The organism is Shinella kummerowiae (assembly GCF_009827055.1).
Taxonomy (GTDB): Bacteria; Pseudomonadota; Alphaproteobacteria; order Rhizobiales; family Rhizobiaceae; genus Shinella; species Shinella kummerowiae.
Genome location: NZ_WUMK01000003.1, coordinates 172,150 through 286,195 on the forward strand (window position 1 = coordinate 172,150; position 114,046 = coordinate 286,195).

At 63.0% G+C, this 114,046-nt stretch carries 104 protein-coding genes, 1 pseudogene and 1 riboswitch (2 of these 106 running past the window's edge); of the genes and pseudogenes, 45 read left to right on the forward strand and 60 right to left on the reverse strand.

Features of this window, described 5'->3' with window-relative positions:
* Positions 1-24 carry the final stretch of a hydrolase gene (locus GR138_RS08640; protein ID WP_160858398.1) on the forward strand. The gene continues 669 nt to the left of window position 1, outside the view, so only the last 24 of its 693 coding nucleotides appear in the window; the start codon falls outside the window, past its left edge; the stop codon is at positions 22-24.
* Between the two features lie 48 nt (positions 25-72).
* Here GR138_RS08640 and GR138_RS08645 read toward each other — a convergent pair whose 3' ends face one another.
* Positions 73-1,809 carry an adenylate/guanylate cyclase domain-containing protein gene (locus GR138_RS08645; protein ID WP_160858400.1) on the reverse strand — a complete coding sequence of 579 codons (1,737 nt, stop codon included), beginning with the start codon at positions 1,807-1,809 and terminating at the stop codon, positions 73-75.
* 202 nt (positions 1,810-2,011) lie between these two features.
* Entirely contained in the window at positions 2,012-2,785 is a 774-nt protein-coding gene (locus GR138_RS08650) for an SDR family oxidoreductase (protein WP_160858402.1), read from the reverse strand.
* A 141-nt stretch (positions 2,786-2,926) separates the two neighbouring features.
* On the opposite strand from GR138_RS08650, the gene GR138_RS08655 reads away from it, so the two are divergent.
* Positions 2,927-3,847 carry a LysR family transcriptional regulator gene (locus GR138_RS08655; protein WP_160858404.1) on the forward strand — a complete coding sequence of 307 codons (921 nt, stop codon included), beginning with the start codon at positions 2,927-2,929 and terminating at the stop codon, positions 3,845-3,847.
* Positions 3,848-3,948: 101 nt separating this feature from the next.
* A complete protein-coding gene (locus tag GR138_RS08660) occupies positions 3,949-4,530 on the forward strand; it encodes a tyrosine phosphatase family protein (protein WP_160858406.1) in 582 nt (193 codons plus the stop codon).
* Here GR138_RS08660 and GR138_RS08665 read toward each other — a convergent pair.
* The gene (locus GR138_RS08665) at positions 4,527-7,670 is read right to left on the reverse strand and encodes a CHAT domain-containing protein (protein ID WP_160858408.1); all 3,144 of its coding nucleotides are present in this window, start codon (positions 7,668-7,670) and stop codon (positions 4,527-4,529) included. The two genes, GR138_RS08660 and GR138_RS08665, sit on opposite strands and share 4 nt — an antisense overlap.
* Positions 7,671-7,789: 119 nt before the next feature.
* A complete protein-coding gene (locus GR138_RS08670; protein ID WP_160858410.1) occupies positions 7,790-8,710 on the reverse strand; it encodes a LysR substrate-binding domain-containing protein in 921 nt (306 codons plus the stop codon).
* Between the two features lie 96 nt (positions 8,711-8,806).
* Between GR138_RS08670 and GR138_RS08675 the strand changes: the two genes are divergently transcribed.
* The 5 genes from GR138_RS08675 to GR138_RS08695 all read left to right on the forward strand — a co-directional run bounded on the left by GR138_RS08675 (position 8,807) and on the right by GR138_RS08695 (position 13,578).
* Positions 8,807-9,829 carry an agmatine deiminase family protein gene (locus GR138_RS08675; RefSeq protein WP_160858412.1) on the forward strand — a complete coding sequence of 341 codons (1,023 nt, stop codon included), beginning with the start codon at positions 8,807-8,809 and terminating at the stop codon, positions 9,827-9,829.
* A 104-nt stretch (positions 9,830-9,933) separates the two neighbouring features.
* On the forward strand, positions 9,934-10,932 hold the full coding sequence (locus GR138_RS08680) for an agmatine deiminase family protein (protein ID WP_160858414.1): 999 nt from the start codon (positions 9,934-9,936) through the stop codon (positions 10,930-10,932).
* 26 nt (positions 10,933-10,958) lie between these two features.
* On the forward strand, positions 10,959-12,044 hold the full coding sequence (locus GR138_RS08685; RefSeq protein WP_160858416.1) for an extracellular solute-binding protein: 1,086 nt from the start codon (positions 10,959-10,961) through the stop codon (positions 12,042-12,044).
* Between the two features lie 235 nt (positions 12,045-12,279).
* A complete protein-coding gene (yghU, locus tag GR138_RS08690) occupies positions 12,280-13,191 on the forward strand; it encodes a glutathione-dependent disulfide-bond oxidoreductase (RefSeq protein WP_160858418.1) in 912 nt (303 codons plus the stop codon).
* 9 nt (positions 13,192-13,200) lie between these two features.
* Positions 13,201-13,578, forward strand: a complete 378-nt coding sequence (locus GR138_RS08695) for a ferritin-like domain-containing protein (protein WP_160858420.1) — start codon at positions 13,201-13,203, stop codon at positions 13,576-13,578.
* A gap of 43 nt (positions 13,579-13,621) precedes the next feature.
* On the opposite strand, the gene GR138_RS08700 is transcribed toward GR138_RS08695, so the two are convergent.
* Positions 13,622-14,629 (reverse strand): iron ABC transporter substrate-binding protein, encoded by a 1,008-nt coding sequence (locus GR138_RS08700; RefSeq protein WP_160858422.1) that lies wholly within the window; start codon positions 14,627-14,629, stop codon positions 13,622-13,624.
* Between the two features lie 274 nt (positions 14,630-14,903).
* On the opposite strand from GR138_RS08700, the gene GR138_RS08705 reads away from it, so the two are divergent.
* Positions 14,904-16,427 carry an ABC transporter permease gene (locus GR138_RS08705; RefSeq protein ID WP_246200337.1) on the forward strand — a complete coding sequence of 508 codons (1,524 nt, stop codon included), beginning with the start codon at positions 14,904-14,906 and terminating at the stop codon, positions 16,425-16,427.
* A complete protein-coding gene (locus GR138_RS08710; protein WP_160858426.1) occupies positions 16,424-17,458 on the forward strand; it encodes an ABC transporter ATP-binding protein in 1,035 nt (344 codons plus the stop codon). The genes GR138_RS08705 and GR138_RS08710 overlap by 4 nt, the downstream gene beginning before the upstream one ends.
* Before the next feature lie 25 nt (positions 17,459-17,483).
* On the opposite strand, the gene GR138_RS08715 is transcribed toward GR138_RS08710, so the two are convergent.
* Together GR138_RS08715 and GR138_RS08720 are read right to left on the reverse strand one after the other, a co-directional pair.
* Positions 17,484-18,680: a GGDEF domain-containing protein gene (locus GR138_RS08715; protein ID WP_246200338.1), complete on the reverse strand. Its 1,197-nt coding sequence runs from the start codon at positions 18,678-18,680 to the stop codon at positions 17,484-17,486.
* Positions 18,681-18,809: 129 nt separating this feature from the next.
* Positions 18,810-19,448, reverse strand: coding sequence for a TetR/AcrR family transcriptional regulator (locus tag GR138_RS08720; RefSeq protein ID WP_160858428.1), 639 nt, complete (start codon positions 19,446-19,448; stop codon positions 18,810-18,812).
* A gap of 285 nt (positions 19,449-19,733) precedes the next feature.
* Here GR138_RS08720 and GR138_RS08725 point away from each other — a divergent pair, with 285 nt between their 5' ends.
* From GR138_RS08725 to GR138_RS08745, 5 genes are all read left to right on the forward strand, one after another.
* Entirely contained in the window at positions 19,734-20,297 is a 564-nt protein-coding gene (locus GR138_RS08725) for a TRAP transporter small permease (RefSeq protein WP_160858430.1), read from the forward strand.
* A 10-nt stretch (positions 20,298-20,307) separates the two neighbouring features.
* Positions 20,308-21,588: a TRAP transporter large permease gene (locus GR138_RS08730; protein ID WP_160858432.1), complete on the forward strand. Its 1,281-nt coding sequence runs from the start codon at positions 20,308-20,310 to the stop codon at positions 21,586-21,588.
* A gap of 53 nt (positions 21,589-21,641) precedes the next feature.
* Complete coding sequence (locus tag GR138_RS08735; RefSeq protein ID WP_160858434.1) at positions 21,642-22,658, forward strand: TRAP transporter substrate-binding protein; 1,017 nt, start codon at positions 21,642-21,644, stop codon at positions 22,656-22,658.
* Positions 22,659-22,719: 61 nt separating this feature from the next.
* Positions 22,720-23,580: a shikimate dehydrogenase gene (locus tag GR138_RS08740; protein ID WP_160858436.1), complete on the forward strand. Its 861-nt coding sequence runs from the start codon at positions 22,720-22,722 to the stop codon at positions 23,578-23,580.
* Positions 23,581-23,591: 11 nt separating this feature from the next.
* Positions 23,592-25,481: a bifunctional sugar phosphate isomerase/epimerase/4-hydroxyphenylpyruvate dioxygenase family protein gene (locus GR138_RS08745; RefSeq protein ID WP_160858438.1), complete on the forward strand. Its 1,890-nt coding sequence runs from the start codon at positions 23,592-23,594 to the stop codon at positions 25,479-25,481.
* A 48-nt stretch (positions 25,482-25,529) separates the two neighbouring features.
* Here GR138_RS08745 and GR138_RS08750 read toward each other — a convergent pair whose 3' ends face one another.
* From GR138_RS08750 to GR138_RS08760, 3 genes are read right to left on the reverse strand one after another with little or no spacing between them, the layout of a single operon-like run.
* Positions 25,530-26,237 carry a sulfite exporter TauE/SafE family protein gene (locus tag GR138_RS08750; protein WP_160858440.1) on the reverse strand — a complete coding sequence of 236 codons (708 nt, stop codon included), beginning with the start codon at positions 26,235-26,237 and terminating at the stop codon, positions 25,530-25,532.
* Complete coding sequence (locus tag GR138_RS08755; RefSeq protein WP_160858442.1) at positions 26,234-27,634, reverse strand: amidohydrolase family protein; 1,401 nt, start codon at positions 27,632-27,634, stop codon at positions 26,234-26,236. Before GR138_RS08755 ends, GR138_RS08750 begins: the two co-directional genes overlap by 4 nt.
* Positions 27,631-28,998 (reverse strand): uracil-xanthine permease family protein, encoded by a 1,368-nt coding sequence (locus GR138_RS08760; RefSeq protein ID WP_160858444.1) that lies wholly within the window; start codon positions 28,996-28,998, stop codon positions 27,631-27,633. Before GR138_RS08760 ends, GR138_RS08755 begins: the two co-directional genes overlap by 4 nt.
* Positions 28,999-29,134: 136 nt before the next feature.
* On the opposite strand from GR138_RS08760, the gene GR138_RS08765 reads away from it, so the two are divergent.
* The 8 genes from GR138_RS08765 (at position 29,135) to GR138_RS08800 (ending at position 36,722) form a co-directional block, all read left to right on the forward strand.
* On the forward strand, positions 29,135-30,139 hold the full coding sequence (locus GR138_RS08765; RefSeq protein ID WP_160858446.1) for a substrate-binding domain-containing protein: 1,005 nt from the start codon (positions 29,135-29,137) through the stop codon (positions 30,137-30,139).
* A gap of 117 nt (positions 30,140-30,256) precedes the next feature.
* Positions 30,257-31,153, forward strand: coding sequence for a LysR family transcriptional regulator (locus GR138_RS08770; RefSeq protein WP_160858448.1), 897 nt, complete (start codon positions 30,257-30,259; stop codon positions 31,151-31,153).
* A gap of 104 nt (positions 31,154-31,257) precedes the next feature.
* Positions 31,258-32,061, forward strand: coding sequence for a carbon-nitrogen hydrolase family protein (locus GR138_RS08775; protein WP_160858450.1), 804 nt, complete (start codon positions 31,258-31,260; stop codon positions 32,059-32,061).
* A gap of 12 nt (positions 32,062-32,073) precedes the next feature.
* Complete coding sequence (locus tag GR138_RS08780) at positions 32,074-32,736, forward strand: RraA family protein (RefSeq protein WP_160858452.1); 663 nt, start codon at positions 32,074-32,076, stop codon at positions 32,734-32,736.
* Positions 32,737-32,794: 58 nt separating this feature from the next.
* Positions 32,795-33,850, forward strand: a complete 1,056-nt coding sequence (locus tag GR138_RS08785) for an ABC transporter substrate-binding protein (protein ID WP_202402574.1) — start codon at positions 32,795-32,797, stop codon at positions 33,848-33,850.
* A 128-nt stretch (positions 33,851-33,978) separates the two neighbouring features.
* The gene (locus tag GR138_RS08790) at positions 33,979-35,046 is read left to right on the forward strand and encodes an ABC transporter ATP-binding protein (RefSeq protein ID WP_160859216.1); all 1,068 of its coding nucleotides are present in this window, start codon (positions 33,979-33,981) and stop codon (positions 35,044-35,046) included.
* Positions 35,043-35,915 (forward strand): ABC transporter permease, encoded by an 873-nt coding sequence (locus GR138_RS08795; RefSeq protein ID WP_160858454.1) that lies wholly within the window; start codon positions 35,043-35,045, stop codon positions 35,913-35,915. Before GR138_RS08790 ends, GR138_RS08795 begins: the two co-directional genes overlap by 4 nt.
* Positions 35,916-35,927: 12 nt before the next feature.
* On the forward strand, positions 35,928-36,722 hold the full coding sequence (locus tag GR138_RS08800; RefSeq protein ID WP_160858456.1) for an ABC transporter permease: 795 nt from the start codon (positions 35,928-35,930) through the stop codon (positions 36,720-36,722).
* A gap of 39 nt (positions 36,723-36,761) precedes the next feature.
* Here the strand turns inward: GR138_RS08800 and GR138_RS08805 are convergent, their stop codons facing one another.
* From GR138_RS08805 to GR138_RS08860, 12 genes are all read right to left on the reverse strand, one after another.
* Entirely contained in the window at positions 36,762-37,511 is a 750-nt protein-coding gene (locus GR138_RS08805; protein ID WP_160858458.1) for a FadR/GntR family transcriptional regulator, read from the reverse strand.
* A gap of 50 nt (positions 37,512-37,561) precedes the next feature.
* A complete protein-coding gene (gene yjfF / locus GR138_RS08810; RefSeq protein ID WP_160858460.1) occupies positions 37,562-38,530 on the reverse strand; it encodes a galactofuranose ABC transporter, permease protein YjfF in 969 nt (322 codons plus the stop codon).
* Positions 38,527-39,552: an ABC transporter permease gene (locus GR138_RS08815; protein ID WP_160858462.1), complete on the reverse strand. Its 1,026-nt coding sequence runs from the start codon at positions 39,550-39,552 to the stop codon at positions 38,527-38,529. Before GR138_RS08815 ends, yjfF begins: the two co-directional genes overlap by 4 nt.
* The gene (ytfR, locus tag GR138_RS08820) at positions 39,549-41,069 is read right to left on the reverse strand and encodes a galactofuranose ABC transporter, ATP-binding protein YtfR (protein ID WP_160858464.1); all 1,521 of its coding nucleotides are present in this window, start codon (positions 41,067-41,069) and stop codon (positions 39,549-39,551) included. Before ytfR ends, GR138_RS08815 begins: the two co-directional genes overlap by 4 nt.
* 110 nt (positions 41,070-41,179) lie before the next feature.
* Entirely contained in the window at positions 41,180-42,142 is a 963-nt protein-coding gene (gene ytfQ, locus GR138_RS08825; protein ID WP_160858466.1) for a galactofuranose ABC transporter, galactofuranose-binding protein YtfQ, read from the reverse strand.
* A gap of 181 nt (positions 42,143-42,323) precedes the next feature.
* Entirely contained in the window at positions 42,324-43,748 is a 1,425-nt protein-coding gene (locus tag GR138_RS08830; protein ID WP_160858468.1) for an MFS transporter, read from the reverse strand.
* Positions 43,749-43,802: 54 nt separating this feature from the next.
* Positions 43,803-44,828: an aliphatic sulfonate ABC transporter substrate-binding protein gene (locus GR138_RS08835; RefSeq protein WP_160858470.1), complete on the reverse strand. Its 1,026-nt coding sequence runs from the start codon at positions 44,826-44,828 to the stop codon at positions 43,803-43,805.
* Between the two features lie 47 nt (positions 44,829-44,875).
* Positions 44,876-45,739 (reverse strand): ABC transporter permease, encoded by an 864-nt coding sequence (locus GR138_RS08840; protein ID WP_160858472.1) that lies wholly within the window; start codon positions 45,737-45,739, stop codon positions 44,876-44,878.
* 11 nt (positions 45,740-45,750) lie between these two features.
* Positions 45,751-46,587 carry an ABC transporter ATP-binding protein gene (locus tag GR138_RS08845; RefSeq protein ID WP_160858474.1) on the reverse strand — a complete coding sequence of 279 codons (837 nt, stop codon included), beginning with the start codon at positions 46,585-46,587 and terminating at the stop codon, positions 45,751-45,753.
* 12 nt (positions 46,588-46,599) lie between these two features.
* Complete coding sequence (locus GR138_RS08850) at positions 46,600-46,929, reverse strand: 4Fe-4S dicluster domain-containing protein (RefSeq protein ID WP_160858476.1); 330 nt, start codon at positions 46,927-46,929, stop codon at positions 46,600-46,602.
* A gap of 3 nt (positions 46,930-46,932) precedes the next feature.
* Positions 46,933-48,561, reverse strand: coding sequence for an FAD-dependent oxidoreductase (locus tag GR138_RS08855; protein ID WP_160858477.1), 1,629 nt, complete (start codon positions 48,559-48,561; stop codon positions 46,933-46,935).
* Positions 48,562-48,626: 65 nt separating this feature from the next.
* Complete coding sequence (locus GR138_RS08860) at positions 48,627-49,214, reverse strand: thioredoxin family protein (protein ID WP_160858478.1); 588 nt, start codon at positions 49,212-49,214, stop codon at positions 48,627-48,629.
* A gap of 530 nt (positions 49,215-49,744) precedes the next feature.
* Here GR138_RS08860 and GR138_RS08865 point away from each other — a divergent pair.
* The gene (locus tag GR138_RS08865; RefSeq protein WP_338091056.1) at positions 49,745-50,761 is read left to right on the forward strand and encodes a LacI family DNA-binding transcriptional regulator; all 1,017 of its coding nucleotides are present in this window, start codon (positions 49,745-49,747) and stop codon (positions 50,759-50,761) included.
* Here the strand turns inward: GR138_RS08865 and GR138_RS08870 are convergent.
* The 7 genes from GR138_RS08870 to GR138_RS08900 form a co-directional block, all read right to left on the reverse strand.
* Positions 50,758-52,347: a metallophosphoesterase family protein gene (locus GR138_RS08870; RefSeq protein WP_160858480.1), complete on the reverse strand. Its 1,590-nt coding sequence runs from the start codon at positions 52,345-52,347 to the stop codon at positions 50,758-50,760. The genes GR138_RS08865 and GR138_RS08870 overlap by 4 nt on opposite strands.
* On the reverse strand, positions 52,344-52,985 hold the full coding sequence (locus tag GR138_RS08875) for a dual specificity protein phosphatase family protein (RefSeq protein WP_160858482.1): 642 nt from the start codon (positions 52,983-52,985) through the stop codon (positions 52,344-52,346). The genes GR138_RS08870 and GR138_RS08875 overlap by 4 nt, the downstream gene beginning before the upstream one ends.
* Positions 52,982-53,827 (reverse strand): inositol monophosphatase family protein, encoded by an 846-nt coding sequence (locus tag GR138_RS08880; RefSeq protein WP_160858484.1) that lies wholly within the window; start codon positions 53,825-53,827, stop codon positions 52,982-52,984. The genes GR138_RS08875 and GR138_RS08880 overlap by 4 nt, the downstream gene beginning before the upstream one ends.
* On the reverse strand, positions 53,824-54,681 hold the full coding sequence (locus GR138_RS08885; protein WP_160858486.1) for an inositol monophosphatase family protein: 858 nt from the start codon (positions 54,679-54,681) through the stop codon (positions 53,824-53,826). Before GR138_RS08885 ends, GR138_RS08880 begins: the two co-directional genes overlap by 4 nt.
* Positions 54,682-54,734: 53 nt before the next feature.
* The gene (locus tag GR138_RS08890; protein WP_160858488.1) at positions 54,735-55,841 is read right to left on the reverse strand and encodes an ABC transporter substrate-binding protein; all 1,107 of its coding nucleotides are present in this window, start codon (positions 55,839-55,841) and stop codon (positions 54,735-54,737) included.
* A gap of 79 nt (positions 55,842-55,920) precedes the next feature.
* Positions 55,921-57,042, reverse strand: coding sequence for an ABC transporter ATP-binding protein (locus tag GR138_RS08895; protein ID WP_160858490.1), 1,122 nt, complete (start codon positions 57,040-57,042; stop codon positions 55,921-55,923).
* The gene (locus GR138_RS08900) at positions 57,042-58,868 is read right to left on the reverse strand and encodes an ABC transporter permease (RefSeq protein WP_160858492.1); all 1,827 of its coding nucleotides are present in this window, start codon (positions 58,866-58,868) and stop codon (positions 57,042-57,044) included. Before GR138_RS08900 ends, GR138_RS08895 begins: the two co-directional genes overlap by 1 nt.
* 355 nt (positions 58,869-59,223) lie before the next feature.
* Between GR138_RS08900 and GR138_RS08905 the strand changes: the two genes are divergently transcribed.
* Positions 59,224-59,409, forward strand: a complete 186-nt coding sequence (locus tag GR138_RS08905) for a hypothetical protein (RefSeq protein ID WP_160858494.1) — start codon at positions 59,224-59,226, stop codon at positions 59,407-59,409.
* A 4-nt stretch (positions 59,410-59,413) separates the two neighbouring features.
* Positions 59,414-60,844: an alpha,alpha-trehalose-phosphate synthase (UDP-forming) gene (gene otsA / locus GR138_RS08910; RefSeq protein ID WP_160858496.1), complete on the forward strand. Its 1,431-nt coding sequence runs from the start codon at positions 59,414-59,416 to the stop codon at positions 60,842-60,844.
* A gap of 37 nt (positions 60,845-60,881) precedes the next feature.
* Here otsA and GR138_RS08915 read toward each other — a convergent pair whose 3' ends face one another.
* A complete protein-coding gene (locus tag GR138_RS08915) occupies positions 60,882-61,790 on the reverse strand; it encodes a LysR family transcriptional regulator (protein WP_160858498.1) in 909 nt (302 codons plus the stop codon).
* 122 nt (positions 61,791-61,912) lie between these two features.
* On the opposite strand from GR138_RS08915, the gene GR138_RS08920 reads away from it, so the two are divergent.
* From GR138_RS08920 to GR138_RS08930, 3 genes are all read left to right on the forward strand, one after another.
* A complete protein-coding gene (locus GR138_RS08920; protein ID WP_160858500.1) occupies positions 61,913-62,392 on the forward strand; it encodes a carboxymuconolactone decarboxylase family protein in 480 nt (159 codons plus the stop codon).
* Between the two features lie 61 nt (positions 62,393-62,453).
* The gene (locus GR138_RS08925) at positions 62,454-63,206 is read left to right on the forward strand and encodes an SDR family oxidoreductase (protein ID WP_160858502.1); all 753 of its coding nucleotides are present in this window, start codon (positions 62,454-62,456) and stop codon (positions 63,204-63,206) included.
* 43 nt (positions 63,207-63,249) lie between these two features.
* Positions 63,250-63,657, forward strand: coding sequence for a cupin domain-containing protein (locus GR138_RS08930; protein WP_160858504.1), 408 nt, complete (start codon positions 63,250-63,252; stop codon positions 63,655-63,657).
* Positions 63,658-63,736: 79 nt separating this feature from the next.
* Here the strand turns inward: GR138_RS08930 and GR138_RS08935 are convergent, their stop codons facing one another.
* Positions 63,737-64,225, reverse strand: coding sequence for an RrF2 family transcriptional regulator (locus tag GR138_RS08935; RefSeq protein WP_160858506.1), 489 nt, complete (start codon positions 64,223-64,225; stop codon positions 63,737-63,739).
* A 207-nt stretch (positions 64,226-64,432) separates the two neighbouring features.
* Positions 64,433-66,469, reverse strand: a complete 2,037-nt coding sequence (locus tag GR138_RS08940) for an NADH:flavin oxidoreductase (RefSeq protein WP_160858508.1) — start codon at positions 66,467-66,469, stop codon at positions 64,433-64,435.
* Between the two features lie 146 nt (positions 66,470-66,615).
* On the opposite strand from GR138_RS08940, the gene GR138_RS08945 reads away from it, so the two are divergent.
* Complete coding sequence (locus tag GR138_RS08945) at positions 66,616-67,251, forward strand: TetR/AcrR family transcriptional regulator (protein ID WP_160858510.1); 636 nt, start codon at positions 66,616-66,618, stop codon at positions 67,249-67,251.
* Between the two features lie 61 nt (positions 67,252-67,312).
* On the opposite strand, the gene GR138_RS08950 is transcribed toward GR138_RS08945, so the two are convergent.
* Entirely contained in the window at positions 67,313-68,059 is a 747-nt protein-coding gene (locus GR138_RS08950; RefSeq protein ID WP_160858512.1) for a sulfite exporter TauE/SafE family protein, read from the reverse strand.
* A gap of 97 nt (positions 68,060-68,156) precedes the next feature.
* On the opposite strand from GR138_RS08950, the gene GR138_RS08955 reads away from it, so the two are divergent.
* Positions 68,157-69,038: a LysR family transcriptional regulator gene (locus GR138_RS08955; RefSeq protein WP_160858514.1), complete on the forward strand. Its 882-nt coding sequence runs from the start codon at positions 68,157-68,159 to the stop codon at positions 69,036-69,038.
* Positions 69,039-69,077: 39 nt separating this feature from the next.
* On the opposite strand, the gene GR138_RS08960 is transcribed toward GR138_RS08955, so the two are convergent.
* The 4 genes from GR138_RS08960 to GR138_RS08975 form a co-directional block, all read right to left on the reverse strand.
* Positions 69,078-69,935 (reverse strand): ABC transporter permease, encoded by an 858-nt coding sequence (locus GR138_RS08960; protein ID WP_160858516.1) that lies wholly within the window; start codon positions 69,933-69,935, stop codon positions 69,078-69,080.
* On the reverse strand, positions 69,932-70,813 hold the full coding sequence (locus GR138_RS08965; RefSeq protein ID WP_160858518.1) for an ABC transporter permease: 882 nt from the start codon (positions 70,811-70,813) through the stop codon (positions 69,932-69,934). The genes GR138_RS08960 and GR138_RS08965 overlap by 4 nt, the downstream gene beginning before the upstream one ends.
* Positions 70,806-71,876 (reverse strand): ABC transporter ATP-binding protein, encoded by a 1,071-nt coding sequence (locus tag GR138_RS08970; RefSeq protein ID WP_160858520.1) that lies wholly within the window; start codon positions 71,874-71,876, stop codon positions 70,806-70,808. The genes GR138_RS08965 and GR138_RS08970 overlap by 8 nt, the downstream gene beginning before the upstream one ends.
* Before the next feature lie 66 nt (positions 71,877-71,942).
* Positions 71,943-73,070 (reverse strand): extracellular solute-binding protein, encoded by a 1,128-nt coding sequence (locus GR138_RS08975; protein WP_160858522.1) that lies wholly within the window; start codon positions 73,068-73,070, stop codon positions 71,943-71,945.
* Between the two features lie 240 nt (positions 73,071-73,310).
* On the opposite strand from GR138_RS08975, the gene GR138_RS08980 reads away from it, so the two are divergent.
* Positions 73,311-74,240 carry a sugar phosphate isomerase/epimerase family protein gene (locus GR138_RS08980; RefSeq protein WP_160858524.1) on the forward strand — a complete coding sequence of 310 codons (930 nt, stop codon included), beginning with the start codon at positions 73,311-73,313 and terminating at the stop codon, positions 74,238-74,240.
* A gap of 49 nt (positions 74,241-74,289) precedes the next feature.
* Here the strand turns inward: GR138_RS08980 and GR138_RS08985 are convergent, their stop codons facing one another.
* The 7 genes from GR138_RS08985 to GR138_RS09015 all read right to left on the reverse strand — a co-directional run bounded on the left by GR138_RS08985 (position 74,290) and on the right by GR138_RS09015 (position 82,024).
* Positions 74,290-75,735 carry an APC family permease gene (locus GR138_RS08985; RefSeq protein ID WP_160858526.1) on the reverse strand — a complete coding sequence of 482 codons (1,446 nt, stop codon included), beginning with the start codon at positions 75,733-75,735 and terminating at the stop codon, positions 74,290-74,292.
* 79 nt (positions 75,736-75,814) lie between these two features.
* Complete coding sequence (locus tag GR138_RS08990) at positions 75,815-76,321, reverse strand: flavin reductase family protein (protein WP_160858528.1); 507 nt, start codon at positions 76,319-76,321, stop codon at positions 75,815-75,817.
* Positions 76,322-76,325: 4 nt separating this feature from the next.
* Positions 76,326-77,669, reverse strand: a complete 1,344-nt coding sequence (locus tag GR138_RS08995; RefSeq protein WP_160858530.1) for a glutamine synthetase family protein — start codon at positions 77,667-77,669, stop codon at positions 76,326-76,328.
* Between the two features lie 2 nt (positions 77,670-77,671).
* On the reverse strand, positions 77,672-78,349 hold the full coding sequence (locus GR138_RS09000) for a TetR/AcrR family transcriptional regulator (protein WP_160858532.1): 678 nt from the start codon (positions 78,347-78,349) through the stop codon (positions 77,672-77,674).
* Positions 78,346-79,638, reverse strand: a complete 1,293-nt coding sequence (locus GR138_RS09005; protein ID WP_160858534.1) for an alpha/beta fold hydrolase — start codon at positions 79,636-79,638, stop codon at positions 78,346-78,348. Before GR138_RS09005 ends, GR138_RS09000 begins: the two co-directional genes overlap by 4 nt.
* A 3-nt stretch (positions 79,639-79,641) precedes the next feature.
* Entirely contained in the window at positions 79,642-80,952 is a 1,311-nt protein-coding gene (locus tag GR138_RS09010; RefSeq protein WP_160858536.1) for an acyl-CoA dehydrogenase family protein, read from the reverse strand.
* A gap of 22 nt (positions 80,953-80,974) precedes the next feature.
* Entirely contained in the window at positions 80,975-82,024 is a 1,050-nt protein-coding gene (locus GR138_RS09015; protein ID WP_160858538.1) for a 2,5-dihydroxypyridine 5,6-dioxygenase NicX family protein, read from the reverse strand.
* Positions 82,025-82,535: 511 nt separating this feature from the next.
* On the opposite strand from GR138_RS09015, the gene GR138_RS09020 reads away from it, so the two are divergent.
* From GR138_RS09020 to GR138_RS09045, 7 genes and pseudogenes are all read left to right on the forward strand, one after another.
* Positions 82,536-83,597 (forward strand): DUF2218 domain-containing protein, encoded by a 1,062-nt coding sequence (locus tag GR138_RS09020; RefSeq protein ID WP_160858540.1) that lies wholly within the window; start codon positions 82,536-82,538, stop codon positions 83,595-83,597.
* 382 nt (positions 83,598-83,979) lie between these two features.
* Positions 83,980-85,620, forward strand: a pseudogene (locus GR138_RS09025) (putative bifunctional diguanylate cyclase/phosphodiesterase); the annotation flags it as partial.
* A 74-nt stretch (positions 85,621-85,694) separates the two neighbouring features.
* Entirely contained in the window at positions 85,695-85,865 is a 171-nt protein-coding gene (locus GR138_RS30950) for an EAL domain-containing protein (protein ID WP_420853630.1), read from the forward strand.
* Positions 85,866-86,165: 300 nt separating this feature from the next.
* On the forward strand, positions 86,166-86,375 hold the full coding sequence (locus GR138_RS09030) for a cold-shock protein (protein ID WP_160858544.1): 210 nt from the start codon (positions 86,166-86,168) through the stop codon (positions 86,373-86,375).
* A 128-nt stretch (positions 86,376-86,503) separates the two neighbouring features.
* A complete protein-coding gene (locus tag GR138_RS09035; protein ID WP_160858546.1) occupies positions 86,504-86,791 on the forward strand; it encodes a cold-shock protein in 288 nt (95 codons plus the stop codon).
* 37 nt (positions 86,792-86,828) lie between these two features.
* Positions 86,829-87,065: a 30S ribosomal protein S21 gene (gene rpsU, locus GR138_RS09040; RefSeq protein WP_160858548.1), complete on the forward strand. Its 237-nt coding sequence runs from the start codon at positions 86,829-86,831 to the stop codon at positions 87,063-87,065.
* A gap of 41 nt (positions 87,066-87,106) precedes the next feature.
* Positions 87,107-87,313 (forward strand): hypothetical protein, encoded by a 207-nt coding sequence (locus GR138_RS09045; protein ID WP_160858550.1) that lies wholly within the window; start codon positions 87,107-87,109, stop codon positions 87,311-87,313.
* Between the two features lie 190 nt (positions 87,314-87,503).
* Here GR138_RS09045 and nrdF read toward each other — a convergent pair whose 3' ends face one another.
* From nrdF to GR138_RS09095, 10 genes are all read right to left on the reverse strand, one after another.
* On the reverse strand, positions 87,504-88,493 hold the full coding sequence (gene nrdF, locus GR138_RS09050) for a class 1b ribonucleoside-diphosphate reductase subunit beta (RefSeq protein WP_160858552.1): 990 nt from the start codon (positions 88,491-88,493) through the stop codon (positions 87,504-87,506).
* A gap of 14 nt (positions 88,494-88,507) precedes the next feature.
* The gene (gene nrdE, locus GR138_RS09055) at positions 88,508-90,655 is read right to left on the reverse strand and encodes a class 1b ribonucleoside-diphosphate reductase subunit alpha (RefSeq protein WP_202402597.1); all 2,148 of its coding nucleotides are present in this window, start codon (positions 90,653-90,655) and stop codon (positions 88,508-88,510) included.
* Complete coding sequence (nrdI, locus tag GR138_RS09060; protein WP_160858556.1) at positions 90,652-91,047, reverse strand: class Ib ribonucleoside-diphosphate reductase assembly flavoprotein NrdI; 396 nt, start codon at positions 91,045-91,047, stop codon at positions 90,652-90,654. The genes nrdE and nrdI overlap by 4 nt, the downstream gene beginning before the upstream one ends.
* Positions 91,048-91,057: 10 nt before the next feature.
* Positions 91,058-91,279, reverse strand: coding sequence for a glutaredoxin-like protein NrdH (nrdH, locus tag GR138_RS09065; RefSeq protein WP_160858558.1), 222 nt, complete (start codon positions 91,277-91,279; stop codon positions 91,058-91,060).
* Positions 91,280-91,532: 253 nt separating this feature from the next.
* Positions 91,533-91,749: riboswitch (cobalamin riboswitch) on the reverse strand.
* Positions 91,750-92,095: 346 nt separating this feature from the next.
* Positions 92,096-93,091 (reverse strand): TRAP transporter substrate-binding protein, encoded by a 996-nt coding sequence (locus GR138_RS09070; protein WP_160858560.1) that lies wholly within the window; start codon positions 93,089-93,091, stop codon positions 92,096-92,098.
* A gap of 29 nt (positions 93,092-93,120) precedes the next feature.
* Complete coding sequence (locus tag GR138_RS09075) at positions 93,121-94,383, reverse strand: TRAP transporter large permease (protein ID WP_160858562.1); 1,263 nt, start codon at positions 94,381-94,383, stop codon at positions 93,121-93,123.
* Complete coding sequence (locus GR138_RS09080) at positions 94,383-94,997, reverse strand: TRAP transporter small permease (protein WP_160858564.1); 615 nt, start codon at positions 94,995-94,997, stop codon at positions 94,383-94,385. Before GR138_RS09080 ends, GR138_RS09075 begins: the two co-directional genes overlap by 1 nt.
* Positions 94,998-95,307: 310 nt before the next feature.
* The gene (locus tag GR138_RS09085; protein WP_160858566.1) at positions 95,308-95,502 is read right to left on the reverse strand and encodes a hypothetical protein; all 195 of its coding nucleotides are present in this window, start codon (positions 95,500-95,502) and stop codon (positions 95,308-95,310) included.
* A 15-nt stretch (positions 95,503-95,517) separates the two neighbouring features.
* Positions 95,518-96,261: an SDR family oxidoreductase gene (locus GR138_RS09090; protein ID WP_160858568.1), complete on the reverse strand. Its 744-nt coding sequence runs from the start codon at positions 96,259-96,261 to the stop codon at positions 95,518-95,520.
* Positions 96,254-97,003, reverse strand: coding sequence for an SDR family oxidoreductase (locus GR138_RS09095; RefSeq protein ID WP_160858570.1), 750 nt, complete (start codon positions 97,001-97,003; stop codon positions 96,254-96,256). The genes GR138_RS09090 and GR138_RS09095 overlap by 8 nt, the downstream gene beginning before the upstream one ends.
* Positions 97,004-97,101: 98 nt before the next feature.
* Here GR138_RS09095 and ydiJ point away from each other — a divergent pair, with 98 nt between their 5' ends.
* The gene (gene ydiJ / locus GR138_RS09100; RefSeq protein ID WP_160858572.1) at positions 97,102-100,149 is read left to right on the forward strand and encodes a D-2-hydroxyglutarate dehydrogenase YdiJ; all 3,048 of its coding nucleotides are present in this window, start codon (positions 97,102-97,104) and stop codon (positions 100,147-100,149) included.
* Between the two features lie 42 nt (positions 100,150-100,191).
* Complete coding sequence (locus GR138_RS09105) at positions 100,192-100,923, forward strand: FadR/GntR family transcriptional regulator (protein ID WP_160858574.1); 732 nt, start codon at positions 100,192-100,194, stop codon at positions 100,921-100,923.
* A 24-nt stretch (positions 100,924-100,947) separates the two neighbouring features.
* On the opposite strand, the gene GR138_RS09110 is transcribed toward GR138_RS09105, so the two are convergent.
* From GR138_RS09110 to GR138_RS09135, 6 genes are read right to left on the reverse strand one after another with little or no spacing between them, the layout of a single operon-like run.
* On the reverse strand, positions 100,948-102,633 hold the full coding sequence (locus tag GR138_RS09110; protein ID WP_160858576.1) for a thiamine pyrophosphate-binding protein: 1,686 nt from the start codon (positions 102,631-102,633) through the stop codon (positions 100,948-100,950).
* Between the two features lie 17 nt (positions 102,634-102,650).
* Positions 102,651-103,844, reverse strand: a complete 1,194-nt coding sequence (locus GR138_RS09115; RefSeq protein ID WP_160858577.1) for an NAD(P)/FAD-dependent oxidoreductase — start codon at positions 103,842-103,844, stop codon at positions 102,651-102,653.
* Between the two features lie 8 nt (positions 103,845-103,852).
* On the reverse strand, positions 103,853-104,659 hold the full coding sequence (locus GR138_RS09120) for an NAD-dependent epimerase/dehydratase family protein (RefSeq protein WP_160858579.1): 807 nt from the start codon (positions 104,657-104,659) through the stop codon (positions 103,853-103,855).
* Positions 104,660-104,671: 12 nt separating this feature from the next.
* The gene (locus tag GR138_RS09125) at positions 104,672-105,883 is read right to left on the reverse strand and encodes a pyridoxal phosphate-dependent aminotransferase (RefSeq protein ID WP_160858581.1); all 1,212 of its coding nucleotides are present in this window, start codon (positions 105,881-105,883) and stop codon (positions 104,672-104,674) included.
* A complete protein-coding gene (locus tag GR138_RS09130; protein WP_160858583.1) occupies positions 105,880-107,538 on the reverse strand; it encodes a hydantoinase B/oxoprolinase family protein in 1,659 nt (552 codons plus the stop codon). Before GR138_RS09130 ends, GR138_RS09125 begins: the two co-directional genes overlap by 4 nt.
* Positions 107,539-107,549: 11 nt before the next feature.
* Complete coding sequence (locus tag GR138_RS09135; protein ID WP_160858585.1) at positions 107,550-109,634, reverse strand: hydantoinase/oxoprolinase family protein; 2,085 nt, start codon at positions 109,632-109,634, stop codon at positions 107,550-107,552.
* 324 nt (positions 109,635-109,958) lie between these two features.
* On the opposite strand from GR138_RS09135, the gene GR138_RS09140 reads away from it, so the two are divergent.
* The 4 genes from GR138_RS09140 to GR138_RS09155 all read left to right on the forward strand — a co-directional run.
* A complete protein-coding gene (locus tag GR138_RS09140) occupies positions 109,959-111,074 on the forward strand; it encodes a branched-chain amino acid ABC transporter substrate-binding protein (RefSeq protein ID WP_160858587.1) in 1,116 nt (371 codons plus the stop codon).
* 80 nt (positions 111,075-111,154) lie between these two features.
* Positions 111,155-112,072 (forward strand): ABC transporter permease subunit, encoded by a 918-nt coding sequence (locus GR138_RS09145; RefSeq protein ID WP_160858589.1) that lies wholly within the window; start codon positions 111,155-111,157, stop codon positions 112,070-112,072.
* Between the two features lie 11 nt (positions 112,073-112,083).
* Positions 112,084-113,385 carry a high-affinity branched-chain amino acid ABC transporter permease LivM gene (gene livM / locus GR138_RS09150; protein WP_160858591.1) on the forward strand — a complete coding sequence of 434 codons (1,302 nt, stop codon included), beginning with the start codon at positions 112,084-112,086 and terminating at the stop codon, positions 113,383-113,385.
* A protein-coding gene (locus GR138_RS09155) for an ABC transporter ATP-binding protein (RefSeq protein WP_160858593.1) crosses the window boundary here: on the forward strand, positions 113,385-114,046 show its 5' portion. The gene runs 157 nt beyond the window's last position; 662 of the gene's 819 nt are visible here — the first part of the coding sequence; its start codon is at positions 113,385-113,387; the stop codon falls past the right edge of the window. Before livM ends, GR138_RS09155 begins: the two co-directional genes overlap by 1 nt.

The following is a 114,046-nucleotide window of genomic DNA, read 5'->3' on the forward strand; positions in this document are numbered from 1 at the left end:
ATCGGCCCCAACCCGGCAAAGTGACCCCTCCCCTTTCCCGACAACATGCCGGCTCCGAAAGGGGCCGGTTTTTTATGAGAGGGGCTCGCTCTCGTCATCAAGACTGCGGGACAAATCGTGCATGTCGTCGAACGCTACGACATTCAAGGCCACGGAGCGCCCGCGCACGTCAATCCTGCGCTTGCCCTTTGCCGACAGATCGAGACCTGCCCGCAAGGCAGTCCGTTCAGAGGCGACCAGATAGGCGTCGAGCTCCTTCGCCACGCCCTCCAACCTGCTGGCAATGTTGACTGTATCGCCGATCGCCGTGATGCCGATTGCCGATCCGTAGCCGATGGCCCCCACGACCGCAGGGCCGACATGAATGCCGATTGCCAATCGGAGCGGCGCCCTCAATTCGTCGGCAAGCTCTTGATTGAGCTCACGGATACCTTCGCCGATCGCAACGGCTGCGGCAAACGCACCGCGACACGGATCAAGCGCACTGGGCGTGACGCCAAACAATGCCATGACCCCATCGCCGACGAACTTGTCCAGCGTGCCGCCTTCCGCCTCCACGGCGCGCCCAACCACGGCAAAATAGCGGTTGAGCAGAAAGACGACGTCAAAGGGTAACCGGGCCTCGACCAGTTTGGTAAAGCCGCGGATGTCGCAGAACAGGACCACGACCTCCTGCTCCCTGCCCGGCGCGACACTCAAGCGTGGCACCACCTCCGCGGCAGTGACAGCGGTCGACAACAGCGGAATGACGGTGAGATCGTTCATCGCGCGCAATTGGCAGGCCAACCTGACATTCTTGCCGGCGTTGATCCTGGCCAGCGTCTTCCGCTCGGTCTCCGTTGGCGGCGGCAGGCGATCCAACCCCTCGATGACGCGGACACGGCACGTCGAACAGCGCCCCTTGCCGCCACATGTGGAATTATGGGGGATGCCGTAGCGGCGGCTCGCTTCGAGGACGCTGAAGCCGCGTGGCACCCGGACTGTCTGTCCCGCACCATAGCGGATTTCTACCATGTTCCGGCGCAGGCGCAGATAGCGAAGGAAACGAAGAACAAAAAGGCCGCCGACCAATGTCGCGAATATCGAATAGGCGGCCGTGCGCACCGTATCGATCAGCGCTGTGCCATCGCCGTCGGCCGGCATTGCCGTCACGGAAGCATCCAGGCCGCCCTTCTCGGCAAGCCGTGCGATCGTCTGGCCCGCATCGATGAACCCCAGCAAGGCCAGAGAAGGAAGCAGCACGGCCGCGGCAAGAAAAACGGGCTGGTATCGCGCGAACCACGACCTCTGCCGCAGCCAGAAATACAGCCCGAGGCAGCCGTGCGACCAGGCGATGACAAGCACGAGGGCCTGCTTCACGCCGCCGACGGGAGAGACGACCCACAGATTGTAGATCACGCGGGCGTAGCTATCCCTGATGCCCGCGACTTCGTGGAGCACCCTGGTGCCCAGAACATGGTCGATCAGCAGGAACGGCAGCAGCAAACCGAAGGCGAGCTGGGCAAACTCACCCACCGGCATGCGCCACGCGCGGCGCGAATAGATGGCGCGCAGCGCCAGCGCAAAGTGAACAACGAAAGCGCCATAGAGGGCAAAGGTGCCCGGCATGCTTCGCCAGATCGTGAGAAAGACACCACGGCCGGCCTCCATGGCGCCGAGGGAAACCAGCCCAAGCGCGTGGTTCGCAAGATGGGTCGCAACGAACGAGAAGAGCACGAGCCCCGACGCCAACCGAACCTGTCGCGTCGAAAAGGAAGAACTGATGATGTTCGGCCTCCTGCAGTCGCGCCTCTCATCGCGCGGCCCCATCTTGCGGGATCGGAATCGCGGTACGCTACCGGATAAACATGATTTGACCGGGCAGCGTCAATCCATGGCGGCTTGTAGAGCGATCGACCCACGACGTCGTGAACCGGTCAGGGTCGATAGCCCCGACCGGTTCATGACACAGGTTAAGCCTATGCAACCTCGGCGGCTGCGGCCAAGGGACCGGCCACCTCACTTCTCCGGCTTATTTGGTGGTGTAGCCGCCATTGACCAGGATGGTCTGCCCGGTCATCCACCAACCGTCCGAAACGAGGAAGCGGATATAGGGCACGATGTCCTCGATGTCGGTCAGGCCGGTCTTGGAGAAGCCGGACAATGCGGCCGCCGTCTTGTGGTAGGCGACCGCGTCGGCCCCTTCGGCCGGATAGAAGAAGGGCGTATCCATAGGGCCGGGGCCAATCGCCGTCACCGAGATGCCGCGCTCGCCGAACTCCTTGGATGCCGCGCGCGTAAAATGTTCGACCGGCGCCTTGGTTCCGGCATAGCTGGAGTAGAACGGCGTATAGGCGCCAAGCAGCGATGTGACGAGCGTGCAGATCTTGCCGTTGTCGTTCAGCGTCTTGCCGGCCTCCTTGAGGAAGAAGAAGGCCGTCTTCGCGTTGACCGCGCTCATCGCGTCATATTCGGCCTCGGAAATCTCGACGATCGGTTTCTTCAGCACCCTGCCGAGGGTGTTGATGGCGATGTCAGGACGCCCAAGGGTGGCCACGACATCGGCGAAAAGTTTTTCGACGGCACCGGCCGTCGTCAGATCAGCCTGGAAAGCGACCGCTTCGGCACCCGCCGCTTTGACCGCTGCAACCGTCGCATCGGCATCCGCCTTCGTGGCGGCGCTGTTGTAGTGGATGGCGACGGCCTTGGCGCCGTGAGCGGCGAAGTCGCGGGCGATCAAGCCGCCGAGGTTTTTTGCGCCGCCGGCAATGATGACGGTCTTACCCTTGATGGTATGGTCAGTCATGGTGTGGGTCTCCTTGAGCAATACTTCGGCCGGGCATGGTGCCCGCCTGACGCCAGAGCAAACTTATCGGCTGCAATGTTGCAATAAAGCCGGACAGTCTGACATCATATGTCAGGATCAACGAACAATGGCGGGGACCGCTTGGACCGCATTGACCTCTTCCGCATCTTCACCCGCGTCGTCGAAAGCGCGAGCTTCACCCGGGCGGCGGATACGCTCGGCCTTCCCCGTTCGTCGGTCTCGGCGGCGATAGCAACCCTGGAAGGTCGGCTTGGCGCCCGCCTGCTGCATCGCACGACCCGGCGGGTGTCCCCCACCCAGGATGGTGTGGCCTTCTATCAGCGCTGCCTGCACCTGATCGCCGCCGTCGAGGAGGCGGAAGGCCTGTTCGGCGACAACAGCGCCGCCCCCGCCGGCCGGCTGCGCATCGACGTGCCGGGACGGATCGGCCGGCTCATCATCGCGCCCGCACTGCCGGATTTCCTCGACCGCTTCCCGGCGATCGACATCGATCTCGGCGTGACGGACCGGGCGGTCAATCTGGTGGAGGACAGCGTCGATTGTGTGCTGCGCGTCGGCCCGCTGACCGATTCCGGGCTGATTGCCCGTTCGATCGGGCATCTGCCGCTGATCAATGTCGCCAGCGCGGGCTACATCGCTCGGCACGGCGCGCCGCAAACACCGGACGATCTTGGCGCGCATTGGGCGGTCAACTACGCCTCGCCGTCCACCGGCCGGGTTGAGCCTTGGGAATGGCTGGAGGACGGCGTGCTGCGCACCCTACCGATGCGCGGACGCGTCACGGCCAACAGCGCCGAAGCCTATATTGCCTGCTGCCTCGCCGGTCTCGGCCTGATCCAGATCCCCGCCTATGACGTCCGCCAGCATCTCGATGCGGGCGACCTCGTCGAGGTCATGCCGCAGCACCGCGCCGAACCGCTGCCGATGACGCTGCTCTACCCGCACCGCCAGCATCTTTCCCGCCGCCTGCAGGTCTTCGCCGATTGGCTGGAACGCCTGCTCAAACAAGTCGTTCTGCCCCAACAGTCGGCTGTCGGATGATGGGTCGCATTCTTCTTCGCCAGCCGAAAACGCCTTCGTTTCCTCGTGGTCTGCCTCTATCGTCTCGAAAACCACCCATCGACTGAAGGACTGATTCGAAAATGGACGTCGTCTTCTCTCCAGAGCTCTCGGTTTGCGGGATCGAGGAACTGCCGGGCCAGCAGGCCCGCAACGTGACCCATGTGCTGTCGATTATCGACCCGGAATACCCGGAGCTGGACGTGTTCCAGACCTATGGCCAGCACCATCGGACCACGCTGCGCTTTCACGATATCATTGCCGCAGCACCGGATCGGACCATGCCGCATCCCGACCATGTGGAAGCGATCTTGAAGTTCGGCTCGGACTTCCACGGGCGGCAGGAGGCGAGCCATCTACTCGTGCATTGCCATATGGGCATTTCGCGCTCGACAGCCGCCACGCTGACCTTGATGGCGCAGGCCAATCCGGACGAACCGGGCGAGGCCTTATTCACCCGTCTTGCCGCCATTCGTCCGCAGGCCTGGCCGAACTCGCAGATGGTCGGCTTCGCCGACGAGCAACTTGGCCGCAAGGGTGATCTCACGGCGGCACTCGGCCGCCACTACGGCCGCCAGATCAGGAACCGTCCTCAGTTCACCGAATGGATGACGACCCTGGGCCGCAAGGCCGAACTCGATATGGCGATTTTCGAGAGCGCCTAGTTCTCGAACAGCACGAACGCGGCCCAGACCAGCGGATCCCTTGCCGTCGGGATCCGCCCCTCGATGGCATCGCGCCGTGTGCTGCGCAATGCGGCAGCATAGGTCTGGCCGGCCTTCAGGTGCTCGTAGAAACGCACCATGAAATCCGCTGTCCCGTCGTCGGCGACAGGCCAGAGCGTCAGGAGGGAGCGCTTTGCACCGGCAAGACCCGCGGCGGTCGGCAGGCCCCGCACGCCGCCGACGAAGGCCTCGTCGCCACGGCCCGTCTCACAGGCGGACAACACCAGCAGGTCGAGGCCGGAAAGATCCCAGCCCATCAATTCAAAGGCATAGAGCCGCCCGTCCTTCTCGTCGCGGCGCATGGCGCGACTGTCACCGGACTGTGCCAGGATGACCTCGCTCTGCCAGAGCGTATCGACATTGCTGGCCCCGCCGTTCTTCGGGCTGCCATAGGCCCCGTGCGTGGCGAGATGCGCAATGGCAGCACCTGTCATGCGCTCGTGCAGTGTCGTTTCGCCGACATCCGCACCCGTGAGGGTTTCGATTTTCATACCGGGACGGGACAGGACCTTGCCGATGGCTTCCACCTCGCGCAGCGTGCCCGGCAGGGGCATGGCACCGCTCTCCTCTCCCCTCGCATAGTCGATGCCACCCGCCAGCACGACCCGGCCCTCTGCGGGCAGCGCGCCATCGGCGACGGCCCGGTAGAGCGCCTCCGGTTCGGTCAGGAGCCGCAGGGTGAAGCGCTCTTCGAGCAATGTGCCGCCAGCATCCTCCAGCAGCGAAAAGGGCAAGGCGAACAATCTCCCATCCGGCACGATAAACAGCGTCTTCGCGTTTGAGATTTCCCGTTCGAGCGGCGCGACCAACCGGTCATGCAGGCGGGTGAAGGCGCGTTTGCTCGCGTCTATGCGCAATCCTCTGCTGTCATCTCCACTGAGGCCCCGCGTCTGAAGGGCCGCGACAATCTCCTCGTCGTTCGACAGCAGTTCCCGTGGATCGCCGAGCGCTTTCAAAACCGGTGCAACACCTTTTCGCCAGACGATGGCATAGAGCCTGGTATCCGCTATCGGATCGGCGCTTTCCCTGTCCGCCCGCCACTTGCGCGTCGTGAAGTACTGAACAAGCGCCTGGTCTTGTCCGAGCAGATCCGCCGGCGTCGGCAGCGGCTGGTTCAGCACCGTTTCGCGATCGAGGTGGTAGCGCGCGACGATCCGGTCGTTGAGCTGCTGCTCAAGCGTCTTGGTTTCCGCCAGATATTCATAGGCGAGGTCCTGCTCGACATCGGCCGCGAACGTCTCGCGGGCAATGCGCGACAGGCGCGAGATGCGGTCGAGCAGGCGGGCGGTCTCGCGATCCGACGGATCGATCTTGCGGGCGAGCTTCAGGACGTTGTCGGCATCGGCGGTCGCCAGCGACGGCCAGCGCCGCGTCGCATCGGCGAAGGCTGGAACAGCCGTAGGGTTGCGTTCGGCAAAGCGCGCATAGTCGTAGAGCATGCCATCGGCCATGGCGCGTATCGCTTCACCGACCTCCCGCCCGCCGGCGACCGATACCTGGAGATGGACCCAGCCGAGCATGTCGCGGTCGATGCCGGCAAATTCCTGCGCGGCGGTCGCTTTGTCCGTTGTGGCTTTGGCATTCGCAATGGCAATGCGCCCGGCAAAGGCGAGCGGATGGGCCATGCCCATCTCACCACCGGCAATGCTGTAGGCCTGCTGCAAGTGCTTGATTTGCTGTGCCGTATTGCCTTCCTTCGCAAAATGACTGGCAAGCAGATCGGCCGCCTTCATGCTCAATATGGCGGGGTAGTTGGAATCAGTGATGAGCGCATCCATGCGGCTGACGGCGGCCGCATCCATCGGAGCGGCACCCGACAGGAGGTCGGTATAGGCGAGCCAAGCCTCCATGCCGGCAATCGTCACCGGATCGCCGAGCGCCCTGGAAATATCGAGGCAAAGCGCGAAATAGCGGCGTGCTTCATCATAGTCGCCGAGATCGAGATAGTTCTGCGCGGTGTTGTTGGCGCTCACCAGCGTGTTGAAGTGGTTCTGCCCGTAATGGCGGGTCCGGTTCTCCAGCACCTTGAGATCATAGTCGAGTGCGCGCGATGGCGACCCGAGGCCGCGCAGCATGTCGGCCAGATTGTTGGCGATGCGCCAGGTAACGGTATCGTCGTCACCGAGCGACTTCTGGGCGATCTCGTAATTGCGCCATTCAAGATCGATCGCGGTGCCGTATTGCCCGACATCGGACAGGGCCGTCGCCAGCTTGTCCGTGGCATGGATCAGTTCTGGCGACTCGTGGCCGTAGAAGCGGGCATAGAGATTGGTCGCCATCGAATAGAGCGGCACGAAATGTTGCTGGGCATCCGGCACCGCGGAGCGGAACTCCGCATAGGCGAGGTAAAAATCGGCCAGCTCCTTCGCATCGGCCCGGATCGCCCGTGTCTGCTCGGCCTCGTGGAAGAACGCGGCTGCCTCGTCGTTGAGGACGCTGGCGTGAAGGCTGCGGGCGATCTGCGTGTAGTGCCGCAGTGTCACGCCGTGCAGTTCGGTCTTCTGCGAGGCGGCGAGCGCCACCCGGATCTTCTTCAGGCCATCCTCAAGCCGGCCGTTTTCGAGCAGGCTGTAGGCGGTGCGGACGCGGCCGTCGATGTCCTGCTCGCTGTTCCTGCCATGCGCCTTACGGATCCGCTCCTCATAGAGCTCGCCAAGTGCATCCTGCCGGTCCTTGTCGCCAAGTTTGCCCTTGGCATCCATCAGCAGTTCGAGCAGCAGGTTGGCCCGCGTCTCCTCGACCGGTTCCAGCGTTGCCAGCAGCTCCTGCATTCGGGGATAGTATTCCTTGTCGACGCCAGCAGCATCGCCCGCACGCATGGCGTAGTCGGCGGCCGAAACCGCATAGCTCGCGGCAAGCCAAGCCTCGCCTTGTGCCTTGAACCGCGCGCTTGCCTCCTCCGCTTTGCGGCGGGCGCCCTCCGTATCCCCCTGCTTTGCGAGTGCCTTCATCTCCGCCGAAATCACATCCGATTGCCGGATAGCCTCCTGCGTCGGCGCCTGGGCAAAACCGGGTGCGGTCAGGAAAACGAAAAGAATCGAGAAAGCAGCGAGGCGATGAAAGAGAGAAAACAAAGGCATGAAGACACTTCTTGAGACGTTGAAATAGCCAGCCGGCATGCCCGGACGGAAGCATGCCGCACTAGCTTCGACGGTCAACATAAGACGCTTATTCAAAAATCAAGGTCGGCGGTGCCGGCTTAACGACCGTCGTGACGAGGCACGGGTTGGTCAGTTTCCGTTTCCGCGGCCTGCTGACCCAACCAGGACCAGACGTCCCGCACGTCACCATCATCGAGTCGGTCGGCGCTGGAAAGCGCATACCAGGACCGGCCGGAATCGACAGCGGCGTCAAAGGGCCGGACCAGGGTACCGGCGGCAAGAGCATCTCCAGCCAGAAACAGGCTTGCAAGCACGACGCCCTGGCTGAGTTCCGCCGCGGCAAGGGCCATGTCGCTATCGCTGAAATTCGTGCCCTTCCACACTTTGCCCGCCTCGATGCCGGCATGGGCCAGCCAGTCGGCCCAACCGATCGGGCTTTCCTCATGGATCAAGGGCGCAAGCAGGAGATCGGACGGCTGTCGCAGTGTTGCTGCAAGAGCCGGTTCTGCAACGGGCGAAAGCCGGTCGCGGGCGATGAGAAGACTTTCGCAGCCGGGCGGTGGCTCAGGAGCGTGGATGAGGGCGATATCCACTTCCATCGTCTCGAAATCGACCGTCGCCCCGCCGGTGTCCAGCCAGGGATCACAGGCCGGGGCTGCGACCTTCAGCGCCGGCAGACGCGGCAGGAGCCAACGCCGGGCGAAATCCTGCGGCGCATAGATGACGACGCTGCCGGGCTTGCGATAGGGCTCAAGGCGCCGGTAGCCCTCCTCCATCATGTCGAGGCAGCGCCGCACCGTGCGGTGATAGTCGCGCCCGGCATCCGTCAGCCGCACCTCCCGGCCAACGCGCAGGAACAGCGGCTGCCCGATCTGGCCTTCGAGCAGCCGCATCTGGTGGCTGATGGCCGACTGGGTGAGGCCCACTTCCTCTGCAGCACGGCTGAAGCTTTCAAGGCGGGCAGCGGCCTCGAACCCCTTCAGGAACTGGGTCGGTGGGATGTGGCGGAACGTAACCATTCATGAATTCCATTCATTTCAAGCAGGAATGCTTCTCGTTTGTGCAGCACTTCCATTCGTCCAACAATGAGCTCAGCAAATGGACAGGAGTCAAGAATGGATACGAGAGTATCGCCGCAACCACAGGTGAAGCTGCGCCGGCCGGGTGAATTCGAACCGCATGCCAAGACGTGGATGGCCTGGCCGCACCGCAAGGACCTTTATGGCGACCGCCTGCCTGCCATGCAGCGAGCCTATGCCGATGTCGCGCATGCGATCGCTGGCTTCGAGCCGGTCAACATGGTGGCGCATCCCCAACACGCCGCAGATGCCCGCGCCTATCTTGGTGAAGGGATCGAGGTGGTCGAGATACCGATCGACGATTGCTGGATCCGTGATTCCGGCCCCACCTTCCTGAAACGAGCAGACGGCGGTCTTGCCGGCGTTTCGTGGCGGTTCAACGCCTGGGGCGGCAAACACACGCCTTTCGACGCCGACGATGCACTGGCCGGCCGTGTGCTGGCGCACGAAGGCGCGGAGATCGCTAAGTCGTTCATTCATTGCGAAGGCGGCTCGCTGGCCTGCGACGGCGATGGCACGCTCATCGCCACTGAGACGAGCCTGCTGCATCCCAACCGCAATCCGGGCCTCTCGAAAGCCTGGGTCGAACAGGAACTCCTGCGCATGCTCGGCCTTGAAAAGGTCGTCTGGCTGCCGGGCGATCCGCTGGATCTGGAAACGGACGGCCATGTCGACGGCATGTGCTGCTTCGTGCGCCCGGGCGTCGTGATGTTCGAATACAATCCCGATCCGACCGACCTGCACGGCCGCATCCTCGCCGACAACCTTGCCGCGCTGCGCAGCCAGACGGATGCGCGCGGCCGCAGCTTTGAGGTGATCCCCATCCCGGAAGCCTACGATGTCGAGGCGACCAGCGAGATCTTTGCCCGCTCCTACATCAACTTCGCGCTGACCAATGGCGGCGTGGTGATGCCGACCTTCGGGCGCGCTTCGAGCGAGGAAGCAAAGGCGGCTGTTGCCATCGCCTTCCCGGACCGCCGGATCGTCACCGTGGATGTCGGCGCCGTCGTGCCCGCCGGTGGCGCGATCCACTGCATTACGCAGGAACAGCCCCTGTGAGCGGGCAATACGCTACCCTGTCGCGCCGTCGCTTTGTTCTGGCAACCGCAGGCCTGGCATTGATGCCGGCTGCCCGCAGCCGTGCCGAAGAGGAGAATATCGGGATGATATCCGTTCCCGCCGAAGCCGAACCGCACGAGAGAACATGGATGGCCTGGCCATCAACGCCTCGCTTCTATGGTGGTCCCGGCGCCTATTTCGAAAGCGTTCAGGAAACGCTCGGCCGGCTTGCCGCGGCGATCGCGGAAAACGAGCCCGTTTCCATGGCTGCTCCGGCAGACCAGCACGATCTGGCTGCCCGTCTCTGCGGGCCAAAGGTCCAGCTAGTCGCTATCCCGACCGACGACATGTGGGCGCGCGACAGCGGCCCGGTCTTCGTCCGCAAGACAGACGGCGGCGTCGCCGCCGTCGATTTCGGATTCAACGGCTGGGGCAACAAGCAGGCGCATGCGCGCGACAGCAGGCTTGCCGGAGAGATCGCGGCGTTGGCGGGCGTCGACCTTCATGATGCCGAACTCTGCGGCGAAGGCGGCGGCATCGAATATGACGGCGACGGCACGCTTCTCCTCACCGAAAGCTGCTGGGTGAACGACAATCGCAATCCCGGCATGACGCGTGCCGATATCGAGCAGCGCCTGAAGGCTGTCCTCGGCGTCGAAACCGTCATCTGGGTGCCGGGCGTGCGCGGGCTCGATATCACGGACGGGCATATCGACGGTTCGCTACGCTTCGTGGCGCCGGGCCTCATTGTGGCCAGCAGCTATCCCGGCGACACGTCGGAATGGGCGCACGCCCATGACGAGGCGCTGGCCATCCTCGCGAAGGCGCGTGACGCCCGCTGCCGGAGTTTCGAGATCGTTTCCGTTCCCTCAGCGACCGAGGGTCGTTCGACGAGCGAGGACTTTTTGAGCAGCTACGCGAACTATTATGTCGGCAACGGCGCGCTCTACACGCCGCAATTCGGGGACAGGAAAGCGGATGCGCTGGCGAAGGATGTTCTCGGCCGGCTGCATCCCGGCCGCCGCATCGTCCAGATCGACGTCGACCGCATCTACGAAAACGGCGGCGGTATCCACTGTGTCACACAACAGCAACCCCGATAACCTGTCATCAGAAACGGAGAACGACGATGAAACGCTGGCTCGCGCTTGCGACGGCATGCCTTTTCGCCACCTCGGCACCGGCTGAGGAAAAGGTTCTCTACCTCTATTCCTGGGAGTCCTATTTCAGCGCCCAATCGATTGCCGAATTCGAGAAGGAGACGGGCATCAAGGTTTCCTACGACCTGTTCGATTCCAACGACATGGTCGAGACCAAGATGCTGACGGGCAAATCCGGCTATGACCTGGTGACCGTCAATCTCTCCCCTCACCTCTTGCGCCAGCTCCCGGTCGGCGTCTGGGCGCCGCTCGACCGCAGTCGCCTTGCCAACCTCGGCAATCTCGATCCGGCCGTGCTGGCGCGCGGCGAGAGCGTCGATGCCGGCAATGCCCACAATGTGCCCTGGATGTGGGGCACGACCGGCGTCGGCTACAATGTCGAGAAGGTCGCAGAAATCATGCCGGACGCGCCGGTCGATTCGCTGCGCATGGTCTTCGATCCGCAAATCGTCGAGAAATTCGCCTCCTGCGGCGTTGGCATGCTTGATGACGCGGAACAGGTGCTGGGCCTCGCGCTGATCTATCTGGGGCTCAACCCCGATACGACCGACAAGGCGGAGCTTGAAAAGGCGGTGGACGTCGTCACCAAGGTCCGCCCCTATGTGCGCAAGTTTCACAGCTCCAGCTATGTCAATGATCTCGCCGACGGCGGCCTGTGCCTTGCTATCGGCTTTTCCGGTGACATGCTGATCGCCAGCAGCCGCGCCAAGGAAGCCGGCAAGCCGTTCACCGTCACCTATCGCCTGTCGAAGGAGGGCAACCTCGTCTGGACCGACGTGCTCGCCATCCCGGCCGATGCATCCCACCCGGAAGCCGCCCACGCCTTCATCGACTTCTTCATGCGCCCGGAGATCGCGGCCGCCGCCGCGCAGGAGACCGGCTTCTCGACCGCGAACAAGGCAGCACTTGCCCTTCTCGACGAAAAGCTCAGGGCAAATCCCAACCTCTACCCCTCCGAGGAGGCACAGAAGCGCCTGCACCTTCCGAAAGCACTCAGTCAGAAAGCCCTGAAAATGTGGTCGCAGGCGTGGGACCGCGCAAAGGGGTTGCGGTAGCGCTCAGGCCATCGCTCTCGCTCCGCCTCACATTTGAGCCAATCGCGTAAAAAGCCGCCTTCTGTCTGACAATGTCGGGAGGCGGCTGTCGCAGTTTTTCAAAACCATCCCTATCTGAAGGATGCCCTGCGCATATGGGCACGATAGAACTGTGCAGAGATGCAGCGCATCGTCTTGTGCCGGGTGACGCTGTCCTCGCAAATTGGCTATGCTCCTTCAGAACGAGGATATTTGCATGACTGAGAAATCCCCCGCCGATAATTTTCCCGCCGGTTATGAACCGCCGAAGGTCTGGACATGGGAAAAGGGCAATGGCGGCGCCTTCGCCAATATCAACCGCCCCATTGCCGGGCCGACCCATGACAAGGCCTTGCCGGTCGGAAAACATCCTCTGCAGCTTTATTCGCTTGCCACACCGAACGGCGTGAAGGTGACGATCCTGCTGGAGGAGCTTCTGGCAGCAGGTCACACGGGCGCCGAATACGACGCCTGGCCAATCCGCATCGGGGACGGCGACCAGTTCGGCTCCGGCTTCGTCGATGTCAACCCGAACTCCAAGATCCCAGCACTGTTCGATCACGCGCCGAAGGGCGGCGGGGCACCGGTCCGCGTCTTCGAATCCGCCTCCATCCTGCTCTACCTCGCCGAAAAATTCGGTGCCTTCTTGCCGGACGACCTGCGCGCCCGGACCGAAACCTTCAACTGGCTGTTCTGGCAGATGGGCTCGGCACCGTTCCTCGGCGGCGGCTTCGGCCATTTCTATGCCTATGCGCCGATCCACATCCAATACGCCATCGACCGCTACGCGATGGAAGTGAAGCGCCAGCTCGACGTGCTCGACCGACATCTGGCCGAAAACCAGTTCATGGCGGGCACTGCCTATACCATCGCCGACATGGCGATCTGGCCCTGGTACGGTGGCCTTGCGCAGCACAAGCAATATGGCGACGCCGGCACCTTTCTCGATGTCGACAGCTACAAGAACGTCCAGCGCTGGACCGCCGAAATCGCCGTCCGCCCGGCGGTCAAGCGCGGCCGCATGGTCAATCGGCTGAACGGCGATCCGTCCGAGCAGCTGCATGAGCGGCACGATGCCTCCGACTTCGAGACGAAGACGCAAGACAAGATCGGCCAGGCCACCGCATAGGAGCATCCCATGGCAACCCTGCCCGACATGATCAAGCACCGCGGTTTTCCATCCGGCATGCCGGGCACGGGTGTGCAGTTCACCATCCGCCGCGCCAATCCACGCGGGGTGACGCCGGTCAAGGCGCTGCCCCGCCGCGGCCGCCCCGGCACTGCGGAACACCGCATCGACGCCGCCTTCCTGCATGCTCTCTGGCACCATTTCGGTGCGGAACCGTTCGAACGCGGCAATCTCGACGCCGCCCGCCTCAGCCTGCTTTTCGGGCGTGAAGTCGTGGCGGTGGAGAAGGATTTCGACCCGCTGTCCTATGAGGCGATGCTGGCCATCGACGAGCAGGTCGCCCGCAAGAGCTTCCCTGAATCGTTCGAGGACGTGTTCGAAGTGTAGGCAGATGCAGGCGGTGCGCGGCTGAGACGCGCACCGCCTGTGATCAAAGCAGGCCGGCGGCGGTCATCAGTTCCACGACCTTCTTGTTGTCGAGTGTGGAGGCCTCCACCTTCGGCGCATCGAGATCTTTGAGCGGAACGAGCTTGGGATTGGCGTCACCCGCGATCGCATATTCGAACGAATCGCCATCGCGCAGGATGGATTGGCCGGACGTGCCAGTAATCCACTTCAGGAACGCCTGCGCCTCCTTCTGGTGTTTGCTGGTCTTCAGGACGCCGCCACCGGAGATGCTGACGAAGGCGCCCGGATCCTGGTTCTTGAAGTAGTGCAGCGCCACGTTGTTGCTGTTTTCACCGGTCTTTGCCTGATCCCCGAACCAATAGTAGTGGTAGATCACCGCCCCTTCGATTTCCCCGGCATTGACCGCCTTCATCGCAACGCTGTTGCCCCTGTAGGGTGTCGCGTTTTCCTTCATCGCCGTCAGCCAGGAAGATGTTACCTCCTCGCCCTTGAGCTGCAGGAGCGCGCCAACGATCGCTTGAAAATCCGCACCGGCCGGCGATGCCCCCCAACGGCCCTTCCAGGCCGGATCGGCGAGATCGAGCATCGACTTCGGTAGCGTTTCTTCGGTGAGCTTCGTCTTGTCATAGGCAAACACCGTCGATCGCGCTGCGATCCCGGTCCACATGCCGTCTGCCGGGCGATACGCCGGCGGCACCTGATCGAGCGTTTCCTTGTCGACTGGCGCAAAGCGTCCCGCCGTGTCGAGCAGCGCCATGGCCGGCGAGTTTTCCGTCAGGAACACATCGGCCGGCGTCAGGTCACCCTCCTGGAGGATCAGGTTGGCGAACTCCATGTCGCTGCCCTTGCGGACCACCACCTTGATGCCCGTCTCCTTCGTGAAGGCATCGATCCAGGCCTTTCCGAGCCCTTCATGCTGGGCATTGTAGATGACGAGTTCGCCCGCGTCCTGCGCGCGAGCGCCGGACGTCAGCGACGCCGCTGCAAAGAGCGACAACGCCGCCACCGTCATTCGGATCGACATGTTCATGGTGTTCTCCTGCTCGAAATCCCGGGTGCCGGCGCAAAACTGGCCAACAAAACTCTACTTATAACGGGATTGCGGTCGATGCCAGAAGCGATGTGTCGCGCCGACCGCCACACGACAAACCATTGCCTTTTACTCAAGAAATCCTTACGGCAAGGCCGGATGGCCGCTGAATGTTGCAACGGCCTCCCCTTGTTCGCGTGACATGAAGGCATGGGCCGTGTTGCAGGATAGCACAGCAGAAGCATTCACCGAGGCATGGCCAGCGCGCAGGCGCATGGGCGCGTCCCGTCCGCATGTTCCGGTGATCGTGTTTGCCGCGTTGGTGGCCATGTTCAGTCTCGTGCCGCTCGGCTTCATCGGCTGGGTGACCTATGATGTCGGCTGGGAAACGGTAAAGACGCTGGTCTTTCGCCCGCGCGTCGGCGAACTCATCCTCGGCACCCTCTACCTCGAACTGCTGACCATTCCGCTGTCGATCGCGGTCGCTGTTGGCCTTGCCTGGCTGACGGAACGCACCGACATTCCCGGCGCGCGCCTCTGGGCGTGGCTGGCGATAACGCCGCTCGCCGTGCCGGCTTTCGTGCACAGCTACGCCTGGGTCAGCCTCGTTCCGGGCATACGGGGCCTCGCCGGTGGCGTGTTCGTCGCGGTTCTCGCCTATTTTCCGTTTCTTTATCTGCCGGTGGCCGCGGCTCTCCGCCGGCTGGATCCTGCGGTGGAGGACGCTGCCGCCTCGCTCGGCCTTGCGCCCGTCGCCGTGTTCTTCCGCGTGGTCCTGCCACAACTGCGCCTTGCCATCTGCGGCGGCTCGCTGCTGATCGGCCTGCATCTCCTGTCTGAATACGGGCTGTTCGCGATGATCCGTTTCGACACGCTGGCCACGGCCATCGTCGACCAGTTCCAGTCCTCCTACAACAGCCCGGCCGCCAGCATGATCGGCGGCGTCCTGGTTACCTGCTGCCTATTCCTGCTCGGCCTCGAAGTGCTGCTGCGCGGCAACGAGCGGTATGCACGCATCGGTGCCGGCGCGGCGCGGCCAGCCAATCTGCAACGACTGGGGCGCTTCGCTCTGCCCGTCCTGCTTCTGCCGGCAACGCTCGCGATGCTGACGCTCGGCGTACCGCTGCTGACGCTCGGCCGCTGGCTCTGGCTTGGCGGTGCCGCCATCTGGGACAATGAGGTCACCGGTGCGGTGGGGCAGACCATCGTGCTGGCCCTGGCCGGCGGCATCCTCGCGACCATGGCTGCGGCCCCCATGGCCTGGCTGTCCGTGCGCGCGCCCGGCCGGCTGCAACGGTTTCTCGAGGCCTGCCACTACTATGTCGGCTCGCTGCCGGGCGTCGTGGTGGCGCTTGCGCTTGTGTCCGTCACGGTGCGCTTCCTGCTGCCGTTGTACCAGACCTTCGCCCTGCTGCTCGCCGGCTATGTGCTGCTCTTCCTGCCGCGCGCCATGGTGGGCCTGCGTGCCAGCATCGCGCAGGCGCCGGTGGAGCTTGAGCGCGCGGCCGTGGCGCTCGGTCGCACGCCTGGCCAGGCCGTGCGTCAGATCACGCTCAGGCTCGCCGCGCCCGGTGCCGCCGCCAGCGTTGCCCTGGTCTCGCTCGGCATCACCAACGAACTGACCGCCACGCTGATGCTCGCTCCGACCGGTGTCGATACGCTCGCCACCCGTTTCTGGGCGCTCACCAGCGAGATCGACTATGTCGCGGCCGCACCCTACGCGGTGATGATGGTGGTGCTGTCGTTGCCGCTCACCCTCTTCCTTCATGCGCAATCGAAACGGACGGCCGGCCAATGACGCTGCTGCATCTTGAGACCATCAGCAAGCGGTACGGCCCGGTGGCGGCGCTGGATGGCGTCAGCCTTTCCGTCGAGCCCGACAGCCGGACTGCGGTGGTCGGCCCCTCCGGCTCGGGCAAGTCGACGCTCCTGCGCATCATCGCCGGCTTCGAATTCCCCGACAGGGGCATCGTGCGTTTCGATGGAAAGCAGTTTGCCGAAGGACCGGCGGGTGTACCGGCGCACAAACGTGGCATCGGCATCGTCTCGCAGGACGGCGCGCTGTTTCCCCACCTGAGCGTCGCCGACAACATCGCCTTCGGTTTCGCGCGTGGTGCACCGGATCGGGCACGTCGCATTGCCGACCTGCTGGACATGGTCGAACTCGACGGCGCCATGGCGACACGCCGACCACATCAGCTTTCCGGCGGACAGCAACAGCGCGTGGCACTGGCCCGGGCGCTCGGCCGACGGCCGCAGCTCATGTTGTTGGACGAACCGTTCTCTGCCCTCGACACGGGCCTGCGCGAAACCATGCGCAAGGCGGTCGTGCGTGTTCTGCAGACGGCCGGCATCACCGCCATCCTCGTCACCCACGACCAGACGGAAGCCCTCTCCTTCGCCGATCAGGTTGCCGTGCTGCGGGAGGGGCGCCTGGTCCAGGCGGGTTCGCCCCAGACGCTCTACCAGCACCCGCGCGACCCGGAAACCGCGCGGTTTCTCGGAGATGCCGTGCTGCTGCCGGCGACGGTGACGAACGGTTTCGCCGACTGCGCCCTGGGGCGCGTGCCTGTCGAAAGCGGCCATGCGGGCAAGGCGGAAATCATGCTGCGACCGGAACAGATCAGTATCGTCGTCGATGGTGCCACACCGCAGGAAGGCGGGCGCGTGGTCGACGTGCAGTTCGGCGGCGCCGTGTGCACCGTCGCCGTCGCCCTTCCCGATATCGCACTGCCGCCAATCCTGATCAAGACGTCCAGCATCGCCCTCCCTGCCCTTGGCGCCCTCGTCCACCTCGGTGTGACGGGCAAGGCCCACGTCTTCGCATGATCAGGCGCCTCTCCAGGCGTCGATCCTAGGCCACACGGGTGCCGGCGACTGTCCCTCCGGCAAGAACCACCATGTTTCGACCCTTGCGTTTGGCTTCGTAGAGCGCGCTGTCGGCATCCCGCAGAAGCCCTTCAAGCGTTACCTGTGACGGCGCCGCGAACGCTACCCCCAGACTGACGGTCACGCAGCCCTCTTCGAGCCCGCGATGGCGCATGGCGAGGCTCTCGATGGCAACCCGGATACGCTCCGCCGCTGCCAACGCCGTCAGGGGTTCGCGAATGGGCGAGAGCACGAGCATCTCCTCCCCGCCGAAACGGAACACGAACGACGCCTCGTCCGCCGTATCGCGAATGCACTGCGAGATCGCGCGAAGGCAGGCGTCGCCTTCGATATGGCCATGGACGTCGTTGAACCGCTTGAAATGATCGATGTCGAGCAGGATGGCGGCGACGGCGGATTGGGGAGTGCCGCTCCACAGCCGCGCGCAAATCCGTGCAAGCGACCGCCGGTTCAGCAATCCCGTCAGTTCATCGCGCTCGGAATTGTATTCGAGCTGCGCATAAAGCAGGCTGCCCCGCAGTTGATTGAGAAAATTCTGTCGATCCATCCGCTCGAGGAAATAGGCGCTGACCGCCAGGAAGATCGAGAGCGTCACATAAAAGGTGATGATGCCGGAATAGGTGACGGCGTCGAAGGCGCCCGTCAGTTGCGTGGTGATGAAATGCGAGGTGCACATCAACACAAGCCCCACCAGCACGGCGGGAAAGCGCGGCCGCAACGCGATGACGAAGAACAGGAAGGCCGCGGAATTACCGTTCTGGTAGACGAACAGGTAAGGGCTTGCGCTCTGCGTGGCGACAGCCATGGGCAAGGTGACGCCCAGCACGGCAATCGCAATGGAAAGAACGTCGTAGAGCAGCGCATCCGGCCAGCGGCGAACAGCAAGGATGCACCCGATCACGAACGGCGTGAACACCAGGAAGCGAACGATGACCAGCTCGGTGAAGACGTCCACCATCATGGTACGGTCGCCGAAATAGACCAGGTCGTAGATCAGCGTGCCGATCACGCCCCAGATCGCCGCCAGCCGCACCCGCTCCGCCGCATAGTCTTTTCGGAACGCAGCCTCGATATCCGGGGCAAAGCGCAGAAGGCGAAACCCGCGCGCTATCTGGCGCTCCACCTGGTCCAGCGTCACCACGCCCATCCGAGATCCCCGCATGCAATTGCCTGACGTTAGGGCAGAAAGCTGAACAACGACCTAAAGCTGCAGCGCGTTGGCCGTTACTCTGTGCCGTAGCGTGACATATTTCCCAACTGAAGCAAGCATAGGCGGCGGATACCGGACTACTCAGCCCTTGAGGTATTGAATAACCGCGTCAGCGATCAGACCCTTGTGCCGTGTCATCGTTTCCGGCTCTGACAGGTCTCGCCGGAAAATCGTTCCGAAGGTGTAGCGGTTCGAGACGCGGAAGAAGCAGAAGGCGCTGATCAGCATGTGGACGTCGATCGGGTCGGCCTGGCGCTTGAAAGCGCCCTCCGCGATCCCGCGCTCCAGGATGCCGGCGATCGTTTCGATGACCGAGACGTTGAGATCGCGGATCGCCTCCGAACGCAGCATATGCGCTGCATGGTGGATGTTCTCGATGCTGACCAGCCGCACGAAATCCGGATTGGCCTCGTCATGATCGAAGGTGCTGGCGATAAGCGTTCGCAGCGCTTCTTCGGGCGCCAGACTGGCGAGCTTGAGGTCCTCTTCCAGCGTGCGGATCTTGCGATAGGCGCGCTCCAGCACGGAGAGGTAGAGCCCCTCCTTGCCGCCGAAATAGTAGTAGATCATGCGCTTGGACGTGCGCGTACGCTCCGCGATGGCATCGACACGCGCGCCGGCGAGACCATGGGTCGCGAATTCCTCCGTGGCGACGACGAGGATATCTTCCTTCGTCCGCTCCGGATCATTTTTTCGACTCGCCTCGGCCCGCGCTGCCATCTTCCTCGCCACTTCCCGCGATCAACTTGATTTCCATCACGAAAACGCCGCCAAACAGGTCGGCGAACCAGCCTTCCCATCTTGCCCCCGATGAAAGTCATATTGAGCTTACCGGGGTCTTTCAAGAGACTCCACTTGACATACGTACTAGTTCGTACATTTTGTAGATACACCGGCGGCCTGGAGGAGGACGCCGCTGCACCATAGCGCTAATGCGCCACACCGGACCTGCGCTAGGAACGGAGACAGGCCGCGCCAGCGGCAAATCGCTTTGGGAGGAGCGTTATGGTTCGCATCATCGATTTCTGCTTTCGGCTGCTGAAGGTCGCGATCGCCGCCCTGCTCGCCGGCATGGTCGTGCTCGTCTTCGGCAACGTCGTCCTGCGCTACGCCTTCAATACCGGCATCACCTATTCGGAAGAATTGTCACGCATGTTCTTCGTCTGGCTGACCTTTCTCGGTGCGGTCGTCGCCATGCGTGAACACGGCCATCTGGGTGTGGATTCCCTTCTGCGCCGTTTGCCGCCCACCGCGGCTAAGGTTGCGGTCCTTGCCGGGCAGGCGCTGATGCTCTGGGCGACATGGCTGATGATCAGCGGAAGCTGGACACAGACCGTGATCAACCTGCACGTCTCGGCGCCCGCAACGGGGATTTCCATGGGCGTCTTCTACGGCGCCGGCCTCGCGTTCGGCGTGCCCGCCCTGCTGCTCATTCTCGCCGACATGATCGGCGTTATCACCGGCCGCATCGACGTCACCACCGCCGAATTCGTCAAGGACAGCGAGGACGAGGTGGCGCTGGAGCACCAGCCGGAGCCGTCCCTCGCCACGCCTTCCGTCAAACATTGAGGCTGCACCGATGACCGTCACAATCTTCCTCGGCGCCCTTCTTGTTCCCATGGCGCTCGGCGTGCCGATCGCCTTCGCGCTGATCATCAGCGGTGTCGCGCTGATGATGTATCTCGGCCTGTTCGATGCGCAGATCGTCGCCCAGAACGTGCTCAATGGCGCCGACAGTTTCCCCCTGATGGCCGTGCCCTTCTTCCTGCTTGCCGGCGAAGTGATGAACACCGGCGGCCTGTCGCGCCGCATCGTCAACCTCGCCATGGCGCTGGTCGGACATATCCGCGGCGGGCTCGGTTTCGTCGCCATCTTCGCGGCCTGCATCCTGTCAAGCCTCTCCGGTTCAGCGGTCGCCGATGCTGCAGCCCTTGGCGCCTTGCTCTACCCGATGATGGTGAAATCCGGCCACGATCCGGCGCGCACCGGCGGCCTGCTGGCCTCCGCTTCGGTCATCGGCCCGATCATCCCGCCGTCGATCGGCTTCATCCTCTACGGTGTCATCGGCGGCGTCTCGATCACCAAGCTGTTTCTTGCCGGCATCTTTCCCGGCCTGATGATCGCAGTCGCGCTCTGCATCACCTGGCTGCTCGTCGCGCGCAAGGAGCAGTTCGCGCTGCCGCCACGCCAGAGCGGTGCGGTGCGCCTGAAAGCCTTCGTCGACAGCATCTGGGCCTTGATGCTGCCTGTCATCATCATTGTCGGGCTGAAGTTCGGCGTATTCACGCCGACGGAGGCGGGCGTGGTTGCGGCAGTCTATTCGCTGTTCGTCGCAATGGTCGTCTATCGCGAGTTGCCGCCGGCAAAACTCTTCGGCGTCTTCGTCGCGGCCGCCAAGATCACCTCCGTCGTCATGTTCCTCGTCGCCTGCGCGGCCGTCTCCGCCTGGCTCGTCACCGTCGCTGACGTGCCCGGCGAACTCGTGTCCCTGCTCGAACCCCTTATGGACAACCAGACGCTGCTGCTGCTCGCCATCATGGCCCTCGTCGTCGTGGTCGGCACCGCCATGGACATGACACCGACCATTCTCATCATGACGCCGGTGCTGATGCCCGTCATCAAGGAGGCGGGTATCGATCCGGTCTATTTCGGCGTGCTGTTCATCATCAACAATTCCATCGGCCTGATCACGCCGCCGGTGGGCACCGTGCTCAACGTCATCTGTGGTGTTTCCAAGCTCAACATGGAGCAATTGATGAAGGGCGTGATGCCCTTCCTCATCGCCGAAATCATCGTGCTTCTGCTGCTCGTCCTGTTCCCGCAACTCGTCACGTTTCCCGTGGCACTGATGGGGCACTGAGCAGTCGATCAACCGGCCGAACGCAAAAGCGCGGCCAAACCTGGGAGGAAAACATGCTCAACACACTGAAGAAACTGGCGCTTGGGGCAATCGTGCCACTCGCCGTGCTGGCCGCACTTCCAGCCTCGGCAGAAATCCGCGAGCACCAGCTGAAATTCGCCTCGGCGAACAACAAGGGTCACCCGCAGGTGACCGGCATGGAGAAGTTCGTTGAACTGATCAAGGAGAAGAGCGGCGGCAAGATCGATGTGAAGCTGTTCCCCGGCGGCGTGCTTGGCGGCGACGTGCAGACCGTTTCTGCGCTGCAGGGCGGCGTGATCGAGATGACCGTGCTGAATGCCGGCATTCTCGCAAGCAACGTCAAGCAGTTCGGTGCCGTCGACCTGCCCTTCCTGTTCAACAGCGGCGAGGAAGCCGACAAGGTGATGGACGGCGCCTTCGGCACGGGCCTGATGGACCTCCTGCCCGACGCCGGTCTCGTCGGCCTTGGTTACTGGGAGCTCGGCTTCCGCAACCTCACGAACAACCGTCATCCGGTCACCAAGCTGGAAGACATCAGCGGGCTGAAGATCCGCACGATCCAGTCGCCGATCCCGATCGAGCTGTTCAACAGCCTCGGCGCCAATGCCGTGCCGCTGCCCTATACCGAACTCTATACGGCGCTCGAAACCGGCACTGTCGACGGCCAGGAAAACCCCGCCGCCAACATCCTGAACGCCAAGTTCTACGAAGTGCAGAAATACATGACGGTGACCCGTCACCAGTACAATCCGCAGATCGTGCTGATCAGCAAGAAGGTCTGGGACGGGCTGAACGACGAGGAAAAGGCTGTCTTCCAGTCCGCTGCCACGGAGGCACGCGACTACCAGCGCAAGGTATCGCGTGAAGTGGACGCCAAGGCCATCGAGGACATCAAGGCGACCGGCATGGAGGTCAACGAGCTCTCGCCGGAGGAAACCCAGAAGCTGCGCGACGCCGTCAAGCCGCTGATCGACAAGTTCGCTGCGGAGATCGGCCCGGAGACGGTTACCGCACTCTTCAAGGAACTCGAGACGATCCGCGGCAAATAAGGCCAGCGAACCGGCCCGCCGGAACAGGTGGGCCGGATGTCACCTCAATGGACTGCGAGAGATGAGCGAGATCCTGTTGAAACCCTTGAAGGCCGGACTGATCGGCGCCGGCATTCAGGCATCGCTGACCCCGGCCATGCATATGCGCGAAGGCGAGGCACAAGGCTTCTCCTATGACTATGAGCTGATCGATCTCAGCCAGATCGGCGCGACACCGGCGGATCTTCCGCGCCTGCTCGACGAGGCGGGAGCCCGTGGGCTCGCCGGCCTCAACATTACCCATCCGTGCAAGCAGAGTGTCATTGCCCATCTCGATGAACTCTCTCCGCAGGCCCGGGACCTTGGGGCGGTCAACACCGTGGTGTTTCGCAACGGCAAGCGCTCCGGCCACAACACGGATTGGTGGGGGTTTGCCGAAAGTTTTCGACGGGGCCTGCCGCAAGCGGATTTATCGTCGGCCTTGCAGCTTGGCGCTGGCGGCGCCGGAGCCGCCACCGCCTATGCCCTCCTGTCACTTGGGTTGGAGAAGCTTCTTGTTTTCGACCGGGAGAACGAGCGTGCGGTGGCGCTCGCCGATACCATGGCCGCCCTCTTCCCGAAGGCCGTCGTCGATGCTGCCGATGACCTGGCGCATGCCACGCAGGCCGTTGCCGGCCTCGTGCACGCAACGCCGACCGGCATGGCGAAATATCCCGGCCTCCCCCTGCCGGCCGATCTCCTCGACCGCCGGCACTGGGTTGCCGAGGTCGTCTATTTTCCGCTTGAAACCGGGCTTTTGCGCGCGGCGCGGGACCTTGGCTGCCGGACGCTCGATGGCGGCGGCATGGCAGTGTTCCAGGCGGTCGATGCATTCCGGCTGTTTACCGGCCGCGAGCCGGACGCCGACCGCATGCTCGCGCATTTCAACAGGCTCGCACGCTGAAGGAGGACGCCATGAAGACCTCGATCGCCACCGTCTCGCTCAGTGGCGACCTGCGTGACAAACTCGGAGCCATCGCCAAGGCAGGTTTTGACGGTGTCGAGATCTTCGAAAACGACTTCCTCGTCTTTGACGAGAGCCCGAAACAGCTCGGCCGCATGGTGCGCGATTTCGGCCTGGAGATCACCCTCTTCCAGCCATTCCGTGATTTCGAGGGCATGCCGGAACCGCTGCGTAGCCGCACCTTCGATCGGGCCGAACGCAAATTCGACCTCATGCAGGACATGGGCACGGACCTCGTGCTCGTCTGTTCGAACGTTTCCAGCGCCGCCCTCGGTGGCCTGGACCGCGCGGCAGCCGACTTCCACGAACTCGGCGAGCGCGCGGCAAAACGCGGCCTGCGGGTCGGGTATGAAGCGCTCGCCTGGGGGCGCCATATCCATGATCACCGGGATGCCTGGGAAATCGTGCGGCGGGCCGATCACGCCAATATCGGGCTGATCCTCGACAGCTTTCACACGCTCGCGCGCAAGATCGATGTCAATTCGATCCGCTCGATCCCGAAAGAGAAGATTTTCATCATCCAACTCGCCGATGCGCCGAAGATCGGCATGGACCTTCTCTACTGGAGCCGACACTTCCGCAACATGCCGGGTGAAGGCGAGTTACCGGTCGAGGCCTTCATGGCGGCCGTCGCGGAGACCGGCTACGATGGTTACCTGTCGCTCGAAATCTTCAACGACCAGTTCCGCGGTGGCTCGCCCGCCGCCATCGCAGCCGACGGATACCGCTCGCTGGTCTATCTCGGCGACCGGGTCCGCCGCGCCAATCCCGGTCTTTCGGTGAACGTCCCGGACATGCCGGATCGCAGCCGTGTCGATGGCGTCGCCTTCGTCGAATTCGCGGTAGACGAGACGGAGGCGCCGGCCCTCGAAACGATGATCAGCACCCTCGGCTTTCACCGGGATGCGCGCCACAAGACCAAGAAAGTCACCGTGTTCCGGCAAGGTGACGTCCGGTTGGTCGTCAATGCGGATGACCGAGGCTTTGCCAGCTCTTCCTATCTGGTGCACGGCACATCCGCCTATGCGATGGGTCTTCTCGTCGAAGACGCCTGGGCAGCAAGAGCGCGTGCCATCGCCCTCGGCGCCGAAGCCTTCAAACAGCCGCTCGACCGCGGCGAGATCGAAATGCCGGCGGTACGCGGCGTCGGCGGCGGCATCATCTACCTTCTGGACCGAAGCACCGACCTCGCCCGCATCTGGGACATCGAGTTCGATCCGATCGAAGACGGGGCGGGCACGCGCGACGCAGGCCTCCAAACCATCGATCACCTCGCGCAGACGATGCCCTATGACGAGCTTCTCACCTGGCTGCTGTTCTACACCGCGATCTTCGACGCCGGGAAAACACCCATGGTCGATATCGTCGATCCGTCCGGCCTCGTGCGCAGCCAGGCGATCGAAAACAGCGAAGGGTCGTTGCGCATCACCATGAACGGCGCGGAAAACCGCAACACTGTCGCCGGGCGCTTCATCACGGAAACCTTCGGTTCCGGTATCCAGCACCTCGCCTTCACCACCGACGACATCTTCGCCACGGCCGGCGCGCTGGCCGCCAACGGTTTTGCCGCACTTGAGATTTCACCCAACTATTACGACGATCTGGAAGCGCGCTTCGGCCTGGACCCTGCCCTCACCGAAAAACTCCAGTCCCACAACATCCTTTACGACCGCGACGAACACGGCGAGTATTTCCAGCTCTACAGCCCCACCTACCGTGAAGGCTTCTTCTTCGAAATCGTCCAGCGCAAGGGCTATCGCGGCTATGGGGCGGCGAATGCGATTTTCCGCATCGCCGCACTGCGCCGCCATCTTCGTCCCATGGGCATGCCGCGCGCTTGACGGCGCTTGCGACCGCACTCAGGCCTCGATGCCCCTCCCTTGGCTCGCTCAGCGAATGATGAGAAACAATCCGCTAACGATGGCAAAGCTCAGGACGCCGATCCGCAGGCCGCGCCCGCCGATACGATGATGCGCAAGCCTTGATACGGCGCTTCCCAGCAGAACCGCCGGTGTCAGATAGAGCGCTGCCAGAAGCTGCTCCGAGCCCAGGCGCCCGGAAATCGCCAGCACGACGAGCGACATGACCTCGCCAACGAGGAAGCAGAGCGCAACGGTTGCCCGCAGGACCGGCGCCTTTGCATGCTGGTAGAGCAAGGCGAGCGGCGGGCCGCCGATACCGGTCGCGGTTTCGGTGATGCCCGTGAACAGCCCGACACCGAGCGCACTCGGCCTGTTCGGCGTGAAGGGTGGGGCGACAAGGGCGGCAGCGGCTGCAACCACCGTGAAAATGCCGACGGCCAGATCCAGCTGATCCAACGAAAGCGCGGCCAACAACCATAGGCCGGCAAACGTTCCCGCGAACCGGCCCACGGTGATCAAGCGAGCGCCCGACCAGTCGACATGTTCGCGTTCCCGCACCGCCACATGCAGATTGAGCGGCAGCATCAGCAGGAGCAGGGTGACGGGCAACAGCTCGGGTTTCAACATTCCGACGACGGGGGCGACGATGAGCGCAAAGCCGATACCGAGCGCCCCCTGAATGAATGCGGAAACGAAGGTCACCGCCGCCAAGATGAAGAAAAGGTCTAGGTTCATGTGTAGTTTCCGAGATGACGGTGCGCTTCGGAAAGCGGGTGAATGCGTTGGATCGGTGCCTTCGCGATGGCGGCGGCGGCATCGCCGCGAACTTCTGCCAGCAGCGCCCGCGCATCCCAGTCGACAGGCCAGCCTTGCCAGAGCCGAAGCTGCCCATTGGTGAAAACAGCGTCGATCTGGTCGCGATTGCCGTAGCGCACGAGCTCCCAGGGGAGATCGTACGAGGGAGTGAATTCGGGTCGATCGAGATCAACGAGCAGGAAATCGGCCGCCAAACCCTCGGCAATCGAACCAGTGACGCCCGCCAGGCCCGCGACATTGGCGGCGCCCGATGTCGCCCGGTCGAGCCAGAGCCAGCCCCCGCCACAGGATGAATCCCCTGTCGCCAGGCCGAAACCTGCGCGTTGCAAACCTTCGGCCGCGTCCATCAGCCGGAACCCGTCCGCGCGCGTTCCGTCCGTGCCGAGCCCGAAACGGACGCCGAGCGCTGCCATCTGCAGGGCCGGCGCAACCGCATTTCCTTTCCAGAGGCTGGCGACCGGATTGTAGGCAACGGCGCTGTCGCTCTCACGCAGCAGATTGAGTTCATGCGGCGTGACAAGCGTGGAATGTGCAAGCAGGACCTGCGGGCCGAGCGCCCCCAGATGCGCGAGATGCTCGATCGGCCGGCGCCCCCTCGCCACGAGGCAGCGTTCGACGGCAACGAGATGTTCGTTGACATGGGTCTGGAACACCGCCCCGGCCGCTCCAGCCATGTCGCTGACCGCCTTCAGCATCCCGTCGCTGGCCACTTCCGGAATGGATATTGCCAGAGAGGGATGGATGAGCGGATCGCGTCGGTAGGTGGACAGATGCGCCTCGGCCTGGCGCAGGATCACATCCCCGTCAGGGATGTGCGCCGTGCCGCCGAGATCGTTGCAGATGAAGCCGACGACGCTGCGCAGCCCGACATCCCGCGCCGCCCGCACCAGCGCACCGATGTGGCCCTCCGACCGGGTGCCGGCATCGACGGCGGTCGTGAAGCCACCGCGCAGGCATTCCAGCGCGGCTAGTTTGGCGGAAAGATAGACCATGCGCTCGTCCAGGCTGCCTTCCAGCGGCACCCAGATCCGCCGGAAGATTTCCGACGGCTCTCCGAAGACCAGCGCCTTGCCGAGCGACTGGGTGAGGTGCGTGTGGGTATCGACGAAACCGGGCATCAGGAGATGATCCGGCAGCTCAAGCGGCACGAGGTCCGGGTAGTCTCTCGCCAAGGCCTGTGCCGTATCCACCCGGCAGAACACCCCGCCGCGCACGACAACTGCCATGCCGGTTCGCGGGCCTTCCGGCAGAAGCACCTGACCGGGGCGCAAAAGCAGATCACCGGCTCTGGACAGTTTTTCGCGGATCGCGCTCACTCGTTTGCTCCTTGGGGCGTGGATTGTATCGAAGGCGCCGGGTCCGCCGGATGTCTTGCCGCGCCCTGATGGGAAAAGAGGGCATTGACCAGCACGGCGGTGATGGTGCCCGCGGCAAGCCCGTTGCCGAGGATCATCTGGGTCCATTGCGGAAACTGGCTGTAGACGCCGGGCACCAGGATCGGCAGCAGCCCGATCGACAGGGCCGAGGCCAGGGTGAACATCGCACCGTGCTCCCTCAGGTCGACACGGCGCAGCAGGTCGATGCCGATGACGCCGATGATGGAGAACACGATAACCGCCGTGCCGCCGACAACGGCGCCCGGCAACGCCGTCGCTATCCGGCCGATCGGCGCGAACAATGCGATCACGACGAGAATGGCGCCGGCCATGGCGGTCACATAGCGCGACTTCACGTTGGTCGCCCGCACGATGCCGACATTTTCGCCGCTGGTGATGATCAGCGACGTGCCGAACAGACCGCCGACAAGGGACATCAGGGCATCGCCCCGGATGGTCGCCGGAACGATGGCATGGGCGTCGCCCCGGCGACCGACGATTTCGGCGGTCGCGATGGTCTGGCCGGTCGCCTCGGCCATCGAGATGATCGAGAACACGATGAGTGGGATGGCGGCAACGAGATCGAATTTCGGCATGCCGAAGGGGAAGAGTTGCGGCACGGCGATGACCGGCCCGGACAGCACGCCGGAGAAATCCATATGGCCGAGGGCGAACGCGACGAGCGAGCCGCCCACCAGGCCGAGCATGACGGCAAGGCGCTGGAGCGTGCCGCTGAAGACGCGGGCGGCGATGATCGTCAGAACAATGGTGATCAGCGCCAATCCGACCTCGATGGGTGCGGCAAAGCCCTCCGTCCCGGGCTTGCCGGTGATCGTCACGCCGTAGATCCGCACGAGATTGACGGAAACCAGCAGCAGCATGGTTCCGACGACGATCGGCGGGAAATAACGGAGCAGCCGGCGAAAGACCGGCAGTGCCAGAAAATAGAAGAGGGCGGTGATGATGACGGCGCCGACCGCGGTCTGCACATCCGTCTGCTGGGCAATCGCCAGGAAGATGGCAATGGGTGCGCCGCCCGGCACCATGACGAAGGGCAGACGCGCGCCGAACCCTTTTGGCCCGAAGCTTTGAAGCATCGAGCCGAGACCGCAGACAAAGAAGGTGGCGCTGATCAGCGAGACCGTCACCGTATCGGAAAAACCGAGCGCCTTGCTCACGAGAAAGACGGCGGTGATCGGCGAGGCCGCCATCACCAGCACATGTTGCAGGCCGAACAGGAAAAGACCGCGCAGCGGCAGTCTTTCGTCGGCCGGATCGACCACCGAATTCATTTCATATTGCATAGTTTCCTCCTCCCGGCCTCCTCAAGCCGTCATGCAAATCGTTTTGCACGGCGCGACCACTATCACAAATTCTACCGCTTGCAAATCGTTTTGCATACGGCCGGCGCCGTGTTAAGACGTCTCAACAGGAGGGACCATGGGCAAACCGACTATCGCCGACCTGGCAAAAGCGGCGGGCGTATCCGCCACGACGGTATCGCACGCATTCAGCGGCCGTCGTTACGTGGACCCCGAAACGCGCAAACGCATCGAGGCGCTCGCCGAGGCGATAGGTTACCGACCGAATCATCGGGCGCGGCGCCTGCGAACAGGCGGAGCCGGGTCGATCGCTCTCGTCTCATCCATGCCGTTCGCCGTTGCCGCAGGCCCGTCCAGGCTGGGCTTCCTGATGGAAATTGCCGCGGCCGCCGCCGTCACCGCCTTTTCGCGCGGCATCTCGCTTTGCCTCGTGCCACCGCTTGGCCCGCGCGACAGTCTCGACGCCCTCGAAGTGGATGGCGCCATCGTCGTCGAGCCGGAACTCGACGATCCGGTCCTGGACTTCTTCTTCGACCGGGGCGTCGAAGTCGTCTCGATCGGACGCGCGCCCGGGCGCGACAGCCTGCCCTTCGTGGATCTTCAAAGCGGCGCGACGGCGCACCTGCTGCTTGATCACCTGCTCGAAGGCGGTGGGCGTGTCGGCCTGATAACCGGCCTGCAAAGACGCAATTCCTATATTGAAATGGAAGCCGTCTATGCGGAGCGCGTCGCACAGGCCGGCTTATCGGCCATCGCCATTCGCGTCGACGAACGCGGCGGCGAGCAAGCCGCAGCCGCGGCCGCCGAACGCCTCCTGCGGGACGATCCGACGATCTCGGCCCTCTGCGTGCCGGTCGACGCCTTCGCGACCGGCGTTTTGGATGCGGCAGGCATCGTCGGGCGCACTGTCCCGCACGACCTTCGGCTCGCGACGCGGTATGATGGTATGCGCGCCAGGTTGGCCACGCCTCCCCTCACCGCGGTCGATCTTCATCTCGATCAGGTCGCGGCCGCGGCCGTCGATCTGCTCCTGGCCCGCCTCGGCCAACTTGATCCCGCACCAACCATCGTCTCGCCGCCATCCCTCGTGCTGCGCGCTTCGTCCGTGTTGCCGTCAAGGTAGACATCACCGCGACCGTGCCGCGCGTCGCCCCGACAACGGTCCCACGGATCGTAAGGCGTAGAAATTATCGGCTGGCGGGTATATCGAGGCGGTATCGGCTTATGGGATGGACCGGCAATGAACCTGCGTTTCGTCGAAACCTTCGTTTGGGTCGCGCGGCTCGGAAGTTTTCGCGCGGCGGCCGAGCGGCTGAACGCCACGCAGGCGGCTGTTTCAAACCGCATCGCCAGCCTTGAAGCGGAGATGGGCTGCGAACTCTTCGAGCGGATGCCGGGCGGCGTGCGACTGTCGACCGTCGGGCAGCGCGCCATGCAACCGGCCGAGGAACTGCTGAAGGCCGCGACCAGTTTCAAGGTGGCGATCGGCAGTCCGCAGCATCTGCGCGCCACCGTTTCGATCGGCACCATCGATTCCATCGTGCATGCCTGGCTGCCCAATTTCATCGAGCGCGTGAAGGAGCGCTTCCCCTCGCTCGGGCTCGACCTCAATGTCGACACGTCGCTGGCGATCGGCCGCGAGGTGAGCGAGCGGCGGCTGGATCTCGCGCTTCTGATGGGCCCGGTCCTCAGTCCGGGCCTCAAGAACATCGACCTCGGCACGATGGAGTGCGCCTGGGTCGCCGCCCCGTCCTTCGGTCTTGGCGGCCGCGAACTGCGTCTGCAGGACCTTTCCAGCTATCCGGTGCTCACCTTTTCGCGCAACAGCGTGCCGCATATCTGGCTGCTCCGGCAGTTCGAGGAACTCGGCGTGCAGCCACCGGTGATTTCCAATTCCAACTCGCTGTCCGCCATGCTGCGGCTTGCCCGCGACGGCATTGGCGTCGCGCTGTTGCCCGTGCCCATGGTGGTGCCGATGATCGCGGAAGGTGTTGTGGAACGGCTGTCGATCACGCCGCACTTTCCCGCCCTGAAGCTGCACGCCGTCTATGCGGATGACCCGGAAAACCTAATTCCGTCAATGCTTTCGGTGATTGCCCGCGAAGCCTCACTCGATACGACAGGCATCACGGCATAAGGCAATCTGCACAAGTTTTTTCTATCAGTCCCGACAATTCTTTATCGTTTGTCATTCCAATCACGAGGCCTGACGATACCCCAACTGAGACTTGGAGGACTTCGATGAAGATCAGTGTTGTGCAAATGAATTCCGGTTCCGACAAAGCGAAAAACCTCGATGACGCCGAGCGCATGGTGCGTGACGTGGTCGAGGCAGATAAGCCGGATCTGGTGGTGCTGCCGGAATATTTCGCCTTTCTCGGAGAGGGACGCGATGCGGTCCACGGCAGTGGCGAAAGCTTTCCGGACGGCCCGACCTACAAGCGCTTCGCGGCCCTTGCCAAGGAACTCGGCGTGACGCTGCATTGCGGTTCGATGGTCGAGAAGGCTGGCAACAACCACTACAATGCCACCGTCGTCTTCGGCCCTGAAGGCACGGAAATCGCCAAATACCGCAAGATCCACCTGTTCGACGTCGACACGCCCGGCGGCGTCTCCTACCGCGAGTCCGACACGATCGGCCGTGGCGAGGACGTGGTGACCTACAAGGTCGGCGACACCACCGTCGGCTGCGCCATCTGCTATGACATCCGATTCCCCGAACTCTTCCGGGCGCTGCGCGACAAGGGCGCGGACGTCATCGTGCTGCCCGCTGCCTTCACCCTGATGACCGGCAAGGACCATTGGGAAGTGCTCGCCCGGGCCCGCGCCATTGAGACCCAGACCTATTTCGCCGCTGTCGGCCAGGCCGGCGCCCATGCAGACGGCAAGAAGTGGTGCTGGGGTCACTCCATGGTCATCGATCCCTGGGGCCACATGGTCGCCCAGTGCTCGGACGGCGTCGGCACCGCCACGGCCCGTCTCGACCTCGATCGCATCGGTGCGGTGCGCCGCGACGTGCCCGTCGCCCGGCATCACGTTTTGTAAGGAAGTCTCATCATGTTCATCGTCAATGCCATGCCGCAGCAGATCGCGCCGGCACTCATCAAGAAGATGGAACAGGTCGAGACCGCGACGGTCGGCCACTTCCTGCATTCAGGCTTCCTCAACCGGGAGTTGCGCGCCGTGCTGCCGGAAAAGCGCATCGCCGGCACAGCGGTCACCGTGCGCCTGCCGCACGCCGACTCGACCATCCTGCACTACCTCACCAAGCTGGTACGGCCGGGTGACTTCATCGTCGTCGACCGCTGCGGCGATGACAAACACGCCTGCTGGGGCGGCGTTGTCACCCATTCGATGAAGCTCGGCGGCATTGTCGGCGCGGTCATCGATGGCCCGGCGACCGATTTCTCCGAGATCCGCCGCGTCGACCTGCCGATGTGGTGCCGCGGCCCGTCGCCGATCACCACCAAGATCCTCGGCCTCGAAGGCGCGATCAATGTGCCGGTCTCGGTCGGCGGCCAGACGGTGAACCCCGGCGACGCCATCATTGCCGATGAAAGCGGTGTGCTGGTGCTCGACCCCTCGAAGGCCGAATGGGCCGTCGACAAGGCGCTCGGTATGCAGGAAAGCGAACTCGTCCTGCTCGAGCGGCTGCGCAAGGGCGAAAAGCTGCCCGACATTTCCGGCGCCACGAAAATCGTGGAAGCCTCGGCCGCCTGAGGCGGCCCAATACGATAAACATAATGGGAACAATCGGTTCAAGAGGAGAGGAAATCTCATGACCGCAATGAAGAACGCAACCCGCGCAGGCCTTGCCGCGCTTGCCATGGCCCTCGCCACCTCGGTGGCGATGGCTGATACCGTGGTGCTGACGGCCTATTCCGGCATCTTCCAGGAAAACTATGTGAAGGCCGTCGTCGAGCCCTTCATGAAGGCCAATCCCGACATCACCGTTGAATTCTACGGCATGCCCAACTCCGCCCAAATGCTGGGCACGCTGCGGGCGCAGGCCAGCGCGCCGCAGATCGACATCGCCATCATGGACGTCTCGGTGGCGAAGGCGGCGACCGATGAGGGCATTTTCGCCCCGATGGACGACACGGTCACGAAACACATCGCCGACCTCTATCCACAGGCAAAGGTCGAGGGCGTCAATGCCGTCGGCGTCACATTCGACAACCTCGTGCTGCTCTACAACACCGACAAGGTGAAACAGGCGCCGACCTCGTGGAATGCGCTCTGGGACGAGCAATATGCCAAGCAGGTCTCCATTCCCGCCGTACCGGACATCCAGGGTACGACATTCACCATCATCACCGACAAGATGGCGGGCGGCACGAACTATATCGAAAGCGTCGAGGCCGGCATCACGCGGCTCGAGGCGCTGGCACCCCTCGTCCAGACCTGGGAGCCGCGGCCGGACGTCTACCAGCCGATCTCCAGCGGCACGGCGGCGATCGGCATCGGCTGGAACGCCCGCGCACAGGTCTATGCCGATCTCTCCGACGGCAAGCTCGGCGTCGTGCTGCCGCAGGAAGGCAGTGGCTTCCAGATCAATGTGATCGGCCTCATCAAAGGCGGACCCGCCAGCGACAGCGCCAAGAAGTTCATCGACTACGCGCTGAGCCCGGAGGCGCAGGCGGCCTTCACCGAGCAGATGTTCTACGCGCCGACCAATTCCAAGGCCGCGGCACTGATCTCGGAAAAGGCGATCGAACGCACCGCCGCCGGTGCGATGGACAAGATGATCGACATCAACTGGCTCGAGGTCGCCAAGATCCGCGAAGCCATCACCGAGCAATGGCGCCGCCGCGTCATTCCGCTCAGCCGCTGATCCCGGTCCAGAGCGTTTTCGCTTTTCCCAGAATCGCGAAAACGCTCTATCTCTTTGTTTTTCCGCAATTCCACCCGTAGAACTGCTGCGCCTTTTGCTGGAATTGCCCCAGGAGTTGCCCCATGCCCATGACTTCCGCTCCCGAGGAGCATCTCAGACTGGAAGGGATCGGCGTCAGCTTCGGCGCCGTCAACGTGATCCCTTCGCTCGATCTGTCCGTCCGCAAGGGCGAGATGGTCGCCTTTCTCGGCCCGTCGGGATGTGGAAAGACCACGACACTGCGCATCATCGCCGGCCTCAACAAACCCTCCCGCGGCCAGATCAAGGTGGGCGGGCGCGACATCACCCAGCTTCCCATCCATGATCGCGACATGGGCATGGTGTTCCAGAGCTATGCACTGTTTCCGCATATGAACGTCGCGCGCAACGTCGCGTTCGGCCTGCAGATGCGCAACGTTCCGGCCCGCGAAGCGGAGACCCGCGCAACGCAGGCGCTGGAAATGGTCCAGCTCGGACATCTCGCCCACCGCAAGCCGAAGGAACTGTCCGGCGGCCAGCAGCAGCGCGTGGCGCTTGCCCGCGCGCTCGTCATCGAGCCGTCGATCCTGCTTCTCGACGAGCCGCTGTCCAACCTCGACGCCAAGCTGCGCGACGAGATGCGCGTGCAGATCCGCGCCCTCCAGCAGCAGAGCGGCATCACCGCCGTCTTCGTCACGCATGACCAGGTCGAGGCGCTTTCGATGTGCGACCGCGTCGTGGTGATGCGGGGCGGTCAGGTGGAGCAGTTCGGCACGCCGACCGAAGTTTATGAACGGCCGGCGACGGCCTTCGTCGCCAATTTCGTCGGCCGCACGAACCGTCTCAAGGGAACGGTGACATCCGAGGGCACGCTGACCGCCGCGGGCCAGCAGCTGCGTTCCGCAACGACACTGGCACCGGGTGCCGTCGATATCCTCGTGCGCCCGCACCGTATCCGCTTGCAGGAGACGGGCGAGGCGGCGAACAAGGTGGAGGGCACCGTGTCGAGCATCACCTTCATCGGCGACCTCGTGCAATATGCGGTGCGCGTCGGCGGCGGCGAGATCGTTGTCGAAGAGGCGACGCGGCGCGATCGCAGCCCGCTTGCCGTCGGCGACGGCGTCACGCTCGGCTGGTCGGCGGAAGACACCCTCGTTTATCCGGCGGGCGAGAAATGAGCGCCGTCCCCGCCCTTCCCCGCCCCGCCCGCCAGTGGCGCGACGGCGAACTCGCCGTCCTCCTGCTCTTGCCGATCGCACTCATCAACGCGATCGGCTTCATCCTGCCGGTCCTGAATCTCGCGCGCTATTCCTTCAACAAGTCGCGTATCGGCGGCGGCATGGAGGCCGTCTTTACCTGGGAGAACTGGGCGGGCCTGCTCAGCGATCCGTTCTATCTCGAACTGGTGTTCAACTCGGTCTGGATCAGCCTGGCGATCACGCTGACGACGCTCGTCGTCTCCTATCCGATCGCGCTCTACCTGCACCGCGCATCGGGTTCCTGGCGGACCTTCCTCACGGTGCTGGTCATCTCGCCGCTGCTGACATCAGCGGTGGTGCGCACCTATGGCTGGATCGCTATCCTCACCGATGACGGCCCGGTGGTCAGCGCCATCAAGGCGGTCGGCCTGCCGGCGCCGAGCCTGATGTTCAACATCAAGGGTGTCTTCATCGGCCTCACCGAAATCCTGATGCCCTACATGATCCTCGCGCTGATGGCGGGCTTCGGCCGGCTCGATCCGCGGGTGGAGGAGGCTGCGCGTACACTTGGTGCTACGCCCGCGCGCACGTTCACCAAGGTCATCCTGCCCCTGACGCTACCCGGCATCGCGCTCGGCTGCCTGCTCTGTTTCGTTCTGGCGGTCTCGTCCTTTATCACGCCGAAGCTGATGGGCGGCGGACGGGTCTTCCTGCTCGCAACCGAGATTTACGACCAGGCGATCGTCACGCTCAACTGGCCGCTTGCCTCGACACTGTCGATCCTCGTGCTCATCGTCTTCGGCGCAGCGCTGTGGGCTTATTCCGCCGTGCTGCGGCGCCTGGACTAGGAGGAAAATCCAATGGAAATCCACAAGACCTCCTGGCCGATGCGCATCATCGTGTTCCTGCTCTTCGTCTATCTGCTGGCGCCGGTGCTGCTCGTCTTCCCGCTGTCGTTTTCCGGCGACCAGGTGCTGCGCTTTCCGCCATCCTTTTGGTCGACGCGCTGGTATTCGGCGCTGTTTGCCAACAGCCAGATGCTGAAGGCATTCTGGACGAGCCTGTCGCTGGCAGCGGTCGTCACCGTGCTGTCCATCGTCATCGCCGTGCCGGCCGCCTGGGTGATGACGCGGCTGCGCTTCGCGGGTCGCGACCTGTTGTTCAACATCTTCACCGCGCCGCTGCTGCTGCCGACCATCGTGCTCGGCCTTGCGATCCTCATCGTCTTCGCCTCCTTCGGGCTGCTCGCGACAATGCAGGGCCTGGTTTTCGCCCATCTGGTGGTGACGCTGCCCTATGCGCTCCGCGTACTGGCCGTGTCGCTGAGCACGCAGGATCGCGCCTGCGAGGAGGCGGCGCGAACGCTCGGCGCCAAACCGCTGACCGTGTTCTTCCGTGTCACCGTACCCATGCTGGCGCCCGGCATCGTCGCGGCGGCGGCGCTGTGTTTTCTCGTCTCCTTCGACGAGGTGGTGATCACGTTGTTCCTCACCGGCCCGCGCATCAGCACCCTGCCCGTCGAACTCTACAACTACGTCTACAACCAGGCCGACCCGCTGGTCGCCGCGGCCTCTGCGCTGCTGATCCTGCTGACGCTCGGCGTGATCATGATCGTGGAGCGCGCCATGGGCCTCGGCAAGGCCTTCGTCAAATAGCAGGCTGCGTCAATCGAGGGGGCTGGCGCTTGACCGCCTTCAGCCCCCTCGATCATCTGCCCCCGAAAGAATGCGCCGCCGGCCGACACGGATGACGTTCTCCATCGCCCGGCGCGCGCCGTCCTCGTCACGGCGGCGGATTTCCTCGACGATCCGCATGTGATTGGCCGCCACGTCACCGATCTTGCTCCGGTCGGCGGTTGGCGAACTCAACTTGAAGACCCCGGCAAGGGCCGCCTCGATGAGGCTACCCACGGTGCGCATGAACGGATTGTGCGAGGCCTCCATGACGGCAAGGTGGAAGCGCAAATCCGCGAGCGCCAGTGTTTCTGGCGTATGGTCCGGATCGCCCATGGCGACGGCGAGGCGCATCATCTGGTTGATTTCCGCCTCGCTCGCCTGGCGGGCCGCCAGCGCTGCGGCATGCGGCTCGAAACCGCCGCGGATATCGCTGAGATGCAGGAGGAAGTCCTCGTCCACGCCGACCGCGAAATGCCAGGTGAGGATGTCGCCGTCGAACAGGTTCCACTGGTCCTTCGGGGTCACGCGCGTTCCGATGCGGGCGCGCGGCACGATGAGCCCCTTGGCTGCGAGCGTCTTCATCGCCTCGCGCAAAACGGTGCGCGATACCCCGAAGCGGGCTGCCAGCTCGACGTCGCCGGGCAACGTCGCCCCCACCGGGAACTCGCCGGAAACGATGGCCTTGCCGAGTTCGGTGACGACCTGCGAGTGGCTGGTATGGGCCGCCGCTCCGCTCATCATCGTTTCGAGCAGGCCTTTCTTGCGCATCGGCCCACTAAGCTCGACGTCGTGCAGCAGTGAGCGGAGCGCCGGGGGATTCAGGCATACCGTCTCCTTCGATCCGTTACGTGGATGAGCCCCTTTTGGAGAAGGATGAAGGCGAAGAGCAGCAGGCCGATGAGGATTTTCGTCCACCAGCTCGACAGCGAACCATCGAAGGTGATGTAGGTCTGGATGAGCCCCTGGATGAGGATGCCGACCAGCGTGCCGGCGATGAAGCCGGAGCCGCCCGTCAGAAGCGTGCCGCCGATGACCACGGCGGCGATGGCGTCCAGTTCCACGCCGACCGTCGCCAGCGAATAACCCGCAGACGTGTAGAGCGAGAAGACGATGCCGGAGAGGCCGGCGAGGAAGCCGGAGAGCGCGTAGATCAGGATCGTCGTGCGGCCGATCGGCACGCCCATCAACCGCGCTGTCGCAGCACCGCCGCCGAGCGCATAGACATTCGCGCCGAAGCGGGTGCGGTGGGCAATCAGCATGCCCGCCAGGAAGACCAGAAGCATCAGGCCGCCGATCAGCGTGATGCGCCCTCCGCCGGGCAGTTTGTAGTAGACGCCCTTCAGCGTGGCATAGAACGGATGTTTGATCGGGATCGAATCGATCGACAGCACAAAGGCCATGCCGCGCGCCAGGAACATGCCCGCCAGCGTGACGATGAAAGGCGGCATTTCGAGATGGTGGATGATCACCCCCATCAGCGCCCCGAAGGCCGTGGTGACGGCGAGGGCCAGCACAAAGGCGGCCAGCGGATGGATTGCGGTCTGTTCGAGCAGAACCGCGAGCAACACGCCCGTGAAGGCGATGACCGCGCCGATCGACAGGTCGATGCCGCCTGAGAGGATGACAAAGGTCATGCCAACGGCGGCGATACCGAGGAAGGCATTGTCGGTCAGCAGGTTGCCGATCACCCGCGTCGACAGCATGTTCGGGTACTGCGCAAAGCAGATGGCATAGGCGATCAGGAAGATCGCGACCGTGGCGGCCAGGGGAAGATAACGCGGGTTCATTTCGCCTCCTGCTCCGCCTTCTTGTCCTGTGCTTGCGGGCGGGACAGGAAGACGAAGGCCGATTGCGCACGCGGCGACTGGATGACCAGGATCAGCACGATGATCGCGGCCTTGATGATGAGGTTGAATTCGGGTGGGAAACCGGACAGCAGGATGCCCGTATTGATCGACTGGATGATGAGGGCTCCGAGCAAGGAGGCGGCGATGGAGAACCGCCCGCCGAGCAGCGACGTGCCCCCGACGACCACCGCGAGGATCGCGTCGAGTTCCAGCCAGAGACCGGCATTGTTGGCGTCCGCGCCGCGGATATCGGCCGTGACGATGATGCCGGCGATGGCCGCGCAAAGGCCGCAGAGCACGTAGGCGGCCATCAGCAGCACGCGGGTCGAGACGCCCGAAAGCGTGGAGGCGCGGCGATTGACGCCGAGCGCCTCGATCAGCATGCCAAGCGCTGTCCGGCGCACGAGGAGCGCGACGACGAGGCCGAAACCGAGCCAGATGACCACCGGCATGGGCAGACCGAGAAGGGAGCCGCTGCCGATGAAAATCAGGCCAGCATCGTTGAACGTGAGGATCGCGCCCTCGGTGATGAACTGTGCGATGCCGCGCCCGGCGACCATGAGCACCAGCGTCGCGATGATCGGCTGGATATCGAGCACGGCGACGAGAAAACCGTTCCACAGGCCGCAGAGGATGCCGGTGCCAAGGGTGATGAGCAGCGTCACGACCAGCCCATGGCCGGACGTGATGCTGGCGGCGGCAACGGCACCGCAGATCGCCATGACGGCCCCGACGGACAGGTCTATGCCTTTGGTGGCGATGACCACCGTCATACCGATGGCGAGCAGCGCCACCGGGGCACCGCGGTTGAGAATGTCGATCACGCTGCCGTAGAGCCGACCGTTCTGTATTTCGAGCTTGAAGAAACCGGGAAAGGCAATCGATACCATCAGCAGGATGAGGGCGAGTGCCACGATCTGCGGAAGAAGGCGGATGGCATAGGCCTTGAGGGTCGAGGTCATGCGTCCGCCCTCCCGGTCGACGACGCGATGGCCTCGACGATACCGGCCGTCGTGACCTGATCGCCTGCCAGTTCGGCGACATGCGCCCTGTCGCGCAGCACGATGACACGGCTGGAATAGGCGACGAGTTCTTCAAGTTCTGACGAGATCACGATCAGCGACATGCCCTTTTCACACAGAGATTCGATGAGGCGGATGATCTCCGCATGCGCGCCGACATCGATGCCGCGCGTCGGTTCGTCGAGGATCAGGAAATCCGGATTGGTCGCCAGCCAGCGGGCGAGGATCGCCTTCTGCTGGTTACCGCCGGAGAGGAGCTTGATCGGCTTTTCCCGGTCCGTCGTGCGGATGTCGAGCGCCTTGATGTACTGATCCGCCAGGCGGTCCTGCTCGCTTCGGCTGATCGGCCGCGTCCAGCCGCGCCGGGCCTGCAGGGCAAGCGCGATGTTCTCGCGCACCGAAAGGTCGCCGACAATGCCATCGATCTTGCGGTCTTCCGGGCAGAACCCGAATTTTTCGCGGATTGCCGCACGCGGCGAGGACAGGTCGAGCACACGGCCATCCGCCTCCGCCGCGCCGCTATCGGCACGCTCGGCGCCAAACAGGATTTCCGCAGTCTCCGTGCGGCCGGAGCCGAGCAGGCCGGCAATACCGACCACCTCGCCGGTACGCACATCGAGGTCGAAGGGCTGAATGTGGCCCTTGCGGCCGAAATTGCGGAAGCGAAAGCGCACATCACCGCCCTCGCCCTTCGGCCCGTGCTGTGCCGTGACCTCCTGCACCAGTTCTCGGCCAAGCATCATGGCGATGAGGTCTCGACGCGGCAGGTCGGCCGTCTCCCGCGTGCCAACAAGCTGCCCGTTGCGCAGCACGGTGATGCGGTCGGAGATTTCATAGACCTGCTCGAGGAAGTGGGTGATGAAGACGATGCCGAGCCCGCGTTCCTTGAGGCGCCGCACAATGCGGAAGAGCATCGCGACTTCATGCGCGTCAAGGCTTGCCGTCGGTTCGTCGAGGATCAGCACCTTGCCGGAAAGATCGACCGCGCGCGCGATCGCGACGACCTGCTGGACGGCCACGGAATAGGCGGCAAGCTCGGCGGTGACATCGATGTCGAGTTCGTATTCGGCAAGCAGCGCCCGGGCGCGCCGGTTCATCTCACGGGCATTCACCAGGCCGAAGCGCTTCGGCTGGCGGCCGAGAAAGAGATTTTCGGCGACCGTCAGGTTGGATAGCAGGTTCACCTCCTGGTAGACCGTGCCGATGCCAAGGTTCTGCGCCTCCAGCGTATTGCGTGGATCGACCTCTGCGCCGTCGACGAGGATATGCCCGCCGTCGCGGCGATAGGCGCCTGTCAGGCATTTGACGAGCGTCGATTTGCCCGCCCCGTTTTCGCCGAGCAACGCGTGCACCTCTCCGCGCCTCAGCGAGAAGTCGACGCGGTTCAGCGCCTTGGCACCGGGAAAGATCTTGTCGATCGCCGTCGCCGAGAGAACATAGGGATTGACCGGCTGCATGATGCCACCCGTAGGAACGTCGCCGACCGCCGCCTCCCGAAAGGGAAGCGACGGGAAAGGCAGATGCCCCGCGTCGCGTTAGGAGCTGGACGCGGGGCGCTGGGGAGAAATCAGTAGCCGAGGCCCTTCTTCTCCTCGTAGACCTTCGCCGGATCGTCGGCCTGGGTGTAGAGCTTGGATTCCGTCTGGATCCACTTCGGCGGTGCCTTGCCATCCTTGAGGAAGGCGTCAAGCGCGTCAAAGGCGGGGCCGGCCATGTTCGGCGTCAGCTCGACGGTGGCATTCGCCTCACCCGCTGCCATCGCCTGGAAGATATCCGGAACGGCGTCAATCGACACGACGAGGATATCCGTGCCCGGCTTCAGGCCGGCTTCCTTGATCGCCTGGATGGCGCCGACGGCCATGTCGTCATTGTGGGCGTAGAGCGCGCAGATGTTCTTGCCGCCATCTTCCGCCTTCAGGAAGCTTTCCATCACTTCCTTGCCCTTGGTGCGGGTGAAGTCGCCGGTCTGGCTGCGGACGATCTTCAGGTTTTCCTTGCCGGCAAGCGCTTCTTCAAAGCCCTTCTTCCGGTCGATGGCCGGCGAGGAACCGGTCGTGCCCTGAAGCTCGACGACATTGCAGGGCTTTCCGGCGACCGTATCGACCAGCCACTGGCCGGCGACCTTGCCTTCATGCACCAGATCCGATGTGACGGCGGTCATGTAGAGATCCTGTGACGCATCGACCGTGCGGTCGAGCAGGATGACCGGGATTTCCGCGTCCTTGGCTTCCTGCAGCACTTCGTCCCAGCCGGTGGCGACGACCGGTGCGACGAGAATGGCGTCGACGTCCTGCGCGATGAAGGAGCGCAGCGCCTTGATCTGGTTTTCCTGCTTTTGCTGGGCATCGGCGAACTTGAGGTCGATGCCGCGCTGTTCGGCCTGCTGCTTGGTCAGCGTCGTTTCAGCGGCACGCCAGCCAGACTCGGATCCGATCTGCGAAAAACCGACCGTCAGGTCGGCAGCGGACGCAGCGCCGAACATCGAGACGGCAAGGATCGTGGCACTCGCGAGTGCGATTTTGAATGTCATGATTTCCTCCCAAAGAAAGCTGCCGCTCGGCAGCATGCTTAAAACATCATATTGTATTACTATTGTAAACCATCAAAATTGGCCTGCGCCTTTAAAGGCTCAACGACCGTGGGTCACTTGGAATGTCTGCAATGAAGCGAAGGCTTTTTCGCGCTACCGCACGATGCGCCCATCGCGGCGTCTAGCGACGCTGATGTCCGGAAACCTCCGCGCCGGCACCGGCCGGAAGCGCGAGAAAACGCAACGCGGAGACAAAGCCGATGACCGCGACACAGAGGAAGGCCGCACGAATGTCCATCAGCATGCCGCCGTCCGCGGCGGGCGGAGCAAAGTAGGACGACAGGCGCATGACGGCCGCCGCCACGGCCACACCAAGCAACTGGGCGAGCTGCTGCAACATCGCCGAAATTGTCGCTGCCGCACTCCGCTGCGCCGGCGTGACATCGGCGAAGGCGATCGTCGTCAGCGCGGTGAACTGCATGGAGCGTGAAAGGCCGCAGGCAATGAGCAGCGCGAAAAGGAGAAGACGCGGCGTTTGCCCGTCGATAAAGGCGAAGGCACCAATCGTCAGGGCCGCGACGAGGCCGTTGGCGACCAGCACGGTACGGAAGCCCAAGTAGCGCAACGCAGGCGTCGTCACACTCTTCATCAGCAGGTTGCCCAGGAAATAGACGAGGATGAGCGAGCCTGTCTCCACTGCGTCAAGGCCAAGGCCGACCTGGAAGAGCAGCGGCAACAGAAATGGTGTGGCATTGACGGCCAGCCGCCCTGCGGTACCCGCCGAAAGCGTGGCAAAGGCGAAGGTCGGGACCTTCAGCACTGCCAGATCGAGAAGCGGATGCGTCGTGCGTTTAAGGTGAAAGATCGCGACGAAGCCTATCAGCACGCCCAGGGCCAGAACGGCGAGTGAACCGGCTCCACCCGTCGAAGCGCTGGACAATTCGAGCCCTGCGAGCGTTAAAGCAAGGGCGCTGCCAGTCAGAAGAAAGCCGACGAGATCAAAGGGCCGCCGGCCCTCCGCCGGCGCGTGCGGCACGAAGAAGGCAACCAGCACCACGCCCAGAAGGCCGAGCGGCAGGTTGATGAAGAAATTCCACTGCCATCCGGCATGGGTGGTGATCCACGCACCGATCAGCGGACCGATGACCGGCGCGATCAGCGCCGGCCAGGTGATGGTGGCGATCGCCCGGACGAGTTCCGCCTTCGGCGCACCACGCAGCACGAGCTGGCGTCCCACAGGCGTCATCAGCGCCGCTGACGCCCCTTGAAAAAGCCGCGCGGCCGTGAATTCCCAAAGCGAACCGGAATAGCCGCAGGCGATGGACGCCAGCGTGAACAGCACGATGGCGGACAGGAAAACCTCGCGCGCGCCAAAACGATCGGCGAGCCAGCCGGCCGGCGGAATGAACACCGCCATGGCGAGCAGATAGGCGGTGAATCCGACATTGAGCGTCACCACGTCCGTCGCGAAAGCCTGCGCCATGGCCGGCAGCGACGTCGCGATGATCGTGCTGTCGAGCATCTGCATGAAGAAGGCCACGGCGACGACGGCCGGGACAATGCGGGTGCGGTGAAACGGGAGCGGCGAAGAGGGAATGGAAGACATCACGACAACAAACAATGGGCCGGCGCTTCTGCGCCGGCGCCCAAGCCTATAGGGTCAGTTGCTGGCGGCAACCCTTTTAAAGGCGGCGTCATAGAAGGAACGGTCGATCCAGGTTTCGTAATTGACCTTGCCCTTTAGAAGCCCGGCATCCGCCATGAAGGTTTCCTCGCCTTGAAGCGCGCGCACAGCCTCTTCTGTGATCTCGGGATCCTGGAAGAATTTGCCATCCGGATAGGTCGCCCGCACCGCCTTGTCGCTGTTGCCGGTTTCCTTGACGAAGATCGCAATCGTCTCTTCCGGGTTCGCATCCGCCCAGCGCGCCGTCGCGATATCGACCGCGAGCAGACGCGTCACGATCTCGGGATATTTGCGGGCGAAATCGCCATTGACGCTGATGAGGTGCGGAACGGCCCATTCCGGGCTGCCGGAAACGCCGGCATCGAAGATCACCCGGGCACCACCTTTTTCAACGAGCGCCTGGACCGGTCCCGTACTCTCCACGATGGCATCGATATCGCCACGGGCAAGCGCCGGGCCGGAGCTTTCGATCCCGAGATTGAGGCTTTCCACGTCCTTGAGGGAAAGACCGGCGGCATTCAGCGCCTTGGCGAAGGTCGAATGGCGCACCGTGCCCGAAAGATAGGCAACCTTCTTGCCTTTCAGGTCCTCAATCTTCTGGATCGGCGAATCCGGTTTGACGACGATCTGCGTCTCGTTGGAGCGGTTCCAGCTCGAGAGGCCGACGAGCTTCACATCCGCGCCAGCGGCAGCCAGGCGCAGCGATGGATTGTTGCCGATATAGGTGAAGTCGATCGCGCCGGAACCGAGGGCAACGGTCGCGGCCGAGCCGCCATCGAAGGTCGTCAGCTCGATCTTGATGCCGTCCTTGGCGAATTCGTCCTCCAGCAGCTTCTTGTTGCGATAGAGGATGAATTTCAGGTGGCCGGGTGCCGTCGAGCCGATGCGGATAACATCAGGCTTGGCCTCGTCGGCAAAGGCCGGGGCAGCAGCCGTAACAGGCAGGAAGGAAAGCGCGAGCGCCAGTTTCAAAAGCGTCCGGCGGAGCGGATGGGACGTCATGGATGGATCCTTTCGAGATCGATGGGTCGTCAAGGGAATGGGGAGGCTCAGTTGGGGCCGCTTTCGCCGCTGCCGTGCCAATGCGTGGCGCGCTTTTCACCGGCAACGAGCAGGTAGTTGAGCACAAGACCGACGATGGTCAGCGTCAGGATCCCGGCATACATGCGGTCGGTTTCCAGCATCAGCGAGGAATTCTGGATGAGGTAACCGATGCCGGACTGGGCGGCGAGCATCTCCGCCGCGATCACCGAGAAGAGCGATGTCTTCACGCCGAGCCGGGCACCCGCGACGATCGAGGGAATGGCCGAGGGGAAAATCACTTTCTTGAAAAGGTCCCAATCGGAGGTGCCCATCGAGCGCGCCGCCTTGAGGAGTAGCGGGTCGACCGACTTCACGCCGACGATCGTGTTGATCAACAGGAAGAAGACGGCGGCGTAGAAGGTGATGGCGATCTTCGAGGCCTCGCCAATGCCGAGCACCAGAATGAAGACCGGTAGCAGCGCGAACTGCGATGTGTTGCGCAGAGTCTGGACGAGGAAGTCGGAGGCCCGCTCGAAAAGCGGATAACGCCCCATTAGGAAACCCAGCGGCACGGCGGTAACGACGGCAAGGGCAAAGCCGATCGCCGCGCGTTGCAGGCTGATGCCGATATGATCGGCAAGCTGGCCGGAGACTATCATCTCCCACAGGACCGCAAGCACCTGGCTGAGCGGCGGAAAAAACAGCGCATTGATCCATCCGGCACGCGGCGCGACCTCCCAGAGCAGTGCAAAGGCGGCAAGCGCCGGCAGGCCTATCGTGATGGTGGAGAAGATTTCGGAAAGCGCGGTCGGCGCCCTCTCCCTGGCGCGCTTGCGGCGCAGGGAAAAGGTGGTGCGAAGCGGCAGGTTGCGGTCGGCGATCAGGCTCATCGGGCCCTCCCTCAATTGGCGTAGCTGGAAGCGAGCGCCCAGTCGCGCTGGGCCTTCACCACCTCGTCGCGCAGGCTTTCCCAGACGCGGGCGCGGTAGGCATTGAAGGCCTCGCTGTTGCGGATATCGAGATCGCGCGGACGCGGCAGGTCTATCTCGACGATCTCCTTGACGCTCGCCGGGCGGGCGGTCATCACGACGACGCGGTCGGCGAGATAGATCGCCTCGTCGATCGAATGGGTCACGAAGACGACGGTGGTCTTGATCTGCTCCCAGATACGCAAAAGCTCGCTTTGCAGGATGTCGCGGGTCTGGGCGTCGAGGGCTGCGAACGGCTCGTCCATCAACAGAACCTGCGGATCGGTGGAAAGCGCACGCGCGATCGCCACACGTTGCTGCATGCCGCCGGAAAGCTGCGAGGGATAGCGGTCCTCGAAGCCGTTGAGGCCGAAGAGATGCAGGAAGTAGCGTGCCTTCTCGCGACGTTCGGCGGCTGGCGTGCCGCGCACCTCCAGCGCATATTCGACGTTCTGCAAAGCGGTGCGCCAGGGAAAGAGCGCATATTGCTGGAAGACATAGGCCGTGCTGGCATGTGGCTTCGACACCGCGATGCCGTCGATACGCGCACCGCCCGAGGTCGCCTCGGTCAGTCCCGCGATGACATCGAGCAGCACCGACTTGCCGCTGCCCGAGGGACCGACAACGGTGACGAACTCGCCCCGGTTGATGGTGAGGTCGACGCCATCCAGCACCGCGATCCGGTTGGATAGCACGCCGTCGACCGTCATCGTCTGGCCGGGCTTTAGCGTAAAGGTTTTGCGTAGCGCGCTGACGGCTATGCGTTCCATGGTCATTCTCCTTCAGACCTGCGCCACGCGGATGTGACGGGTCGGGTCATTCTGTGCGCCGCCGGCGCGACCGCGGCTCCAGCCGAGCGAACGGGCATAGGTGCCGAAAAGGCCGCGTTCCACGACCTCGGCCTCGCTGATTCCGGTCGGCCCGTGTGCGTCTTCGGCAACGTAGAGCGCGTCCGTCGGGCAATAGATTTCGCAGAGAAAACAGGTCTGGCAGTCGTCCTGCCGGGCGATGACGGGCAGGCCCGTCTCGTCCCGGTCGAAGACGAAGGCCGGGCAGATGCGCTCGCAGATGTCGCAGCGGATGCAGCGGTCGGTCGATATGACTTCGATCATCGTTCAGCCCTCCCGTGCGGTTTCAAGGGCGAGGATTTCGCGTGCGGCCGTCACCTTGCCAAGGCCGGAAACGGTGATGCGGCTCGCCTGCGCGTCATCCTCGCCCGGAAAATCGCGCCGACGGTGCACGCCGCGGCTTTCGGTGCGCAAAAGGGCTGCGGCAACCGTCCAGCGGGCATTTGCGGTGACCGAGGCCAACTCGCGGGCGCGAAGACGCTCAATGCCGGTGGCGGGGCCGGTCTGGCCAAGCCGTGACCAGATATCGTCCAGCGTCCGTCGGCTGGACTCCAGCGCCGCGGCCGTCCGCCAGTAGCTTTTGTCGAGCGGGACAATTTCGTCATGCACTGCCTGCGCCGTGGCGGCGAGATCGACATCATCGCGCTTGCCGCTGCCACGCAGGCCCGCCGTGCCGAGCGGCTGCAACCGCGCAGCGTCGCGGCTCTGCCGGCGGCGCGCGTGGTGCGCCGCGCCATGACCGGCCCACCAGCCGCTGGCAATCGCCCAGGAGGCATTGATCGCACCGCCGCCGGAAATTCCGCCGGTCACGTTCTCACGGCTGGCCGCGTCTCCCGCAACGTAGAGGCCGGCGACACCGGTGCCGCAATCGGAGGAAACGATGCGGATGCCGCCGGTGCCGCGCACCGTGCCCTCGTATTTGAGCTCCACGCGGAAACGCTGTTCGAAGGGATTGATCCCCATGCGGTCATAGGGCTGGAAACAGTTTGGCTGGCCGCGGCGCAACCAGTCCTGCATCGCGGGTTCGGCAAGATCGAGCCGGGCATAGACGGGGCCGGTCAGCAAGGCCTCGGCCACCTGCCGCTCCCCGCCACCAATGCCGTTCGTCACGGGATCGCCATGAGCATTGCGCAGCACCTCGCCGTTCTCGCGGTAGAAGGTCGCCCAACGGAATGGCAGGCCCTTGTTCAGTGACGAGCCATGGGGGGAGAGTGTGTATTTGCCGGTAAATTCCATGCCGGAAAGTGAAGCGCCAGCCTCCGCCGCAAAGAGGCTGCCATCGCCCGTCAGGCCCGTGCCGCCGAGTATGCGCTCGAAGAAGGCGCAGCCGCCGGTCGCCAGAACGACGGCGCCGGCCGATACCCGAAAACTCGCACCGCTGCGTCGCACCAGACCCGCCGCACCGCCGATATGGTTGTCGTCGCCGAGCAGTTCCAGGATCGGATGGTGATCGAGAATGGTGACGCCGGCCTTCTGCACGCGCTGGCGCACGAAGCGCATGTAGTCCGGCCCGCGCAGGTTGGCGATGTAGAGGCTGCCGTCCTCCTCGCTCGGAAAGGGGTAGCCCCACTCGACCAGCTTCAGGAGGTTTTCATAGGCCTGGTCGGCCGCGCGCAGCATCCAGCGACGATCGGCCAGTCCGGCCGTGCGCTTGAAGCGCTGCTCGACGGACGCTGCACGCCCCTCGCCGGGCGGCACGCACCAGGTTCCCGTATTGGACGGCGCCGTCGCGCCACTGGTGCCGTGGTAGCCCTTGTCGACCAGCACGACGCGCACGCCGGTCTCTGCGGCCGATAGCGCGGCCCACGCGGCGGACGGTCCGCCGCCAACGACGAGGACGTCCGTTTCGATGAGGCGCCCATCTTTCTCGGGCTGTGCTTTGCGACGCGATGCCATGGTGTTCCGGTCTGTGAAGGAGAAAACGCGGCCAGCCCCTGCGAGCCGGCCGGCTTCGCTGGTGATCAGGCGGCGGTGGAGAACCAGGACGGTTCGTTGCCGGTTGCCCATTTGATATTGCAGCCGATCGAAGGAACCTGTCTTGTGCCGGCAGTTTCGCCCTTCAGCACCGCATCGACGGCAGCGCGCAGATCGGCACCCGTCACATCCTTACCGTTGCCCGGGCGGGCGTCGTCGAACTGGCCGTGATAGGTCAGCTTGCGCTCCCGGTCATAGAGGAAGAAGTCCGGCGTACAGGCCGCGCCGTAGGCCTTGGCGACGCTCTGCGATGCGTCCTTGAGATAAGGGAAGTCGTAGCCATAGGTCTTCACCTCGGCACCGACCCGTTCCAGTGTTTCTTCCGGATGGGCCTGCGCGTCGTTGCTGTTGATGGCGACGACGGTGAGCCCCTGCCCGGCATAGTCCTTGGCGAATTGCGCCAGCGCTTCGCGGATCAGCACGACAAAGGGGCAGCGGTTGGAAATGAAAGCGACCAGCAAAGCCGGGCTCTCCTTGAAATCCGCCAACGTATAGAGATTGCCGTCCGCATCGGGCAGGACGAAGTCCGCCGCGCGGGTTCCGAGCGTGATGGGATTGGATTCGGTTTTGGGCATGGTATCCTCCTGGGCAGCCAACGAAGGATATTAAGATATAAAATACATAGATTTTATAGATAAAAGAATCCCGCATACCGCGCGACGGTAGATATTGTGGCGCGCGATAATCCCGTTTCGAGGGTTTTTTTCGCGTGGCCGCCACGTCCCCCATCGCCACGTCCCTAATGAGGGCGTCGAAGCGGGATGCCGACAGGTCTGCGAATGCGTGGCTGAAAGGCATGGCATTCCAGTACCGACGGCTTAGATTCTTGGGACGTTTTATTTCGCTCAATGGCACTGCATGCGCCAAATCGGCGGCGAAATGTCGAGAAAGAGCCGCCTTTGGGGAAAACAAGCGGCAATATATGGCCATCTAACCTTATGCACAGCCTTGCAAAGCTGCTTAAGTCCTTTCCGAGAAGGTTATTTCGCCATGCCTTCAGCCTTGCGGAACCTTCCGTTTTCAGCAGAAACTGCTCGCCGTCTTGCACATTCCTGCAAAAATGGTTCAAACCTGTGCAAGCGGGAACAGCGAAGGAAAGAGGAACGTGGCGATAGTGAAGGCCAAACCAAAAAAATCCTCGGTCAGCGCCATCCGGGTGGCGGAGCTTGCCGGTGTTTCGCGTTCGGCGGTATCACGCACCTTCACAGATGGGGCGAGCGTCTCGCCGGCGACGCGCACCAAGGTGCTCGCGGCGGCCGAAAAGCTCGGCTACCACGTCAACCATCTGGCGCGCGGACTGATCCACCATCGCTCGGGCATCGTCTGCCTGATCGTCGCCGAGATGCAGGCGCCGTTCCAGGCCAATGTGGTCGAGACCACGACGCGCAAGCTTCAGGCGATCGGCAAGGTCGTGATGGTGCTGAACACAGCCGGGCAGCCGGAAAATGTTGAGGCGGCGCTGCGCCAGACGTTGAACTACCGCGCCGAGGCAACCGTCGTCGTGTCCGGCGCGCCGCCGCTCTCGCTGATCGAGACCTGCATCGAAAACGGCCAGCGCGTCATCCTCATCAACCGCGACGATGCCATCACCGGCCCGGAATTCGTGCTGGTCGAGAATGAAAACGCGGCGCGCGAGGCCTGCCTGTTGCTGCACCGGGCCGGCTGCCGCAACCTCGCCGTGGTCAGTTCCACCGCCGGCACGTCCAGCATCATGGCGCGCGAGCAATCCTTCGTCGCCGCCGCTGCAGAACTGGGCCTGACGGCACAGGTCAGTCGCGCCGGACCGACCGGCTATGCGACGGGTGCGGAAGGTGCGCGCCAGTTGCTCGGTGCCTCGAACCGGCCGGACGGCGTGTTTTGCGTCACGGACCTCCTGGCGCTTGGCTTCATGGATGTGGCGCGGCAGGAATTCCGTCTCGCCATTCCGGACGACCTCTGCGTCGTCGGCTTCGATGACATTCCGGAGGCCGGTTGGCTCGCCTACAACCTAACAACCTTCCGCCAGCCGATCGGCGCCATCGCCGATCATATCGCCAGCATAATCGAAAAGGACGAGCCCGAGCCGGCCCCGCCGAAGCGCCTGCCGACGCAGGTCGCGTGGCGCAAGAGCGTCCGCCCTTAAAGCGGTGTGATCACCATATCCGGGCGGCTGAGGGAGAAATCGCGGTTCGGATGGCGATGGAGATATGCCCCCATCATCCGCAAGAGCGTGGCGAAGCGCGCCGCAAGGCTGTCACCGTTAAGCAACGGCGCCTGCACCGAAAGGCGGCGGTAGAATGCGAGCCGATCGGGCGCGATGTCCTCGTGACTGAGTTCGCCGGCCTTGCGCAGCCTGTACCAATCCTCGACGAGCGCCGTCAGCGGCATAGCCGGCGCATCATCGGCGTCGAGGTCGAGATGCCGCATCAGATCCGCCACCGACGCCTCGGCCACGAAGTCCACCATGTCCTGTGGCCATTCGCGCGCCAGATAACGCCCATGCACAAGGTCGACCAGATGACGACTGAGGAACTGGCCGTGATCAGGCGCGAAACTTGCCGAAGGCTCGGCCGTGCCCGCCTTTCGCGCCTCGGCCCGGTAGGCTGCAAAGGCCGCGTCGTGGCCCGGCACCTGCCGCAAGGGCTGCGTACGGATTTCGGTCCGATCGGCATGAAGGTCGACGATCTTGAGGCCCGGTCCATAGCCGACCGGCGACGGAACGGCGATATTGGCGAAACATCCGCGCGCCGTTTCGTGGCGGGCGGTATCGTTGACATGCAGATGGCCGGAAAAATGGAGGGGAACACCCGTCGCGGCAAATGCATCGGCAACAGCGATGGTGGGCGCGCGCCGTGCGAGGCCGGTCGCGCCGAACAGCGCAACCTCCTCCCTTGACGCGCCACCCAGTGGATCGAGCGCCGGATAATGCGAGAAGGCAACGAGATGTTTGCCCCCTGCCCTCGCCTGTGCCGCCACGTCCGCCATCCAGGCAAACAGATGCGCGCGATGTTGCAGCACGGCTCGCCAGCCGCCATCGGTCGGGTCGTGGAACTGCGCGGGATCGGCAAAGTCGCTGGCGCCATCGCGCGGAACGCAGACATTGGCATCGATGGCGAGCACCCACAGCCCTTCTATGGGCTCGACGAGATAGGAGGCGTCGATCATCCGGCACGGCGTGCTGCCGTCCTGGCTCAGCACCGTGTAGCTGCGTGCCGACCAGTCGGGATTGGTGCCGAAAGGACTTTCCCAGTGCAGATCGCCTTCTTCCGGCTCGAAACCGAAGCTGGAAAGCATGGCGAGTGCTTCGCCCGTGCCGAGCGTCGCGGCCTCGGCGCAGTCGGCGCTTCTCACCATGATCGGCGTGCCGTCCGGCGCAAGGAAACTCTTGTCCTGCGGCCGGCCGGCGAGCGCGTAGAAATCGTGGTTGCCGGGTGTCATCAGCACGCGGATACCGTGGCGCTCGCGGTATGCCTCGACGATCGACAGCGCCGCCAGGATGTTCGGCCGCTGGCCATCGTCGGTGAGGTCGCCGACAAGCAGCACGACGGGCGCGCCAGCCTCTACCGCGCAATCAAGCGCGGCGCGAAAGGCCGGCACGCTTTCGTTGAAGATACGGGTCGAGGCGGCGGTTTCGGCGAAGCTGCGCACGGCACCTTCCAGGCCAAAACCCTCCGGCACCCAGGTGCAATCATGCACATGGGGGTCGGCAATCACGGCGATGCGGATCATGCGGAAACCTTCACCACAGCGCCGGAGCGCGCGCGATCCGCCTCGACGATCCGCACCCAGCCGGCAGCACTCTCGGCGGCGGCAATCAGCATCGGCTTCGGTGTCTCGTGCCACTCGTCGGGGCGCAGTTCGCGTTTTTCACGAACATGATCGACGGCAGAGGCGAGCGTCGGGAATTCCTTGGGGATTTGCAGATGCAGCAGCAGGGCGGCGAGGATGACAGAACGCGAGCGCCCGGCGCGGCAATTCACCAGCACGTTACCGCGCTCGCGCATCGGATAGCTCGGCTTCTCCGGCAGCACCTGTTGCAACGCGCCGAGCAGTTGGTAGTACCCGGCGAGGAACATGGTGTCGGGATTGCCCGGACCATCGACGATACCGAGCTTGTAGTAACGGATCGGTGCCGGGCCGTAGCCGACGCGGCTGTCGTGAGAGACCTCGTCGGGTGCCGCGACATAGTTGAAGTCGAGATTGACTGCACAGTTCAGCACCGTGGAAATGCCGCTCGCGCGCAGAAGCGGCACGTCCGACGCACCCTCACGACCGCCGACGAAGAGATCGACGCCGAAGCCCGGCAGGTTTTCATAAACGCGGCTGATCAGCGGGCGGTCATAGTGGCGGCTGGGTTTTTCGGTCATGCGGTTCTCCGATGCTCTTCATCCGCCGGGACAAGCAGGTCCGGCCCGGACAGAAGGGGAATGCCGGTCGCGTCCGACAGGGTATTGGCAACGCCCGGCGCCGCGGCCAGCACCGGCGCCCCCTCGGTCAGGCCTCCGAGCGACAGGAACGGTCCGGTGACGCCACCGGCCTCATGAACGAGAAGCAGGCCGGCCAGGCAATCCCAGGAATTCATGTGCAGCTCCGCATAACCATCGCTGCGCCCATCGGCAACATAGGCGAGGCCGAGCGCCCCGCAGGCGCCGCGCCGCACATTGCTGCCGGCCTCGAACAACGCATTGACGGCGCTGATATAACGGGCGAGCGGCCGGCGGTTCGACCAGCCCATCTCGAAGGAGGTGGCGGCGATGTCCGTGGTGGCGGACACGCGGATCGGCTTGCCATTGAGGCTCGCCCCTCGACCACGGCGTGCGAGATAGACCTCATCGAGCACCGGATTGACGATGGCGCCAAGCTGCACCTCGCCATTAGCGACGAAGGCGATGGCGACGCAGAAATGCGGGATCGCACGGGCGAAATTGGCGGTGCCGTCGATTGGATCGACCACCCAAGCCTGAACGCCCGGCTCGCCGCCCCCCTCCTCGCCGAGGAACCCGTCTTCGGGGAAGACGTCGGCAATGCGGGCGCGGACATGGTTTTCCACCTGCCCGTCGGTCTCTGTCAGGTAATCCTGCGGCCCCTTCATGCTGACCGACTGCCCCGTCTGCCGCGCGAAACCGGCGCGGGCGAGCTCTGCCGCCTCGCAAACCAGTTCCGCAAGGAGGGCCTCCCGGCGAGCGAGCGCCTCATCGCCAATCGTCATGCACGCAGTCCTTCCGTTTTAAAAATCCTGTTCATTCTCTGGCTTCGCCCGACGGAGATTTCTTCGGCAATGCCAACCACCTTCGGGTAGTCCGCGCCGCGCCGCAGGGCGATGTAACCGGGGTGCCTGTGCGCCGGCGCATCCGCCGCACATTTCCCGAGCGACAGCGGCAGGTAACGCCCGCCCGCCTGTCGCAGGATGAGGCTTGCCGCCGCCACATCCCAGGGATTGACGCTGAAGCCGAGTGCGGCATCCGCCCACCCCGCCGCGACATGGGCGATGGAGAGCGCAGCGCTGCCGGGCCGGCGCACCGTCGCGACGGTTTCGACCAGCCGGCCGAAGCGGTCGAGTGCCGCGTCCCGGCCGTCCAGCGCAAAATCCCGCGCCACGGGATAACCGGTGATCAGCGTCGCGTGTGGCTCGGCAGCGGCATTCGCCGGCGCCAGTGGCTGGTCGTTCAGCCAGGCGCCGGCGCTGGAGGCGGAGAAGATCGCCCCCGAAACCGGGTCATGGATTGCCGCCGCAACAACCGTGTCGTCGACGACCGCTCCGACCGAGGTGCACCAGAACGCGATACCCGCGGCAAAATTCGACGTGCCGTCGATCGGATCGACGAACCATTGAACCCTGCCCGTGCCGGTCGTGCCGCCCTCTTCCCCCATGAAGGTGGAATCGGGCACTTCGTGGAAGATCAGCGCGCGGATTGCGGCTTCCGCCCGCCGGTCGTGTTCCGTAACGGGATCGTGGCGGTCGCGCTTGTAGTCCACCGCCATCTGCTGCCGGAACGCCGCCAAAAGGGCGGGCGCGGGCAGAAGGGCAGCGGCGATGGCAGTACGAAGCAGCGGATCGGTCATTAGAAAACTCGTGTCATGGAGGGCGGGCCGTTTGCCGGCCCGCCCGGTCTTGCTCAGCGCTTGTAGTGAACGCGCCAGAAATCCTGCCAGTCCTGCCGGCTGTCCCAGTCTTCCAGGCCAGTGGCAGGGTTGTAGGTGAGCATCGCGTCGAGATGTTTGCCGATGCCGGACGGCTCATCGGCCGGAAGGCCGACGGTGCTGTTGGAGGAAAGCTTGCCGTCGTCGGCCTGCGGCGCGATGCCCTCGGCGGTCATCGCATAGTGCACGAAGAGCTTGGCGGTGTTCGGGCTGTCGCTGCCCTTGACGATGACGCCAACCGTCGGATTGGAGAAGCCGATGATCGGATCCACGCCAGCGCAGAGGCCGAGCGTGAAGCCTTTTCCTGCATTGTCGCGGAACTTGGCGGAAGAGACGAGACCGATGAAAGGTTCGCTCTGGCCGGGGGCGGCAACCGCTTCCGCGGCGGCTGAGTCGGAATCCGTCAGGAGCGGGCCGTTGGCGGCAAGCGCGGCGACGAAGGCCTGCGTTGCGCTACCGAGGTCGGTCTCCAGCTTCTTGCCGTACTGCTTCTCATAGGCGGCGGCGATCTTGTCGTCGATACGGCTGCGCATCTGGTTGAACCAGTCGGTATAGGACGGCTTGCCGAGCGGGTCCTGCATCGAGACCTTGCCCTTCCACTCCGCCTCGGTGAGCTGCCAGATATTGGTGATCGGGCACTTGTCGTAGAGCTTGGTGTTGTAGGCGAGGATGTTCGGGCTTGAGACGATCAGCAACGGGTTCTGCGCCTCCGACGAGATGTCCTTGGCCAGATCCGGCGGCACCCAGTTCTCGACGAAACCGGCCGGCATGAGCTGGCCGATCACGGCGGACGGATCCGAGATGAAGGAGACATCCGTCTGGATGTTGCCGGACTGCGATTCGCGAATGATCGTTTCGAGCTGCGCGGTCGCCTTGGACTTCGAGCCCTCAGCCTTCAGGCCGTATTTGGCATTGAAGGCCTCGACCATGTCGACGATCTTGCCGGTGCTGTCATAGACCGACAGCGGCGGCTCCTTCTTCGCCGCCTCGATGAGCGAGTCGAGGTTGAAATCCTCCGCCAGCGCCCCGCCGCCCATCGCGGCGGCCAGCACCACGCCTGCCAATAAACCGTATGTCCTCATGTTCTCCTCCTTCGTAATTGCGTCACATCCGTCTCTTCCCATCGGATGCGACGAGGGTTCAGTTTCATTTGCCTCATGTTCAGGCGGCACGCGCCAGCACGTCGTCCGCCTCGGCAAGCCGGAGGCCTGCCGCGTCGAAGACGTGCACAGCCGTTGGGCGCACATGCACCCACACCCGCTCCCCGCCGCGCAGCGCAGGGCTTTCCGTGGTGGTGGCGAACAGCGCGCGTCCATCGACCTTGAGTTCGATGATCCAGCTGCCGCCGGTTGGCAGGATGCCCGTGACCTCGGCCGCATGGCGGAAGCTGCCGCCGGGAACGGCAGCCTCCGAACGCGCGATCTGGAGAGCTTCCGGACGGAAGCCCACCGAGCCGACCCCTGCGCTCTCGCCGAGACGACCAGCGAGCCAATGCGATGCGGCACGATCCAGCGCGTGGGTGGTGGCCGCTTCGAGGATGTTGATCGGCGGGCTGCCGACGAATTCGGCGACGAAGCGGTTGGCCGGCCGGTCGTAGATATCGTTCGGCGTGCCCAATTGCTGGAGGCGGCCTTCGCTCATCACGGCAATTGAGGTGGCGAGCGTCATCGCCTCCCATTGATCATGGGTGACGAAGACGATGGTCGTGCGGAATTCCGCGTGGATGCGCTTCAGCTCGGCCCGCATTTCGAGGCGCAGACGCGCATCAAGATTGGAGAGCGGCTCGTCGAGCAGCAGCACGCCTGGATTGACCGCCAGCATGCGGGCGAGCGCCACGCGCTGCTGCTGGCCACCGGAGAGCTGCGAGGGATAACGATGGCGGTATTTCTCGATGTCAAGCGCCTTCATCACCTTCTCCACCCGCGCCTCGCGCTCGGCCTTCGGCACCTTGCGCAGGCGCAGGCCGAAATCGGTGTTGCGCTCGATGGTGAGGTGCGGCCAGAGCGCATAGGACTGGAAGACCAGGCCCATGCCGCGTTTTTCCGGACCGACGAAGGCGCCGCGTGCTGGACTGTCGATCACCCTCTCGCCGACGTGGATTTCGCCGTCCGTCAGGTTTTCGAGACCGGCGATCATGCGCAACGTCGTCGTCTTGCCGCAGCCGGAAGGGCCAAGCAGGCACATGAATTCGCCGTCATGGATGTGAAGATCGAGGTCACTGACGGCATTGGGCGAACCGCCGCCATAGGACTTCTGGACATTGCTGAGAACGATATCGGGCATCAGGTTCCAAGTCCCTCGGCAAGGTTTGTGCGGGTCAGCCGCTGGGCGAGCACCGTGCCGCCATAGGCAAGACCGGCGATGATCAGCACCACGGCGTTTGCGGCCTGGGTGTAATTGTAGTCGACGAGGCGCAGCGAGAAGGTCGTCAGCACATCCGTGGCGGGCACGGCGAGGATGACGAAAAGGCTGAGCCCCTTGATGCCCGAAATGAAGGGCAGAAGAATACCGGTGACGAGCGAACCCTTCTGGATCGGGATGACGATGGACGTCATACGCCGAAACCAGCCCGCCCCGACGATCTGCGCCGCCTCTTCCGGATCCTTGCCGAGCTGCATCATCGCGGAGATGCCGGCGCGGGATGCATAGGGCATCTGATCTGCCATCAACGCGAGCACGAGAATCAGTGTTGTGCCGTAGAGACCGGGGATCGGCCCGCGCTGCACGGCGAAGAGCGAGAGATAGGCGGCGGCAAAGGCGATGCCCGGCACGAGATAGGGCATGAACGTCACCTGCCGCAGGAAGATCGCCAGCGGACGGATGGTCGTGCGCACCACGACATAACCGGTGAGCACACCGAGAATGCCCGAGCAGATGGAGGCGATGCCGACGATCGTGATCGTATTGAACGCCGCCTGCCAGAGATCGGGACTGAACAGAATTCCGGTGCGCATGGCGACCGTTGGCAAGTCCTGACCGATCCAGTAGTCGAGCGTGAAGTTGGAGAGCGCAAAACTGCCCGGCTGATGCATGACGGTCGACAGCGCAAGCGTCAGCAGCGGCATGCCGACCGACAGCATGAAGACGACCCCGGCAAAGCCCGTCGCGGGCCAGCGCAGGCCCTTCAGACGCGACAGCCGGTTCATCGAGCCCTTCGAGCCGACGGTGACGAAACGGCGCGCTTCGCGGGCAAGATAGGCATCGACCATGATGGCAAGCACGCCGATCAGCATGATCGCGCCGGCCAGCACACCCGCCACGCCCGTCTGGCGCGAACCGATGGAGCGATAGAGCGAGGTCGCCAGCACATCGAATTTCACCGGCAGGCCGAGCACATAGGGCACGCCGAACTCGCCAAGGCATTTTGCGAAGATGAGCAGCACGGCCGAAAGCAGCGCCGGACGCATCAATGGCAGGATGACCTGCGCGGCGACGACCCAGCCGGATGCACCAAGAATGCGCGCGGAATCCTCCAGCTGGCTGTCGAAACGGCGCAGCGCCGAGCCAAAGAGCAGGATGACAAAGGGCGTGTAATGCAACGCGAGAATGATGGTGATCGGCACCTGGCCATAGGCGAGCCAGTCCGGCGGCGTCAGTCCGATCGCCTCGAACCAGCCCGGCTGGCCGCCGACGGTCCGGTTCTTGAAAAGCGTGTTCCAGGCAAGCGCAAAGGTCCAGGCCGGCAGCATATAGGGCACGATGAGCGCGGTGGCGAACCAGCGGCGGCCGAACATGTCGGTGCGCGCGATCAGCCAGGCCAGCACGCCGCCGACGGCAAGCGAAATGGTGATCGCACCGAAGGCCACTTTCAGCGTGTTGAGCAGTGGCTCCCAGAAGAGGTCGTATGCGACCGGTGACACGAAGGCGCGGTAGAGATAGTAGGACGTGAAGCCGCCCGTCCCGCCGCCGGTGCGCCGCTCGTCGCCGAATTGCACAGTCGCCGCATCCGCAAGGATAGACAGGATCGGCAAGACAATGAGATAGGCGAAGAGTGCCGCCATCAGGATGGCGATCACCGTTGTCGGCTCGCGCAAGGCCAGCCGCAACCGGTAACGCCAGCGCGCACCGCCAACGGGCGCCGGCGTCAAAAGCGCATCAGACGAGGCCATGATGGCCACCTCGTTTGCTTTCGCATATTTTCGCAAAGCCGTGCAATTGGCCCTCCCCTTGCCGATCTTTGCCGGCAACCGCACAGTTCGTGCCGAAACTGCGAAAGTTTCCTCCCGTTCGCAATTGGCAACATGTGCAATCAACCATTCACAATCGGTCCTGTCAACATGATATTGCACAGCCGTGCATTCATGTTGAACACAGCGCCTGATGCCGCCGCCATGCCCGTCATTTACGCAAGACGAAAAGGTGGAAACTAGGAGGCTGGCCCGCTGGCGAGCCCTTTCCGCTTCGTCAGGCGTGCATACCGGCGGGCAGTCTGTTCGCCTCCACCATCCAACGAAGAGGCAAGCAATGAACGTCAATATCAACAGCCGGCGGAACATTCCGGGCCGGGGTGAGTTCATGTTGCGTCGCAAAATAAATTCGATGGCAATGTTCGCTCCCGATACGCCCCTCCTTCCTGCCGGCATTCTGCCTGCCTCTCTCGTGAAGGTTTTCCGCTGCGTGATCGAAGTACCCGTCAGTCTGGTGTTGTAAAATCATGAGTCGTCTCATCGTTGTTTCCAATCGCGTTCCCGTTCCTGACAAACGCGGCACGGCACCTGCCGGTGGCCTGGCCGTCGCCCTCCAGTCGGCGCTCAAGACACGCGGCGGTCTATGGCTCGGCTGGTCCGGCCAATCCTGCGCCGAGGACGCCGTCGGGCCGCTGAGAACCGTGAAGGACGGCAATATCGAATACGCGCTGACGGACCTGACCGAGCGCGATGTCGAAGAATACTATCAGGGCTTTGCCAACCGCGTGCTTTGGCCGATCTGCCACTACCGGCTGGATCTAGCCGAATATGGCAGGCGCGAAATGACCGGCTATTTCCGCGTGAACCGTTTTTTCGCCAGCCGTCTTTTGCCCTTGATCCAGGACGACGACCTCATCTGGATTCACGACTATCATCTCATTCCTCTCGCCGCGGAACTGCGTCGGCTGGGCGTGAAGAACCGCATCGGCTTCTTCCTGCACATCCCCTGGCCCTCGCCGGATGTGTTTCTCACCATGCCGGTGCACGACGAGTTGCTGAAAGGCCTCACCGCCTATGATGTGATCGGCTTCCAGACCGATCATGACCGGAACAATTTTGCCGATTGCCTCGCGCGCCAGGACATGGGACATCGGCTGGACATGACCCGTTTTGTCGTCGGCGAACGGGCCTTCACCACCAAGTCCTACCCGATCGGCATCGAGACCACCGAATTTGCCGGCCTCGCGAAACGGGCGGCGGAAACCACGCTGCACAAGCGCATGCTGCAGAGCCTCGACGGCAAGGAGCTGATCATCGGCGTCGACCGGCTCGACTATTCCAAAGGCATCACGCAGCGCATCGATGCCTTCGAGACCTTCCTCACCCGTCATGAGGAAAGCCAGCGCAAGGTCACGCTGCTGCAGATCACGCCGAAATCGCGCTCCGAAGTGCCTGAATACGAGGCCATGCAGCGCGCCGTGGCGGAACAGGCCGGCCGGGTGAACGGCGCGCTCGGAACCGTGGACTGGGTGCCGATCCGCTACGTCAATCGATCGCTGCGACGCCCCGCTCTGGCGGGCCTCTATCGCATGGCCAGGCTTGCGCTGGTCACACCCCTGCGCGACGGCATGAACCTCGTCGCCAAGGAATATGTCGCGGCGCAGAACGAGGACGACCCCGGCGTCCTCCTGTTGTCGCGTTTTGCGGGCGCCGCGCGCGAACTGAAGGATGCCGTGCTCGTCAATCCCTACGACGTCGAGGGCACGGCCGAGGCCATCGCCCGCAGCCTCGTCATGCCGCTGGAGGAGCGTCGCGAACGCTGGAAAAGCATGATGACCGTGCTGTGCACCAACGACGTGTTCGCCTGGTGCGACACGTTTCTTGAGGATCTTGCCGGAGGCAAGGCGGAAGAGAGCGGTTCCCATTCGGTAGAGGCGCGCAGCAGGAACATCGCCTGACGGCGACAGGACGCTGGGTCGCCTACGCTGTTTGATGCTACCCCTCCGCGTCTCGCATGAGCGGATCGCTACGAACCGCATCGATCAGGAACTCCACCACCGTCCTTATCCGTAGCGGCATGTTGCGGCGCGAGGAATAAACCACGTTGATCGGCAGCCGGGTCGGCCGAAAATCCGGCATCGCATCGACAAGCGCGCCGCTTTCGATGTCCGGCACAGCAAGGATATGGGAGAGGACCGAAAGCCCGCTGCCCGCGCGCGTCGCCCGATGCACGGCAACAGCGTTGTTGGCAGTCAGGCGTGGTGTGATGCGTACAGGAATCTCCCCCGCGCCGTCGGAGAACGACCAGATGTGACTGTGAGCGGCGCGCTGATAACAGATGCAGTCGTGGACAGCGAGATCCTCGGGACGGGAGGGCAAGCCGCATCGCTCCCGATAAGACGGGGCAGCGACGAGGAAGGCGGTCGTCCAGCCGATCCGGCGACAGATCAAGCCATTGTCCGCGACAGGCCCAAGGCGTACTTCAAGGTCGATCCCCTCCTGGATAAGGTCGGATGCCTCCTCCCTGAACAGGAGTTCGACGAAAAGCCCGGGATAGAGTGAGAGCAGCCCCTCGAGGCGGTCGCTGAGGAAAAGGCCGAGCGGCGCGGGAACACTCAACCGTACCCTGCCCGCGGCGGCCCCGACATTATGGCCAAGGCTGTCGCCAAGGTCATCGACGGCCTCCAGCACACGCAATGCCATGGGAATGATGCGCTCACCCTCCGCCGTCAGAGCCAGCGCACTGGTCGTGCGGTGGAGGAGGCGCACGTTGAGGTGAGCCTCGAGGGCGGAAACCTGCCGCGAGACCGCAGGCTGCGTCAGGTTGAGATCCTGCGCCGCAGCCGAGAACGACGTCGTTTCCACGACACGCAGGAACGTCCGCAGCGCCGATACGATATCCATCGCCATACTCCCCGACATAAGCCTTATGCGCCAAGTTTATGGCGTTTCGACTTTACAGTCCAGAAATTAAGGATATTAAATATCCATAAGGATAAATGATATCCTTAATTAAGGAGAGCAGCATGACCCAACGTCTGAACTACGCCCAGCAATCCCCTGAATTCTTCAAGAAAATCTCCGAACTGAGCATGGCGCTGCAGAGTAGCGTCATTGAGCAGAAGATCCGCGACCTCGTGAACATCCGCGCCTCCCAGCTCAACGGCTGCGCTTTCTGCCTCGACATGCATGTGAAGGAAGCCAAGATCCATGGCGAAAGCGAATTGCGCGTTCACCACATCGCCATCTGGCGCGAATCGGCGCTGTTCATTCCCCGCGAACGCGCAGCGCTCGCTTGGACCGAAGCGCTGACGAAACTGCCCGAAGGCGGCATTCCGGACGAGCTTTACGAGCGCGTGCGCGGACAGCTCTCCGAGAAGGAAATCTCCGACCTCACATTCTCGGTCATGACCATCAACGCCTGGAACCGGGTCGCGATCGCCTTCAAGTCCGTGCCGGGTTCGGCCGACAAGCTCTACGGCCTCGACAAGGCCGGCCTGAACTGAGCCGCTGCCATCATCGTCAACAAGCGCGTGGCGCGATGGGCGCTGCGACGGGAGAGCCAACTTGAAAATCGTCATCATCGGCGGAACCGGCCTCATCGGGTCGAAAACCGTGGAACGCTTGCGACAAAAGGGGCATGAAGTCATCGCCGCATCGCCCAATACCGGCGTCAACACGATCACCGGCGAAGGCCTTGCTGACGCCCTTACCGGCACCGACGTCGTCCTCGACCTGGCAAACTCCCCCTCCTTTGCCGACAAGGACGTCATGGCATTCTTTGAGACCTCGGGGCATAACCTGCTTGCCGCCGAAAAGGCCGCGGGCGTGAAACATCATTTCGCGTTGTCGGTGGTCGGCACGGAGCGCTTGCAGGAAAGCGGCTACTTTCGTGCCAAGCTTGTGCAGGAAAAACTCATCCGCGCCTCCGGCATTGCCTACACGATCGTCCACTCGACACAGTTCATGGAGTTTCTGGGCGGTATCGTCCAAGCCGGAACCGTGGGCGACACCGTTCATCTGTCGCCCGCCTATGTTCAACCGATCGCCTCGGACGACGTGGCGGATGCAATGGCCGACGTGGCGCTCGCAACGCCAGTGAATAGCACTATCGAGATTGCCGGCCCGCAACGCTTCCGGCTCAACGAACTCGCTGGCCGCTATCTCCAGGCCATGAACGACGACCGCAAGGTCACTGCCGATCCGGAGGCCCGTTATTTTGGCGCTCGGCTCGACGATGGGTCGCTCGTTCCCAACGGGGACGCGCGTCTCGGCCGGATCACCTTCGATGACTGGTTCAGCACGTCCGCCCGCCGATAGCGCGGGCGACACCTTCACTCATCTCATTCAATGGAGCACTGACATGATCAGGATATCTATCGCCGCCGCCCTCGCCGCAGTCGTCTTCACCGCCAATGCCGCCTCCGCCAGCGAGGCCGCGAAGGTGACGCAGGTCTATGAACACGAACTGCCGAACGTACCCGGCAAGAGCATTCGCGGTGTGCTTGTCGAATATGGCCCCGGCGGCTTCTCCGAAGGCCATACACATCCTACCTCTGCCTTCATTTACGCGACGGTGCTTGAGGGTGCGATCCGCAGCCAGGTCAACGACGGCCCGGTCAAAGTCTACCAAGCGGGCGAGAATTTTTCTGAAATGCCGGGCGACCGGCACGCCGTCAGCGCGAACGACAGCCAGACGGCGCCGGCCAAGCTGCTCGCAGTTTTCATCGTCGATACCGCCGAGACGCAACTCGTTCACCCGCTAAAATAACGTGCTTTGGCCGGGCTCCATCGTGGAGCCCGGCCATTACCAGAGATTTTCAAGCATGACTTAATCTCACGACTGCGGCTCAGCCGGCGCGGTTCAGCACCCATTCGGAGCTGCTTTGCCAGAGCGTGACAGGAATCTCCTTTTCAAGTGTCTGGATGAGTGCCGCGAGCGTGACGCTGCGAAGGCTTGCCCGCCAGGCCTCATCCGCTTCCCACATGATACGCGCGATCGCACAAGGGCCTGCTTCGCAATAGCTCTTCGGCCGGCAGGGATTGTTGGTGCGGATATTGTTGCAGACGAAGGTCCGCTCCTTGCCCTCCACCGCTTCCACTACGTCCAGAAAACTGATTTCGGCCGCTGGACGGGAAAGTCGGTAACCACCGCTCGGTCCGAGTGTCGAATCGACCAGTTTTGCCTGGGAAAGGCTCTGCAGCGCCTTGGAGAGATACTCCTTCGGCACCCCATGGAACTCGGCAAGCGCCTTTGTGGAGAGATAACGGCCGTTCGGAAGTCCGGCGAGAATGGTGCAACAGTGCAGCGCCCATTCGACTTGGCTCTTGAGGATCATCAAACCTACCCATCAAATAAGGATAAATAATATCCGTATTGGGGTATCCTGTAAATGGATGCCAAGGACGCCCGTTTCGCAGCGAATGGTCGCGGAGCGGCAGGGCGTTCAATGATTGCCCTGCCGCTCCGGCTTTCGTCAGGCATGTGAAACGGCGAAGATCAACGGCCTGGAATTGGCCGGCAGCGTAGTCGCTTCACACTATCCTCAAAGATCCTTGGCAAGGCGCAGCGCATCGTAGATGGCCGCATGCGTGTTGCGCGCCGCGACGGCATCGCCGATCCTGAAGAGCTGGTACGTGCCGTCCGGGTTGCGCGCGACGGTCTGCGGCGCGCCGGAAAGCAGTTCGTCATAGGAGACCTCGCCGAGGTTTTTCGAGCCCGGCTTGAGCTCGAAATAGAGGTCGTCCAGCGGGATGGTGCCGTGGTTGACGACGATCTGGTCGACAACGCGCTGCTTGGAAACCCCGCCGTAATCGCTGCCGACATGGGCGATGATCTGGTTGCCGCTCTTCTCCGCCGCTTCCAGCTTGTAGGTGACGGTAAAGGTCGTATCGAGTTTCTGCAGCGAACGCATATAGGGCACGAGGTTCATTGCCATGACTTCCGGCGCAAAAGCGCGGTCCGGCGTCATGATCTCGACCTTGCCGCCGGCCTTGGCAATGAATTCGGCAGCCTGCAAGCCGGCATGGTCGCCGGCATCGTCGTAGATGAGCACATTGGTGCCCGGCTTCACGTCACCCGAAATGATATCCCAGGAGGACACGACCAGCTCGTTGCCCTTTGTCAGCACCTCGGTATGCGGCAGGCCGCCCGTCGCGATGATGACCACATCAGGCTTTTCCGCCGCAATCGTATCGACATCCGCCCAGGTATTGAAGCGGAACGTGACGCCCAGCTTCTCGCACTGGCTCATGCGCCAGTCGATGATGCCGATCATCTCGCGGCGGCGCTCGCTCTGCGCCGTCAGGCGAATCTGGCCACCGGGATTGTTCGCGGCCTCGAAGACCACGACCTCATGCCCACGCTCGGCGGACACACGCGCCGCCTCCAGACCGGCCGGCCCTGCACCGACAATGACGATTTTCCGGCGCACACCCGCCTTCGGGATGCTTTGCGGCATGGTCTCCTCGCGGCCGGTCGCCGCATTGTGAATGCAGAAGGCAAGGCCGCCCTGGTAGATGCGATCAAGACAGTAATTCGCGCCGACGCAGGGGCGGATATCGTCCTCGCGCTTTTCGATGATCTTGCGCAGGATATGCGGGTCGGTCATGTGGGCGCGGGTCATGCCGATCATGTCGACCTTGCCGGCGGCGATCGCATGACGCGCGGTGGCGACATCCTGAATTTTCGCCGCGTGAAACGTCGGAAACCTGGTGGCGGCGCGAATGTCGCCGGCGAAATCGAGATGGGGAGCGCTGGCCATCCCCTGGATCGGAATGACATCCGTCAGGCCGGGGTCCGTATCGATATGGCCGCGGATGACATTCAGGTAGTCGATCAGCCCGCTTTCCTTGAGCCGGCGGGAGATTTCAAGGCCTTCGGCCTTTCCAGTCCCGCCCGGAAGACATTCATCGGCCGTGTAACGTACGCCGAGGATGAAGTCGTCACCCACCCGTTTGCGGATCGCCCTGAACACGTCAAGACAGAAGCGCATGCGATTGTCGAGCGAGCCGCCATAGGGGTCGTCGAGTTCGTTAGTGAGCGGCGAGGTGAACTGGTCGATGAGGTGGCCATAGGCCTCCAGCTCGACGCCGTCCATGCCGCCCGCCTTCATGCGTTCGGCCGCGTCGGCAAAATCCTTGATGATGCGCTCGATGTCCCAGTCTTCCAGCTTCTTCGGGAACGCCCGGTGCGCCGCCTCGCGATGATGCGAGGGTGCGAGGACGGGCAACCAGTCGCCCTTGTCCCAGCGCGTGCGACGGCCGAGATGCGTGAGCTGGATCATGATCGCCGCCCCCTCTTCGTGCACGGCGTCGGTCATCTCCCGGATCCACGGAACGATCTCGTCCTTGTAGGCCAGCAGGTTGTTGAAGACCGGCGGACTGTCCTTCGAAACCGCGGCTGAACCGGCCGTCATCGTCAGCGCCACACCGCCCCTCGCCCGCTCCACCGTGTAGGCGCGGTACCGCCCCTTCGGCATGCCGTCTTCCGGATAGGCCGGTTCGTGCGACGTGACGATGATACGGTTGCGGAGGGTCAAATGCTTGAGTTGGTAGGGCTGAAGCAGGGGATCGTTCGACATGCGCCGGCTCCGGTTTGAAGGACTTTGTCGTGACGGTAAGCGGGAATGTACATATGTGTCAACAATCAAAAACAACAGCGTCCGAAATATGGACACATATGTACATTCCCCTTGCGAGGGCATGCGGGATTTGTTAGGAAACCATCATGGAACAGGCAACGAGTGATAGCGGCTGGCGAGGCTCTCAAGAGGCATGGCTGGACGCCGCCTACGACGCCCTGCTCGAATCCGGCGTGGGTTCAGTCAAGATCCTGCCGCTCGCAAAGCGGCTCAATCTCTCGCGCACCAGCTTCTACTGGTTCTTCAAGGACCGGGAGGAACTGTTGAGCGCATTGATTTCGCGCTGGCGGGAAAAGAACACTGGCAACCTTGTGAAGCAGACCGGAGCCTATGCGGAATCGCTGGGCGAAGCGATGCTGAATGTCTTCGACTGCTGGCTGGACAAGGAGCTGTTCGACTCCCAGCTCGAGTTTGCGGTCCGCAGTTGGGCGCTGCAATCGGCGGAAATCCAGGCGGATGTCCATGCGGCTGACCAGGCGAGAATGGAGGCCATCGGCCGCATGTTCATGCGGTTCGGTTATGACGAGGCGGCGGCGGACGTTCGTGCGCGGACGACCTATCTGGTCCAGATCGGATACATCTCGATGCAGTCGAAGGAAGATATTGCGCTTCGCATGAGACGCATCCCGGAATATATCGCGATCTACACCGGCCAGGCGCCCCAGCAGCGTGAGCTCGACCGCTTCTTTGCCCGGCACGGTTTTACGCCGGAGCGGGCTTGAGGACCGGCGACGCTCAACGCCCGCCGCATCTATTGGATCGTTGGCGAGGTCGTCACAGGCCTCAACCGGCGAAGACCGGCCGCAGAACCATTTCACATCCAAGCAGCAGCAGGCAGATCAGGAACCCACGCCGGAAGGCCGAAGGACTGATCCGCTGGCGGATCGCCTGCCCGGCCGCCATGCCGATCAGCGCGGGGACGACGGCGAGAAGCGAGGGAACCAGATTTCCGGCAGGCAGCGCGCCTTGAAATCCGAGGGCAAGGGCAAGAGCGATGGTGGAGACGGTGAAGGACAGCCCGAGCGCCTGGACCAATTCCTCCTTGTCCAGGTCGAGCGCCTGAAGGTAGGGCACGGCGGGAATGACGAAGACGCCGGTGGCGCCCGTCACCAGCCCCGTCGCGAAGCCAACCAGTGGTGTAGCAACGGGCTGCCAGGATGACGGTATGCGCCTTGGGACGGCGCAAAGCGTGTAGGCGGCATAGGCGATGAGGGTAAGGCCAAGCGCGCTGGTGGTGCGGCCGGCAGCACCGCCCGCAAGCAAGCTCGAACCGACGAACGTGCCGACAACCACCGCAGCCATCATCGGCCATAGTCGCCGCAGGAGCGGCTTGAAACCGGGACCGGTCAGCAACTGCCAGACATTGGTGACGAAGGAGGGCACGAGCAGCAGCGTCGCGGCCGTCAGCGGCGACAGCACCGCGCCCAGCACACCCATGGCAACTGTCGGCAGGCCCATGCCGGTAACGCCCTTGACGATGCCGGCGAGAAAGAAGGTTGCGGTGATGATGACGATGTCGTTCTGATCCATTGCCCGAACTAACGGCCTGCCTGTTCCTGCCACAAGCGGGAAGATCCGGCATCAGCCTTCGGTTTATCCGAAGGCTGTTTTGTGTTACGTCCTGAAAATGCGCTTCGACCTTGCCGATCTGCGTCTCTTCCTGGCCATCGTGGAGGCCGGCAGTATCACGCATGGCGCCCAGACTACGAACCTGTCCGTAGCCGCGGCAAGTGAGCGGCTGCGCGACATGGAGGCGTCCGGCGGCGTACAGCTTCTCGAACGCGGACGTCGCGGCGTGATGCCCACCCGCGCCGGCGATACGCTTGCGCATCATGCCCGCCTTGTCCTGCACCAGGTCGGCGCCATGCATGCGGAAATGTCCGAACACGCGCGCGGTCTGCGGTCGTCGATCCGCGTTCTGGCCAATACGGCCGCCATCACCGAATTCCTGCCGGAACGGCTCGCGCCATGGCTTGCCGACCACCGACAGGTCGATGTTGATCTTGCCGAACGACCGAGCCGTGAGACAGTTGCCGCGGTCGCGCGCGGGACAGCGGCGTTCGGTATCGTTTCCGACGCCGTTGACACCACCCCGCTTGCCACCCTGCCCTTTGCCGTGGACCGTCTCGTCGTCGTGCTGCCACGAGACCATCCGATGGCGATGCAAAAGCAGATCGCGTTCCCGGACATATTAAGCGAAGACTATGTCGGCTTCGCGGGCGCGTTGCAGGACCATATCGACCAGCAAGCGCTGCGCGTCGGGCAGAAGCTGCACTCCCGTGTGCGTCTGCGCACCTTCGAGGGGATCTGCCGACAGGTGGCAGTGGGCGTCGGTCTCGGCATCGTTCCGGAAGTCGCCGCCCGGCGGTGCCGCCGCGGCCTGCCGATCGCCAGCGTGCGGCTGAGCGATCCCTGGGCGACCCGCCGGCTTCTGTTGTGTTTTCAGGAAACGCAGCCACTTGATCCGGCCGCCGAGAAACTCCTTGCGCATCTGGCGGTGAGTGGATGATCCGACTTGGATGCGCAGCGTGAGCCCGTCAAGTCGGTCTCAAGCTTCAGACCCGCTCGACCGCCGTCTTCGGGCAAGCTCATAGGCGATGGCGGCGAGGATCGTCGCGGCGATGAGCACGAGCCCGAGAGCGTTGACGGCGGGGGAGAGCCCTGTGCGCACCTTCGTCGCGATATAGACCGTCAACGGCGTCTCGGTGCCGCGCACGAAGAGCGTGGTGTTGTAATTCTCGAAGGATTGCAGGAAGGCGATGCACGTCGCGGCCAGAAGCGACGGTTTGAGATAGGGCAACAATATGCGGCGGAAAACCACAATGCGGGACGCGCCGAGGTCCACAGCCGCGTCCTCCAGCGTGCGATCGAAACGCTGCATGCGGGCGGCGACCATCAGCATCACATAGGCGGAGATAAAACTCGATTGCGCGAGGATGATCAGCGCCGTGCCGCCACCGACCCCGACCTGGCGCCACAGCACCAGGGTGGCGATGCCGATGGCGACACCGGGGGTCAGAAGCGGCGAGACCATCACCGCATAGAAGAGGCTCCGCGAGCGATCCTGAAGGCTGTTGAGGAAAAGAGCCGCCGCGGTTCCGACGGGCAGGGAAATCGCAATCACGCCCAGGCTGATGAGAATGGACAGCCGGAGCGCCTGCCACATGGCGCTATCCGCCCACAGCGCCGAGAACCAGTCGAGCGTCGTTCCGAGCCAGGGTGTGACAGTTGGGAATTTGCTGGTGTTGAACGTCGCCGCCGCCATCACCAGAAGCGGCAGGAACAGGTAGGCGAAGAACAGCACCATGTAGATGGCGAAGATCACCTTCGGCAGGACGCTTGCGAGGGTCGTGAGCCCCTGCGCGGAGGGCGCTGCGCCCGCAGTGGCCTTATAGGAAACCGTCATTTTGCCACATCCGCGAGGTTGACCCGGAAAATCCTGAGCGCCGCCATCACGAAAGCCATGCACAACGCGAGCAGAACCAGCGCATAGGCGGCGCCGCGGTTCCAGTTCCCGCCTTCGAAGAACCAGTTATAGATGATCTCGGTGAACCAGCGACTGCCCGGCGCACCGAGAAGGGCCGGCGCCACATAACTTCCGGCCGCCAGCATGAAGGTGAAGACGCAGCCTGTCGCGATGCCGGCCTTGGCATGCGGGATGACGATCCGGCGATGGATCTGAAGTGTCGAGGCGCCGAGATTGCGGGCCGCCTCGACCTGCGCCGAATCCAGTGTGCTGATGGAATTGTAGACCGGGAAGAGCATGAACAGGATATAGGCATAGACCATGCCCGCCAGCACACCGATGTCGCTGAACCAACGCACTGGCGCGTCGATCACGCCGAGCGACGTGAGCACGACATTGAGCGGACCGTTGAAGGCGAGAAGGATGTACCAGGCCAGCGTCCGCAGCACCTCGTTGATCCAGAACGGGATGATCAGCGCGACCGTCACGAAGGCGACGGCCTTGCGCCGGGCAACCTTGGCCAGCCAGTAGGCCATTGGATAGGTGACGACGAAGGTCGTCGCCATGACGAGCGCGCTCGCCCAGATGGTCTTGAGGAAGATGCCCCGGTGAACCGGATCGGAGAACAGTGCGGTAAAATTGACCAGCGTGTAGCGATCGTCTGGACCGCCGATCTGCGCCGGCATCAGGTTGGGCCTGAGCGAGAAATCCAGCATCATCAGGTTGGGCGCCAGAACCATCCCCAGCAGCCACGTCGCGACACAGATAAGGATCACGCTGCCGAGGCCGACGCCAAATCGCTGAAACAGGCTATGCATGGGCCAGAACCAGCGCCTGCGAAGCGGCAAAGGACAGCCGCACATTCGTTCCGGCTGTCGGCGCCTCGGCGAGCCGGTGGTGCGGCAACGCGGCCGACAGACGATATCCACCGTCGGTCTTTGCGTGCAGCATGGCGGTCGCGCCTTCGAATTCGAGTTGCTCGGCAACGGCGTGCAGGCCATTGGCATCGGCGCCCGCCGCAAGCGAGATCGCCTCGGGCCGAACGTAGACGATCGCCTGATCGCCGACCTTGAGATTGGCGCCGCTCCGCCCGGTGAAAAGACCGTGCGCCGTCTCGATTGCCGCCATGCCATCAGCGACACGTTCCACGCGGCCGGGGAACTCATTCGTTTCCCCGACGAACCGCGCAACAAAGGGTGTCGCCGGATTGGAATAGAGTTCCAGCGGTGGCGCGACCTGTTGCAGGACACCCGCGCTCATCACCGCGACACGATCCGACATGGCAAGCGCCTCGGACTGGTCATGGGTGATATAGATGAAGGTGACGCCGGTGCGCTTTTGCAGGCTGCGCAATTCCGCGCGCATGTGCTGGCGCAGTTTCAGGTCGAGTGCCGAAAGCGGTTCGTCGAGAAGCAGCACCTGGGGCTCGACGGCCAGCGCGCGGGCAATCGCGACGCGCTGTTTCTGCCCGCCGGAGAGTTCATGCACCATGCGGTCGCCATAACCCGGCAGGGCAATGAGTTCGAGCAGTTCCTCCGCACGCTTTCGCCGATCGGCCTTGCGCACACCGCGCACTTCCAACCCGAAAGCGATGTTTTCCCACACCGGCATAAGGGGAAAGAGGGCCAGCGACTGGAAGATCATCGAAGTCGGCCGCTGGTCGGCGCCGATGCCCACCATGTCGCGCCCACCGATCAGGATCCGGCCGCCCGTCGGCTGCATGAAGCCGGCGATCAAGCGCAGGATGGTCGTCTTGCCACAGCCGGAAGGACCAAGGATCGAAAAGAACTCGCCCCCCTCTATGGCAACGGACAATTTCTCGACCGCGCGGGCCTTGCCGAAGGTCATTTCGACATCGATCAGTTCGACGGAACGGGACATGCAGGCCTTCCTTGAAAAAGAGCGGCGGCGGGATCCTGTCCCGCCGCCCAATGTCCGCAGACGGATTTAAGCCGAGAGGAACTTGTCCTGGTACTCGTTGCGCAGGGCAACGAACCAGTTTTCCTGAACCGGCCACCACCACAGCTTTTCGAGAGCATCGCCCGGATAGGCGGCTGCGAAGAACTTTTGCGACGCTTCGGACAGGAATTTTTCCGCACCGACGGCGGTCGTGTTGATCGAGGTGTGGTTGGCGTAGAGCGCGCCGGCTTCCGGCGTCAGCACCCAGTTCAGGAAGGCATAGGCCTGTTCGACATTGGCGGCGCCAACGGGAATGGAAACACCTTCCATCCAGGTCAGCGCGCCTTCCTTCGGCGCCACGAAGCCAACCGGCAGGCCTTCCTTGGCGAGACCGGCGGCGGACGAATCCCAGGTCTGGCCGATCGTCACGCCGTTTGCGCGAAACGCGCCCTGCGCTTCGTTTTCGTTCGACCAGAACTGCGCGATATTGCCCTTGTTCTTGATCGCTTCGACGAGGATGGCGTCGTAGTTCACCCGCATCGTCGCCTCGTCCTTGAAGCTGTCGCGCATCGGCTTCGGTAGCGTACCCTGCGCCTCCATCCACAGGCCGAGGCCGACGAGGCCGGAATGGCCGCGAACGGTAGCCTTGCCAGCCATTTCCGGCTTCCAGATATCGCCATACGAGGCGGTGCCGTATTCCAGCGGGGCGGTGTTCTTGTCGAAGGTGATCGCTTCCGTGCCCCAGTCGGTCGGCACCTGATAGCGTTTTCCGTCGATCACCGCGCCCAGCGTTTCAGACCCCTTGAGGGCGCTGGCCAGCACGCGATCCCAAAGAACCTTCTTTTCGTCGATCGGCTGGATGAGACCGAATTCGACATAGTTCGGCACGCGGTCAACTGCCGGCCAGATGACATCGTAGCCCGAGCCATTGCTGGCGCGCATCTGGTTGAGCAATTCATCATTGGTGCCATAGGGTGTGTAGACCGGCTTGATGCCCGTATCCTTCTCGAATGCCGCCAGCATCTCGTCGGAAATATAGCCGGCCCAGGCGAAGATGTTGACCGTGCCGGACGAGCCGGCTGCAAAGCCCGTGCGGGAGACGAACGGCGCTGCCAAAGCAAGGCCGGCCGCTGCCATGGTGCCCTTCATCAGGATGCGTCGACTAACGTGGGTCATCGAAAGGTTCTCCTTTTTGGCGCCACCATCGGCCGCCGTCAGGGCACCGCTCTTAGGACCGGTCTGTGACAGGCACGCGAAGGATTCCGTGCCAGAAGCCGCTTCCGTCCCGCCTTGCATGGTGCGACCGCAAACTTCATCGAACGGTCATCCGCGTGTCGGCTGACTGACACATTCGCTGACTAGCGGGAGGGGCATCCGGGCAGCTCCATGCCCAACTCATCAAGGAGGCTAGCTCTCATGTTTTCCAATGGCGTCAAAGGCATCGGCATTTCCGCGCACAAGAGGGCGCATGATCTTTCCGACTTCGGGGCGGAGCTCGACATGATCGAAGCGCTTGGCGTGGACTCAATCGAAATCCCCACCTTCGATGTCGATGTCGTCGTCGGCGGACGGGTCCGCCGACCCCAGCTCGCCGCGCTGCTCAGCGCATGCCGCGGCCGCGATGTGCTCTATTCGGTGCACGGCCCGCTCGCCATCAACTTCATGGATGAGGCCTGGCGCCTGCCGCGCCATTTCGAGGTGCTGGAAGCGTCGCTGGAAGTCGCCGCGGAACTGGGCGCAGAGCACTATGTCCTGCATTCCGGGCTCGCACCGCGCCAGCAGGCCGCCGGCACCGAAGCGGCCTACGACCGCCAGCGCGAGGCGCTGTCACGGGCCGGAGACATCGCGCGACAGCACGGGCTAATCCTGTGCGTGGAAACACTGTTTGCCGACTATAAGGGAGACGGCTACGCCTCGTCGCCACGGCGCCTGGCGAGAGAGCTTTCCACCATCGCGCATCGTCATGTCATGGCCACCATCGATTTCAGCCACGCCTACCTCAAGCTCGACTTCGACGGCGAGCGGGATCGTTTCGTGGCCGAGATCGCCGCCCTGGCGCCCCATGCCAAGCACCTGCACATCCATGACAGTTTCGGCCGTCAGGACGACATATGGATGTATACCGAGGGCGAACGCCTGGCCTATGGCCACGGCGACCTGCACCTACCGGTCGGATGGGGCGACATTCCATGGCAAGCCTTGATGAGCGAATGCAAATTCCCCGAGGGCACGCTTTTCAACATCGAGCTCAATCAGCGCTACTGGTATGCGGCGACGGAATGCGTCGAGGCAACGCGCGGCCTGGCGCATTCGGCGCAAACCGAGCAAGCCCCCATCGCGGCCTGACGTGGCCGGTCTCTCGACCAGACCGACCACGCAAGGGTAACGCTGGTTCCTAGCCGGCGCGGTTCTGGCCCATGCGGGCATAGGCAGCCGGGTTGGTTGCCTTGAGCCGGCTTGCCATGACAAAGCCGATCAGGCCTGCAACCGGAATCAACGCCGGCAGGATGATGCCGAGCATGCCGCCAGCGGTCTGGGTGAGATCGCCGAAGTTGATGAAGATATAGACGAACAGTGCCGCCATGATGAGGCCCGACACGGCCGGCAGGACGAGCGTCGTCAGCGGCGGATGCCTGCCTCTCGTCTTGCGGAAGAAGACGATGACCGACAGCGACGTGATGGTCATCATGCCGAGCACGCCGAGCGTACCGACCTGGCTGATCCAGGTGAACATATTGAGCACCGGATCGAGGCCAAGGCCGGCGAAGACCGCAAGCACGGCGAGCGCCATCACCGTTTGCACGAGCGAGCCGACATGCGGGCTCTGGTGCGCATCGTGGGTACGGCCGAAGGCGGCCGGCAGCAGACCTTCGCGGCCGGCCACGTAGCTGTAGCGGGCGATGTAGTTGTGGAAGGCGCTGATCGCGGCAAACAGGCTCGAGACAAGCAGCAGGCCGGCAATGGCCGGAACCGGTCCGCCGACATAGGTGCCGGCGAGATCGAAGAAGAACGATGTCGGGTCCGGCAGCGCACCGATCGTTGGCACGAGTTTGTCGGCGCCGACGCCGACGATCATCAGCCATGTCGTGAAGACGAAGAACAGCCCGATCATCAGCACGGACAGATAGGTGGCGCGCGGAATGGTCTTGTCCGGATCGCGCGCCTCCTCGGCATAGATCGTCGTCGCCTCGAAGCCGATGAACGAGCCCAGGCAGAACAGCACGGCAGCAGTAAGTGAGCCGGAGAACAGGGCTGTCGTATCGAAGAAATTGAAGGAGAGGCCACCTGCCCCACCCTTTGCCAGAATGGCGAAATCGACCAGCAGCACGATGAGATATTCGAGCACGACCAGCACGATCATCACCTTGGCGGAGAGATCGACCTGACGGTAACCCAGGATGCCGACGAGGGCGACGGCGATGAGGCTCCACAGATACCATGGCAGGTTGATGCCGAAGCCGGCGAAGACGCCGCTCGCAATGCCGCCCAAGAGGCCGATCAGGCCGAACTGCATGGCGTTGTAGGCGACGAGCGCGATGATGGCGACGGCGCCCGCCATGCGCCCGCCGAGGCCGCGTGCCGCATAGGCATAGAAGGCGCCGGCATTGGTGACATGGCGCGACATCGCCACGTAACCGGCAGAGAAGGCCAGCATGATCAGCGTCATCAGGAGAAACGTCGCCGGAATGCCGGTGCCGTTTCCAAGCAGGAAGGAAATAGGCACGGCGCCGGCAACGCCCGTCAGCGGTGCTGCAGCCGAAATCACCATGAAGGTCACGGCGATCAGGCCCAGCGAATTTCTGCGGAGTTGGTTTGTCCCCGCCGTCGTCACGTCAGTCATTGCTCTCTCCAGTTTTTGTTCCCCAATTCGCCGGCTCACCCCACCGGCATCCGCAGCCCCGTTTCGTTTTTATTGCGCGCTACGACAGTTGAACCGCCCGGTGATAGGCGCGGTGGCCGTAGAGCAGAGAGGCCGGGTTTTCCGACAAGCGGACATCCATGACGCGTCCGATGATGATGTGATGGGTTTCCCAGAGCACCGAGGTCGCGACCTGGCACTGGAAACTCGCGGTCGCCCCGTCGAGCGCCGGCTGGCCACGTTCGCCCGCCGACCAGGGCGTGCGCTCGAAGCGCTCCGCATGTTCGCCCGCCGTCAGCCGGCCGGCGAAGAGATCGGACACCGGATGCTGGTCCTCATGCAGGAGATTGGCGCAGAAGGCGCGGTTTCGCAGGATCGCCGCGGCGACCGGGCTCCTATGGTGGAGGCACGCGAGCAGCGATGGATGGTCGCCATCGGCAGAAACGGAGGTCAGCGAGCTGATCGTCACGCCGAAGCGCCCCGCCTCGCCGTCCGTCGTCACGACGGCAACGAACGTCGCCGCGCGGCTCATGCCTTCGAGGAATTGCAAACGAAGTTCCGGTTTCATGGCACTACCCCAGGTCAAAGAAGCGTTGCAGTTCTACATCGGGTACTTTCTTGCAGAATTCGTCATGCTGGTTCTGGCGGCTGGCGGAAAAGGCCTCGACGAAGCGCTCGCCCAGCCAGTCCCTGGCAAAGGCGGAGGCCCGCAGCCGCTCGATGGCCTCTGGCATGGAGCGGGCGAAATCCGGCCCCTCGCCCGCCTGCACATAGCCGTTGCCGATCACTTCCGGCTCGGGCTCAATGCCCTCCATGATGCCGGCAACGCCGGCCGCGACGGTCGCGGCGACTGTCAGATAGGGATTGGTGTCAGCGCCGGGCAGCCGGTTTTCGACGCGGAGCGACCCCGCATCGTGGCCGACGACGCGGAAGCAGGTCGTGCGGTTCTCGAAACCCCAGGTCAGGCCGGGCGGAGCGAAGGTGCCGGGTGCAAAGCGGCGGTAGGAATTCACCGTCGGCTGGAAGATCAGCGTCATGTCGCCGATGTAGCGTTGCAAGCCGCCGATGAAGTGTCGAAAGGTTTTCGACATGCCGTTCTTGCCGGCAGGATCGTGGAAGACCTTCTTGCCCTCCCCGTCGGTGAGGCTGACATGGAGGTGGATCGACTGACTGTCGGCAGCCTCCGTCCAGCGTGGCATAAAGGTGACGCATTTGCCCTGGCGCTGCGCGAGGGCGCGCACGAAATTTTTCAGGAGAACGAGCTGGTCGGCAGGCTCCAGCCCCGTGCCTGCCGCAATGCAGGCTTCGAGGAAGCCGCCGCCGATTTCCTCATGCATCTTGGCGAGGTCGATCTTCAGCGGCGCGCAGATGTCGGCCAGCGCCTCGTACCATTCCGTCTGCTGGACCTGGTAGAGCAGGAGGTCGTGGCTCTTGTGCAGCGTCGCCGTCTTGAGATTGCGGTAGCCCTTTTCGCGTGCGCTTTCCGGCGTCTCGTCGAACAGCGTGTATTCCAGCTCCATGCCGTAACGCGGGGCGAACCCCGCCTCGCCGACGCGGCCCAGCACGCGCTTCAGCAGCGAGCGCGGGCAAAGTTGTGCCGTGGCACCGCCATAGTTGGACAGCACCAGCAGGTCATGCCCGGGCTTGGACCAGGGCAGGCGGCGCACGGTGGTGGGGTCCAGCACCAGCGGGTCGTCGTGGAAATCCGACGTGTCGTCGGAGACGCCAGGAATGGTGAGGACGACATCGGTCGGATCGAGCGCGAAGGTGACGGGCGACATGCCCATGCCACTGCGCGCAATACCGGCCAGCGAGCGGACCGACACCATCTGGCCGCGAAGCAGACCGTTCGTATCGGTCATCGCCACGGTGGCGAAACGGCTTTCCGGGTCGGCAATGTAGGCGTCGAGGTTCATGGTCACTCCGTTTCGGTGGCCGGCGGCGGCTTGAGGGATGAGAGGACGGCGAGGTCTTTTTCGGAAGCGGTGGAATAGGCGCGCAGGAAGACGCCGAGCCCGTTGCGGATGTAGCGTTCGATGGTCGCCCGGTCGGGCACGGCATCGGGAATGTGCAGCGCCTTGTTGCGCGGTGCCGAGAGAATAAGACCCCAGAGGTCTTCCGCCGCGAGTTCCGCATCGTCGAAGACGAGCCGGCCGGCCGTACGCTGGCGTTCGAGATAGGTCATCATGCCAGCAAGCACCCGGTCAGGCCCCGACGCCTGGTAGGCGCGGCCGACATCCGGCAAGCGCTGGGCTTCGCCGATGATCAGCCGGGCGAGGTTCAGCAAGTCCGGCCGCAACACGACATCGGCGTAATGCCAGGAGAAGGCATAGAGTTCGGCCACCATGCCCGAGGCGGAGGGATACTCGAAGGATTCGAGCATGTGGTCCCGTTCCTGGCTCATCATGGCCGTGAAGAGCTCGTCCTTCGACGGAAAATACTGATAGAGCGTCGGCTTGGTCAGTCCCGCCTCGGCCGCGATGTCGTCCATCGAGGCGCTGACGAAGCCCTTCTCGGAGAAAACCTTGAGCGCGGCGTCGAGGATGCGGCGCTCGCGAAGGATGCGGTTCTGCTGTCGTTTCGGAAGCGCCGTCATCGTGTGACCTCCGACAGGAATTCGCCAAGCACCCTGTTGTAGGCGCCCGGGCGCTCGACATTGCAGACGTGCCCTGCGTCCTCGATGACCTCGAAACGCACGCAAGCGCGTGGTGTCGCTTCCGCGATGCGGCCCGCAACGCCGCGGATCTCCATCGGGGAAGCAAGGCGGTCGAACCGACCCGTCATCATCAGCGCCGGCATGGTGAGCCTAGAGAAATCGAGACGCTCCGGCGGATGGGTGAAGCAATGGAGCGCATCGCGATAGGTCGCGGCGGGAATGGCCGCCATGGAGGTTAACAGCACCTGCCGCACCGCCTCGCCGGCATGCGGGCCTGCCAAGACATCGACCACCGCAGGCGCAAAATCGGCTGGCGTCTTGCCTGCATCGAGAGGCACTTCGCGCGCCGTTCGAAACGCCTCGCGTTCCGCAACACCTGCCTCCGACATGCCGGTGCAGCCGCCGGAGAGGACGAGGCCTGCCAGCATGTCCGGATGACGCATGGCGAAGGACGCGGCAATCCAGGATCCGTAGGAAAGGCCGCAGAGCACAAGGCGCGTCGAGCCAAGCGCCTCGGCGACACGCAGGATATCGTCGCAATAATCCTCCACCGTGCTTTGCGACGAGCCGAGTTGGCTTTCGCCGTAGCCCCGCAGATCCAGTGCTGCGGCACGCAGGGTTGGTGCGACCGCGTGGAGCTGGGCCAGCCAGTTCGTGCGCGCACCGCCGATGCCATGCAGGAAAAGCACGAGCGGACCAGGCCTCTGCGGCGTGACCGTAGTCGCCAGCCGTAGATCGCCAGCAATGAAAACAGTCTCGAGTGCGGCGTCTCGTTGCTCGGCAGGGGTAACGTCATTCGGAGCCGATGCCCCGACGATGTCCTCGAGGGCCGCAATACCCATTTCGAAGATTGCCTTCGTGCCGGCGGCGATAGCCGGAGCGCGGTCAGCGGAAGCGGAAATCCACGCCGACCACTCGATGCGGCTGCCACCCCTTTCATCGGCGAAAACCTGCAAACGAGCATCATAGCGCTCCGCGCCCGCAATGCCTTCGAGATGCGTGTAAGCGAGCACCCGATCGCTGTCGGAGCGATAGGTGAGTTGCTCGCGGTACAGCGTATGCTCACCCTTCGCGGTGAAAGCGCGGATCAGCGCGCCACGCGCATCATGTTCCGTGCGCATTTCCGCAATTGCCGGATGCCAGGCCCCGCAGAAATCGCCGACCACAGCCCAGACCGCGGCGGGTTCTGCCGCGGCATGTCCGATGACGTAAACCTGTTCCGCAACCATGTCTCAGCGAAGCCCCTTCAGCGTGCCGCCGGTCCCCCGCCACAGCGAGGAGCGCGCACCGCCTTCGTCGCCGGGCGCCTTGTCGAGTTCGTCGAGGTCGTAGAGCGTGAGGACGGAGAGGTAGTCCTCCATGATTTCCGACGTATAGGGCAGCATCAGCGCGCCGCAGCGGCTGTCGCGATACATGCGTTCCAGCGGCAGGGTTTTCAGCATGGACTGGCCGCCGCAGGTGCGGATGGCGAGGGCTGCGATCTCCTGCACGCCTTCCATCACAGTGTACTGCGCGGCATACATGCGCAGCACCTGCGCCTTCGTCGGAAAGCCCTGGGCCTCCATGAAGGCCTGCCACCACAGCGCCCGCATGGCGGCAAGCTGGGTGTACATCTTTCCCACGGTGATGCGCTTCGTGCCGAACATGCGCCGGTCGGCGGGCGGCTGGCCGGGCACCTCGCCGCGCAGATAGGCGACCGTGAAATCGAAGGCGCCCTGCGCCACGCCCATATAGGTGGGCGACAATGTCGCCATCATGTGCGGCCAGTGCGGCAGGGTCTTGATGAAGATGCCGCGCGGCATCATCAGGTCGTCCTCGGTGACGAAGACATCTTTCAGGATGAGGTCGCGGCTGTTGGTTCCCCTCATGCCGAGCGGATCCCAGCTGCCGGTGACCGAGAGGCCCGGCGCATCCTTGTGCACGACGAAGATCATCGTGTCCTCATGGCGCGGCTCTATGCCCTCGAAATGCTCGGTGCAGACGATGGAATAGTAGTCGCAGTAGCCGGCGAGCGAGGCGAACTTCTTGAAGCCGTTGATGCGCCACCCGCCATCGACCTTGCGGCAGGCGGTCTGCGCCGGCTTGGAGGTCCAGTTCTGCCCGGCCTCGGAGATCGGCTGCGAATAGATGCCCTGTTCCTTGACGGCACGGCGGAACTGGCGTTCGCGCAGCGGCGCGAAGGCGGCCCGGTCCTCGTCCGTCAGGTTGGGCAGTTCATACATGAACCGCGACCACATCATCGAAGAGTTGTGCATGTTGAAGGTGAGTGCGGTGGCACCGCAATATTTGCCAATTTCCGCGCCGACCATCGCATATTCGCCAAGGCTGAAGCCGTGGCCGCCAAACTCCTTGGGAACCGTCAGGGTGAGAAAACCCTCTGCGGCCAGGTCCTTGTAGTTCTCGACCGGGAAGGAGGCTTCGTCGTCGATGCCCTTGGCGCGTGGTGCAAAGCGCTCGCGGCCGAGTTCGTTGATCCGGGTGAGGACATCGAGCACTTCGGGCCGGATGCGGGAAAGGTCGTAGTAGTCTGCAGGTTCGCTCATGATCAGTCCTTGTCAAATCCGGTCAGAGGACGAGGTTGCCCTGGAGACGGCCTTCCTTCACCACGGCGACGCCATCCAGAGTAATCGTGCACTTGCGCATCGGCAGGTCGAAATGCCCTTCCGTAAACCGGCCGGCATATTGGTTGGCGCCGGTCGACCAGAGGAAATTGCCGGCCCAGGCGCGGAACTCGACGGCCTGCATGTCGCGTTTGTCGTAGAGCGCACCGGAGACCCAGCGGGCGGCAGGGTTCATGCCCCAGCCGACATGCGAGAACCCGTAGGCAAGCGGGTCCTCCCAGGCTTCCATGTACGCCCGGAAGAGTTCGGCATCCAAACCATCGCCCTTGATGTCCTTGACGAAGTCGTTCTCGACGGTGAAGTCGATGCGGCTGGTTAGATAGCTCTTGAAGGTCAGGTTCATGTCGCCAACATCCATGACGATGCGGCCGTTGACGGTGCCCGGCCCCGGGAAGGCAAGGCAAAGACCACCCGGCCAGTGGGCAACCGCGCCTGGCGACGTGCCGAAGCCCGGTGTTCCGCCGCAAGGCGCGTCCCTGAGATCGATGAAAAGATCCGTTCCGGCCGCGGAGGTGACGCGCATTTCCTTCGCCTCGCGCAGCATCTGGATGCCGAGCGCCACCTTGGGGCCGAGTTCCGCCTTCGGTTCACAACGCTCGAGGATTTCCGGATGCTCGTTGCAGATCACGAGGATGCGCGCACCGGCCGCTTCGATCTCCGGCCATTCGGCGGCATGGATCATGCCTTCCACCGTGCAGTCGACGATCACCTCGCACTGCTTCATCGCTTCGATGGCCGCACGGTTGCCCTGGATCGCGAGCGACGTGCCGGTGGATTTGACCGGCACGGGCGCCGTCTGCCGCGGCGTCGGCATGGTGATCATGCAATAGTCGGCGCCGAGATCGTGACAGGCGAGATCCGCAAGCTGGACCAGCACGGGCCGCGACTGAGTCTCGGCAACGATCGCCACCCGCGTCGCCGGGCCAATTCCGTTGAGCACGAATACGCGTCGGAAGCAGGCAAGCCACTTCCCCTCAATGCGCTCCTGCAGCATTGACTTCTCCCAGATCTGAACCGCCCCTCAGCGATTTCTTTACTTATGAGTAAAGAAACTGTTTGAAGTCTAAAATTTTGTCAAGAGATAATTCCGGGGTCGGGAAACGGGCGTTCCGCCTACCGAAAATCACCTTGCATTCTTTGCTTGCTCCGAATAAAAACATGATAGTTTTCATCATCTTAAAATTAGCCGAAATGACGAGGCGTGCAGGCATTCAATGAAGAAGAGCGGCTTCAGACGGTGAACTATCTGCGCGCGATGACCTGTAATGCCGAGGGCGTAACGACCCTCGCGACGACGGAGCCGTTGCTGCCGCCCTTGTGGCAACCCCCACCGCCGCCCTTGTGGCACCTTATGCGGACCGTCGAGGCACATCACAGACGGCCGGCCGCACGTCGCCGGCAGGCCGGAAGATCTCCTGACAGAAGAACCCGTGCGGCAGGTCTCGGCCTGGAAAACCACACATCACCGACCCCGACATCCGGGTATTTGAGAGTGAGGCCCCATCATGACCGCAGTCGCGGAATTCAAACTTTCCGGTACGGCACTGCCGAAGGACGCGGAATGGATGCTCAACGAGATGTGCGAGCACTTCGTCGAACACGCCGAGGTTCAACGCACCGCCGGTACAGCGCTGCTGACGAATGAGACCGGCACCGCGCATATGCGCCTGGACGACGGCAAACTTCTGATCGAGCTTGCCTGCCCGACGCAGGACGCGCTCCAGATCAGCCGCACCGTCATCGCCGAGCACCTCTTCTACTTTGCCGGAGACGAGCCGTTCGAACTCACCTGGTCCGACCCGATGCCGCACACGCGGCTCGCCAATCTTCATGAGGCGACGGTCTCGTCGACGCACGACGTGACGCCGCATATGCGCCGCGTGATCGTCGCCTGCGCGGATGTCACGCCCTTTGTCAGCAGCGACATGCATGTGCGGCTGCTCATCCCGCCGAGGGGACGGCGGCCCGTCTGGCCGGGCGTGCGCGACGATGGACGCATCGCCTGGCCGGAAGGCGAAGATGCGCTGCTGACCCGCATATACACGATCCGTGCCGTCGATGTGGAACGGCGTGAGCTGTGGATCGACTTCCTGCAACACCCCATGCCCGGCGTCGCAACCCCGGGCGCTGATTTTGCCCGGGACGCACAACCGGGCGACCGATTGGCCCTGCTCGGACCGGGCGGCGGCAACCTGCCCGAAGCGACCTCCATCTTCCTCGTCGGCGACGAAAGCGCCCTGCCCGCCATTGCCCGCATCGCCGCCGAAGCGTCAGCGGACACGCATATGCAAGCCATCATCGAAGTGCAGGATGCGGCGGAAGAGCAGCGACTGCCCACCGCAGGCACGCTCGACGTGCGCTGGTTGCACCGCAAGACCTATCCCGCCAGCGCGAAAAACATGCTGGCGGACACGGCCAAGGCGGCCCTCGCCGCCGTCGATGGCGAAACCTTCGTCTGGGTGGCCTGCGAGAAAGACGACGTGCGGATCATCCGCGGCTTCCTGAAGAGCCGAAAGCACGACCGGAAGCGGATGTATGTGGCCTGGTATTGGGAGCGCGAAGCGTAGGCAACCAAGGCGCGGCAGGTAAAGGCCTGCCGATCGAAAACGATATTCCGCCTCTCGGCAGGCTGATCGACCATAGCTAGCTGCCGCCCGACGCGGTCGATCGCGCCCGGCCGAGCAATGCCCAGATATCGGTCGATCACCCAAATTGAGCACAATAATTTTAGAGTTTGTTTGCGATTCGGCGCTTACCCTTGATTGTACCGCGATCTGGGGCCGGCGCATGCTGAGAGTGATTTCGTGTATAACCTATGAGCACGATTATGCCTTCGTGATCGCCGCCGCGATTGTCTGCATCGTGACGTCGATCATGACGGTGCGCCTGTTCGATCGCGCCGATCGCATCCCCGCTGCCCGCCGATTTTCCTGGATCGTCTTGTCCGGCATGGCCGGCGGCGCCGCCATATGGACCACGCATTTCGTCGCCATGCTGGGCTTTCAGCTACCGGCGGAACACGCATTCGATGCGTTCCTGACGATCGGCTCGCTCCTCATTGCAATCAGCGTCACGGCCGGCGGCTTCTACATGACCGTGGAGCGGGCAGGAAATCTACCCCCCGAGATCGGTGGGCTGGTTTTCGGCATAGGCATCGTCGCCATGCACTTTACCGGCATGGCGAGCCTGGAAAATGCCGGGCAGCTCGAATGGGACCGGACCCTCGTCACGGCCGCCGTGCTGTTCGCATTGGGTTTCGGCGCCCTGACCGCCCACCTGCTGGCCCGGTACAGTTCAGGCCTCAGCCGGCTCCTGGCGATGCTGACGCTGGTGCTTGCAATCTGCACCATGCATTTCACCGCCATGGGGGCGGCGACCTTGTTGCCGGACGCCACCGACGCCGCCCCGATGCATACGATGTCCAACGAATTCCTGGCCGTGCTCGTGCTGGCAACCATGGCGGTCATGGCCGGGTTGATACTCTACATGATGGACACCCGTTCGCAGCGGGAGTTGATCGACAGCTTCCGGCATGCGGCGCGACACGATCCGCTGACGGGGCTGCCAAATCGCGCCTATCTGTCGGAGCATCTGCCTGCCATGCTGGCACAGGCGCGTGATTGCAGTGCGCAGGCGGCGGTGGTCGTCATCGATCTCGACCGGTTCAAGGAAATCAACGACGTCCACGGGCATCATGCGGGTGATTGCCTGCTGCAGACGCTGGCAAAGCGGTTCGCACTGCAGATGAAGGCAGGCGAGATCATTGCCCGCGTCGGCGGCGACGAGTTTGTCGCGATCAAACATCCGGTTCATGAACAGGCCGACGTGGACGAATTTGCCCGACGCCTCGGCAACTGCATTGCCGAACCGGTGCAACGCGGCACGGCAACATTCACCGCAGGCGCAAGCATCGGGATCAGCCGTTTCCCAGGTGACGCAGACAGTGCGGAGGAGTTGATCGGAAGGGCAGATCTCGCCATGTATCGCGCGAAGCGGGCGATTGGCGACGCGGTTTGCTATTATGAGCCATCCATGGATGAGGGGCGCCGGGAGCGCAGCGCCCTCGCGATGGAGCTGCGCCATGCGGTCGAGCGCGATGAGCTGGTGCTCCACTATCAACCGCAGTTGAACCTGCAATCCGGCGAGGTCATCGGCTACGAGGCGTTGGTGCGCTGGAAGCACCGTACCCGCGGTCTTGTGCCGCCATCCGACTTTATTCCGATCGCCGAGGAGACCGGCCTGATCCTCCTGATCGGCGAGTGGGTGCTCAAAACGGCCTGTGAGGAAGCTGCGCGCTGGACCAAGCCGTACAGGATCGCCGTCAACATCGCATCCGCGCAACTCGCGCAGGCAGACCTGCCGAAATCCGTTCAAGAGGTCCTTTTCTCGTCGGGCCTGCCGGCATCGCGTCTGGAACTGGAGATTACCGAAGCAAGCCTCATAGAGGACCGCGAGCGGACGCTGCGCGTCATTCGCCAGTTGAAGACGCTGGGCGTGACCATCGCGATGGACGATTTCGGTACGGGCTACTCCTCCCTCTCCATGTTGCAGACGTTCCCCTTCGACAAGGTCAAGCTGGATCGTTCCTTCATCGAGGCGGTGACGCCGATGCGGTGTCGATGGCGATCGTCAAGGCGACGATCCTTCTCACCTCCAGCCTTGGAATGTCCGTCGTCGCGGAAGGCGTCGAGCGGCAGGAACAGGCCGATTTCTTGCAGGCGGAAGGATGCAGGGAAGCCCAGGGGTTCTTCTACGGCCGGCCGGAACCGCTATCGGCAATCGCTGGCAGGGTGGGCCGCGTGGCGACCGTGGAAGCCGGACCTGTCGCTGCGTGATACGACGAAGTCATCATTCCAGTGCGCCCTGCACCCGCAGATAGAAAATCACGGGCAAAGAAAAAATAAACACGCTGGCATAGCTCTGATTCCGTGATGTTTTTTCAGTATTTTTTTTGAAAAAACCGGAGCTGCGGCGAGAATTTTGTTGCCGAAGGCGCCAAACATACTTATCTTCATGCTATCGAACTTTGCTTGCGACCTTTGTCTTCCGCCTTCCGGCTCGGTCAGATCTCCTCTCATTGTCGATTTATTTGCGGCTGATTTCGTCGCGTTTTCAACGATTGAAAGGATATCGTTATGAGTTCAGGCACCGTAAAGTGGTTTAACGGCACCAAGGGCTACGGCTTCATCGCACCGGATGACGGCGCGAATGATATTTTCGTGCACATTTCCGCGGTCGAACGCGCCGGCCTCCGCTCGCTCGCCGAAGGCCAGAAGGTGAACTACGAAGTGGTCCAGGATCGCAAGTCCGGCAAGCTTTCTGCCGACAACCTGACCGCAGAATAACAGAATTGTTGCCCCTTTTCGCTGACCACGGATGTACTGGCAGCGAACAGAGCGCGACGGGAAGAGGTCGGGTCGATGCCCGGCCTTTTTATTTTCGCACTCGGGAAATTGGAACCTGAAAGGGCGCCATGAACCGGAATGTCTATGCAATCGGCGATGCGGTAAAGCTCAAGACTGATCAGCACCGTTCTGCCGAAAGCGGGAGGGTTTGCCGGATCATCGCTGTGCTGCCGTCTGATCGCGGCGAAGTGCAATACCGCATTCGTGTCGGCGACGAGCCCCATGAACGCCGCGTTCTCGCAAGCGACATCGAGGCACCGGACACCCCGATGGTGACCAGGCCCAAAACGCCCACATCGCACGCCGGAGGAACGGAGCCCTGGTTCAAGGCCTCCAGCATCCGGACGAAAAAGTAAAACAAGCAGCGGTACTCCCGCCAAGGAAGGACATAATTTGCAAGTTCTCGTCAGGGACAACAACGTCGAGCAGGCTATCCGCGTTCTGAAAAAGAAGATGCAGAGAGAAGGTCTTTTTCGGGAAATGAAGGCGCGCAGCGCCTACGAAAAGCCCTCTGAGCGCAGAGTAAGAGAGAAAGCCGACGCCATCCGGCGCGCGCGCAAGCTCGCCCGCAAGAAAGCGCAGCGGGAAGGCTTGCTTCCGGCACCGAAGAAGAAGCCCATTCGCGCGTAATCGGGTGGCGACCAGTTTCCGGCCCAGATGAGGAGTGATCGATGACTGCGACCCGACAGCAATTTTTTAAGCCTACCAAGGCGACGGCTGCCGAAAAGGCGGCTGAGACCAATTCTGTCGCGAAAGGCATTATCGAACAGGAAGCTGCCGCCCGCGAAAAGAAGACCGAGAAACTGCGCGCGCTGCGACTGGCCCAGGATATGGAGGCGGTCCAACCGGCTCCAACTCCCAAGCGAAAGCGCAAATAACCGGCGCAGGCTGCGAAGGGCGTAGACGCCCAAGCAGGCCAATTTCGACGTCATCAAAGATAAAGCGGCCAAGCCATCGAATTGGCCGCTTACCTGTTCAGGAAACAGCAAACGTGGAATAGCGGACCGAAATGGTCGGCTCCCGGTTTCCGACCCGCCATATCACCGATATGAAACCCGTCTCCCGTCCTCAGAAATCCCAGTCTTCGTCCTCGGTGGCGACGGCCTTGCCGATGACATAGGACGAGCCGGAGCCGGAAAAGAAGTCGTGGTTTTCGTCGGCATTCGGCGAGAGTGCGGAGAGGATCGCCGGGTTGACCTTGCAGGCTTCCGGCGGGAAGAGTGCTTCGTAGCCGAGATTCATCAGCGCCTTGTTGGCGTTGTAGTGCAGGAACTTCTTGACGTCTTCGGTGAGGCCGACGCCATCGTAAAGCGCTTCGGTATATTTCGCCTCGTTGTCGTAGAGTTCCAACAGCAGCTCGAAGGCAAAATCCTTGATCTCCTGTTGCCTTTCCGCGCTCAGGCGCTCCACTGCGCGCTGAAACTTGTAGCCGATATAGTAGCCGTGCACGGCCTCGTCGCGGATGATGAGGCGGATCATGTCGGCGGTGTTGGTGAGCTTGGCGCGGCTCGACCAGTACATGGGCAGATAGAAGCCGGAATAGAACAGGAAGCTCTCGAGGAAGACGCTCGCGACCTTCTTCTTCAACGGATCGGCGGAGGCGTATTGCTCCATGATCAGCGCCGATTTCCTCTGCAGGAATTCGTTTTCCTCTGACCACCGATAGGCGTCGTCCACATCCGGCGTCGAGCACAGCGTCGAAAAGATAGACGAATAGGAGCGCGCATGCACGGCCTCCATGAAGGAGATGTTGGAAAGCACGGCTTCCTCGTGCTGGGTCGCGGAATCTTCCATCAGCCGCACGGAGCCGACGCCGTTCTGGATCGTGTCGAGCAGGGTGAGGCCGGTGAACACGCGGATGGTGAGCTGTTGCTCCTCCGACTTCAATGTCGCCCAGGACGGGATATCGTTGGACAGCGGCACCTTTTCCGGCAGCCAGAAATTCCCGGTCAGGCGGTTCCAGACTTCGAGGTCCTTGTCGTCCTCCATGCGGTTCCAGTTGATGGCGCGCACGGCGGCGGCCGCCTTCGGGGCTTTGGTCTTCACTTGAATGTTCATGGTCTTCCCCGATGTCACAGCGCGCACGAGACACAGCCCTGCACTTCCGTGCCGGACAGCGCCATCTGGCGAAGGCGGATGTAGTAGATGGTCTTGATGCCCTTCCTCCAGGCGTAGATCTGCGCCCGGTTGATGTCGCGCGTCGTCGCGGTGTCGCGGAAGAACAGCGTCAGCGACAGGCCCTGGTCGACGTGCTGGGTCGCTGCCGCATAGGTGTCGATGATCTTTTCCGGCCCGATCTCGTAGGCGTCCTGATAGTAGTCGAGATTGTCATTGGTCATGAAGGCGGCCGGGTAATAGACGCGGCCGATCTTGCCTTCCTTGCGGATCTCGATCTTCGAGACGATCGGGTGGATCGAGGAGGTGGAGTGGTTGATGTAGGAGATCGAGCCCGTCGGCGGCACGGCCTGGAGGTTCTGGTTGTAGAGGCCGCCTTCCATGACGGCCTTTTTCAATTCCACCCAGTCCTCCTGCGTCGGGATATGGATGCCCGCCTCTTCGAAGATCACCCTCACCTTCTCCGTCGCCGGCACCCATTCGGCTTCGGTATATTTGTCGAAGTATTCGCCGGAGGCGTATTTCGAGTTCTCGAAGCCTTTGAAGCTCACGCCCTTCTCGATCGCCAGGCGGTTTGAGGCGCGCACCGCGTGGTAGGTCACGGTGTAGAAATAGAGATTGGTGAAGTCGACGCCCTCTTCCGAGCCGTAGAAGATGCGCTCGCGGGCGAGGTAACCGTGCAGGTTCATCTGGCCAAGGCCGATGGCGTGGCTGTCGTCGTTGCCTTTTTCCACGGAGGGGACCGAGGAAATATGGCTCATCTCGGAGACGGCGGTCAGCGCGCGGATTGAAGTCTCGATCGTCTTGCCGAAATCTGGGCTATCCATTGCGGAGGCGATGTTGAGCGAGCCAAGATTGCAGGAAATGTCCTTGCCCATCTTCGCATAGGACAGGTCATCGTTGAACGCGCTTGCTTCGCTGACCTGCAGGATTTCCGAGCAGAGGTTGCTCATGGAGATACGCCCGGCGATCGGATTTTCCCGGTTCACCGTGTCCTCGAACATGATGTAGGGGTAACCGCTCTCGAACTGGATTTCCGCGATGATCTGGAAGAAGTCGCGCGCCTTGATCTTCTTCTTCTTGATGCGGCCGTCCTCGACCATCTCGCGGTATTTCTCCGTCACCGAAATCTCGGTGAAGGGCACGCCGTAGACACGTTCCACGTCATGCGGCGAGAACAGGTACATGTCCTCGTTGTTCTTGGCGAGCTCGAAGGTGATGTCCGGTATGACGACGCCGAGCGACAGCGTCTTGATGCGGATCTTCTCGTCGGCATTCTCGCGTTTGGTATCGAGGAAGCGCATGATGTCGGGGTGGTGGGCATGGAGGTAGACGGCCCCCGCCCCCTGCCGCGCGCCGAGCTGGTTGGCATAGGAGAACGAGTCTTCCAAGAGCTTCATCACCGGGATGACGCCGGAGGACTGGTTTTCGATCTGCTTGATGGGCGCGCCCATCTCGCGAAGATTGGTCAGCGACAAAGCCACGCCGCCGCCGCGCTTGGAAAGCTGCAAGGCCGAATTGATCGAGCGGCCGATGCTCTCCATGTTGTCCTCGACGCGCAGCAGGAAACACGAGACGAGCTCGCCACGCTGTTTCTTGCCCGCATTGAGGAAGGTCGGCGTTGCCGGCTGGAAGCGGCCGGAAATGATCTCGTCGACGAGGTCCCTCGCCAGCGCCTCGCTGCCGCGCGCCAGAGCCAGCGCCACCATGCAGACGCGGTCCTCGTAGCGCTCCAGATAGCGCTTCCCGTCAAAAGTCTTCAGCGTGTAGGACGTGTAGTATTTGAAAGCGCCGAGAAAGGTCGGAAAGCGGAACTTCCTGTCATAGGCGTGATCGAAGAGATCGCGCACGAAATTGAAGGAATACTGGTCCAGCACCTCCTGCTCATAATACCCCTCCGCCACCAGATAATCGAGCTTCTCCCGAAGGTTATGGAAGAAGACGGTGTTCTGGTTGACGTGCTGGAGGAAATATTGCTTGGCGGCCTGCCGGTCCTTGTCAAGCTGGATTTTTCCACCCTCGTCGTAGAGATTCAGCATGGCGTTGAGCGCGTGGTAGTCCAGCGCCGTAATCTCCGGGGCCTTGATCGGCTTGTCGAGCGTCATCGTGTCCAAAATCGTTCCAATCCATCTTTGACGTTGGCGACATCCTCATCCGTGCCCAGAAGCTCGAAGCGATAGAGATAAGGCACCCCGCATTTGGCGGAGATGACATCGCCGGCGATCCCGAAGGTCGCGCCGAAATTGCTGTTGCCCGCGGCAATCACGCCGCGAAGGTTCGCGCGGTTTTCCGCATCGTTGAGGAAGCGGATCACCTGTTTTGGAACGGCGCCTTTGCCATCCTCGGCGCAATAGGTCGGCACGACGAGGACGAAAAGCGCCCGTGCCTTCAGCGCTCCATCGGCGCGAAGGGGAATGCGGGCGGCTGGAATGCCGAGCTTTTGCACGAAGCGATGGGTGTTTTCCGACCGAGTGGAAAAATAGACGAGCTCACCCATTGCCGCGGCTTCAGGCGAGCGCGCTGATCATGTCAGGGCGGAAGCCCGCCCAGTGTTGCTCGCCGGCGATGACGACTGGGACCTGGCGGTAGCCAAGACCCTGCACGAGCGCGAAGGCATCGGCATCCTCGGAGACGTCGACGACGCTGTAGTCGATACCCTGGCGGTCGAGCGCACGGGTGGTCGCGTTGCACTGGACGCAGGCTGGCTTGGAGTAAACAGTGATGGACATGGGCTTCCTCGTAATTTGGCAATTAGACGTGACGAATCGTTCAGCCATCCGCCGATGGCCGTCCGATGAACTAAAAATGAAACAGGTGGCCACCCTGCAGGCGGCCGGACACCGGGGCGCCGCTTACTCGCGCGGAGGTACTGGAAACGGAATCGACATGACTTCACCCCGAAGCAACTATGCGAGGCGTTCGGGGAGACGGGGCGCGGCATCATTCCACAACCCAACGCTCGCCTTCCGGACACCCCGCCCGTGGACATTCATGCGCGAGGCAGGTCTCCTGGCTTGCGGGTCACGGCATCCGTCCGCCTTCCCAGGGCATTTGCGCCCCAGTGGTCTTTTGAACGAATGCTCGCCGCTTACAGTTGCGGGGGCAGCTCCGGATTGACGCAGCCATCATGGCCACTCCGGATTCCCGTCTTAGCCTTCAATCCTTTCGAATCGAAGGAACCTCGAACACAAGATATAGTAGACGAGGTAAAAAATGCGTCAACAGCTATGACGACTTATCAACGACTTCGGTTCAGGGACCGAAGCAGGCCGAGGCCGCAACCATTTTTGATTGTCGCAAAGACAGCTGGAAAGAGACGGGGTACGGTGGACGAACACCAACCGCTGCATGCGGTTTTCGAGATAGTCGGGGCCAATGCGACAAGCCTTACGCCGTTCCTGACGGCAAACGGCCAAATGACCTTCGTCCAGCCGGCCTTAGGGTGTCGTCACGTTGCCTGAAAAAGAATGCGCTTATCCGGGTAGACTTTGCCGATACGGCTTTCCCTTGGAAGGAGAGCCGTATCGGCGGGTAAACCGCTGGCGTCAGAGGCTTGCGCCGACTTCCCGCAGTTCTTTCAGAACCGGTGCCTTCGGCAGCCAGATCTCGTCATAAGCGGCGATGATTTCCGCGGTGTTCTTCAGGTCTACGTCGACGATCTTGATGCCGGCGTCCTTGAAGTTCTGCAGGAGGGTGGCTTCCTTTGCGACGGTGGCGTCGATCTGCTTGTCGAGCTCCTCGCGGGTGAGGCGGGCGATGAGTTCGCGATCCGCTTCCGGAACACCCTTCCAGACGCGACCGGACGCCAGCGCGACACAAGGCATGAAGATGGCGTTCATGCGCAGCATGGTCTTGGCGACCTTGTCGTAGCGCTGGTTCCAGGAGAGATCGAGGTCTGCTTCAAGGCCATCCACCTGACCGTTGGACATGGCGTCGAACACCTGCGGCGTCGGGATTGGCGTCGGCGCTGCACCGAGAAGCTGGTAAAAATCACGATAGGCCGGCGTCGTGTTGATGCGCAACTTCATGCCCTTGATATCTTCGATACCGGCGGTTTCCTTGCCCGTGAAGACGACGCGCAGGGTGGTGATGCCGTAACCAAGGCCGATCGTGCCGCTCTGGGCGGGCAGGACGTCGAGAAGCTTGGTGGCGACCGGGTGACGAACGAGCGCCGCGACCTTTTCCGTACTCTTGACGAGCCAGGGCGCATTGATGGCAGCGATCTGCGGAATGCGCGAGCCGAGTTCCGCGGTCATGATCCAGCCGAAATCCAGCGCGCCGGACTGCATCTGCTGCAGCATGGCACCTTCGTTGCCGAGCTGGTTCGACGGGAAGACCTGGATCGAAAGGCGGCCGTTGGTTTCTTCCGCAAGGCGCTTGCCGACGGTTTCAGCCGCGACGTTCCACGGGTGGCCAGGCGGCGTCGTAATGCCGAGGCGATAGATCTTGGCGGTCTGCGCACGCAGGATCGACGGTGCGGAGACAGCCATTGCGGCACCCAGCGAGACGCTTTTCATCAAGGCACGGCGTGTAATGTTCATGGTGGTTCCCTCTGTTGTGAATTTACGGGTTAGGAGAAGTAGGTCGACAGTGCCGGGAAGATCGAAAGCAGCACCAGGATGACGCAGCAGATCAGGAAGAACGGCAGCGTGACGATGAACATCTTGCCGGGCTTGGCACCCGTCACCGCGGCGGCGATGAAGAAGTTCAGCCCGACCGGCGGGGACAGGAAGCCGAGGACCAGGTTGAGCACGGCGACGACGCCGAAATGCACCGGGTCGATGCCGTAGACTTCCGTCGCGATCGGCAGCAGGATCGGAACGGTCATGATGAGGCCCGGTGCGCCGTCAATGACCGTGCCGATGACGAGCAGGATCACATTGACCAGCAGCATGAACGTGATCGGGTCTTTCGCGATGGTCTGGATCCATTCCGCCACGTGCTGGGGAACCATGCCGTAGACGAGGACCCAGGAGAACACGGCGGCGGCCGCGATCAGGAACAGAATGCCCGCCGATAGGACCCCCGATTTGACGAACATTCCGGGAAGCTGTTTCAGGCGCAGATCGCCCGTCACAAAACGCCCGACAAGGACCGCGGCAACCACGCCCATCGCTGCGGCTTCGGTCGGATTGGCAAGGCCGGTCACGATCGAACCCACGATGATCAGCGGAATGATCAGCGTCGGCAGGGCCTTCAGCGTGATGGTCACACGTTCACGCATCGGCAGGCTCGCGCCGCGCGGATAGTTGTAGACATAGCCCATGAGCGCGATCACCACGACGAAGGCGATGGTGAGAATGACGCCGGGAATGATGCCGGCGGCCAGCATGGTTCCCACGGGAACCTGCGCGATGACGCTGTAGACAACGAACATGATGGACGGGGGAATGATCGGCCCGAGCATGCCGGCATAGGCGGTGAGGCCGGCAGCGAAGGTCTTGTCGTAGCCCTTCTTTTCCATTTCCGGGACGATCATCTGCGACATCAGCGCAACCTGTGCCGCAGCCGAGCCGAGAATGGAGGCGACGAACATGTTGGCGAGCAGGTTGACATAGGCGAGGCCGCCCTTGAGCGCGCCGACGAACGCCATTGCCATGTCGATGATGCGCCGCGTGATGCCACCCCCGTTCATGATCTCACCGATGAGAATGAACAGCGGGATGGCGATCAGGCCGTAACTGTCCAGCCCGGTGAACATCTGGGTGGGAAAGGAGACGAACAGAACCATGTTGTCGCTCTGCCAGATATACGCCGCCGCCGTGAGACACAGCACAATGGAGATCGGCAGGCCAATCAGCATGAGGGCAACGAATGCGCCGAAGGTAAACATCAGGCAGCTCCTTCGGCAGTCGTCAGCGAGACCTGCTCGCGCTTGCGCGCAATCCCGAGGTCTTCAAGCAGGTTGGCTGCGTTATGGACGACGAGCGTGAGGGCGAAGATCGGCAGGATCAGGTTGACGATCCAGGTCGGCCATTCCAGCGTCTGGGTGCGCTCGGTGTAGAGGAAGTTGAAGGTTTCTGCGGCGAAAGCCTGGGCATCGAAACCGTGCGAAGCGATGCCGACTGGATCCAGCCACAACCAGCACACCACGGCAAATCCGATCGCAAAGGCCAAGGATATCCCGGTGGCGAGGGCGCGCAGGCAGGCGACACATTTGGGCGGCAACTGATCTGACAGGAGCGTGACCGCGAAATCGATCCGCAGCCGCGTCATGACCGACGCGCCAATGAAGCCCAGCCAGATCATCGAGAAAATCGAGGCCTCGTCGATCCAGTAGATCGGCACCTTAGCGAAGCGGGTGACGACGTTGACCAGGATCAATGCCAGCAGCACCGTTATGAAAATCCCGGCCAGGATTTTTTCCCCACGCAGGAGCGCCTGGGACAGGCCTGTGATCTTCTCCGCCCAGAACGGATGGTTTCGTGGCTCCGCTGTCAACGGCATCGTACGCCTCCTCCTCTTGCATACTTAGTGTATTCATAAAGTATGCAAGAATGAGTCATGTCAACCATTTTCCGCCGCCGTTGGCGGAACATGGGAGCGAATAGACCGTCATTCCCACCCGCCCCCCACGCGCCATCGTTGACTCGTGCCGTCGGTTAAATCCGCCAAGTGTAGTTTGGAGCAAATGGGGCTGGGTCAGGCGGCCACGCGCCGCGCCAAGAACTCTGGCTGGCGAAACGCCTCACCGGAAGCCGGGCTGACGATATGCACAAGAACACAGAGTATGTGTGGGCGCAGCCGGCGCCAAAACTCAATCGTCTGGAACCGCGTGAAAGCCCGCCGGCAGGGCAAAGCCCGTGTCCGCCGGGGGCTCGGGCGGCAGGGTTTCGTGTTTTTGCGGTATCATCGCGTGGGCGGCCAGAACCGAACGGATGGCGACCGGGCGATAATGCCGGATGAGATCCGGCTTTTCTTCCGGTGTTTTCTTGTCATCGTTGCCGGACATGGCCCCTCCAGGACTTCAGCTTGCCGGAAATCTTACCATGGATCCACCGCCGGTCGCCTGGTCGGTCGGGAAAACCTCGACGCGAGCGACATCGACATAAACGGGCAGCGCAATCACATCGTTGATGATCTGTGCGATGTTTTCCGGCTGGATCGGCCTGTATCCGTCATAGAGCACGGCGCTCGCCTGATTGTCCGGGATCGAGGTGCGGTACAGCGCAGTCTGCACACGACCGGGCACGATTTCGCTGACGCGGACCGACGTTCCGAGCAGGTCGCAGCGCAGGTTGTCGCAAAAGAGGCTGAGGCCGGCTTTCGAGGGGCCGTAGGCACCCATGCCCGGGAACGCCGCCTGCCCGCCGCTGGAGCCAATATAGATGAGGTGCCCGCGCTTGCGCGAAACCATGCCCGGCAGGACAATGCGCGTGAGATGCATCGGCGCCTTGAGATTGATGTCGACCATCGCATCGATCTCGGCGGGGTCGATGTCCTGAAAGGCTGCACGCGTGGAGAGGATACCTGCATTGTTGACGAGGATATCCACCTCGACACCGACCAGGGCCTCGCCAATGCGTGCGGTGTCGCGCACATCGGCCTGCACGGGGATCGCGCCGCTTGTTTTGGCGAGTTCGGCAAGCTGCGCCTCGTTGCGGCCGATGGCGTAGACGTCGAGCCCTCGTTTGCGCAGCATCGGCACGATGGCCTTGCCGATACCGCTGGTCGCACCCGTGACGACTGCGACGCGGTATGTGTCAGACATAGATATATCCCCCGCTGATCACGACATTCTCTCCGGTCGCATAGCTATTGCGGCTCGACGCCATCATGACAATCCATTCGGCCATTTCGACCGGTTCCGCCGCGCGCCCGAGCGCACTGGCTTTCGCCAGCTCCGGCAGAAAGCCGAGTTCCTTGGCGCGGTCGGTGGCAAAACCGGCAGGCGCCACGGAGTTCACGAGGATCTGGTCCTTGGCGCATTCCTGCGCGAAAGATTTCGTCAGGCTGACGACCGCGGCCTTGGTGGCGGCATAATGCGCGTTCTGTGGATGCGCCTTGAACGCATCGACCGAGGTGATGTTGACGATGCGGCCGGTGACCTCCGGCGCGTTCACGAACTGGCGCATGTGGCGCACGGCTGCAACCATCATATGGTACGTGCCCTTGATATTGATCGCATTCTCGAGGTCCCACTCTTCATCGGTGATGTCGAGAATGGCCTTGCGCGGGTAGATTGCCGCGCTGTTGACGAGGGCGTGGACGCGGCCGAATTTTTCAACGATGGCATCGAAGCCGGCATGCGCCGTTTCCGCACGGGAAATATCCGCCACCGCGGTCGCAACCTCGACGCCGAGCGCCGTCAGTTCCGCCGCCGAGGATGAAAGCAGCGCCTCGTTGCGATCGATGAGGCCGATCTTCGTCGCGCCATGCGTGACCATCAGCTTCGCCGTCGTGAACCCGAGGCCCGAAGCGCCACCGACGATGACAACAGACTGGTTCTTCACGTTTCACACCTCGTGTTTTTCGGGTTGCGCCACTATATTGGTATGTTATCACTTATATGCCAACTTTAACAAAGCGCAAGCCATTTCTGGATTCCGCCATGATCCCCCGCCTCGACACCGACCGGAGCGTTTCGACAGCAAATTCCGATTTTTTCAGGCATCTCGCCTCCATTGGGTTCGAGGGGGACACGGGCACCGGCGCTTCGGAACGAACCGTCTATTCCACCGACAATTCCATCTACCAGGTGGCACCCGCCGGCGTGCTATTTCCGAAAAACATCGACGATCTCAAACGCATTGCCAAGGCCCTCGCTAAACCGGAATTCTCCACCGTCACGATCGCGCCGCGCGGCGGCGGGACGGGCACGAATGGCCAGTCGTTGACTGATGGCATCGTTGTCGACTGCTCACGCCATATGAACCGGATCATCGAGATCGACCCGGTCCGTCGAACCGCACGCGTGGAGGCCGGCATCGTCAAGGACCAGTTGAACAAGGCGCTGGAACCTTACGGCCTATTCTTCGCACCGGAGCTTTCCACCTCGAACCGGGCAACGATCGGCGGCATGATCGCGACCGATGCCTGCGGCCAGGGATCCTGCCTGTACGGAAAGACCAGCAACCATGTTCGCGCCCTGCGCGTCGTTTTGACCGACGGCACCGATTTCCTCTCCCGCCCCGTGCGAGAGGAAGAGTTGCGGGCGCTTCAGGCCCGGCGCGACCGCGTCGGCGATATCCACAGGACACTCGCGCGCATCGCGACCGACAACCGGGAGCAGATCGAGGCGGTTTTCCCGAAGCTCAACCGCTTCATGACCGGGTATGATCTCGCCCATCTCCAGCGCGGGGATGGTCTTTTCGACCTGAACGCGGTGCTTTGCGGATCCGAAGGCACGCTGGCGATGATCGCAGAGGCGGAACTGGCCTTGCTGCCAATCCCCGCCTGTGCGGCGCTTATCACCATCCGTTACGACAATTTCAACGCCGCGCTCGAAGACGCCCGTACGCTCGTCGCTCTCAATGTCGCCTCGGTCGAGACGATCGACGAGACAGTCCTGCAACTCGCCAAGGGCGATAATGCCTGGCCGCGCATCGCCGCCTTTTTTCCGGACGATGCCGACGGGCCGGCCAACGGCATCAACATTGTCGAAGTTCTGGCCGACACCGCGGGCGATCTCGCTGAAAAACTGGCCGTCGTCAGCGCGGCGCTCCAAGGCACGCTCTTCGCCGGCCGGAAGGGCTTTTCCACCGTGCATGGCAAGGCCGATATCGACGCCGTCTGGACGATGCGCAAGCGGGCGGTCGGCCTGCTCGGCAATGTCGACGGCCCGATCCGGCCGGTACCATTCGTCGAGGATACCGCCGTTCCGCCGGGACATCTCGCCGCCTATATCCGCGAATTCCGCGCACTGCTTGATGGAGAAGGCCTGACCTATGGCATGTTCGGCCATGTGGATGCCGGCGTGCTGCACGTGCGCCCTGCGCTCGATCTGACCCGCGCGGACCATGCTGCGCTCATGCGGCGGATCAGCGACGCCGTCGTCGCACTGACGCAGAAATACGGCGGCGTCCTCTGGGGCGAACACGGCAAGGGGGTGCGCTCGGAATATGTGCCATCCTTCTTCGGCCCGCTCTATCCGCGCTTGCAGGAGATCAAGCAGGCCTTCGATCCGCTCAACCAGTTAAACCCCGGCAAGATCGTCGCGCCGGTCAGCAGCCCCCTGCCGAAAATCGACGATATCCCCTTGCGTGGCAGCTTCGACCGCATCCTCGGCACCGATATCCGCGCCGCCTTCGACAATGCTGCCTATTGCAACGGTAACGGCGCCTGTTTCGATTTCGATGCCGACGGGCTGATGTGCCCTTCCTACAAGGCGACGCGTGACAGGCGATTTTCGCCGAAGGGCCGCGCCTCGCTGATGCGGGAATGGCTTCGCCGGCTTGCTGAAAAGGGCGTCGATCCACGACGGGAGGCGGAGCGCCTGCGTCGCACAAGCACAGTCCCGGGGTTCGTACGGCGCGTCTGGAACTCACTCAACCCCGCAAACCGCGACGACTTCTCCCATGAGGTGCGCGCGGCGATGGACACCTGCCTCGCCTGCAAGGCCTGCGCCGGCCAATGCCCCGTCAAGGTGAGCGTGCCCGCCTTCCGCTCCAAGTTCCTTGAACTCTATTACGGGCGCTACCTGCGGCCACTGAAGGACCCGGTCGTCGCGGCCATCGAACCCCTGTTGCCGCTGATGGCCCGGACGCGAGCGCTCTACAATCTCGTCGTCGGCTCCAGGATCGGCCAGGCGGCGATGCGCTTCACGGGCCTGACGGCACTTCCTGCCCTTCCCGCCCCTTCGCTCCGCCGCAGCGTTGCCATCGCCACGCCGCAGGCACTGGCGAGCCTAAGCGGGCAGGAACGGGACAAAGCGGTGATCTTTGTGCCTGATGCCTTCACCGAACATTTCGACCCGCAGGTGCTGTCCGCCGCCATCGATATCGCGGTCTCGCTGGGGCTTCGGCCTTTTCTCGCGCCGCCGCTCAGCAACGGCAAGGCTCTGCACGTGCTGGGGTATCTTCGCGCCTTTGAGAGGGTGGCGGACCGGACCGCGCGGCAGCTCGACCGCATGGCCGATACCGGCATAGCGCTGGTCGGCATCGATCCGTCGATGACACTCGCCTATCGCAGTGAATATGCCGCGGTGCGACTGTGTGCGCGCGTCCTGCTGCCGCAGGAATGGCTGGCGCACGTGATCGATCGGCTACCCGCGCCCGCTCCCGTGCGCGACCCTCCACTCTACCGGCTGATGGCGCATTGCACGGAACGCAGCACTGCACCGGCGGCCGTCAGTCAATGGGGTACCGTCTTCGCAAAACTGGGTATCGCGTTTTCCGCCGTCGACGTCGGTTGCTGCGGCATGGCGGGCATGTTCGGTCACGAGGTGCAAAACCGTCCCCTTTCGGAAAAACTCTATGCCACGAGCTGGCAACCCGCCTTCGCAAGTGCGGGAACAGAAGAGGTGATCATGGCAACGGGCTATTCCTGCCGCTCGCAGGTGAAGCTGATGTCCCAGCGGCACATTCCGCATCCCCTGCAAGTCATCCGCACCCATCTTCAGGCGCAGGCCGCTGCCATTGGAGAAACTCGCCATGTATGATATGTGATAAATGCGAAGTTTCGGGGCGAAGGGCAGACCGGCATGTCGATCATAACACAGCGCGGCAATCTCGCGGAAATCGTCGTCGCCAAACTTGCCGAGCGCATCGATAACGGACTTTATGCGCCCGGCGAGAAGATTCCGTCAAGCGCCCAGCTCTGCGAAGAATTCGGCGTGTCCCGCACGGTCATTCGCGAGGCGCTCACTTCGCTCAAGGTGGCGGGTCGGGTCATCTCAAGGCAGGGCGCCGGCGTCTATGTCACGGAGAAGGACGCCAAGACGCTGAACTTCGAGATCAGCCGCATCGACGACATCCGCTCGGCCATGCAGATCCTCGAACTGCGTCTCGGTGTCGAAATGCAGTCCGTGGCGCTTGCCGCGCAGCGCCGCACGCCGGAAGCGCTGGCCGAGATTGCCCGCGCCTTCGACTATATCGAGAACCTCGACACGAACGATGCCGAGATCGAGGCACGCGCCGACTTCGATTTCCACCTGGCCATTGCCAAGGCCACGCGCAACCCGCACTTTCCGAGTTTTCTCGTCGCGGTGATGGGCGAGATCAATTTCGATCTGGTGCTGAAGCATCGCCAGTCCGGCCGCACCTACAACGCCTATCTGAAGAAGATCAACAAGGAGCATGCCGGCATCCTCGCGGCGATCACGCAGGGCGACGCGAAGGCTGCCAAACACGCGCTGGTCGCGCATCTGGAGGAAAGCCTCAACCGTTACCGCGCCATGCTGGACGAGCCGGCGGGCAGCGAAGCGGACGACTGACCGCGACGCCCCCGTCCGTCCGTCTCATCTGCCCGCCGCAAACGCCTGTTCGCGGATTTGCGTCAGGCTCATCTTGGGCGTCAGCGCTTCGGGATCGATGCGGATTTCGATCAAGGCCGGTTTGCCGGACGCTTCCGAGCGCAGGAAGGCATTGGCAAACGCCTCCGTCCTCTCCACCGTCTCCGCGTGAAGGCCATACGACCGGGCGAGATCGGCAAAGTTCGGGTTGGTGAGCTTGGTCCCGGAAACACGGCCGGGATAATTGCGCTCCTGATGCATGCGGATCGTGCCGTACATGCCGTTGTTGATGACAAGGAAGATGACGCGGGCGTCATATTGCATCGCCGTGGCCAATTCCTGCCCGTTCATTAGAAAGCAGCCGTCGCCGGCGAAGGCGACCACAGTGCGCTCCGGTGCGGTGATTTTTGCCGCAATTGCCGCCGGCACGCCGTAACCCATCGAACCATTGGTCGGACCGAGCTGGGTGCGGAACGTGCGGTACTGGTAGAAGCGGTGCGCCCAGGCGGAATAGTTCCCCGCGCCCGTCGTCAGAATGGCATCGGCCGGCAGATGGCCCCGCAGCCATTCCATGACCTCGCCCATCTGGACGGGACCCGGGATCAGCGGGTGGTGGATGTTTTCGAGATAGTCGGCATGGGCCGTCTTCGTCCATTCGCACCATGCCGGCGCCGCCGCAGGCTTCAGCTTCGCAGCTTGCGACAGAAAGCCGGCAACGCTGGCATTGATCGGCAGCGCGGCATGATAGACGCGACCGAGCTCCTCCGCGCCCGGATGAACATGAACGAATGCCTGCTTCGGAACGGGAATGTCGATCAACGTATAGGCCCCCGTCGTCATTTCACCGAGCCGGGCACCGATCGCGATCAGCACATCGCAATCCTTCACATGCTGGATCAGCTTCGGTCCGGCCGCGAGGCCGAGATCGCCCGCATAGTTTCCATGCGTGTTGTCGAAAAGATCCTGGCAGCGGAAGGAAGCCGCGACGGGAAGCGAAAAAGCCTCCGAGAAGGCGAGCAGATCGGCAACCGCCTGCTTCGTCCAGCCGCCGCCGCCGGCGACGACCATGGGCCGCGCCGCCTTGGCCAGCAGTGCGATCAGCTCGTCGAGCTGCGGCTCGCCGGCATAGGTGTCCACGCGCTTGTAGGCCGGCGTATCGGCAACGGTCACCACATCCGTCAGCATGTCCTCCGGAAGCGCTACCACCACCGGCCCAGGACGGCCGTTGACGGCGCGGTGGAAGGCCTGGCTGACGAGTTCGGGAATGCGGGCCGCATCCTCGATCTCCACCACCCATTTCGCCATCTGGCCAAACATGCGCCGATAGTCGATCTCCTGAAAGGCCTCCCGCTCCATCTGGTCACGCGCCACCTGGCCGATGAAGAGGATCATCGGCGTCGAATCCTGAAAAGCGGTGTGCACGCCAACCGAGGCGTTGGTGGCACCGGGCCCGCGGGTGACGAAGCAGATGCCGGGCTTGCCCGTCAGCTTGCCATAGGCTTCTGCCATATAGGCCGCACCGCCCTCCTGCCGGCAGATGACGAACTCGATCGCATCCCCGGCATCGTGGAAGGCATCGAGTGCTGCCAGATAGCTTTCACCCGGCACGCCGAACACCCGTTCGACGCCATGGATCCTCAGTGCGTCGACCAGGATCTGGCCGCCGCTGCGTGTCTCATATTCGGTTGTCATGTTCGTCTCCTGAGCCGTTAAATCACGGCGTCCTCAAGGAAGGGGCGGTTTGCGACGACGCGCTCGTAGCCGAAAGGCGAGAGGTCGAGCGTGCAAAAACCGCCATAGGCGATCAGTTCGGAAAGGCCGCGTCCCATCGCCGGCGACTGCTGCAGGCCATGGCCGGAAAAGCCGTTGGCGAAGAGAAAGTTCTTCACGTCGGTGTGCGGGCCGAGAATGACGTTGTGGTCGAGCGTGCAATAGTCGTAGTGCCCCGCCCAACTGTTCACCACCTTGATCGCCTCGAAGGCCGGCACGCGTTCCGCGAGCGTCGGCCAGATTTCCTCGTCGAATTCGTCATGCATGACGGAAAAGTCGTTCGGATCGACCTCCGGGTCATGCTTGGGATAGGTTCCCATCAGGTAGAATTTTCCTTCGGGGCGGAAGAAGACGCCGGACGGATCGATCGTGAGACCGACCTTGCCTTTCAGTGGCGTGCGACAATCCACCACGAAGAGCGAACGGCGGCGCGGCTCGACCGGAATGTCGAGGCCCGCCATGCGCGCAACCTGCTTGCCATTGGTGCCGGACGTGTTGACCAACGTGCCGCAGGCGATCGTCTGCCCGCTCTTTGTCGTCACCGAAACCACGCGGTCACCGTCCCGGTTCACCGCGACGACTTCGTCTTCGATATACTCGACACCAAGGGCGCGCGCCTTCTTGCGGAAGCCCTGCAGCAAGCCGACGCTGTCGAACCAGCCTTCACCGCTTTCACCTGTGCTGCCGAGCGTCAGGCCCTCCACATTGAGCCACGGGAAGCGGGAAGCCAGCCCTTCCGGATCGAGCAACGACACATCGGCACCGCAAGCGACCTGCGTTTCGTGATTGCGACGAAGCACATCGGCGCCGCGCTCGTCGCCGGCAAGGAAAAGGTAGCCGTTTTCATGGAAACCGATTTCCGGCGTATCGTCATCGACCGCGACATTTTTCCGGAAATTGCGGATGAACTCCGTGCCAAACTGCGAGACCTTTACGTTGATTGCGTTGGAGAACTGGTGGCGGATGGAACTGGACGAGAGCGCGGTCGCCGAGCGCTGGTAGGTCCAGTCCTTCTCGATCACCAGTACGGAGCCGGTAAAATCGGGGTTCGTCGCCAGAAAATAGGCCGTCGCGCTGCCGACAACGGCACCGCCGACAATAACGACGTCATAGGATGTCTTCGAAGCCTGCATCGTCGCCCTCACGTGTCTTCGAAGTGGCCGGCTGCGCAGAAGCTGCCGCCCTGGTAGCGCACGGCCGGATCGTTCGGGTCGCCCTGTTCCGTCCTGGCAAATACCTTGTCGGCATAGTCGTCGGCGCTGTCTTCCGGCTTGTAGCCGAGCACGGCGGCTGTGCGATTGTCCCAGAAAGCCTGGGCGTTGTTCGACATGCCATAGGCGACCATGAAGCCGACGCGCGGGGCCGACAGGCTCTTTTCGACAAGCTGGCGGCAATCGCGATAGGACAGCCAGGTGATGAGATGCCGGCGGTCGGTCGGTTCCGGGAAACAGGAACCGATGCGGATACTGACCGTCTCGATCCCGAACTTGTCGAAATAGTAGCGGCCGAGATTTTCCACGAAGGTTTTCGAGACGCCGTAAAGGCTGTCCGGCCGGGTTGGGACGGTGCCATCGATCGTCTCGGTGCGCTCGTAGTAGCCGATGGCATGCACGGAACTGGCATAGACGATGCGCTTCACGCCGTGCCGGCGTGCGGCTTCGTAGATATTGTAGCCGCCAGAAATGTTGCTATCGAGGATCGTCTTCCATTCGGCTTCCAGCGGCTGACCGCCCAGATGAACGATGGCGTCGCAGCCCTTCACGGCCTCAGAAACAGCATCGAAATCGGCAAGCTCGAGCGGGAAGTCCTCTTCGTGCGAGGCAATGTTTTCGCAGGGCTTGCGATCGGAGAGCCGCACGATCCTGCCGAGCCGCGTGCCGGACTGGCGGAGCGCCGTGCCAACGCCACCGGCGGCACCCGTCAGGAGAACTTTCTGAAAATGGGACATGGGCGGTTCCTCCTAGCGAAGCCGGGCGAGCGCATCGGCGATGCGGTCGATGGCGAGCGTGAGATTGTCGCGCGAGGTGGCGAAGGACAGGCGGATATAGGGCTCGACGCCGAAGGCAGCACCCGGCACGGTCGCGACCTTGCCCTCCGCAAGCAGGTAGGCGGCGAGCGCCGTGTCGTTGGCAATGACAGTGCCATCCGGAGCCGTCCTGCCGACATGGGCTGCGCATTTCGGGAAGAGATAGAACGCCCCCTCCGGTGCCCGCACCTCAAGGCCCGGGATGGCGCCGAAACCCTTCGTCACCAGTTCGCCGCGCGCCTTGTATTCGGCAACGGCCGTCGTCACAAAATCCTGCGGCCCATTGAGCGCGGCTACGGCTGCGACCTGCGTGATCGAGGATGGGCAGGTGGTGCTCTGCGACTGCATCTTGTTCAGCACCTTCGTCAGGCTCTTCGGCCCCGCCGCATAACCAAGCCGCCAGCCGGTCATCGCATAGGCCTTGGAGACGCCGTTGATGAGCAGCGTGCGGTCGCGCAAATCCGGGCAGGCGTTGGCAAAGGAGGTGAAGGGCACGTTGCCGCAGACGATGTGCTCGTAAATCTCGTCCGACATGATGGCGACACGGGGATGGCGCGCCAGCACCTCGCCCAGCGCCTTCAATTCGTCGGCGCTGTAGATCGCGCCGGTCGGGTTGGAGGGTGAGTTGAACAGGAACCAGCGGGTCTTCGGCGTGATCGCCGCCTCCAGCCGCTCCGGAGTGATCTTGAAGTCGTCCTCCACGCCGCAGGCGACGATCTTCGGCACGCCGCCGTGCAGGATGACGATATCGGTATAGGACACCCAATAGGGTGCCGGCACCACCACCTCGTCGCCGGGCTCCAGCGTGCCGAGGAAGGCATTGAACAGGATCTGCTTGGCGCCGTTGCCGATGGAGATCTCGTCAGGCGCATAGTCGAGGCCGTTCTCGCGTTTTAATTTTCTGACGATCGCTTCGCGCAGTTCGGGCAGGCCATCCGGTGCCGTGTAGCGGGTGATCCCCCGTTTCATCGCATCGACAGCGGCTTCGACGATATGGGCGGGCGTGTCGAAATCCGGTTCGCCCAGCGAAAGGTCGATCACCGGTTCCCCCTTCGCGCGCATCGCCTTCGCCGCCATTGAAACGGCCATGGATGGCGAAGACTTGATGGTGGATGCCCGCGCGCTTTCAAACACGATCATGTTCATGCCTTTCCTCCCGCCTTGCCATAGAGCGCGGCCTGTTCCTCTGTGATGTAGCCGTGCTTGACGTCGTGGGCGACAGCGTCTGCGGGGCGGTCCGCCGGCGTGCCATAGCCTCCCCCACCGGGTAGCGAGAGGACCAGGCGTCGGCCTTCGGGCACGAATTGCAGACCCTTGCCCTTCAGGGCGGTGCCGTCGTCGAGCGCCACGCCGCCGGGCGCGCCGTCAAGCCCGCCATCGCGGCCGCGGGCCGGATGATTCAGACGATCGAACATAGCCGAGAAGCGGAAGGAATAACCTTCGGCCGCCTCGATCTCGATCATCTGGCCGAGACCGCCGCGGTGCGCGCCCGCGCCGCCCGAGCCTTCGCGCAACTCTTTGCGCCAGATGATGACCGGGCCGACATTTTCCGTCGCCTCGATCGGCATGGTGTGCACGCCGCTCGGGAAGGCCGTTGCGTTCAGACCGTCCAGCGCGGTGCGCGCGCCGGAGCCGCCGGAATTGAACATCAGGATTTCCGCGCCCTTGCCGCCGATCTGGTCGGCGACGGGACGCACGCTCATGTGCAGGTTCCAGAGTGCGCTCGCGCCCTCCGCCGGCACCTGGCCGGGCAACGCCTGGTGCAGCGCGCCGAGCACGAGATCCGGCACGAAATGGCCGAGTACGTGGCGGACTGCGACGGGGGCCGGCCGCTTGGCATTCAGGATACAGCCTTCGGGTGCCGCGACATCGAAGGGGGCAAGCGAGGCGGCATTGTTCGGAATTTCCGGCGCCACGACACATTTGATGCCGTAGCAGGCATAGGCCTTGGCATAGACGAGCGGCACGTTGATGCCGAATTTGCTCATGCCCGACGTGCCGTCGAAATCGACCAGCACGCCCTCCGGCCCGATCGTCAGCTTTGCAGCAAGGTGCACCGGCTCGTCATAACCGTCGAGATCGAGGCTATAAGACCAGCTGCCGTGCGGCAAATTCCGCAAGCGCTCCAGCGTCGCTTCACGACTGTGCTTGAGGATGAAGCCGCCGATCATCGACAGGTCTTCGAGGTTGAATTCCGTCAGCATGTCGATGAGGCGGCGGTGGCCGGTCTCATTGCAGGCAGCAAGCGCGTGAAAGTCGCCGACAACCTTGTCGTTCTCGCGCACATTGTTGCGCACGATATGGATGAGCGTGCGGTTCAGGTCGCCACGCTCGAAGAACTTCATGATCGGGATGAAGAGACCTTCCTCATAGACCTCGCGCGCATCCGGCCCGAAGCCGCGTCCACCGACATCCACCACATGGGGGGTGGAGGCGAAGTAGCCGACCAGTTTGCCATGGTGGAAGGAGGGTGTGACGACCGTGATGTCGTGCAGGTGGCCGGTGCCCTTCCACGGGTCGTTGGTGATATAGACATCGCCTTCAAAGATGTTGTCCGGGCCGATATCGCGGATGAAATGCGCGACGGATTCCGCCATGGCATTGACGTGTCCCGGCGTGCCGGTGACGGCCTGAGCCAGCATGCGGCCTTCGAGGTCGAAGACGCCGGCGGAGAGGTCGCCCGCCTCACGCACCGACGTGGAAAAGGCCGTACGAATCAGCGTCTGGGCCTGTTCTTCCACGACGGAGATCAGGCGGTTCCACATGACCTGCATATGGATATCGATCATCGACTGGTTCATGGATCTAATCCTCAGGTGCGGGTGACGAGCAGGCAGCCATCGCTCTGCACGATGGCCTTGAAGGCGGCGGTCAGCATGGTGGAAGTTTCGCGCTCCACGACAATGGCAGGCCCCTTCACGACGTCGCCGGGTTTCAGGCCATCACGCTCATGGATGCCGGCATCGAGGAAGGCGCCCTGCGAGGCTTCGAACAGGCGGCGGGTCTTGGCCGGCGTCACGACGCTGCCCTCATCAACAGCGGCAACGCGGTCGACCGGCGGCAGCGGCGAACTCGCCTTGACCGACCAACTGACGATCTCGATGTCGAGGCCTTCGATGGCGCGACCGAAGAAGCGCTCGTATTCCGTTTCGAACTGTGCAGCGAGCATCCGAGTGCTGTCGGTGTCGAATTTTTTGGCGTCGAGCGGCACGGGAATATCCCAACCCTGCCCGGCATAGCGCATGAACAACGTACGCTCGATCACCGGCGCGCCGCGATCGAGCCCGCCTTCGACGAAGCCGAGGGCTTCCGCCTGCATGGCATCGACCAGCCGATTTGCTTCCGCAAAGTCGAAGTTCGAGAGGTTGAAGACGGCACTGCGCACCGATTCATAGCCGAAGGGCGCTCGCAGGAAGCCGATCGCTGAGCCGACGCCGGCGCCGGCCGGTACGAGGAAGGTGGAAATGCCCATCTTCTCGCAGAGCCGCGCGGCATGCAGCGGCCCCGCGCCGCCGAAGGTAATCATGGTGAAATCGGCAATGTTCTTGCCGTTCTCCACGGTGTGCACGCGGCCGGCATTGGCCATGTTCTCGTCCACCATCTCGCAGGTGCCGTAGGCCGCGGCGTCGGGATCGAGGCCGATCACGGTCCCGATATCGTCAACCATCGCCTGTCGGCTCGCCGCAGCGGAGAGCGGAATGGCGCCACCGGCGAAATTGTTGGGATCGAGCTTCCCGAGGATGAGATCGGCATCCGTGACCGTCGGGTTCTTGCCGCCGCGCTGGTAGCAGGCAGGGCCCGGCTCGGAAGCGGCCGAATGCGGGCCGACGCGGATCTGGCGCATGCCATCGACCGACGCAATGGAGCCGCCGCCGGCGCCGATTTCCACCATCTCGACCACCGGAATGGAGATCGGCATGCCGGAGCCCTTGCGGAAACGGTAGGTGCGCGCGACCTCGAAGGTTTTGGCGGTCTTCGGCACCTGGTTTTCGATCAGGCAGATCTTTGCCGTCGTGCCGCCCATGTCGAAGGAAAGCACGGTGTCGAGACCATGGCGCCGCGCGATGTCGGCGGCAAAGATCGCGCCGCCGGCCGGGCCGGATTCGACGAGGCGCACCGGAAATTCCGAGGCGCTTTCGACGGAGACGATGCCGCCGCCGGAATGGATCATGAAGACCGGGCAGCGGACGCCGATATCCTTCAACGAGATGACGAGCCGATCGAGATAGGATTTGATCGCCGGTTTCACATAAGCATTGGCGCAGACCGTGTTGAACCGCTCGAATTCGCGCATCTGCGGCGAGACTTCCGAGGAGATCGACACCGAGAGATGCGGCAGGCGCTCGAGGATCGCGTCACGCACGGCAGCCTCGTGGGCGCCGTTGGCATAAGCGTGGATGAAGCCGATGGCGACGCTTTCATAACCACCCGCCGCAATGGCCGAGACGACGGCCTCGACGGAGGCGTCATCCAGCGCCAGCAGCACCTTGCCGGCCGCGTTCATACGCTCGCGGACCGTAAAACGATCGGCGCGGGCGATGAGCGCCGGCGGCAGGGCGATGTTAAGGTCATATTGCTCGAAGCGGTTTTCCGTCCGCATTTCCAGCGTGTCGCGAAAACCTTCCGTTGTGACGAAGGCGGTCCTGGCGCCGCGCCGCTCGATCAGCGCATTGGTGGCAAGGGTCGTGCCGTGGATTAGCAGATCGATCTCTGAGAGCGCGATCCCCGCCATCTCGGCCACGGAAGCGACCCCCTTCAAGATAGCCCGCTCGGGGGCGGCGTAGTCGGTCAGCACCTTTGTCGAATGCAGCACGCCATCGAGATCGAGGGCGATGTCCGTAAACGTGCCGCCGATATCGACACCCACCCGGCAGTTCCGCGGCGCATTGCTCACCATGTCATTCCCCACATTCAGGCACCTTTCGGCATCGAATCCCATCTGGCGCGACCGCCGGCCGAACCTCTGGCGCATCAGGTTTCCATGCCCGGGGCGCCGACGCAAGATTTCTGCTTGACGGATTTTGGATATATCACTTATCATACATGTGTCAACTGAAATTGCAGTCGGATTGCGACACAAAAACCGTCGCAATCGAGACATGACGCCGACTGCCGCGCGCCCGAAAAGAGCGAACGGTCCGGCCCATGACAAGAAGACCGAACGCGGGAAACACGCGTCGAAACCAAGAACATCAACGGCTTAACCAGAGGGAAGCCTTTCATGACATCCATTTCGAAACTCTTCGCTGCCACCGCCATCGCATCCGCGCTCCTGCTCGCACCGGCCTTTGCCGCCGAGACGATCAAGATCGGCGTTGCAGGCCCTTATACCGGCGCCAACGCCACGTTTGGCGAACAGGTCTTCAATGGTGTCTCGGCCTATGTGAACGATGTCAACGCGAGCGGCGGCATCAACGGCAAGCAGATCGAGCTGGTGAAGGGCGACGATGCCTGCGAGCCGAAGCAGGCCGTGGCCGTCGCCAATCGTTTCGTCGATCAGGACAAGGTGCAGGCCGTGATCGGCCACTTCTGCTCATCGAGCACAATCCCGGCCTCCGAAATCTACAATGATGCCGGCATCCTCGAAATGACGCCGTCCTCGACCAACCCGGCCGTCACGGACCGTGGCTTCGACAACCTGTTCCGTGGCTGCGGGCGTGACGACCAGCAGGCGGTGGTTGCCGGCGGCTTCATCCTCGACACGCTGAAGCGAGACAAGATCGCGCTGATCCACGACAAAGACACCTACGGCCAGGGCCTGGTCGACGCAGTGAAGAAAACCATCGAAGCGCGCGGCATTACGCCGGTGCTCTATGAGGGCCTGACGCGCGGCGAACGCGACTTCAACGCGCTCGTTACCAAGATCAAGAGCACGGGCGCGAACGCCGTCTATTTCGGCGGTCTCATTCCGGAAGGTGGCCCGCTTATCCGCCAGCTCAAGGAACAGGGTGTCGATGTCGTCTTCGTCAGCGGCGATTCCTTCGCCCAAGCCGAACTCGTGGCTGCGGCCGGCGGCGGGGCCAATCTCAAGGACGTCTACTATTCCGCAACGCCCGATCCGCTGGCCGACCCGGCCACCAAGAACGTGCAGGACGCGCTGACCAAGGCCAATGTCACGCCGGCAAACTACGTGCTCTACGGCTACGCCAATGCACAGGCGGTCGTGGCGGCGCTGAAGGCCGGCGAAGACCTGAAGGCGCAGGCCGACTGGCTGCGCACCAACACGGTCGATTCCGCCATCGGCAAGATCACCTGGGATGAAAAGGGCGACATCAAGGACTTCAAGTTCGTCTTCTACACCTTCGACGACAAGGGAACCCCCGCTCTCGTGAACTAAGGCAGGCCTGCCCGGACCAGCCGGACACCGTGTCCGGCTGGTCTCTCGATGCCCGCAAGATTTGAAGAGAAGGGTTCGCCATGGACGTCTACATCCTGCTCCAGCAATTGTTCAACGGCATCACGCTCGGCACGATCTACGGGCTGATCGCCGTCGGATACACCATGGTGTACGGTGTCATCCGCATGATCAACTTCGCCCATGGCGACGTCTACATGGTTTCGGCCTACATCGCCGCGATCACCCTTGCCGTGCTTACCTTCTTCGGCATCCAGTCCGCGCCCTTCGCGCTGATTTCCGTGCTGGTGATCACCTGCGCTGTCACGGCCGTCTACGGCTGGGCGATCGAGCGTGTCGCCTACCGCCCTCTGCGGGGCTCCACCAAGCTTGCACCGCTGATTTCCGCTATCGGCATTTCGCTGATGCTGCAAAGCTATGTGCAGATCTCGCAGGGCGCGCGCGACCAGGGCGTCCCGACGCTTATCAGCGGGGCCTTCCGCTTCGGTGACGGCGTGCATTTCGCGCAGATTACCTACATGCAGACGGTCATCCTCTTCGCCTCGCTGATCGCCATGGGCATCCTCACCTATGTGATCAACTACACGCGTATCGGCCGGGAATGCCGGGCAACGCAGCAGAACATCCGCATGTCGGCCGTGCTCGGCGTCAACACCGACCGTATCATCTCCACCGTCTTCGTCATCGGCGCGGCAACGGCCGCCGTCGGCGGCGTGCTCGTCACCTTCAACTACGGCTCGTTCAACTTCTTCATCGGCTTCGTCATGGGCATCAAGGCCTTCACCGCGGCGGTGCTCGGCGGCATTGGCTCGCTGCCCGGCGCCGTGCTGGGCGGTATCCTGCTTGGCCTGACGGAAGCCCTGTTCGCCGGCTATGTCAGCACGGATTACAAGGACGTCTTCGCCTTCGCGCTGCTCATCACCCTCTTGTTCTTCCGCCCCTATGGCCTGCTCGGCCGGCCGGAAATCCAGAAAGTGTGAGGAGAACGACCATGCAAACGAACCGCCTTCTGCCACTCTTCAAGCAGGCGCTCCTTACCTTCACCGTCTCGCTCATCCTGTTCGGCCCGATCTCCGGCCTCGTGCTGGAAGGGTTCTCGTTCCGCAACGAACTGACACGCGCCGTCGTGCTTGCCGCCATCGTCACCGCCGGGCGCGTCGCGATCTCTCTTGTCCAGATGACCAGCCTTGGCCAGGCGCTCACCAGAAGGATGGCCGATAGCGGCGTGGGCGTCACGGTGATGACCGGCACGGAAAAGTCGCCCGTGCTGATCCTCGCCCTCCTTTTCGTCGCCGGGCTCAGCCTGCCCTTCTTCGCGGACAAGTACTTTCTCGGCATAGCGATCCTCGCGCTGATCTACTGCCTGCTCGGTCTGGGGCTGAACATCGTCGTCGGCCTCGCCGGACTGCTCGATCTCGGCTTCGTCGCCTTCTATGCCGTCGGTGCCTATCTTCTGGCGCTCGGTTCGCAATATCTGGGCCTCGGCTTCTGGGGCGCGTTGATCATCGCCCCTCTCCTCGCCGGCCTGTTCGGCATGGTCCTCGCCTTCCCCGTCCTCAAGATGCACGGTGACTATCTCGCGATCGTCACTCTGGGTTTTGGAGAAATCATCCGTCTCGTCTTGAACAACTGGCTGGACTTCACCGGTGGCCCGAATGGCGCGCCCGTGCCCGCCCCGACCGTCTTTGGCCTAGAATTCACCCGCACGGCTAAGCAGGGCGGCGTGTCGATCCATGACTATCTCGGCATCCCCTACAGCGCCGACTACAAGTTCTGGTTCATCTACCTCGTGCTCTTCCTTGTCGTCTGCCTCGTCATCTACGCCGTGGAGCGCTTGCGCGTCATGCCGCTCGGCCGTATGTGGGAAGCGCTGCGCGAGGATGAGATCGCCTGCCGCTCGCTCGGCGTGAACCACGTCTTCACCAAACTCACCGCCTTCATGCTCGGCGCCTCGACGGGCGGTCTCGCCGGCGTTTTCTTCGCAGTCCACCAGGGCTTCGTGAACCCGACGTCCTTCACCTTCTTCGAATCCGCCCTCATCCTCGCCATCGTGGTTCTCGGCGGCCTCGGCTCGACGGTCGGCGTCATCGCCGCCGCCCTTGTCCTGACCATCCTGCCGGAATTGCTGCGCGATTTTGCGGAATACCGCGTGCTGATCTTCGGCGTCCTGATGGTCGTCATGATGATCTGGAAACCCCGCGGCCTCGTACGCATCAAGAGACCGGCCTTCTTTCCGAGCACGACGACGGACGCCGGGCCGCTCCCGCTCACGGCCAAGGCGGAGGTAGCCTAATGACCACGCCCCTCCTCGAAATCCACAACGTCACCATGCGCTTCGGCGGCATCGTCGCAAACCGCAATGTCAGCTTCTCGGTGGAACGTGGCGCGGTGACGGCGCTGATCGGCCCGAACGGCGCCGGCAAGACGACCATGTTCAACTGCATCACCGGCTTTTATCGGGCAAGCGAAGGCGAAATCGTCCTGAACGGGCGCGACGGCCCGCTCGACATCGGCACGCTGATCACAAAACCCGTTACCGGCGGCTCGCATCTTGTGACCCGCGCCGGCATCGCCCGCACCTTCCAGAACATCCGCCTGTTCAAAGACATGTCCGTCGTCGAGAACCTGCTGGTCGCTCAACACCTGGTAACCGCCAACAACCTTCTGAGCGGCGTCTTCCGCACGCCGTCGTTCCACCGCGCCGAGCGCGAGGCCGTCGACCGCGCCTATCACTGGCTGCGCGAGATGAACCTTGCCGACGACGCCAATCGGCTGGCCGGCGAACTGCCCTATGGCCGGCAACGGCGGCTCGAGATCGCACGCGCCATGTGCACCGGTCCAACGCTCATCTGCCTCGACGAACCGGCCGCCGGCCTCAACCCGTCGGAAACCCGCGAACTGTCCGAGGTCATCCAGCGGCTCTGTACCGAGCACGACCAGTCCGTCCTCGTGAT

Excerpts from the sequence above, each read along its gene's own strand:
- GR138_RS08645 (WP_160858400.1), bottom strand. The coding sequence starts at position 1,809 with ATGGGGCCGCGCGATGAGAGGCGCGACTGCAGGAGGCCGAACATCATC.
- GR138_RS08650 (WP_160858402.1), bottom strand. The coding sequence starts at position 2,785 with ATGACTGACCATACCATCAAGGGTAAGACCGTCATCATTGCCGGCGGC.
- GR138_RS08660 (WP_160858406.1), top strand. The coding sequence starts at position 3,949 with ATGGACGTCGTCTTCTCTCCAGAGCTCTCGGTTTGCGGGATCGAGGAA.
- GR138_RS08665 (WP_160858408.1), bottom strand. The coding sequence starts at position 7,670 with ATGCCTTTGTTTTCTCTCTTTCATCGCCTCGCTGCTTTCTCGATTCTT.
- GR138_RS08670 (WP_160858410.1), bottom strand. The coding sequence starts at position 8,710 with ATGGTTACGTTCCGCCACATCCCACCGACCCAGTTCCTGAAGGGGTTC.
- GR138_RS08675 (WP_160858412.1), top strand. The coding sequence starts at position 8,807 with ATGGATACGAGAGTATCGCCGCAACCACAGGTGAAGCTGCGCCGGCCG.
- GR138_RS08680 (WP_160858414.1), top strand. The coding sequence starts at position 9,934 with ATGATATCCGTTCCCGCCGAAGCCGAACCGCACGAGAGAACATGGATG.
- GR138_RS08685 (WP_160858416.1), top strand. The coding sequence starts at position 10,959 with ATGAAACGCTGGCTCGCGCTTGCGACGGCATGCCTTTTCGCCACCTCG.
- yghU (WP_160858418.1), top strand. The coding sequence starts at position 12,280 with ATGACTGAGAAATCCCCCGCCGATAATTTTCCCGCCGGTTATGAACCG.
- GR138_RS08695 (WP_160858420.1), top strand. The coding sequence starts at position 13,201 with ATGGCAACCCTGCCCGACATGATCAAGCACCGCGGTTTTCCATCCGGC.
- GR138_RS08700 (WP_160858422.1), bottom strand. The coding sequence starts at position 14,629 with ATGAACATGTCGATCCGAATGACGGTGGCGGCGTTGTCGCTCTTTGCA.
- GR138_RS08705 (WP_246200337.1), top strand. The coding sequence starts at position 14,904 with ATGGGCGCGTCCCGTCCGCATGTTCCGGTGATCGTGTTTGCCGCGTTG.
- GR138_RS08710 (WP_160858426.1), top strand. The coding sequence starts at position 16,424 with ATGACGCTGCTGCATCTTGAGACCATCAGCAAGCGGTACGGCCCGGTG.
- GR138_RS08715 (WP_246200338.1), bottom strand. The coding sequence starts at position 18,680 with ATGCGGGGATCTCGGATGGGCGTGGTGACGCTGGACCAGGTGGAGCGC.
- GR138_RS08720 (WP_160858428.1), bottom strand. The coding sequence starts at position 19,448 with ATGGCAGCGCGGGCCGAGGCGAGTCGAAAAAATGATCCGGAGCGGACG.
- GR138_RS08725 (WP_160858430.1), top strand. The coding sequence starts at position 19,734 with ATGGTTCGCATCATCGATTTCTGCTTTCGGCTGCTGAAGGTCGCGATC.
- GR138_RS08730 (WP_160858432.1), top strand. The coding sequence starts at position 20,308 with ATGACCGTCACAATCTTCCTCGGCGCCCTTCTTGTTCCCATGGCGCTC.
- GR138_RS08735 (WP_160858434.1), top strand. The coding sequence starts at position 21,642 with ATGCTCAACACACTGAAGAAACTGGCGCTTGGGGCAATCGTGCCACTC.
- GR138_RS08740 (WP_160858436.1), top strand. The coding sequence starts at position 22,720 with ATGAGCGAGATCCTGTTGAAACCCTTGAAGGCCGGACTGATCGGCGCC.
- GR138_RS08745 (WP_160858438.1), top strand. The coding sequence starts at position 23,592 with ATGAAGACCTCGATCGCCACCGTCTCGCTCAGTGGCGACCTGCGTGAC.
- GR138_RS08750 (WP_160858440.1), bottom strand. The coding sequence starts at position 26,237 with ATGAACCTAGACCTTTTCTTCATCTTGGCGGCGGTGACCTTCGTTTCC.
- GR138_RS08760 (WP_160858444.1), bottom strand. The coding sequence starts at position 28,998 with ATGCAATATGAAATGAATTCGGTGGTCGATCCGGCCGACGAAAGACTG.
- GR138_RS08765 (WP_160858446.1), top strand. The coding sequence starts at position 29,135 with ATGGGCAAACCGACTATCGCCGACCTGGCAAAAGCGGCGGGCGTATCC.
- GR138_RS08770 (WP_160858448.1), top strand. The coding sequence starts at position 30,257 with ATGAACCTGCGTTTCGTCGAAACCTTCGTTTGGGTCGCGCGGCTCGGA.
- GR138_RS08775 (WP_160858450.1), top strand. The coding sequence starts at position 31,258 with ATGAAGATCAGTGTTGTGCAAATGAATTCCGGTTCCGACAAAGCGAAA.
- GR138_RS08780 (WP_160858452.1), top strand. The coding sequence starts at position 32,074 with ATGTTCATCGTCAATGCCATGCCGCAGCAGATCGCGCCGGCACTCATC.
- GR138_RS08785 (WP_202402574.1), top strand. The coding sequence starts at position 32,795 with ATGACCGCAATGAAGAACGCAACCCGCGCAGGCCTTGCCGCGCTTGCC.
- GR138_RS08790 (WP_160859216.1), top strand. The coding sequence starts at position 33,979 with ATGACTTCCGCTCCCGAGGAGCATCTCAGACTGGAAGGGATCGGCGTC.
- GR138_RS08795 (WP_160858454.1), top strand. The coding sequence starts at position 35,043 with ATGAGCGCCGTCCCCGCCCTTCCCCGCCCCGCCCGCCAGTGGCGCGAC.
- GR138_RS08800 (WP_160858456.1), top strand. The coding sequence starts at position 35,928 with ATGGAAATCCACAAGACCTCCTGGCCGATGCGCATCATCGTGTTCCTG.
- GR138_RS08805 (WP_160858458.1), bottom strand. The coding sequence starts at position 37,511 with ATGCGCAAGAAAGGCCTGCTCGAAACGATGATGAGCGGAGCGGCGGCC.
- yjfF (WP_160858460.1), bottom strand. The coding sequence starts at position 38,530 with ATGAACCCGCGTTATCTTCCCCTGGCCGCCACGGTCGCGATCTTCCTG.
- GR138_RS08815 (WP_160858462.1), bottom strand. The coding sequence starts at position 39,552 with ATGACCTCGACCCTCAAGGCCTATGCCATCCGCCTTCTTCCGCAGATC.
- ytfR (WP_160858464.1), bottom strand. The coding sequence starts at position 41,069 with ATGCAGCCGGTCAATCCCTATGTTCTCTCGGCGACGGCGATCGACAAG.
- ytfQ (WP_160858466.1), bottom strand. The coding sequence starts at position 42,142 with ATGACATTCAAAATCGCACTCGCGAGTGCCACGATCCTTGCCGTCTCG.
- GR138_RS08830 (WP_160858468.1), bottom strand. The coding sequence starts at position 43,748 with ATGTCTTCCATTCCCTCTTCGCCGCTCCCGTTTCACCGCACCCGCATT.
- GR138_RS08835 (WP_160858470.1), bottom strand. The coding sequence starts at position 44,828 with ATGACGTCCCATCCGCTCCGCCGGACGCTTTTGAAACTGGCGCTCGCG.
- GR138_RS08840 (WP_160858472.1), bottom strand. The coding sequence starts at position 45,739 with ATGAGCCTGATCGCCGACCGCAACCTGCCGCTTCGCACCACCTTTTCC.
- GR138_RS08845 (WP_160858474.1), bottom strand. The coding sequence starts at position 46,587 with ATGGAACGCATAGCCGTCAGCGCGCTACGCAAAACCTTTACGCTAAAG.
- GR138_RS08850 (WP_160858476.1), bottom strand. The coding sequence starts at position 46,929 with ATGATCGAAGTCATATCGACCGACCGCTGCATCCGCTGCGACATCTGC.
- GR138_RS08855 (WP_160858477.1), bottom strand. The coding sequence starts at position 48,561 with ATGGCATCGCGTCGCAAAGCACAGCCCGAGAAAGATGGGCGCCTCATC.
- GR138_RS08860 (WP_160858478.1), bottom strand. The coding sequence starts at position 49,214 with ATGCCCAAAACCGAATCCAATCCCATCACGCTCGGAACCCGCGCGGCG.
- GR138_RS08870 (WP_160858480.1), bottom strand. The coding sequence starts at position 52,347 with ATGATCCGCATCGCCGTGATTGCCGACCCCCATGTGCATGATTGCACC.
- GR138_RS08875 (WP_160858482.1), bottom strand. The coding sequence starts at position 52,985 with ATGACCGAAAAACCCAGCCGCCACTATGACCGCCCGCTGATCAGCCGC.
- GR138_RS08880 (WP_160858484.1), bottom strand. The coding sequence starts at position 53,827 with ATGACGATTGGCGATGAGGCGCTCGCTCGCCGGGAGGCCCTCCTTGCG.
- GR138_RS08885 (WP_160858486.1), bottom strand. The coding sequence starts at position 54,681 with ATGACCGATCCGCTGCTTCGTACTGCCATCGCCGCTGCCCTTCTGCCC.
- GR138_RS08890 (WP_160858488.1), bottom strand. The coding sequence starts at position 55,841 with ATGAGGACATACGGTTTATTGGCAGGCGTGGTGCTGGCCGCCGCGATG.
- GR138_RS08895 (WP_160858490.1), bottom strand. The coding sequence starts at position 57,042 with ATGCCCGATATCGTTCTCAGCAATGTCCAGAAGTCCTATGGCGGCGGT.
- GR138_RS08900 (WP_160858492.1), bottom strand. The coding sequence starts at position 58,868 with ATGGCCTCGTCTGATGCGCTTTTGACGCCGGCGCCCGTTGGCGGTGCG.
- GR138_RS08905 (WP_160858494.1), top strand. The coding sequence starts at position 59,224 with ATGAACGTCAATATCAACAGCCGGCGGAACATTCCGGGCCGGGGTGAG.
- otsA (WP_160858496.1), top strand. The coding sequence starts at position 59,414 with ATGAGTCGTCTCATCGTTGTTTCCAATCGCGTTCCCGTTCCTGACAAA.
- GR138_RS08915 (WP_160858498.1), bottom strand. The coding sequence starts at position 61,790 with ATGGATATCGTATCGGCGCTGCGGACGTTCCTGCGTGTCGTGGAAACG.
- GR138_RS08920 (WP_160858500.1), top strand. The coding sequence starts at position 61,913 with ATGACCCAACGTCTGAACTACGCCCAGCAATCCCCTGAATTCTTCAAG.
- GR138_RS08930 (WP_160858504.1), top strand. The coding sequence starts at position 63,250 with ATGATCAGGATATCTATCGCCGCCGCCCTCGCCGCAGTCGTCTTCACC.
- GR138_RS08935 (WP_160858506.1), bottom strand. The coding sequence starts at position 64,225 with ATGATCCTCAAGAGCCAAGTCGAATGGGCGCTGCACTGTTGCACCATT.
- GR138_RS08940 (WP_160858508.1), bottom strand. The coding sequence starts at position 66,469 with ATGTCGAACGATCCCCTGCTTCAGCCCTACCAACTCAAGCATTTGACC.
- GR138_RS08945 (WP_160858510.1), top strand. The coding sequence starts at position 66,616 with ATGGAACAGGCAACGAGTGATAGCGGCTGGCGAGGCTCTCAAGAGGCA.
- GR138_RS08950 (WP_160858512.1), bottom strand. The coding sequence starts at position 68,059 with ATGGATCAGAACGACATCGTCATCATCACCGCAACCTTCTTTCTCGCC.
- GR138_RS08955 (WP_160858514.1), top strand. The coding sequence starts at position 68,157 with ATGCGCTTCGACCTTGCCGATCTGCGTCTCTTCCTGGCCATCGTGGAG.
- GR138_RS08960 (WP_160858516.1), bottom strand. The coding sequence starts at position 69,935 with ATGACGGTTTCCTATAAGGCCACTGCGGGCGCAGCGCCCTCCGCGCAG.
- GR138_RS08965 (WP_160858518.1), bottom strand. The coding sequence starts at position 70,813 with ATGCATAGCCTGTTTCAGCGATTTGGCGTCGGCCTCGGCAGCGTGATC.
- GR138_RS08970 (WP_160858520.1), bottom strand. The coding sequence starts at position 71,876 with ATGTCCCGTTCCGTCGAACTGATCGATGTCGAAATGACCTTCGGCAAG.
- GR138_RS08975 (WP_160858522.1), bottom strand. The coding sequence starts at position 73,070 with ATGACCCACGTTAGTCGACGCATCCTGATGAAGGGCACCATGGCAGCG.
- GR138_RS08980 (WP_160858524.1), top strand. The coding sequence starts at position 73,311 with ATGTTTTCCAATGGCGTCAAAGGCATCGGCATTTCCGCGCACAAGAGG.
- GR138_RS08985 (WP_160858526.1), bottom strand. The coding sequence starts at position 75,735 with ATGACTGACGTGACGACGGCGGGGACAAACCAACTCCGCAGAAATTCG.
- GR138_RS08990 (WP_160858528.1), bottom strand. The coding sequence starts at position 76,321 with ATGAAACCGGAACTTCGTTTGCAATTCCTCGAAGGCATGAGCCGCGCG.
- GR138_RS08995 (WP_160858530.1), bottom strand. The coding sequence starts at position 77,669 with ATGAACCTCGACGCCTACATTGCCGACCCGGAAAGCCGTTTCGCCACC.
- GR138_RS09000 (WP_160858532.1), bottom strand. The coding sequence starts at position 78,349 with ATGACGGCGCTTCCGAAACGACAGCAGAACCGCATCCTTCGCGAGCGC.
- GR138_RS09005 (WP_160858534.1), bottom strand. The coding sequence starts at position 79,638 with ATGGTTGCGGAACAGGTTTACGTCATCGGACATGCCGCGGCAGAACCC.
- GR138_RS09010 (WP_160858536.1), bottom strand. The coding sequence starts at position 80,952 with ATGAGCGAACCTGCAGACTACTACGACCTTTCCCGCATCCGGCCCGAA.
- GR138_RS09015 (WP_160858538.1), bottom strand. The coding sequence starts at position 82,024 with ATGCTGCAGGAGCGCATTGAGGGGAAGTGGCTTGCCTGCTTCCGACGC.
- GR138_RS09020 (WP_160858540.1), top strand. The coding sequence starts at position 82,536 with ATGACCGCAGTCGCGGAATTCAAACTTTCCGGTACGGCACTGCCGAAG.
- GR138_RS30950 (WP_420853630.1), top strand. The coding sequence starts at position 85,695 with ATGTCCGTCGTCGCGGAAGGCGTCGAGCGGCAGGAACAGGCCGATTTC.
- GR138_RS09030 (WP_160858544.1), top strand. The coding sequence starts at position 86,166 with ATGAGTTCAGGCACCGTAAAGTGGTTTAACGGCACCAAGGGCTACGGC.
- GR138_RS09035 (WP_160858546.1), top strand. The coding sequence starts at position 86,504 with ATGAACCGGAATGTCTATGCAATCGGCGATGCGGTAAAGCTCAAGACT.
- GR138_RS09045 (WP_160858550.1), top strand. The coding sequence starts at position 87,107 with ATGACTGCGACCCGACAGCAATTTTTTAAGCCTACCAAGGCGACGGCT.
- nrdF (WP_160858552.1), bottom strand. The coding sequence starts at position 88,493 with ATGAACATTCAAGTGAAGACCAAAGCCCCGAAGGCGGCCGCCGCCGTG.
- nrdE (WP_202402597.1), bottom strand. The coding sequence starts at position 90,655 with ATGACGCTCGACAAGCCGATCAAGGCCCCGGAGATTACGGCGCTGGAC.
- nrdI (WP_160858556.1), bottom strand. The coding sequence starts at position 91,047 with ATGGGTGAGCTCGTCTATTTTTCCACTCGGTCGGAAAACACCCATCGC.
- nrdH (WP_160858558.1), bottom strand. The coding sequence starts at position 91,279 with ATGTCCATCACTGTTTACTCCAAGCCAGCCTGCGTCCAGTGCAACGCG.
- GR138_RS09070 (WP_160858560.1), bottom strand. The coding sequence starts at position 93,091 with ATGAACATTACACGCCGTGCCTTGATGAAAAGCGTCTCGCTGGGTGCC.
- GR138_RS09075 (WP_160858562.1), bottom strand. The coding sequence starts at position 94,383 with ATGTTTACCTTCGGCGCATTCGTTGCCCTCATGCTGATTGGCCTGCCG.
- GR138_RS09080 (WP_160858564.1), bottom strand. The coding sequence starts at position 94,997 with ATGCCGTTGACAGCGGAGCCACGAAACCATCCGTTCTGGGCGGAGAAG.
- GR138_RS09085 (WP_160858566.1), bottom strand. The coding sequence starts at position 95,502 with ATGTCCGGCAACGATGACAAGAAAACACCGGAAGAAAAGCCGGATCTC.
- GR138_RS09090 (WP_160858568.1), bottom strand. The coding sequence starts at position 96,261 with ATGTCTGACACATACCGCGTCGCAGTCGTCACGGGTGCGACCAGCGGT.
- ydiJ (WP_160858572.1), top strand. The coding sequence starts at position 97,102 with ATGATCCCCCGCCTCGACACCGACCGGAGCGTTTCGACAGCAAATTCC.
- GR138_RS09105 (WP_160858574.1), top strand. The coding sequence starts at position 100,192 with ATGTCGATCATAACACAGCGCGGCAATCTCGCGGAAATCGTCGTCGCC.
- GR138_RS09110 (WP_160858576.1), bottom strand. The coding sequence starts at position 102,633 with ATGACAACCGAATATGAGACACGCAGCGGCGGCCAGATCCTGGTCGAC.
- GR138_RS09115 (WP_160858577.1), bottom strand. The coding sequence starts at position 103,844 with ATGCAGGCTTCGAAGACATCCTATGACGTCGTTATTGTCGGCGGTGCC.
- GR138_RS09120 (WP_160858579.1), bottom strand. The coding sequence starts at position 104,659 with ATGTCCCATTTTCAGAAAGTTCTCCTGACGGGTGCCGCCGGTGGCGTT.
- GR138_RS09125 (WP_160858581.1), bottom strand. The coding sequence starts at position 105,883 with ATGAACATGATCGTGTTTGAAAGCGCGCGGGCATCCACCATCAAGTCT.
- GR138_RS09130 (WP_160858583.1), bottom strand. The coding sequence starts at position 107,538 with ATGAACCAGTCGATGATCGATATCCATATGCAGGTCATGTGGAACCGC.
- GR138_RS09135 (WP_160858585.1), bottom strand. The coding sequence starts at position 109,634 with ATGGTGAGCAATGCGCCGCGGAACTGCCGGGTGGGTGTCGATATCGGC.
- GR138_RS09140 (WP_160858587.1), top strand. The coding sequence starts at position 109,959 with ATGACATCCATTTCGAAACTCTTCGCTGCCACCGCCATCGCATCCGCG.
- GR138_RS09145 (WP_160858589.1), top strand. The coding sequence starts at position 111,155 with ATGGACGTCTACATCCTGCTCCAGCAATTGTTCAACGGCATCACGCTC.
- livM (WP_160858591.1), top strand. The coding sequence starts at position 112,084 with ATGCAAACGAACCGCCTTCTGCCACTCTTCAAGCAGGCGCTCCTTACC.